Genomic DNA, 113,352 nt, shown 5'->3' on the forward strand with positions numbered 1-113,352 from the left:
GTGAACAGCTCCAGGTGGAGGGCGAGTTCGTCCCGCTGGTCGGCGGGGGCCTGGTGCCAGGCGGAGATGTACGGGGTGCGGCCGCCGCCGAAGAGGCGGTCGAAGCGGCGCAGCAACTCCAGGTAGAGGGACGGGAATTCGTCCCGTTGGGCGGCGTCCAGGCCGGTCAGGTCGGGTACCCGGCGGTGCGGGTGGAGGTGGACCTCGTACGGCCAGCGGGCGGCGAAGGGGACGAAGGCCGTCCAGTGCTCGCCGGCGAGGACCACCCGGTCGCCGTGGGCGCGTTCGGCGGCGAGGAGGTCGTCGAAGAGGTTGCGGCCGGTGGCGGCGCGGTGCTCGGCGGCGCGGGCGGCCATCCGGGCGGTGCGCGGGGTGGTGAACGGGAAGGCGTAGATCTGGCCGTGCGGGTGGGCGAGGGTGACGCCGATCTCGGCACCCCGGTTCTCGAAGCAGTAGACCTGCCGCACACCGGGCAGCGCGGAGAGTTCGGCGGTGCGGTCCGTCCACGCGTCCAGGACCAGGCGGGCGCGTCCGGGGGTGAGGTCGGCGAAGGAGGCGTCGTGGTCGGCGGTGAAGCACACCACCTCGCAGCGGCCGGCGCCGGGGGCGCTGATCCACGGGCCGTCGGCCTGCTCGAACGGCGGGGCGGGCGGCCCGGCCAGCGAGGGGAAGCGGTTCTCGAAGACGGCCACCTGGTAGTCGGCGGCCGGGATCTCGCTGAGCCGGCCGTCCTGGGAGGGGCAGAGCGGGCACTCGTCGGCCGGGGGCCGGTAGGTGCGGGCCTGGCGGTGGGCGGCGATGGTGACCTGGTCGCCGGTGGCCGGGTCCAGCCGCACCTCGGAGCCGCCGGGGCCGCCGGGGCGGGCGTCCAGCGGGCGCCGGTCCACGGCGTCGCGGGGGACGGCCGGGCCGCTGTCGTAGTAGATGAGCTGTCGCCCGTCCGCGAGGGTGGTCGCGGTCCTGGCGGTGGGCTGGGTCAGGGTCGTCCCGGCCATGGCCTTCTTCCTCTGCGTGACGTGCGTGACGTGCGGGGCGAGCGGGGCGGGGCGTGCAGGGCGTGCGTGCAGGGCGTGCGTGATGTGCGGGGCCCGCAGGTGGCACCGCGGGAATCAACAGAAAGCTACAATCTCAAACATTATCCATCAGAACCACGCGCCGGAAGTGGTAGAGGGAGACCCCGATGACCGACAACGTCCAACCGCTCGCCGGACAGCGCCGCGTACTGATCCTGGAGCAGGTCCGCGCCCGCGGCGGCGTCCGGGTGACGGAACTGGTCCGGGACCTCGGGGTGTCCGACATGACCGTCCGCCGCGACCTCGACGCGCTCGCCCGCCGCGGCCTGGTGCAGAAGGTGCACGGCGGCGCGGTGCGGATCGAGGCGCCCGCCACCGGAGAGCCCGGGTTCGAGACCAAGGCGCGCTGGGAGCTGCCCGCCAAGGAGGCGATCGCCCGCACCGCCGCCGCGCTGGTGCCGCCCGGTTCGGCGGTCGGGCTGTCCGCCGGGACGACCACCTACGCGGTCGCCCGGCACCTGCGCGCCGTCGAGGGCCTCACCGTGGTCACCAACTCGCTGCGGATCGCCGAGCTGCTGGAGCAGCCCGACGAGGACGGCACGCCCGCCACCGCCACGGTGATCCGCACCGGCGGCGTCCGCACGCCCTCGGACGCGCTGGTCGGCCCGGTGGCCGACCAGGCGATCCGCTCGCTGCACGTCAACGTGCTCATCCTGGGCTGCCACGGACTGTCCGCCGAGACCGGCCTGACCACCCCGAACCTGGCCGAGGCGGAGACCAACCGCGCCTTCCTCCGATCCGCCCGCCGGGTGGTCGTGGTCGCCGACCGCACCAAGTGGGACGCGGTCGGGCTGGCCTCCTTCGCCACGCTGGGCGAGGTGGACGTGCTGGTCACCGACGACGCGCTGCCGGCGGAACAGCGGGCGGCCGCGGCGGAGTTGGTCGGTGAGCTGATCGTGGCCTCGTGAGCGGGCTCCGCACGGGAAGTCGGCCGGTCCGACGTCCCGTGCCCGGCTCAGCCCGCCGAACTCCCCCGCACCACCAGCTCGCCGGGCAGTTCCAGCCCGGCCGGGGGCACCGGCTCCCGGCGCACCTGGGCGAGCAGCCGGGCCACCAGTGCGGTGGCGATCGCCCGCAGCGGCAGCCGGACCGAGGTCAGGGCCGGGTGCAGGTGGCGGCAGAGCGGCGTGTCGTGGAAGCCGGTGACCGCCACCCCGGCGGGCCCGACCGCCAGCCCCTCGGCCCGGACCGCCTCGTAGACGTCCAGCGCGAGCAGGTCGCTGCCCGCCGCGACGGCGGTGGGCCGCTCGGGGCCGCGCAGCAGCGCCCGTACCGCCGCCGGCCCGGAGCCGGCCACCGGGACCGCGGACAGGCCCAGGGCGCGCGCCGCGGCGAGGAAGCCCGCCCGCCGGGCCGCCATCCAGGGCAGTTCCTCGTCGGCGCCGAGGTAGCCGATCCGCCGGTGGCCGAGCGAGGCCAGGTGCCGCACCACGGCGGCCATCGCCGCGTCGTTGGCGATGTCCACCCAGTGCTGCGGCTCCGCCGGCCCGGTCCGGCCGAAGCCGACGAACGGGACGCCGGCCCGGGTGACATGGGCGATCCTGCGGTCCTCGGTCAACACGTCGGCGAGCACCAGGCCGTCGACCTGACGGGCCGCCACCAGTTCGTCGATGGCGGCCGCCGGGTCCGCCGCGGGCCCGGCGGGCCGGAACAGCAGCACCCGCTGCCCCTGCTCCCCGGCCGCGTCGACCAGGGCCTCCAGGAAGCCGGCCATCAGCGGGTTGGGGTCGTGCGGGTCGTCGGCCGGGGCGAGGTAGCCGATGGTGTGCCGGGCGCCGCTGCGCAGCGAGCGGGCCGACTGGTCGGGCTGGTAGCCGAGTTCGCGGATCGCCGCGCCGACCCGGGCCAGCGTCTCGGGGCGGACCCGGTGCGGGGCGTTGAGCACGTTGGAGACGGTCTGCCGGGAGACCCCGGCCGCCCGGGCGACCTCCTCGATGGTGGTGGCGCCGCGGCGCGGTCGGTGCGCTCCCTCGGCCATGCGGTCCTCCTCCACGGACGGTTACGGACGGCGCAGGGTCAACAGCCCGCCACGCGGCACCGCAACGGTGTCCGTCCAGTCGAGGTCGATCCCGCCCTGCCGGACGATACGCCCCCGGGCGTCCTGGACCGTGACGGTGGCCGCACCGCTGCCGCCGGCCAGCCGGACGTCCGGGTCGGCGTCGGCGTTGGCCACCAGCAGGGTATGCCAGCCCGCGTCCGAGGCGTCGACCGGTAGCGCGGCGTACCGGGCGACCGCGACCGTCCCCTCGTCGAGGGCGGTGACCAGCGGGTATCCGAGGTCCGGCCGGCTCGGACGCAGTTCGCCGAGTTGCAGGGTTTCGAGGTGCTCGCGGAAGACGCCGAGCCAGAAGGCGATCGCCTCGCGCTGTCCGGCGCTCTGGGCGGCGAGGTCGACGGAGATCTGCGGCACCGAGAACAGCACGTTGATCAGGTGGCAGGCGATCTGCTCCGGCGGCTCGGCCGGGTGCCACATCAGCATGTCCGAGTGCACCGGTACGGGCCCGGCGGCCAGCCGCAGGTCGACGGTGCGCTGCCGGTTCTCCTGCGGGCTGAGCGGGCAGTCGGTGGCGCGGATCATGGTGACGTACGGCCACAGGCCGGGGCTGACGTACGGCTGGCGGTGCTCGATCATCGCCTCCGGGTCGGCGGCGGTGATCCGGGTGCGGAGGGCGGCGAGCAGCTTCTCCACGCCCTCGTCCACGCTCGCGCAGTCCGCCCCGGGGCCCGGCTCGGGTGCGTCCGCGCCCTCGGCGGCGCGGGCGAACCAGTCGACGAAGTCGACCTTGAGCCCGTCCATGCCCCACTCCTCGACGGCGCGGGCCAGCCGGTCGGTGAGGAACGCGCGGACGTCGGGGTGGCGCGGGTCGGCGACGACCGCGCCCAGGTGGGCGGCGTCGGCGAGGGCGTGCCGGCCGATCTCTCCGTGGGCGGCGCTGTCCTTGCCGATGAACGGCAGCGCGTACCAGAGCAGGTAGCGGACGCCGAGGTCGTGGACGCGCCGGACGTGCGCGGCGGTGTCGGGCAGCGAGACGGGCTCCCAGTCGCCGCAGTGGGCGTAGCCGCGGGTGCGGTCGGCGGTCATCCAGCCGTCGTCGACGATGATCACGTCCAGGCCGAGTTCCTTGCCGAGCGCGGCCTGGGTCTCGACGCGCTCGGGCGAGACGTCCTGGTGCATCGAGTACCAGGTGGAGTAGGCGGGGCGGCGGGCGGCGTCCGGGATGACGGCGGTGCGGCCCTCGCCCCACCAGGCGGTGAGGTCGGCCAGGCAGCGGGCGAAGTGCCGGCCGGAGGTGTCGATGCGGACGGTGAGCCGGCCCTCGGCCCGGGCCCAGAAGCGGAACTCGCCGGTCTCCTCGACCACTCCGGCCCCGGCCAGCACGTCGGGCCGGTCGGCCGCGAAGGCGCAGCGGGCGGTGTCCCCGGTGCCGACCAGCGCGGCGATCGGGGCGCCGACGGCGAGGCCGGTGCGGCGCGGGGCGCTCCAGGCGGCGGGCAGCCAGCCGGTGCCGCGTGGTTCCGGGGTCCAGAAGGAGGTGACGTCCACGCAGGGCACCCGCCATTCGATCCGGACGTCGGCCGGGCCCTCGGCGGTCACCTCGACCACGCCGTCGGCGACCTCCCGGACGCCGCCCGTCCCGGTCACCCGCAGGTCCAGGCCCCGGGCGTCGAGCCGGCGCGTGGTGCCGGCCGCGGGGGCGTGCGGCTCCCAGACGTCGGTCACGGTGTCGGTCATGCGGCTCAGCCTTTCGTCGCGCCGGCCAGCAGGCCGGAGATGAACTGCCGCTGGAGGACCAGGAAGAGGACCATCATCGGCAGGGTGGACAGCGCGGTGCCGGAGAGGATCGCGCCGTAGTCGGTGGTGGCCTGGTTGCCGTAGAGGGTCGCGAGGGCGACCGGGAGGGTGTGCATGTCCGGGCTGCGCAGGGCGATCAGCGGCCAGACGAACTGGTTCCAGGAGCCCAGGAAGAGGAAGATCGAGAGCGCCGCGAGCACCGGTCGCATGACCGGGACGACGATGTTCCACAGCACCCGGAACTCGCCCGCGCCGTCGACCCGGGCGGCGTCCAGCAGTTCGTCCGGCAGGCCGGCCAGCGACTGGCGCATCAGGAAGATGGCGAAGGGCACGCACAGGCCGGGCAGGATGATCGCCTGGTAGGAGTCGAGCAGGCCGAAGTTCATCATCATCTTGAACAGCGGTACCAGCATGACCTGTTCGGGCACCACGAGGGTGGAGAGCAGCAGCGCGAACAGCAGGGTGCGGCCGCGGAAGCGGAACTTGGCGAAGGCGTAGCCGGCCAGCAGGGCGACGACCAGCGCGCCGGCGGTCTGGACCCCGGCCACCAGCAGGGAGTTGCCGAGCACCCGGAGCAGGCCGATCCGCCGGTCCAGCCGGTGCAGGTTGTCGCCGAAGCCCCCGCCGGGCAGCAGGTGCGGCGGCCAGTCGAAGATCTCGGTGTCCTTGCGGGTGACGGAGATCAGCAGCCAGTAGAAGGGGGCGACGGACAGCCCGGTGAGGCCGGCCAGGAAGAAGGTCAGCGGCCAGCCGCGAAGCTTCTTGAGGTTCATCGGTCCTTGTCCCCCATCAGGCGCATCTGGACGGCGCCGAGCACGGCCACCAGCAGGGTGAGCGCGTAGGCGATGGCGGAGGCGTAGCCGAAGTCGAAGTAGCGGAAGCCGTTCTGGTACAGGTACATGGAGACGGTCAGGGTGGCGTTGTCCGGGCCGCCGCCGGTCAGCACGTACGGCTCGTCGAAGAGTTGGAGCGTGCCGATGGTGGAGAGCACGACGGTGAACAGCAGCAGCGGGCGCAGCGCCGGGACGGTGATCGCGGTGAAGCGGCGGACCGGCCCGGCGCCGTCGACCATCGCGGCCTCGTACAGCTCCTTGGGGACGGACTGCAGGCCGGCCAGGTAGATGACGGCGTTGTAGCCGGTGTAGTGCCAGGTCAGCACCAGGACGACGGACATCCGGGCCCAGAACGGCTGGCCGAGCCAGTCGACGGAGGGCAGGCCGACGGCGTCCAGCAGCCAGTTGACGGCGCCGTCGTCGCGCCTGAGCAGGAAGGCGAACATCACGCCGGTGGCGACCAGGCCGGTGACGGCGGGCATGAAGACGCCGAGCCGCCAGACGGCCCGCCAGCGCACCAGGGCGGAGTTGATGCCGACGGCCATCAGCAGGGCCAGTCCGAGCATCAGCGGGACCTGTACGACGAGGATCTCGCCGGTGTTGCGCAGGGCCGTCCAGAACAGCGGATCGTCCAGCAGGCGGCGGTAGTTGGCGAGGCCGGCGGCGCGGGTGGCGGTGCCGGAGCCGGTGGTGAAGGAGACCAGCAGCGAGTCGACGACCGGGTAGGCCTTGAACACGCCGAAGGTGATCAGGGCGGGGGCGAGCAGCAGGTACGGCAGAGCGGTGCGGCGCAGCCGGGCCCGGCGGTGGGCACGCTCGGCTCGCCCGGCGGGCCGGGCCGGCTCGGTGAGGGTGGCGGGCGGGGCGGTGGCGGTCATGCGATGGTGCGTCCGGTCTGCTGGGCGAGCTGCTTGGCGGCGTCCTTGAGGACGGTGGCCGGGTCTCCGCCGGTGAGGAACACCTTGGTCTGGGCGTCGCTGGCGAGCTTGAGGGCGCGGGCGTAGTCGCTGGAGTAGTCGGTCGGGTCGCCGCCGTCGGTGGCCAGTTCGGCGAAGGTCTTCAGCGGGGACTGGCCGCCGTAGTAGTCGCTGGGCTTGGCGTACATCGGGTCGGTGTAGGCCTCGGTGAGGGCGGGGAAGACGCCGCCGGCGGCGAACATGGCGTTCACCGAGGCGGGGCGGGTGAGCGCGTACTCGACGAACTTCCAGGCGGCGCGGCGGCGCGGGCTGGAGGCGGAGACCGTGAGGTGGGTGGAGTTCACCAGGGCGGTGCGCTTGCCGCCGGGGGTGACGGCCGGGGGCTTGGCGAGGCGCCAGTTTCCGCTCTGGTCGGCGAACTTGGCCTCCAGGTAGTGCGCGGCCCAGGCGGGCATCGGGGCGACGGCGAGCTTGCCGGCCTTCATCAGGGTGGCCCAGCCCTGGTCGCCGGGGGCGTCGGCGACCAGCCCGGCGTCCGCCATGCGCTTGAGGGTGCTCATGGCGCGCACGGCGGGCTCGGAGCCGAGGGTGATCTTGCCCTGGAGGTCGAAGTAGAAGGCGCCCTGGAGCTGCATCAGGTTCTGGACGAAGTCCAGGTCGGGGCTGGGGTTGGCGGCCTTGTTGATGCCGAGGAGGGAGATGCCGGGGTTGGCGGCCTTGAAGCGGTCGGCGATCGCCGTCAGGTCGTCCCAGGTGGCGAAGGTGGTGGGGTCGAGGCCGGCCTTGTCGAAGTAGTCCTTGCGGTAGAAGAAGCCCAGCGGGTTGACCTCCCAGGGCAGCGCGTAGGCGTGGCCGTCCTTGCCGGTGACGACCGGCCACAGGCCCTTGGCGAACTTCTCCTTGTGGGCGTCGGCGCCGAGGCCGGAGAGGTCGGCGAGGCCGCCGGGGAACTTCTCCAGGTATCCGGGCAGGTAGTCGCAGCCGATGTGCAGGACGTCGCCGAGACCCTGGCCGCCGGCCGCCAGGCCGACGGTGATCTTGTCCCAGATGGCGGGGTTGCCGATGTCCTGGACGTCGACCTTGATGCCGGGGTTGTCCTTCTCGAAGGCCGGGACGACGGCGCGCAGGGCGGCGGCGGCCGTGGCCCAGGACCAGACGGTGACCGTGCCGGTGTCGGCGTCCCCGCCGGCGGCGCTCCCGGAGCCGGAGCCGCCGCAGGCCGCGAGGGTGCCGCCGGCGGCGAGGGCCAGCAGGCCGGCGCCGGAAGCGCGGAGCAGGTCGCGACGGGAAAGGTGTGACATTGCATTCCTCCTGGTGGAGCGGCGCTGGACGGGAACGGAGGCAAGGGGTGGGGGTCGCGTGAGGCGAGCAGGCGGATCCGGCGGTGGATTTGAACGTTCAAAACCACAAAAGAAACCAGAACCAAACAGATTCGCACGAGCGGGAGACAGCAAAGCCCGCCCTCCCCACGCCGTCAAGCCCTGGGCGCGGGAAGCGCGGGCACCGCAACCGTTCCGTTACCGGCCGCATGGCCGTGCGGGCCCCCGCACCTGGGTGTCCGGCGTCCCGTGGAGGTTCACCGACGAGGCGGGGAACGGTCTCAGGGCCCGATCTCGAACGCGGGCGGCTGGAGACCCTTCAGGCATTCGGTCCTCGGCGCGTCGGGGGTGTCGAAGAACGAGACGGTGATGGCCTGGGCGCACTTCGACGTGGCGAACACCACGTGCGGTTCGTAGGGGACCGTGACGACCTTGGCCCTGCTCAGCGTACGGGCGACGTACGGCCCGTTGTCCGCCCCGGTCTGGGAGTCGAACCCGCCCGAGAGGGCGAGGGTGGGGATGTCGCCGCGCGTGACGTCCCGGATCGAGGGTGCCGCCGGGGGGATGTTCCAGGCGTCGCAGTCCGGACGGAGGAAGGTGAGCTGCGGAGCCTGGGCCTGCACCGAGCGGGGGAAGGTAGGAAACGCTTCCTGTCCGCCCCGGAGCGCCTGCGCCTCGCTCTCGTACGGGGTCCACTCGCTACAGAAGACGCCGTAGGAGAGACCGTGCGCGACCCTGCCCATGGCCGCCGGGCTGAGCTTGCCGCCCGCCCACTGCCGGGCGATGCGCTGCGGCTTGCCGTTGGCCAGCTCGTCGAGGGCGGCGGGTACCTGGGGTGCCACGTGGGTGGCGGAGGTCATCCAGTTCACCAGGGCTCCGCCGTCCAGGACGACCTTCACCGGCTGGTCGCTGCCGGGGAGGGTGACGGTGGTGGTGACCGGTTCGGCTTCGAGCTCGCGGACCAGCCGGTCGAAGGTGGCCGACAGGTTCGGATAGCGCTTGTTGCACGCCGGCTGCTCCGCGCAGGCCTTGAACAGGCCGTCGAAGCCCTGCCGGGCGCTGCTCCAGGTCATGGCCGAGCCTGCCTTGGACGGCGGCAGGATGCCGTCGATGCCCACCGAGCGGAGCCCCTCGGGGTGCAGCCGCATCGAGACCAGTGCCAGGTGGGTGCCGTAGGAGATGCCGAACAGGTTCCACTGCTTGATGCCCAGCGCGGTGCGCAGGTCCTCGTAGTCGGCGGCGCTCTCGGTGTCGTTGTAGGCGCTGAGATCGATTCCCCGGGCCACCAGCTTGTCGCGGCAGGCCTTGGTGGCCTCGACGTGCAGGCGCTGCGTGGACGGAGCGTCGTAGACGAGGCCGACCACGCGTGCGTTGAACTCGTCGATGTCGGGGCAGAGGAGGTCCGGGTCGGCCGAGTACGTACCGCGCTGGGACATGAAGATCACGTCACGGTCGCGGTTCAGGCCGCCGTCGATGGCCATCTGCGCCTCCCCGACCGCGTCGTCCCCGGGTCCGCCCGCGAGCCACACGATGGGGTCGGACTTCGCGGTGGCGGCCACGGCGGGCACGATCGCGACACCGAGTCTGATCGTCCTCCTGCTTGGTCCGGCGCGGTTCTCGGGCACGGTGAGCGTGCCGCAGCGGGCCCCTTCCAGTGCCTCGACCGGCTCCGGCGTCCTCGGGCACGGGCCCGGCTCGTAGCGGGCGTCACCCACCGCTCCGGCGGTCGTGCCGAGCTGCGCTCCACGGCCGGGGCCGGTGTCGCTGCGGGACTGTACGTGAGTGGGCGCCGCGAGCAGGCCGGTGACGAGGAGGCCGGTCGCCAGGCCGGCCGACGGGGCCAGGAATCGTCGTACGGTGCGCCGACGGCGGGGCGAGTGATGGTGGGGCGTGTGCTGGTGGGGCGCGTGATGGTGGGGCATCTGCCCTCCCGGTTACTTCGGGGAGATCGTGAACGGTTCGGGCTGGAGATCGGCCACGCACCCGGTGTCGGGCGCGGTCGGGCGAGCGAGGAACGAGGCCAGGACGCGCTGCGCGCACGGCGACTGCGGGACCACCCAGTGGCCGACTCCGGGGATGCGCACCTCGGTCGAGGAGGACAGGTCGCGGGCTACGCCCTTCGCCCAACTCGGCCCGGTCTTCACGTCGAACGTCCCGGAGATGACGAGCGCCGGCACCGAACTGACCGTGGCCACCCGCTGGACGGACGCGCGGTCCGGGACGTTCCAGATCCCGCACACCGGATACTGGAAGGGAAGTTGCGGCACCTGTGCCAGGACCGTGTCCGGCCACCCGGGGAAGGCCTGGCGTCCCGCCTTCAGCACGTCGGATTCCGAGTACCCCGGCGCCCACTCCCCGCACGCCACCGAGTTCGTCAAGCCGTACGCGGACACGCCGACGTGCTGGACCGAGCCGGCCGCGCGGGCCCGCGCGAAGCGTTCCGGGTTTCCGTGGCCGAGCTCGTCGAGAGCCGCCGGGAGGTCCTTGGGCCGGGGCGTGAAGGCGACGATGAGGTTCAGCAGCGCGCCCCCGTCGAGGACGGTCGTGACCGGCTCGCCTCCGCTCGGCGGCCGGACGCTCAGCGTCCGGGGCTGCTTCTCCAACCTGCGCACCTGCTCCGTCAGCAGACGGGGGAGGTCGGGGTACCGGTCCTTGCAGGCGGGCTGCGCCGCACACGCCTCGAAGATGTTGTGGATCCCCTCGGCGGCACTGCTCCATGTCCACGGCAGGGTCGCGGTCCGGGGAGGTGTGATCGAGTCGATGGCCACGGCGCGGATTCCCTCGGGGTGCAGCCGCAGGTAGGTGAGCGCCAGGTCGCTGCCGTAGGAGTACCCGTAGACGTTCCACCGGGGGATGTCCAGCGCCTTCCGCAGGTCGGCGAAGTCGGCCGCGTTCTCCGTGGTGTTGTAGGCGCTCAGGTCGACGCCGTCGGCCGTCAGGCGGTCCCGGCACTCCTTCACCGCGGTCAGCATGAGCCGTTCCGCCTCCTGGCCCCCGTAACCCAGGCCCACGGCCTGCGCGTTGAACCGGTCGATCTCCGGGCAGGCGAGGTTCGGCCGGTCGTAGAGGTTGCCGCGCTGGGCCATGACGATCAGTTCGCGGTCCTTGTTCAGGCCGGAGTCGACGAGGAAGGGGATGTCGTCGATCGCGTCGCCACCGGGGCCGCCCGCCATGAACACCACCGGGTCCGCGGCGGGCTTCGCCGACACTGCCGGAATGCGCGCCACGGCCAGCTCGACGGTACGGCCGCCGGGGCGGGCGCGGTTCTCGGGGACCTCCAGGAAGCCGCACCGTGCTCTGCCCAACGCCTCGATGGACTCGGGCGGCTTCGGACAGGGGCCGGGTACGAACCGGGACCGGGCCACCGGGCTGGGCCCGGCAGCCCGGGCAGATGGCGGCGCGGGGCCGCCTGGTGTGGGGCCGGATGCCGCCAGGCAGACCAGAGCGACCGCGGCAGTCGCCGCGAGGATGCTGTGCTTCGGCATGTGATCTCGTCCCTCTGCCGACATCGGCGGCTCGGCCCTGGCCGGGCCGAGCCGCCGTGGGTGGGGCGGAACGCGCGTTTGCGACGCTACCGGGTGGCACGTTCGCCCGCACGCGGAGCGGTGGCAACCCCGGCGGGACGGCCCGACACCACCGCTTGGGCGGTCAGAGCAGCGCGGCGGTGGACTCGCAGGTGAAGGTGCCGGCGGCCTTGCCCTGGACGGCGTCAGGGAGTTCGGACACCGGCAGGTCGGTGAGGGTGACGGTGTCCACGGTGCGGCCGGCCGTCGCGCCGACCGCGGTCTTTCCGGCCCAGACGACCGCCTTCGCGTCGCCGGCGTCACCGATGGTCAGGACGAGGCTCATCTGCCCCGCGCCGTCGAAGGTGGCGATCAGGGCGGCCTTCCCGGTGGGCCCGCCCATCGCGGTCAGGGTCAGAGCGCCGGACGTCGACTTCTTGCCGAGGCAGGTGGCCTGCTTGAACTGGAACGTGCCGCCCTTGCTCCCGGTGATGGTCAGGGTGTTGGTCGCCCCGGAGGCGGCGCCGCCCGATCCACCGGCCGCCGTCGAGGTGGCGGTGGGCGTCGGCACGGCGGCCGGGGTCGAAGCGGTGGCGCTCGACGGGGCGGCGCTCGACGGGGCCGTGCTCGAACTGACGGCACTCGGGGTGGCGTTGTCCGGCGCGGCGGACTTCGCGGCGGACGACGAGCCCGAGGAACCGCAGGCCGTGAGCAGGAGGGCGGTGGCACCCAGGATCGCGGCGGGATACACACGAGTCTTTCGAATCATGGTCGGACTTTAGTGCTTTCGTGTGACAGTGAGTCGGCGATGATCGACGGCCTTGTCCCGACCCGCCCAGCGCCCGGCCCCGGTCAGCGGCCGACCTCGCGCAGCCGGAAGTCCTCCACCGTCTCCCGGCGGATCAGCAGCCGGGCCCGGCCGTCCTTCACCGCCGCCACCGCCGGGCGGCCGACCAGGTTGTAGCCGGAGGCCATCGAGAGCTGGTACGCGCCGGCCGCCGGGACGGCGAGCAGGTCGCCGGGGCGCAGGTCGGCCGGCAGCACGGCGTCGCGGACGAGTACGTCTCCGGCCTCGCAGTGCCGGCCGACCACGTCCACCCGCATCGCGCCGGCCTCGGAGCGGCGGCCCACCAGCCGGACGCTGTACGGGGATCCGTACAGCGCCGGGCGCGGGTTGTCGCTCATCCCGCCGTCGACGGCGGCGAAGCAGCGGCCGTCGGCGGTGTGCTTGACGGACAGCACCCGGTAGACGGCCACGGCGGCCGGCCCGGCGACGGCCCGGCCCGGCTCGACCACCAGGCGCGGCACCTCCAACCCGGTCTCGGCGCAGCGCACCGCGAGCCGGTCGGTCACCCGGACGGCGAACTCGGCGAGGTCCAGCTCCTCGTCCCCGGGCAGGTAGCGGATGCCGTGCCCGCCGCCGAGGTCCAGCTCGGACAGCTCCACGCCGTGCCGCTCCCGCACCTCGGCGAGCAGTCGCACCAGCGCGTCCACGGCCTGGAGGTACGGCTCGACCGAGGTGATCTGCGAGCCCAGGTGGCAGTGCAGCCCGGCCAGTTCCAGCCCCGGCTGGCCGAGCACCCGGGCGATCGCGTCGGCCGCGTCGCCGCCCGTGATCGGGAAGCCGAACTTCTGGCCGCCGACCCCGGTCCGCACCGCCGCGTGGTGCCCGGCGGCGATCCCGGGGACGACCCGCACCAGCACCTTCTGCGGGGTGTCGGCGGCGACCAGCGCGGCCAGCCGGGCGATCTCGGCCGGACCGTCGATCACGATCCGGCCGACCCGCAGCCGGCGGGCCAGCCGCAGCTCCTCCGGGGACTTGGCGTTGCCGTGCAGCAGGACGCGCTGCGCCGGGAATCCGGCCGAGACCGCCAGCCAGAGTTCACCGGAGGAGCAGACGTCCAGGCCGAGGCCCTCCTCGGCGACCCAGTCGGCCATCGCGCTGCACAGGAAGGCCTTGGCCGCGTACAGCACCTCGGCGTGCGGAAGTGCCCGCCGGTAGGCCCGGGCCCGGGCCCGCACCTCGCCCTCGTCCAGCACGTACAGCGGGGTGCCGAACCGCTCGGCGGCCTCCGCCAGCCCCACCCCGCCGACCAGCACCTCGCCGCCGGGGCCGGGCCGCGCCGAGGCCGGCCAGGGGCCGCCGAGCGCGTCGGCGGCGGGGGCGGTGGGAGGGGAAACGGGCGGGGCGATGAGCTGGGTCATGGCGGCTGCTCCTCGTGGAGGGGTGGTGGGTCAGTCCTCGTAGTGCATGACGAAGCGGCAGTGCGCGGGGCGGGTCCGGGCCCGGTCGACCGGTGAGACCGGTTCCGGCGGCTCGGGGCGGTCGTGGCGCTCGGCGGCGGGCAGCAGGCGGATGGTGCGCTCCAACGGGTCGTCGACGTCGATGACGGCGGTGGCGGTGGTCACGGCGGGCTCCTCGGGGGTGCGGCGGGCCGCCGTCGTCCGGTGGCCCTGGGATCCAGTGGAGACCCTCCGGGCGCCGATGGCACCCGGCCTTGACGCACGGCCTACGCATCGGGGGCGTACCTTGACGACTTCCTGACATACCCCTCATCCCGGGCCTGCGAACGGCTGTTCGTGCAGGTCGGAGCCCGGATCGATCATGGTGTCAGGGAACTGTCAAGAACCGGCGCTTCCTCGCCAAGCCCGCGTCAAGAGCCGCATGAGCCGGCGGAATCCGATGGTGGGCTGAGGCCCGTCCCCGTCCCCGTCCCCGTCCCCGTCGCCACCGAGCCCGCCGCCCCGTCACCGCAGGAGGGGCGGCCCGGAAGGTCCCCCGAGACGATGCGCCGTTCGGCCCTCACCCCACCGGATGCCACCGCCGACCAGCAGAACTGGTTCCGCCGCCCGGAGCACGCGCCCGAGCCACCACCGGAGCACCATCCGAGCCACCGGCCGTCCTCACCGCGCGGCCGCCGCACCCTGATCACCCGGCAGCAGCTCGCCGAGGCGCTGCCCGCCGCCGTCCGCAAGCTCCACCCGCGCACCATGATGCGCAACCCGGTGATGCTGGTGGTCGAGACCGGCTCCGCCCTCACCACCATCAACGCCGTCGTCCACCCGAGCGTCTTCGCCTGGGTGATCTCCTTCTGGCTGTGGCTGACGGTGCTGTTCGCCAACCTCGCCGAGGCGGTCGCCGAGAGCCGGGGCAAGGCGCAGGCCGACTACCTGCGCCGGGCGCAACAGGGCATGACGGCCCGGCGGCTGCTGCACTGGCGGGTCGGCACCCGGGACCACCGCCACGAGGTACTCCCCGCCGAGGAGTTGATGCTGCACGACATCGTGCTGGTGCCCGCCGGGGAGGCCGTCCCGCAGGACGGCGAGGTGGTCGAGGGCGTCGCGAGCGTGGACGAGTCCGCGATCACCGGCGAGTCCGCGCCCGTGATCCGCGAGTCCGGCGGCGACCGCACGGCCGTCACCGGCGGGACGAAGGTGCTCTCCGACCACCTGATCGTCCGGGTCACCTCCCGCCCCGGGCAGAGCTTCGTGGACCGGATGATCGCCCTGGTCGAGGGCGCCGACCGGCAGAAGACCCCGAACGAGATCGCCCTCAACATCCTGCTGGCCTCGCTCACCATCGTCTTCCTGCTGTCCGTGGTCTCGCTCCAGCCGATGGCGATCTACGCCCACGCCCCGCAGACCACCGTCGTGCTGGTGGCGCTGATGGTCGCGCTGATCCCGACCACCATCGGCGCACTGCTGTCCGCGATCGGCATCGCCGGGATGGACCGGCTCGTCCAGCGCAACGTCATCGCGCTGTCCGGCCGGGCGGTCGAGGCCGCGGGCGACGTGGACGTGCTGCTGCTGGACAAGACCGGCACCATCACCCACGGCAACCGCCGGGCCGTCGCCCTGCACCCGCTACCCGGCGCGACCACCGAACAGCTCGCCGAGGCCGCCCAGTTGGCCTCCGTCGCGGACGAGACCCCGGAGGGGCGCTCACTCGTCGAACTGACGAACCGTCAGTACTGGGTGCCGCCACGGGCTCCCGGCGAACTCGGCGAGCAGCGGCCCGTACCGTTCACCGCGCACAGCCGGATGAGCGGCGTCGACCTCACCTGGCCGGACGGCACCGGCTGCCTGATCCGCAAGGGCGCGGCCGCCGCCGTCGCCCGCTGGGTGCTGGACTCCGGTGGACGGATCCCGGTGGAGGCCGAGCCGCTGGTCGACCGGATCGCCGCGGCCGGCGGCACCCCGCTGCTGGTCGCCGTGCACGACCGGCACGGCGCCCGCGCGCTCGGCGTGGTCGAGCTCAAGGACGTGATCAAGGAGGGCATCGCCGAACGCTTCGCCGAGCTGCGCCGGATGGGCATCCGCACCGTCATGGTCACCGGCGACAACCCGCTGACCGCCCGGGCGATCGCCGAGGAGGCCGGGGTGGACGACTTCCTCGCCGAGGCCACCCCCGAGGACAAGCTCGCCCACCTCCGGCGCGAACAGGCCGCCGGGAACATGGTGGCGATGACCGGCGACGGCACCAACGACGCGCCCGCCCTCGCCCAGGCCGACGTCGGCGTCGCGATGAACTCCGGCACCCCGGCCGCCAAGGAGGCCGGCAACATGGTCGACCTCGACTCCAATCCGGCGAAGCTGATCGACATCGTCCGGGTCGGCAAGCAACTCCTCATCACCCGGGGCGCGTTGACCACCTTCTCGATCACCAACGACGTGGCCAAGTTCTTCGCGATCATCCCCGCGATGTTCGCCCACGCCTACCCCGGGCTGCACGACCTCAACATCATGGGCCTGCACAGCCCGCAGTCCGCGATCGCCTCCGCGATCATCTTCAACGCGCTGATCATCGTCGCGCTGATCCCGCTCGCGCTGCGCGGCGTGCGCTACCAGCCCGCCTCCGCGACCGACCTGCTCCGGCGCAACCTGCGGGTGTACGGACTGGGCGGGCTGATCCTGCCGTTCCTCGGCATCAAGGCGATCGACCTGCTGATCGAGTTCGTGCCCGGACTGGGCTGAACGGCGCCGCTGTCAGGGGGCCGTCAAGAAGTGCACGACCGGCGTCATGGAGGTGTCAGCGCCGGTACGGACGGGTCGGTTCCGGGGTTCACTGGAGGCATCCGATGCAAGGAGCAACCGACCGGCAGGACTCGACCGGAGTGAGCTACCGGAGAGACGGAGGCGAACGGCCATGACCGGGACCACGACCGGGACCACCCACGGCACCACCCGAGTGATCGTCGGCCTGAGCGGGTCACTGAGCAGTCTGGCCGCCCTTTACCACGCCGTCGGAGAGGCGGCCCGCAACGCGGCCGTGCTGGTGCCCGTCGCCGCCTGGACGACGGGCGACAAGGACGGACTGCGCCCGCTCTCCGAACTGGAGCACGCCGCCCGCCGGCGGCTGGACATCGCCTTCGAGCAGGCCTACGGCGGCTACCCGTCCGACCTGGTCATCCACCCCATGGTGGTGAACGCCGAACCGGGGCCCGCCCTGGTCGCCGCCGTCACCGGACCGGACGACCTGCTCGTCCTCGGCGCGGCCGCCCGGCGCCGCTTCGACCGGCTGCTCGGCACGTCCGTCGCCCGGCACTGTCGGCACCGGGCGGGCTGCCGGGTGGTCGAGGTCTCGCCGTCGGCGCTGCTGACCCGGCTGGAGCTGCCCGCCCGTATGGGGGCACCGCTGCCGCTGCTCGCCCGCTGAGGGCCCTGAGGACCCTGAGGACCGTGAGGACCCGCGGAGGGTTCACCGAGGGCCTGAGGGCCACCGAAACGCCCCGCCGCCTCGGCGCACGCCGTCGAGGCGGCGGGTGCCTTGCCGTCCGGAGGTGCCAGGTGGCGTCCAGAGGCGTCCGGAGGTGTCAGGTGGCGTCCGGCAGGTGCCCGCTGAGCCAGCCCAGCGCGGGCGGGATCAGCCGGTTCCAGGTCGTGAAGTTGTGCCCGCCCGCGTCGACCGTCGCCTGGGCCACCACCAGCGGCGGCCGGGCCGCCGCCGCGAAGGCGCTGGAGTCGGCGTAGCTGCTGCCGTCCTCCTTGCTGTCGGCGAGCAGCACCGCGAGCGCGGGCAGCGGCAGGTGGGCGAGCCGCCAGTTCAGGTCGGCCTCGTCGCGGCGCTGTCGGCTCCCGCCGAAGAGGTCGCCGGTGGTCACGTCCTCGGCCGCCTTGAGGTAGCCGGAGAGCGAGACCACCGCCGGGAAGGTGCCCGGGTGCACCATGCCGAGCTTGACGGCGCAGTAGCCGCCGGTGGAGTCGCCCATGACGCCCAGGCTGCCGGGGCCGCCGAGCACCCGGTAGCCGGCCCGCAGGTCGGCGGGCACGTCGGTGGCGAAGTAGCTCTGCGCCTGCGGGCCGTGCGGGACGTCCTCGCACTCGCTGTCCCGGGGCATGCTGGGCGAGGGCCGCATCAGCACCAGCACGGCCGGTTTCATGGCGCCCTTGCGCAGCAGGTCGAGTTCGGTGGCCGGGTAGCGCAGCTTGGTGACCAGGTTGGCGGCGTCCCCGGGGAAGCCGGTCATCACCAGCACGGCCGGGAAGTGCTTGCCCTCGTTGCCGGGCTGGAAGTACTGGGGCGGCAGGTAGACGTAGCCGTCGGTGCTCAGCCCGGTGGTGGTGCCGGGCAGCCGGACCTTGTCGAGCCGGCCGACCCGGGCCGGGTCACGGCTCGCCGGGCCGGCGCCGGTGATCTCGGCGGTGCCGAGCACCTGCACCCCGGCGGCCGGTCCGCTGCTCGGGGTGCTGCCCGGCGCGCCGGGAGTGCCCGGGGTGGCAGGCGTGCCCGGGGAGCTCTGGATGACGGCGGCGCCGTGCTCGTGCCCGAGCAGGTCGGTCCAGCTGCTGTAGAAGACGAAGTAGTCGTTGACGGCGAGCCCGAGCACAGCCAGCAGGGACAGCTGGGTGACGGCGACGGTGCCGAGCCGCAGGAACATCGCGGGCCAGCTGCGGACGGCGAGCTTCGGCCAGACCCAGAGCGTGCCGAGCACCGTGCCCACCGCGAGCAGCGCCGCCAGTGCCAGCAGCTTGTGACTGGTGAGTCCCATCGGTCCGGCCTCCGCTCCCCCACGTCTCCCTACCACTGTGGACCACCGGCCGGGGGAGCCGCGCCCCCACCCGGTCACCGCCGCCGGGTCACCGCCGCCGGGAGGCCAGCGCCTGCCAGACCAGGTCGCCCAGGAACGGCGGTCGGTGAACCGGATGCCGGTGGCGTCGCCGGCGGATGTGCGGCTGCGGTTCGGAGAACAGGGCCGTCCCGCCGCCGAGCCAGGCGTCGCCGGGCCGCCAGGCGCCGCCGAGGCGGGCGTCCCGTAGCTCGGCCACCGTGTTCAGATCCATGTCGCCCCTCCGTCGCCGGCCGGTCCGGTTCGTCCGGTAGGGCGATTGAAGCGGTCGGGGGCGGGCGTCACGAGTGGTCCAGGGCACCATGCGCACCCGTCCGGCGCTGGTCGGCCCTCCCGGGAGGGCGGCCCACCTGCCCTTGTCCCAAGGGGAGTTGGCCGCTCCGCGGGCCAACTTCGACAGAGGTGTCGAAGTTGGCATGGCCGGGCTATGCTGTCGACAGGTCCGAAGGTGAAACCCCTGCCCCGTCGACGTCCGCACCACCCTGGCGCGCCCGACCGGAAGGAGGCGAGACGCATGGACCGCGGCACCGCGGGTCGCGAGCCGCTCGACGCCCCAGCCCCGCTCCGCGCCTCCAGGCCGCCCTCCGGCAGAACTCCGGCCCACGGCTGAGTTCCTGACGCGTCGTCAACTCCGCGCACACTCCTTCACCGTCTGGCCGCCCGGGCGTGCCCCGGGCCGTTCGCCGCCGTTGTACGGAAGGTGAGTCGCCGCGCCCGCCCCAGCCCTCCGGCCCCCCTGCCGAGGAAGAGGTTTCCCATGACGACGTTCCGGCTCCTCCTCCCCCGCCCCCGTGAGGCGGCGGTCCTGGCCGCCGTCCTCGGGCTGCTCGTGCTGGAGGAGATCGCCCTCGGCCTGGCCGAGGAGGAGGACCGTCCGGTCATCGGCGGCGTCCTGATCGGCGTCTCCTGTTCCGGGCTGCTGGTGGTCGGGGCCGTCCTGCTCGGCCGCTGGCTCGACGCCCGCCGGCCACTGCCGCTGCCCCCGCCCGGCCCCAACGGGCGCGAGTACAGCGCCCGTGCGCTCGAAGGCTTTCCGATGGAGGCCGTCCGCCCGCTGCTGCTCGCCGAACAGGCCCCGCAGCTCGGCCAGTTGTACTCGGCCTGGATGCTCGCCCGGACGGGCCGGCCGGCCCCCTGGATCGCCCGCCGGCTGGGCCTGCCGCTGGACGCCGTCCAGCTGCTGGTGGACGCCGCCCGCGCCCACGCCGACGACCACCGGCCGCTGCCGGAGGCGTGACCGGCGGTGACATGCCGCCGGCCCCGCCACCGCGAACCGCGGTGGCGGGGCCGGCGTCCGGGTGCGGGATCAGCTCTCGCGGCCCGAGGCGTCGTCGATCAGGAACGCGGTGGTCGGGTTGGTGCCGGTCTCGTGGGAGACCAGCTTGAGGCCGATGGTGGTCCCCCAGCCGACCTGCCCGATCAGCGGGGCGAGGTCCACCGACTGGTACTGGTAGCCGTTGGTCGGGTTCTGGCCGCTCCAGGTCTTCACCGTGCCGAGCGGCTGCCCGGTGTACTGGTCGATCGCCACCAGCGACAGCGTGTCGGCGACGGGGGCCGCGGCGTTGACCGGCCGCACGTCCAGCCAGAAGGAGAAGCTCGCCTGCCCGAAGCCCGGGTAGGTGTTGAGGTAGGTGGTGATGGAGTCGTCCGTGCCGGTGTTCTGGCCGAGCCAGGCGTACCAGGAGCCGGAGTGCGGCGCGTGCAGGCTGGACGGGGTGATGATGTTGTACCCCGACGGGCTCCAGGAGTCCGTCATCACGGTGTGGTTGACGTCCGCCGAGCCGTTCTCGAAGCCCGGGTCGATGAGCTGCTCGATCCCGCCGCAGCCCGTCCCGCCGGAGGCGCTGACGTTCTCCCAGAAGCCGGTGGACGCCGTCTTGCCCGCCGGGTCGGTCGCCGTCACGTTGATCCGCTGGTAGCCGTTGGTCGCGGCGGCGGTACCGGAGATCACCCCGGTGCCGGCGTTGATGGCCAGCCCCTGCGGCAGTCCGGTGGCGCTGTAGGTGAGGGCCGCGCCGGTGCCGGAGACGCCCACCGCCGGGATCGACAGCGGCTGCCCGGCCTTGTCGGCGCGGTCGCACATGGTGCTCAGCGAGACCGGCGGGGAGGCCACGATCGGGTCCGAGGCCATGCACAGGTGGTCACTGTTGGACCACAGGGTCTGCAGCGGGAAGCTGCCGGTCGAGAGGTTCTCGGTGAACAGCCCGCCGTTGGAGCCCTGCGGGATCCAGGCGCACTTGTCGCCGATCTCCTGGCCGGTGGCGTCGGTCCAGCCGCCCGGGGTGTTCGGGTCGCTCACCGTCTCCGCGTACTCGTGGCCGCCGATGATCCCGTAGCCGTCCAGCCGCCCGCGCGGGGTGTTCTCGCCGAACCAGTTGGTGCCGCAGCCGGCCACGTCCGTCAGGTACGGCATGTTGGTGTAGGCGAGCTGGCCGTACGACGAGCGCTGGAAGTCGTGCCAGGCGCAGTAGCCCAGCTCCTTCCACTTGTCCGGGTCGGTGCCCTGCGGGGAGTCGATGATGTACTGGACGTTGCGGTTCTGCGCCTCCGTCAGGTTGCCGAAGTGCTTGGCGGCGGCCAGCGCCTCGGCGCCGAGCTGCGGCTCGGTCGCGGCCTGCGGGGCGGGGGCGGCGTTGTCCACCCAGACGCCCGCGAGCACGCTCCCCGGCTGCGGGTACGGGATGTGCGCGGAGCCGGCCGGACACTGGACGGAACCGGCGGCGATGCCCTCGCAGTACTGGGTCAGCACGGCGCTCCAGCCGTCGCCGGCGCTGCCGAGGCCCTTGAAGAAGTCCTGCTGGTAGGGGGCGGCCTGGTCCGGGTCACCGGTGGTCACGGTGTCGCCGCTCGCGTTGGTGGACGGGGTGCCCCACTGGGAGCCCCAGAGCACCAGGTAGACCTTGGGTGCGCCGATCACCACACCGGTCGACTCCTGGCCGCCCTTGTAGGTGACCTGGAGGTCGTACTGGTTGGCGACATTGCCGTCGCCGTTCTTGCCGGTGCCCGGGTCGGCGCCGTCCACCAGCTGGGGTGCCTTGGTGGTGGTGCCGACGGGACCGGCCTTGGCCGCCCCGACCCGGCGCGGGCCGGACTTCTGCGGGGCGGCGGGCTTCGCCGTCTTCGGGGTGCCCGGCTGGGCCACCACGGTGACGGGCTGCGGCGCGTGGGAGTCGGCCATCGCGGACAGCGGACTGCTGAGCGCGGCGCCGGCCAGGGCCGCCGCGAGCGCCACCAGGGCGGTGCGTGGGGCGCGTTGGGCGCGTCGGGGCATGCGGGATCGGAATCTGAACACGGGTCGGGTTCCGTCTCTCGTGACGTGGGGGGGGAGGGAGGGACGAGCGGGGGTGCGCAGGCGGCCCGGGGGCGGGGGCCGGGTCTCACCCGGGTCGACCGCTGTGCAATGCGCCATATGATATTTCACTGATCGGCGCGCACAAGGCCTCCGCACGACACCCGACAGCGCCACCCGCCGACCGGCACGCCCCTCGGAGCCTCACCGCACCCGCCCCAGCTGGCCCGATCGTCCGCGAACCAGCCCCGCGCCAACTCCCCGCCCGGGCACGGATTTTAACCGCCCCTTACCCGAACCCACCTCGTCTTGGCATTCCGGCCGTCAGCCGGCCGCCGTCAGACCCGCCGCCCCGCGTTCGCCTGCGCCACCAGGAAGGGCACCAGCCCGCGCTCCGCCAGGGCCGACCGCCAGGCGTCCCGGGCCCGCACCAGCTCGCCCGGCCCCTCCGCCACCTCGACCTCCGACCCCTTCCCCCGCGCCGCCGACCCCAACAGCCCCAAACCGCCCACCAGCAGACACACCGCCGCCACCCCGGCGGCCACCCAGCCGGCCCCGATCAGCGCGTGCCCCAGCACCTCCAAGTCCTCGGACAGCCCCAGCAGATAACCGAGCACCAGGAACACCACGGCCGCGACGGCCGCGACGATCGGCACGATCACCCCGAGCACGCCCCACCACCCCGACACCCGCGCCGGCGCGTCCACCGGCAGCCGCGCCACCGCGTCGGCGTCCGCCCGCAGCGTCGCGTACCGCTCGTACTCCGGCGCCGCGGCGGCCAGCACGTACTCGGCGTTCTCCCGCGCCGTCCGCCGCAGCCGGTCCACCCCGCGCGCCTCCTCCCCGCTGTCCAGCAGCGCCGCCCGCACCTGCGGCGCGGCCAGCGCCCTCCCCAACTCCGTCTCGAAGTCGGCCCGATCCTGCTGCGGCAGTCGAAGCGGCCTGTCCATGCCGTGCCCCCGTTCGCTGTTCACCTCTGAGCCTTAGTTCTACAGCACTGTAGAACTCGGGACCAGAGCCGGACAGCCCGGTTCACCTGTGGAATCGGGGAAGAGGAAGGATCCCCTCCGTGCACTCGCCCGCGTGCGGCGCAGGCTCCGGAGAGAGCGTCATGGCCCGGCCGGGCGGCCGGGCCACGATGACGGGCGAGTGGGTCACGATGACGGGCGGGTGGCTCAGCCGACCTTGAGACTGACCCGGCGGCTGTCGGCGGAGGCGGAGGGCGACGCGCCGATGTTGGAGACGGTGGCGATCAGGACGGCGTCGACGTCCGGGATCCAGTTGGAGGTCTTGGACTGGACGATCAGCTGGCGCTCCTGCTGGGTGCCGTCGCAGACGATGTCCGCCTCGGCGGTCCGACTGGAGCCGAAGGCCTTGGAGGCGGCGTCCTCCGGGTCCGCCTGCTCGACCGAGACGGTGAGCGAGCGGGCCTCGTCGGCGACCGAGCAGAGGTAACCGACGTTCACCCGGACCCGGCCGGGGACCTTCGGGTCGATCATGGCATCACCGAGGGTCACCACCGTACCGGCCGAATCCCGGACCGAATGCCGGACCGGGGCCTGCGCCCGGGCCGGGTCGGCGGCCTGGGCGGGGGCGGCGAGGCCGGTGAGGGCCGAGGTCAGTGCTGTCAGGACGATCCACCGCTGCACGACAGACTCCAAGGGTTGGGGACGCGTTGCGGCCGACGCTAACCGTCACTCAGAGCACCTGCGCGCCGAGTCGTCCGATCGTCGTACGAACGCTCGGGCGAGGGTGCGGCTGATCGGGTGCCAGGCCCGGCCGGGCCGGCCGGGCCCGCTGGGGCGGCTGGGGCGGCTGGGGCGGCTGGGGCGGCGGTGGCGAACTCGCCCAGCGCGCGGTGCAGCCGGTCGGTGAACTCCTCCGCCCGCGCCTCCCCCAGCACGTCCGCGCGCCGACTCGTGATCAGGTCCCAGCCGCCGTCGCCACGCGGCACCGCCTCGACCAGCAGCTCGTGGGCGGTCCTCGGCGGCGGCACCCGGACCGGCTCCAGCCGCAGGCCGGGGGCGAACTCCCCCCGTGGCGGGCGCTTCTGGAGCACCGCCCAGGCCTGGAACCACGGATGCCGGCCCCGGGGCGGCTTCAGCAGGCGGACCAGTTCGTCGAAGGGCGTCCGGCCGTGCTCCAGCGCGGAGACCACCGCGTCGGCGGTGTGCCGCAGCAGCGCCGCGTCGGTGAGGTCGCGCGCCCCGGGCAGCGGGACGGCCAGCGGGTTCACGAAGTAGCCGACGACCGGTTCGAGGGCGCGGGCCGAGCGCCCGTCGGTCACCGTGCCGAGCGTGACGCCCGGGACGTCGGCGGTGCGCGCCAGGGCCCGGCCGGTGGCCGCCAGCAGGGCCGCCACGGCGGGGCCGCCGTGCCGCCGGGCCGCGCGGGCGGCGCCCTCGACGACCTCGCCCGGCAGCACGGTCAGCGTCTCGATCCGCGGGGCCTCCCCGGCCCGGGCGGGGGCCGGCCAGGCCGGGGGCGGAACGTCCGTCAGCCGGCGCCGCCAGAACGGCAGCTCCTCGCGGGTCCACCGGGCGGCCGCGGCCTGCTCCCACCGGGCGTAGTCGGCGTAGGAGGCGGCCGGGGCAGGCCCGGAACCGCTCTCACCGCCGGGCTCCACCGGCCGCGCCTGGTAGCACCGGCCCAGCTCCGCCAGCAGGACGGACTCCGACCAGCCGTCGAAGGCGATGTGGTGGATCTGCAGGCACAGCAGGTGCCGCTGCCGCTCCAGCCGGCACAGCCGGGCCCGGATCGGGATCTCCTCCTCCAGCGCGAACGGCAGCCGCCACCAGTCCTCGGTGACGGCCCGGGCCACCGCCGCCGGCTCCGCGCCGGACGGGCCCGCCGGGGGCGGGACCACCGCGAACGGCACCCGGGCCCGGTCGCCGCCGAGGACGCGCTGCTCGGGCAGTTCGTCGAGCCACGGGTGGACGGTGCGCAGCGCGGGGTGGCGGACGGCGACGTCGTCCAGGGCCGCCCGGAGGGCGCCCGGGTCCAGCGGGCCGGTGAGCAGGTAGGCCAGGACCAGGACGTTGTCCGCGTCGCCCGGGGAGCCGCGTTCGGCCATCCAGAAGCGGCGCTGAGCGTGGGACAGCGCCACCGGGCCGTCGGCGGCCGGGCCGCCGGTGGCGAGCACGGTGCCGTCGGCGGGCGGTGCGTGCTCGCTGTGCCGGTTCAGCGCGGCCACCGTGCGCAGGCGGTAGACGTCGCCCACGGTGATCCGGACGCCGGACCGGGCACCGGCCCTGGCGGCGAGCCGGACGACGTCCAGCGAGGTGGCGCCGGCCCCGAGGAGGTCGTCGTCCTCGCCGAGCCCCGGGAGACCGAGCAGTTCGCGGGCCGCGCCGAGCAGTTCGCGGGCCGCGCCGAGCAGTTCGCCGCCGGGCGCCGCCGGACGGGTGCCGCCGGCGGGGCCGGGCCGGGTGAGGGCCGCCAGGACGATCGCCGCCGCGGCGCTCTGGTCGGCCTTCCCGGTCGGGCCCAGCGGCAGCCGCTCGGTGTGCACCAGCCGGGTGGGGACCATGGCGCCGAGCAGCCGGTGCGCGGCCGTCCGCCGCAGCTCCGGCCCGGGCACCGGTGCGCCGGTCGCGGTGGTGTACAGCGCGGCCAACTCCGGCCGCCCAGGGGCCGGTTCGACCAGGAACACCAGGCAGGAGGTGACCGCCGGATGGGTCTCCAGCACCGTTTCGACCTCGCCCGGCTCGATCCGCACCCCGCGGAGCTTGACCTGGCGGTCGGTCCGGCCGCGGTGGCGCAGCAGCCCGTCGGCGTCGCGGCCGGCCACGTCCCCGGTGCGGTAGTGGCGGACGCCGTCGAGCAGGACGAACCGTCGGGCGGTCTCCGCCGCGTCCCCCAGGTACCCGGCGGCCAGGCCGTCACCGGAGAGGGCGAGTTCACCGGTGGCCGGGCCGGTCAGCACGGTGCCGTCCGGGCCGAGCAGGACGGCACCGGTGCACGGCACGGGCCGGCCGATCGGGATGTCGGTGCTGTCCTCGGCGACGTCGGCGGGGCCGATCGCGTGGGTGGTGGCGAAGATCGTGCTCTCCGCCGGGCCGTAGCCGTTGACCAGCCGCAGGCCCGGGAAGCGGGTCAGCGCCTCCCGGGCGTGCCGGACGGAGACCCGTTCCCCGCCCACCAGCAGCAGCCGGAGCCGGCCGAACTCCTCGGGAGCCTCCTCCAGCAGGACGGTGAACAGCGAACTCGTCAGCCACATGCTGTCGACGCCCGCGGCCAGGGCGCGGCGCAGCCCGTCCGCGTCGAGGGCGGGCACCCCCCGGTCGAGCAGCACGCACCGGCCGCCGTTGAGCAGCGGCGCCCACAGTTCGAGCGCGAAGGCGTCCCAGGGCAGCGGCGCGGCCTGGAGGAAGACGGTGGTGGCGTCGAGCGGGATCGTCGGGCAGCCGACCAGGGTTCGGATCGTGCCCCGGTGCGGGGAGACGACGCCCTTGGGGCGGCCGGTCGACCCGGAGGTGTAGAAGACGCAGGCGGCGGCGGTGCCGTCGGTGTGCGCCACCGACCCGGCTTCGGGGCCCCGGAGTTCCTCCGACGGAACGATGGCGCCGGCCCCGGCCCCGGCCTCCGGTCGCGGCCGGTCCACCACCACGAGCCGTGCGTCGCTGCGGCGCACCACGTCCGCCGTCCGCTCCGCCGGCCAGGCCGGGTCCATCGCGATGTACGCGGCGCCGGCCGTCAGCACGCCGAGCAGGACGGCGACGAGTTCCGGGGAGCGCTCGATCAGCACCGGGACGAAGTCCCCCGGGCCGATGCCGCGCGCCCGCAGTCCGGCGGCCACCGAGCGGGCCCGGGCCAGCAGTTCGCCGTAGCTCACCGTCTCGTCGCCCTGGCGCAGGGCGAGGGCGTCGGGGGTGCGGCGGGCGTGTCCGGCGACGACCTGGTCGATCCGCTCGCCGAGGTGGTACGGCGAGCGGTCCGCGCCGGGCCGGGTACCGGCACTCACCGGACGGCCCCCGCTCCCCCGGCCTGGTCGGCGGCGGCGGCAGCGTCGACGGCGGCAGCGAGGTCGGCGAGGACGGGGTTGCCGAGGATGGTGCGGAACTCCACGTCGACGCCCAGCTCGCGCTTGATCCGCTTCTGCACCCGGAAGGCGAGCAGCGAGTGGCCGCCCAGGTCGAAGAAGTCGTCCTGGGCGCCGACGCCGTCGGTGGCCAGCAGGGACTCCCAGAGGCCGGCCAGGAACCGTTCCGTCCCGGTGGCCGGTGTCACCCGGCCGTCCCGGCGGGCCCGGTGCCGCGCCACGATCTCCCGGAGCGCGGCCAGGTCGCGCTTGCCGTGCTCGCTGGCGGGGATCTCCGGCAGGACGACGAAGTGGCTGGGCACCAGGTGGTCCGGCAGCCGGGCCTCGGCGAAGGCGCGGACCTCGCCGGTCGGGACGGGGCCGTCGAGCACCAGGCAGGCGACCAGGTGCCGGTCCGCGCCCTCGCCGGACGCCAGCACGACGGCCTCGTGCACCTGCGGGTGGCGGCGCAGCGCCCGGGCCACCTCGCCGGGCTCGACCCGGTAGCCGCGGATCTTCACCTGGTCGTCCGCCCGCCCGGCGAACTCCAGGACGCCGTCGGGGCGTCGGCGGCCGAGGTCGCCGGTGCGGTAGAGCCGGGCCGGCTCCGGGGCGAAGGGGTCGCGCAGGAAGCTGCCCCCGGTGGGCCCGGGTGCGTCGAGGTAGCCGCGGGCCACTCCCGGGCCGCCGATGTGGATCTCGCCGACCTCGCCCGGCGGCACCGGCTGTCCGTCCGGCCCGAGGAGGTGCACCGTCACCCCGTCCAGCGGGCGGCCGATCGGGATGGCGTCGCTCTCGGCGTCCTCGGGCGTGACGGTGTGGGTGGTGGCCACGGTGGTGGTCTCGGCCGGCCCGTACACATTGACGAGTTCGCCGCGGAACCGGCCGGCCAGCAGTTCGCGGCAGGCCGAGGGGAGGAGCACGTCGCCGCCCGCCTGGAGCAGGCGCAGGGGTGCGAAGGCGTCCCGGTCCTCGCGGACGACGTGGTTGACGACCATGGTCGGCACCAGCATCGCGGTGATCCCCCGGCGCCTCAACTCGCCCTGGAAGCCCGCCGCCAGGAGGTCGGGGACGGCCGGGAGCACGACCACCCGCGCGCCGTGCTCGAAGCTGGTCCACATCTCGAAGTGGAAGATGTCGAAGGAGAGGCTGGAGATCTGGCCGGTGCGGTCGTCCGGCCGCAGCCGGGGGGCGCCCTGGTTGCGGGCGTACGAGACGATGTTGCGGTGCTCCAGGACGATGGCCTTGGGCACGCCGGTCGAGCCGGAGGTGAAGAGCACGCTGGCGGCGCTCTCCGGGAGCACTTCGGGTGGTACGAACGCGGCGGGGGCCGCGCCGTCCAGGGCCTCACCGTCCAGCGCTTCGCCGCGGAAGGGCAGCACGTCGACGCCGAGGCCGCCGAGCCGCTCCCGCCACTCCGGGCGGGTGACGACCAGCGCGGCGCCGCCGCGGGTGAGCATCAAGTCCCGCCGGGCGTCGGGGTAGCGGGTGTCCACGGCCAGGTAGGCGGCGCCGGCCTTGAGGATGCCGAGGACGACGACGAAGACGTCGACGGAGCGGTCGAGGTAGAGGCCGACCCGGTCCTCGGCCCGGACCCCGCGGGCCCGCAGCAGGGCGGCCAGGGCGTCGGACCGTTCGTCCAACTCCCGGTACGTCAGCGTCTGTTCGTCGTCGGAGACGGCGGGCCGGTCGGCGAAGCGGGCGACGCCGGCCGCGAAGAGCCCCGTCAGGGTCCCGTTGGTGGTCGCGCTGTCGGTGGTGGTCGCATGGTCGGTGCTGGGCATCGTGATCCCCGGGTGGCGGTGGTTCGGCGGGCAGCGGTGGTTCAGCGGGCGGGGGTGGTTCGGCGGGCAGCGGTGGTTCAGCGGGCGGGGGTGGTTCGGCGGGCAGCGGTGGTTCAGCGGGCAGGGCCGGTGGTGCGCAGGAGGGAGAGGATGGCGTCCCTGGTGCCCTGGTGGCCGAGCAGGTCGTTGCGGGCGCAGTCGATCGTCACCGTGCTGGTCGACCGCGCCCCGGGCCAGGCCGCGCGGAACGGGTGGTCGCGGGAGACGATGTGCAGCGCGTCGCCGCCCCAGGCGGGCGAGGCGGAGTTGTGGGCCGCGACGAGGTGGGTGAGCCAGTCGAGGAAGTGGTCCACCAGCGGGGCGGTGGCCTCCTCGGTCTCCTCCTCGTCCGCGGTGTCCTCGGCGAGCATCTCCACGGCCAACTGCCTTACGGCCGAACGGACTTCCTCGATGGTGCGGTGCGGTTCGGCGCGCAGCCGGCCCGGGTCGAACAGCAGCCGGCCGGTCGCCTCGTCGATGGGGACGGCCGAGCGCCCGCCGCCGAGGACGCCGAGCGCGTCCCGGCACTCCTCCCAGAGCTCGTCGGCCGACGAGGGGCCGCTGTCGAGGAGGATCAGCGCCGGTGGTGCCGGCGTGGCTGCGGTCAGCCGGGCCGCCGCTTCCTGGGCCAGGTGCCCGGCCATGCAGTAGCCGACGACGCCGGCGAGCCGGGCCGGGTCGACGCCGGAGCGGGCGATCAACTGCCGGGCGTAGGCGGCGCCGTGGAGCTCGTCGGGCAGTTCGGCGCGCATCGCGTAGTGGACGTCGACGCCGTGGTCCGCCAGCCGGAGGTCGGCGACGTGTCCGGTCTTCCGGCGTCCGGGGTAGTCGATCACCAGGAGCTGTGGGTGGTCCATGACGGGTGCACCGGCCTTTCGCGACCGAGGTCGAGCGGGTGTCAGCCGGGGTCCGGCCCGCCGCCGGGCGGTCCGGCCACGGCGGGAGGCCGCGGCATCCGGGCGGTGAGGGCCGGGAGCAGCTCCGGCAGTTCGGTGGTCAGGTAGAAGTGGCCCCCGGCGAAGTCGACGAACTCCACCGCGCCGGTGCTCAGTCCGGTCCAGCCGGCCAGCCGGTCGGGGTGGACGGTCGGGTCGTCGCGTCCGTTGAGGACGGTCACCGGGGTGTCGAGGGGAGGCCGCGGAAGGTACTCGTAGGTCTCGCTCACCGCGGCGTCCGCGCGCAGCACCGGCAGCAGCATCCGCAGCAGTTCGGGGTCGGCCAGGATCTCGGGCGGGGTCCCGCCCAGGCCGGAGAGCACGGCCGTCAGCGCTTCGTCCGGCAGCGTGTGGGCCCGCACGGCCGAGGGGCCGCGGCGGTCGGGGGCGTCGAGACCGGAGACGAACAGGTGGGCCGGCGCCCGGCCTCGGCGGGCGAGGGCGTGGCTCAACTCGTAGGCCAGCAGCGCGCCCATGCTGTGGCCGAACAGGGCGAAGGGCCGGTCGGCCCGGGCCAGCAGCGGCCCGGTCAGCCGCTGGACGAGATCGGCCGCGGACCAGCTGGCCGGCTCGGCGATCCGGCCCTCCCGGCCGGGGAGTTGGACCGGGACGACCTCGACCTCGGGGGCAAGCAGCGCCGCCCACCGCCGGTACGCGGACGCCCCGCCGCCGCCGTGCGGGAGGCAGAACAGCTGGAACCGCCGCGCATCGGGTGCGCTGCCGAGGACGGCGGGCGGGAACCACGGGGAGGCGGCAGCCGCGAAGGAGGCGGAAGCCGGGGCGGCGGGGCCGGGGCCGCGCAGGGCGGTGCGCACCGCCTCCGCCAGCAGCTCCGGGGTCGGGCGTTCGAACAGCACCCGCAGCGGCAGTTCGATGCCGAACTCGGCGCGGATCCGCGCGGCCAGCCCGGTCGCCAGCAGCGAGTGGCCGCCGAGCGCGAAGAAGTCGTCCTCCAGGCCGACCCGTTCGACCTCCAGCAGCTGTTCGAAGGCCGCGCAGACCCGCTTCTCCTCGTCGGTGCGGGGAGCGGTGGAGGCGGCCCCCGCGCCGGGGGTGACCCGGGGCAGCGCCGCCCGGTCGACCTTGCCGTTCACCGACAGCGGCAGCGCGTCCAGCACCGTGATCGCGGACGGCACCATGGCGGACGGCAGCCGGCGGGCCAGCTCGCCGCGGACGGTGCGCGGATCGGCCGCGCCGACCACGTAGCCCAGCAGCCGCGCCCCGCCCGGACCGTCCCGGTCGGCGACCACCACGGCGTCGGTGACGCCGGGCAGGCCCAGCAGACAGGCCTCGACCTCGCCGAGCTCGATCCGCTGGCCGCGGATCTTGACCTGGTGGTCCCGGCGGCCCAGGAACTCCAGCCGGCCGTCGGGGCGGTGGCGCACCATGTCCCCGGTGCGGTAGAGCCGTGCGCCGCCGCGCCCGCCGAAGGGGTCGGGCAGGAAGGCCGCGGCGGTGCGCGCCGGGTCGGCGAGGTAGCCGAGGCCGACGCCGGCGCCGCCGATGTACAGCTCCCCCGGCACGCCCACCGGGACGGGTTCCATCCGTTCGTCGAGGACGTAGAGCCGGGTGTTGCGCAGCGGTCGGCCGATCGGCACCCGGGCGCCGGTGATCGGGGTGTCCGCGGTGAGGACGGCCGTGGCGACGTCGTCCGAGCACTCGGCCGGCCCGTAGGCGTTGACCAGCGGGATCCCCGGGTAGCGGGCGAACCAGCGCCGGCAGAGGTCGGGCGGCAGCGTCTCGCCGGTGACGATCAGCCGGCGCAGCGCGGCCAGTGCGGGCGCGCGGCCGAGGGTGTCCCAGGCGTCCAGGGCGACCCTCAGCAGCGAGGGGACGACCTCCAGAACGGCGGCCGAGTCGGCGGCCGCCAGCGCGAACAGGCCGGTCGCGTCCAGCGCGGTGTCGTCGCCGACCACCCGGGTGCGGGCGCCGGCCATGACGGCGACCAGCATCTGCCACACGGACACGTCGAAGGTGAGTCCGGCGTTCTGGACGACGGTGTCGGCGGCGGTCAGCGCGAAGTCCTCCACCTTGGCCTGGAGGTGGTTGTGCAGGCCGAGCCGGTGCACCACGGCGCCCTTCGGGCTGCCGGTGGAGCCGGAGGTGTAGATCACGTAGGCGGGCGACTGCTCGGCCTGCCGCCCGGCCGCCGGCGGGGCGTCCGCCGGCTCCGCGCTGTCCGCCGGTTCCGAGGTGTCCACGGTGGCCGCGGTGGCCGCGGTGGCCGCGGTGGCCGCGCTGTCCAGGACTGTCTGGCCGGTCTGGACGTCCAGGACGGTCAGCGGCCGGTCCACGGCCGCCGCCAGCTCCCGGGCCCGCCCCGCGCCGAAGGGTTCGGTGACGATCAGCGTGGCCCCGCTGTCCGCGGCGACCTTCGCGGCCCGGTGCAGCGGCATCCCCACGTCCACGGGGATGTACCCGGCGCCGGCGTCCAGGACTCCGAGCACGGCGGCGATCACGTCCGCGCCGCGCCGGCCGACCACCAGGACGAGGTCGGCCGGGCCGACCCCGCGCTCGGTCAGCCGGCGGCTCAGGGCGTGGGCCCGGGCGGCCAGTTCGCGGTAGCCGGTGTCGCCGGTCTGGTCGGTGACGGCCACGGCGTCGGGGGTGACGGCGGCGAAGTGCCGCAGCCGCTCGGTGAGTTCGGGGATCGGGCCGGGGCGGTCGGTGCGGTTCCAGCCGACCAGCAGTTGCTCCCGCTCCTGCGGCGAGACCCGCATCAGCTCGGCCAGCGGCGCGGCCGGCCGCAGGGCGGCGTGCTCGCACAGCCGGAGGTACTCGCCGAGGATCGCCTCGGCCGTCTCCCGGCTGAACAGGTCGGTCGCGTACTCGAGTTCGACGACGGGCCGGTCGCCCTCCTCGATCATCAGCGTGAGGTCGAACTTCGCGGTGCCGGAGTCCAGCAGCAGCAGTTCCAGCTCGGCGTCGCCGAGCCGGGTGGCGGCGGCGGGCGCGTTCTGCAGGGCGAACATGGCCTGGAAGACGGGGTTCCGAGAGAGGTCCCGCTCCGGTGCCAGCTGCTCGACGACCCGTTCGAAGGGGACGTCCTGGTGGTCGAAGGCGCTCAGCACCGTGCCGGACACCTGGGCGACCAGCGCGTCGAAGGTGCCGTCCTTCGGTGGTGTCACCGGGATCGGCAGGGTGTTCACGAAGAAGCCGATCAGCTCCTCCGCCTCCGGCCGGGCCCGGTTGGCGACGGGCACGCCCACCACGGCGGTCTCCTGGCCGGAGCGCTTGGTCAGCACGGCACCGAAGGCGGCGAACAGCGGGGTGAACAGCGTCGCGCCGTTCCGCCGGGCGATCTCCCGCAGCCGGCCCACCACCGCGGGATCGAGCCGGGCCCGCAGCCGCGCTCCCCGGCGGCCGGAGACGGCGGGCCGGGGGTGGTCGGTCGGGAGGTCCAGCACGCGCGGCGCCCCGGCCAACAGCTTCGTCCAGTAGTCGAGTTGCTGCCGCAGGGCGTCGCCGGTGAGCCAACCGCGCTGCCAGGCCGCGTAGTCGGCGTACTGCACGGCGAGCGGGGCCGGCGGTTCGCCCGCGTAGGCGTGCCGGAGGTCGCGCAGCAGGACGCTGATCGACCAGCCGTCGGAGACGATGTGGTGCATGCACAGCGCGAGGACGTGCTCGGTGTCGGACAGGGCGGTCAGCACGATCCGGACCAGCGGTCCGTGCGCCAGGTCGAAGGGCTCGCGGCCCAGTGCTGCGGCCTGCCGCAGCACGGTCCGGTCGGGATCCGGCGAGGCCGGAGCCCCGCGGACGGCGAACTCGATCCGCGGCCGGTCGCCGGCCACCGCCACCGGCCGGCCGGCCCGCTCGGTGAAGCGGGTCCGCAGCACCTCGTGCCGGTCGCCGACCGCGAACACGGCGGCGCGCAGCCGCTCGACGTCCAGCGGGCCGCGCAGCCGGATCACGGCCGGCACGTTGTAGGCGGGGCTGTCGGGTTCGAGCTGGTGCAGCAGCCACATGCGTTCCTGGGCGTACGACACCGGTAGGTCCCCGGCCCGGGGGGCGGGCGTCAGCGGGGGCAGCTCCTCGCCGCCCAGCCGGAGCACCGCGCCGAGCTCGCGGACGGTGGGCCGTTCCAGGACGGTGCGCAGCGGGAGCTTGACGCCGAAGCGGGCGCGGATCCGGGTGGCGAGCCGGGTGGCGAGGAGTGAGTGTCCGCCGAGGTCGAAGAAGTCGTCGTCGAGCCCGACCGCTGCCACGCCGAGCACTTCGGCCATCAGGTCGGCCAGCCGTCGCTCTCCAGCGGTGCGGGGCGCTGCGTACGCCATGGAGCACTCCATGTTCGGGGCACGGGAACGCGGACACGGGAACGCGGGCACGGAACGCGGGCACGGAACGCGGGCACGGAGAACCGCCTCGGAATGCCGCCCCGGAATGCCGCCCCGGTTTGTCGAACGGATATCGGACGGGCGTTCAGCGGATTCCGCGCGCGGCGCACCAGGCCAGGGCGAATCCCCCGGCGGCCACCGCCAGCCACAGTCCCCGCTGGACTCCCGGCCGCACCGGCCGGGGCCATGCCCAGCGCAGTGGGCCGGGAATCCTCGCCCGGTCCCGCAGCGTCCGTTCGTAATTCCGGGTGACGACCTTTCCGAGGTCCGCGGCCAGCAGGGATCCGATGCCGAACAGCAGGATCCCGAGGACCGCGCTCAGGCCGGGGGCGGCGCTCAGGCCGGAGCCGCGGCGTGCCGCTCGGCGACCAGCGCCGCCAGGTCGCCGAACCTGCGGTGCGAGACGATCTCGATCGCATCGACCATGACCTGCAGCTTCTCCTGGATGTCGGCCGCCAGGTACACGGCCACGATCGAGGTTCCGCCGCACTCGAAGAAGTCCGTCTCGGCGGTGACCTCGTCACACTTGAGCAGCTCGGTCCACAACGCCGCCAGCTGGCTGTTCACATCCATGTCACATTCCTCCCGGTGGGGAGTCCCGGCGCATTCACAGGACATTCGCGGAAAAGAGACGGTGCGGTGACCGGGAGGCCCGGATCCGCATTCGCGCACGAACTCGGTGGGTGTCGGCGAAGGTCACGGGCGAAACACGATCGGATATCGATCCGACGGCCCGTCAACTCTTTCACAAGCGGTCTATTGCGTCAAGACAGATCAAGGCAGATCAGGGCGGATCAAGGTGAATCAAGGCGCGGCACGGCGTGAACGAACTCACCGGCATTCCGCCGGGCCGCAGCCGTCGATTCCCGGCGCTCGCGCAAACCGTTCAGTGCTTCAGGACATTGAACCGCCCCTGGTGGTAGAGCAGCGGACGGCCCGGCCCGCCGGCGTCCCCCGCGATCACCTCGGCCAGCAGCACCCGGTGGTCCCCGGCGGGCACCCGCGCCACCACCCGGCACACCAGCCAGGCCGGCACGTCGTCCAGGATCGGTATCCCCCGGGGGCCCGGCCCCCAGCGGGTCGGCGCGGCGAAGCGGTCGATCCCGCTGCGCGCGAAGGTGGCGGCCAGCTCCTGCTGGTGCTCGCCGAGGATGTGCACACCGACGTGCTCGGCGGCGGCGAACACCGGCCAGCCGGAGGAGCCGGTGTCGATGCCGAAGGAGACCATCGGGGGCTCGGCGGCGACCGAGGTGAGCGAGGTGGCCGTCAGTCCGACCGGCCGCTCCCCCCGCGCCGTGATGACGGCGACCCCCGCCGCGTGCCGGCGGAAGGCGGACCGGAACAGTTCGACGGACGCCGGCTGCGGCCCGCGGAGTCCGGCGGCGGCGGTCACGGTGCGGTCCTTCCCCGGTCGGGTGCCACGGCCACGGCTCAGTCCGTCGGCCCGTTGGCGGCGAACAGCGGCTTCAGGGCGCGGTCCCGGGCCCAGGCGGAGCCCAGGTCCTCGGCCACCACGCAGTACATGACGCCGTTGTTGCCGTCGAAGGCGTTGGTCAGCACCACGCCGGTGCGGGTGGCCGGGTCGTAGGCGAGGCCGGCCTCCCGGATCGCGGCGTGGGTGGCCGGGAAGGAGGGGGTCGACCAGCCCTCCGGCCAGACCCGTTCGAGGATGACCCGGTCCTTGCCGAAGCCCTCGCCGACCCCGTAGCGGCCGATCCGCCCGTAGATGTGGGTGGAGCCGGTGACCCGGCCGTTGTACTCGGTGAAGAGCACCTCGCGCTCCGGGGTCACGATCGCGTCCGGGCCGAGGATGCCGCGGTAGCCGATCGCGTGCAGCGCCTCGGCGAGCCGCCGCCCGCCCTCGATGATCCGCTCCAGTACGTCCGGCTCCAGGCCCTGGGAGGGCATGATCTGGCCCACCGCGTAGGGGGCGGAGAGCAGTTCGCCGTCCCCGGTCAGCTCCACCCCCTCGTCGGTGAGCAGGAACTCGGTGAAGAACGCGGAGCTGTCGCGGACGTAGCGCTCCGCCACCGGGCGCCCCCGGCCGGCGGCGGTCAGCCACTCCCACCGCTCGCGCAGGTAGGAGCGCACCTCGGCGCGGCCGTCCACGGTGATCACCCGGCGGGCGCCGATCGGGCGGAACCGCTCGCCGGTGGTCAGGATCTCGTTGCCGCGCCCTCCGGAGAGGTAGTCGTGCTTGACCACCACCGGTCCGCCGGCGAGGAGTTCGAGGATCGCCTCCTCGGCGGCCTGCGGGCTGGTGCAGACGGCGCCCTCCGGCAGCGGCACTCCGGCGCCGCCGGCGATGGTGCGGAACGCGGACTTGCTGTTGACCAGCACGCCGCCGGCCTGGTCGACGAACCCGTAGCCGGGCATCGCGTCCTGGACACCGAGGGTGCGGGCCAGCCGGGCCACCGCCGCGTCCGGCCACAGGGCGGACAGGTGGGTCACCGCGCGGTCGCCGACGGCCTCCTCCAGCGCCTCGACGAACTCCGGGTCGGCCAGCCGGGCCGGGGAGAGGGTGCCCTCGCTGCCGGCGTGGGCGGGCGGGACGACGACGGTCAGGCTCGCCCGCCGCACGCCGGTGTGCGAGGTCACGTAGTCGAGGAACGCCTCCTCGGGGCGTACCGGCAGGACCAGGACGTCGCCGTCCTCGGCGAACCAGGCGATCCGCTGCACCCACCAGCCGGTCCAGCCGCGGTCGGTCCGGACGTCCTCGCTGAAGTCGTTGGCGATCAGGATCCGGGTCCCGTCCCCGGTCCCGCGGGCCGTGCGGGCGGCCCGCTCGCTGGGCAGGATCAGCATCAGTTCTCCCGTTCGATCAGGGTGGCCAGGGTGGCGACGGTCGGGGCGGCGAGGACCTCCATGAGGTCGAGTTCGACCCCGAACCCGTCCTGGAGCGCGGACAGCAGTTCCAGCAGCCGGATCGAATCCCCGCCGCCGGCCATGAAGTTGCCGTGCAGGTCGGCCGAGGGGACGCCGAGGACCCGGCACCAGACGGCGGCCACCGCGATCTGGGTCACGGTCCGCGGCGCCTCGCCGGGGCCGGCCGCGACCTCCTCGGGGTCGGGCAGCGCGGAGCGGTCGAGCTTGCCGGTCGGGCCGAGCGGCATCCGGTCCAGGGCGAGGACGCGCCAGGGCACCGCGTACTCGGGCAGGGTCCGGGCCAGGTAGCGCCGGAGTTCCTCGGGGTCGGGCGGGAAGGCCGTCGCCGGGGTGACGTACCCGACCAGCCGGGCCACCGGCTGCCGGGTGTCGACGGTGAGCACGGCCTCGGCGACGGTGGGGTGGCCGCGCAGCACCGCCTCGATCTCGCCGGGCTCGATCCGGTGGCCGCGGATCTTGATCTGCCGGTCCTTGCGGCCGCGGAAGACGAGGGCTCCGTCGGCCCGGCGGCGTACCAGGTCGCCGGTGCGGTAGAAGCGTGTCCCGTCCGCCGAGGTGCCGAACGCCCCCGCGGTGACGTCGGGTTGCCGCCAGTACCCCTCGGCGACGTGGTCGCTGTGGATCTCCAGCTCGCCGCAGAGTTCGGTGGGGTGGCCGTCCTGGTCGACGAGGCGGATCCGGACGCCGTCGACGGGGTGGCCCACCGGCAGCGCGCCGCTGCCGAGGTCAGCCCGGCCGGCCAGGTGCTGGGTGACCAGGGTGCATTCGGTCGGGCCCAGCCCGTTCACCAGCGCGCTGTCCGCCGGGAAGGCCCGGAGGAACCTGCGCAGGTCGTGCTGGGTGGCCTCCTCGCCGCCGAGCACCACCGCGCGGACGGCGGCGAGCGTCGGCTCGGGCCCGGCGGCGTCGGCGGGGAGGTCTCCGGTGAGGTGCCGGAACAGGGTCGGGGTGCAGTGCACGACTGTCGCCCCGGCCGCGGCGAGCCGGCCGCGCAGTTCGGGGGCCGGCAGCAACGGGTCCAGTACGTGCAGGGTGGCGCCGGTGAGCAGGGCGCCGTAGAGGTCCATGACGGCCGCGTCGAAGGTGTAGCGGGCCAGCAGGGGCACCTGGTCGCCGGGGCCGATGCGGATCCGGTCGGCGTAGCGGAGGCCGTGGGCGAGGACGTTGTGCCGGGTCTGCATCACCGCCTTGGGCTTGCCGGTGGAGCCCGAGGTGTGCAGGAGGTAGGCGAGTTCGCCGGGGTCGACGGCCCGTCCGGCGTCGGCCGGCTCCCCCGGGTCGGTCAGATCGAGCGGCAGGACGTGCCGGCCGCGGAACACGGCGGCGGCGCGGTCGGCGAGTTCGGGGTCGCAGAGGATCGCGCCGACCTCGGCGTCGAGGAGCAGGCGGGTGAGCCGGGCGTCCGGCTGGCGCGGGTCCAGTGGGACGTACGTGGCGCCGGACTTGAGCACCGACCAGACGCCGACCACCGAGCCGAGGTCGTGCGCGCAGAGCAGCGCGACGCGCCTGCCCGGGCCGCCGGAGCGGCGCAGCCGGCGGGCCGTCGCGCTGGTGACGCGGTCCAGTCGGGCGTAGCTGAGCGTGCCGGACGGGCCGACCAGGGCAGGTCGCTCGGCGTGGGCCCGGGCGGTGCGGCGGAAGCGGTCGACCAGGTCCTCGCCCCGCTCGGCGGGTGCGGGGGCGGTGTGGCCCGCCGGGACGGGCAGCCGCCAGGCGGGAGCGTGGACCGGGCCGTCCTGGACCCGGAGGTCGCGCAGCGGCTGGCCGGGTTTGGCCACGGCCTCGGCGAGCAGGGTCAGGCAGTGGCCGAGGATCCAGCCGGCGGTGGCGCGGGACAGCAGGGCGGCGTTGTAGCGCAGGGAGAGCGCGGTGCCGTCGTCCGCCAGCGCGAGGGCGAGGTCCGGTGCCACTGCCCGCAGTTCCGGCTCGGCGGGGTGGCCGGCGACGGCCCGCAGCTCGGGAGCCTCGCCCTCCGGCGCTCTGCCCAGGGCCTCGGTCGCGGCGGCCCGGCAGCGGAGCAGCTCGTCGGCGAAGGGGGCGTCGGGCCGCAGGCCGAGGCGCACCGGGCGGATCCCGGGGTCGGCGGCCGGTCCGGTCGTCCCAGTCCCAGTCCCAGTCCCAGTCCTCCCAGTCGTCCCGGTCGTACCGGTCGTCCTCGTCGGAGAGGCCTCGGGCCCGGCCTCGGCGAAGGAGGCGGTGTCCAGGCCGAGCAGGAGGTCGGCCTGTCCGGTGTGCCGGTGCAGCACGGCCGCCCACACGGTGAGCAGGGTGATCGCCGGGGGGACGCCGGTGCTGCGGCCCAGTTCGTCGAGCAGGGCCGTCGTCCCGGCGGGGAGCGGTACGCGCTCGGTCTCGCCCCGGTACGGTCCGGCGGTGAGCCGGGGCCGGTCGGTGGCCAGGTCGAGCGGCGCCGGCATGGCGGGCGGCGCCGCTCCCGCCGTCGTCCCTCCGTCGTGGCCTGGCCGGCGACCGGCCCCGCTCGGCTCGGTGCCCTCCATGACTTCTCCTTCCGGGCTTCAGCTCTCGTGGTGGATTGCCGGTCCGATCCGTCATGCCGGGGAGGAGTCCCCGTGGTCAGCCGGAGGGCATCACATCGGCCGTGTCGCCGTGCCAGGAGTGCCACAGCCGGGCGTACGGGCCGCCCTGGCGGACCAGTTCGTCGTGGCTGCCGGTCTCGCTGATCCGGCCGTCCTCCATGACCACGACGCGGTCCGCGTCGTGCGCGGTGTGCAGCCGGTGGGCGATGGCGATGACGGTGCGTCCCGCCAGGACGGCGGCCAGGGCCCGTTCGAGCTGCCGCGCGGCGCGCGGGTCGAAGAGCGAGGTGGCCTCGTCCAGGATCACGGCGTAGGGGTCGGTCAACACGAGGCGGGCGAGGGCCAGTTGCTGGGACTGGACCGGGGTGAGCGCGGCCGCGCCGGAGCCCACCTCGGCATCCAGGCCCAGTTCGGAGGCCCAGTCCCAGGCGTCCACCGAGCCGAGGGCCTTCTCCAGTTCCCGGTCGGACGCGTCCGTCTTGGCGATCAGCAGGTTGTCCCGCAGGGTGCCCCGGAAGACGTGCTGCTCCTGGGTCACCAGGGCGATCTCCCGGCGCAGTTCGGCCAGCGGGATGTCGGTCAGCGCGGTGCCGCCGATGGTGATCGAGCCGGCCCGGGGGGTGTGGATCCCGGCCAGCAGCGCGCCGAGGGTGCTCTTCCCGGCGCCGGACGGGCCGACGATCGCGAGCCGCTCCCCCGGCTTGACCACCAGGTCGACGGCGTGCAGGACGTCCTGTCCCTCGCGGTAGGCGTGGGTCACGCCCTGGACGACGATGTCCTTGCCGCTGGGGACGTGCTCCGTGCCGGATTCGGCCGCCTCCTCGGCGGGGCTGCCGACGCCGAGGATCCGGGCCAGGGCCGTCCCGCCGACCTGCAGTTCGTCCATCCAGTACAGCAGCCGGTCGACCGGGCCGATGATCTGCTGGACGTAGAGGGTCGCCGCCGTCACGGCCGCGATCGAGACGTGGCCGTCCAGGTAGAGCAGCCCGCCGACCAGCAGGGTCGCGGCCACCGGCAGGATGTAGCCGGTGTCCGCGATCGGCAGGTAGACACTGCGCAGGTAGAGGGTGCGGCGCTCGGCCGCGTAGGACTCCGCGATGTCCCCGTCGACCCGGGCGGAGCGGTGGCCGGCCAGCCGCATCGCGTCGACCGTGCGCGCGCCGTCGACGGTCTCGCTGAGGCCGCCGGTGAGCCGGGCGTAGGAGGCGTTCGCCCGTAGGTAGCCCGCCCGGGCCCGGCGCAGGTACCACCGGGTGGACAGCCACAGGACGGGTACGGCGACCAGGCAGGGCAGCACCAGGACGGGCGCGGTCAGGGCGATCGCGCCGAGCGTCAGCGCGACCGTGGCGAGCGCCACCAGGGTGTCGGGGACGGCGAGTTGCACGGTGTTGGCCAGCACGTCGACGTCCCGGGTGGTCCGGCTGATCAGGTCGCCGGGGCCGGCCCGCTCCACGGTGGCCAGCGGCAGGGCGAGCACCCGGTCGACGAACTCCTCGCGCAGCCGGGCCAGCACCTTCTCGCTGAGCTTCAGCGAGGCGAGCATCGCGAAGCGGGTGAAGGCCGCCTGGGCGACGACGGCCGCGCTGATCGTCAGGGCGACGCCGGTGGTGTCGTTGACGCCCTTCCCGGCGTCCTCGACCAGGTCGCCCAGCAGCTTCGGGGCGACCAGCCCGGCCACCGTGGCGAGGGTGTGCAGCAGCAGCGTGAGGGAGAGCTGCCGGGGGTACTGGAGCATGAGGCGCCGGGCGTAGGAGCGCACTTCTTTGGGTGTTGCCACGGGCAGGATGCTCACGCCACTGCTACCTCTCGGGTCACGACGGATCGATAGCGGGCGTTGGCGAGCAGTTCCTCGTGGCTGCCGTGCGCCACGGCCTTGCCGTGTTCCACGTAGACCACGTGGTCGGCGTGGTCCAGCACGATCGGGCTGGTGGTGAACACCACGGTCGTCCGGCCCCGCCGGTGGGCTCCGAGCCGGCCGGCGACCCGCCCCTCGGTGTGGGCGTCCAGCGCGCTGGTCGGCTCGACCAGGATGAGGGTCTCCGGGTCGGCGACCAACGCCCGTACCAGGTTGAGCCGTTGCCGCTGACCGCCGGAGAACTCGCGGCCGCCGAGGATCTCCTGGCCGAGGCCGTCGGGGAGCGCGTCGACGATGTCGGCCGCCGAGGCGTCCTCGATCGCGCGGTCCAGCCGCCCCCGGTCGTCGGCGTCGCGGGCGTCCGGGTCGAGCTGGGCGCCCAGTTCGCCGGAGAACAGCCGGGCGTCGTGGTCCACCACCAGGATCCGGCGGCGCACCTCGTCCAGCGGGAAGTCGGCCAGTGGGACGCCGCCGTAGCTGGCGGAGGAGTCGGTGTAGCGGCCGAGCCGGTCGGTCAGCAGCTGGGCGTCCCCGGAGGCGGCGCAGGCCACCGCGACGAACCGGCCCGGGGGGAGTTCGATGCCGGACTCCGGGTCGCGCAGGGTGCCGGCCTCGGGGAGTTCGGCCGTGTCGCGGCCGCCCGAGGTCAGTTCGCGCTCCAGGGCCAGGAATTCGGAGGACATCCGGGCACCGACCAGGGCCCGGGTCAGCTGGTCGACCATGGTCGTGGCGCGGCGCAGCTGCTCGGCGAGGAACACCGCGTACCCGTAGAAGGCGACGAGTTCACCCGGGCTCATCCGGCCGGTGTCGACGAAGTGGGCGCCGAGCCAGACGATGACGGTGATGAGAAGCCCCGGCAGCAGCAGCCGGCCCGCCATCACGTTGGCCTCGACGGCGGCCACCCGGACGCCCTCGCCGCGCACCCGCTGGGAGCGCTCGTGGTAGCGGGCGGCGAAGACCTTCTCGCCGCCGATGCCGCGCAGGACCCGCAGGCCCTCCACGATGTCCACCGCGAGGTCGGCGAGCGCCCCCTGCTCCTTGCGCAGGCCCTGCTGACGGCTGTGCAGCACCCGCATCAGCCGGGCGATGGCCCAGGCCGACAGCGGCACGCCGACCAGGGCGACCAGGCCGAGCGGCCAGGAGACCGTGAGCATCACGCCGGCGATGACCACGATCGACACCACGGCGCCGCCGCCGCGGGCGGTGCTCTCCAGGGCGATGCCGATCCGGGTGATGTCGGTGGCCCCGACGCTCACCACCGATCCGGCGGACACCCGGCGCGGCAACTCCGCGCCGAGGCTTGCGGCTTGGCGGGTGACGAGCTGCATGGTCCGGTAGCTGGCGCCGAACCGGTTGGTCACCGAGCAGCGGTCACGCAGGGTTCCGGTGACGGCCTGGGTGACGCCCAGGGCGAGGACGGCGGCGCTCCACAGCACCAACGCCCCCTTGTCCCGGGCGATCAGTCCCTCGTCGATGCCCCGGCCGATCGCGGCGGGCACGAAGGCCTGAGCCAGCGTGCAGACCACTCCGTAGCAGACGGCGAGGATCATCGAGGTGCGGTGGTTGGCCACCAGCCATAAGAGGTAGCGACTTGGGGAACCGAGTGCGGGCCTGCCCGGATCTGGTTCGGGGAACTGGCGCATGTCGTCCAACACTTGTCATCTTGGGGGCACCTCCCGCGCTCTGCCGGGCGGGTGCAACGACGGGGATTCAGGGCGTGTCCTGCGGATGTTCGCCGGATCCGACAAGATCCACAAGAGACGCCCTAGGCCTTGGTACCCATGCTGAGCCCGTGCTCGTACGGGAGCCCGCCTATGGTCTTGACGTCGCCGAAGCCTACCCGCTGCAGCCACGCCTCGTAGTCCTTGGCCGGGTAGGCCATGCCCTGGCCGCTGGCGAGCACGTTGAAGTAGAGGCCGAGCCGGGCGGAGAAGATTCCGCTGGTCTCGTCGTCGGAGACGTTGTAGCCGTAGACGAAGACCTTGCCGCCGGGCGGGAGGGCGTCGTACGCCTTGGTGAGCAGCGCGAGGATCTGGTCCTCGGCGAAGATCTCCAGGACGTGGCTGAACAGCACGGCGTCGGCGCCGGTGGGGAACGGCTCGGTGAACATGTCCCCGGGGTGCAGGGCGAGTCGGCCGGCCAGGTCCGGGGTGACCTCGTGCTCGGCGAGCCGCGACACGCTGGGCATGTCGAAGACCGTCGACCGGAGGCCCGGGTGGCGCCGGGCGAGCCGGACCGAGGTGGTGCCGTCGCCGCCGCCCACGTCGAGCAGGTGGCGCACCGAGGCGAACTCGTCGCGGTCGACCAGCGCGTCCACCGAGCGGAGCGTGAAGGCGCTCATCGCACGGTGGAACACCGCCTCCAACTCCGGGTTGCGGGAGAGCCGTTGGTAGAGGGTGGGCTCGTCGCCGGGGTGGTCGGCGAGGGCGAGGTTGGTGCCGGCCCGCAGAGCGGCGGTCATGTGCGAGAAGGCCGGGTAGTAGACCTCCTTCCAGCCCACCAGGATGTGGGCCCAGCTGTCCGGGGCGTCCGAGGCCAGGAGGTCCCGGGCCACCGGGGAGTTGGCGTACTCCCCGTTCGTCCGCTCCAGCAGCCCGGTGGCGCAGACGGCCTGGAGCAGGACGCGGAGCTGGTGGGCGGGGATGGCGGCGCGTGCGTGGATCTGCTCGAACGTTGCCCCGGGGTGGTCCGCGAGGAACCGGAAGACGTCCAGTTCGACGGCGGTCGCCACCGCATTGAAGAGGGCGGGGGCGTTCACCAAGAACTGGAAGCGCTCGTAGACCGGGTCACCCTCGTGCGAGTCGCTCATGGGATGAGCATTCCCTTCCTGGACCATCAGCTGATGAATTCTGACGTTGGGGGGGTTTCCGACGTGGGGATCGCCGCTCCGGGCACGGTGACGGCCCTGGCGATTTCGACCTGTCGGGAAAGGGTCCTGGGTGGAGATGTCGCTTCTTACGCGATCCACATCCGCGCACAATGACGGATTGTTACTCGGAGTCGAGTCTTGCACATGTACAGCCAAGCCGTCAATCCCGAGATCCACCGGCACCCGGGCGGCCGATCCGGCGCCTCCGAGCCTCTCCCGCCAGCTGACAGCAGGTCAATCCCCTTGCCCGAAAAGTCAGTTCAGGAGCGCCCCAGCGGGGCGCGGGGAGAGTTCCGACGCGCCGTCAACTCACGACGGGTCGCCAATGATACCAAGATCATAAACTTACGGAGGGCGCTCGACGAGCTTTTGGGTGAATCGCTCACAGACGGCGAAACGCGCTTTAACAACGAGGGGTTGACGTGCCGCCGCGGCGCGGTGAAGCAATGGTGAGAGCGCACGCGTCCCCGCACGCCCCTGGATCCCGGCACAGGTTGGCGGATTAAAGGCCCCGCTCTGGCCACGGCGACACAAGTGTGCTTGCATGTCGAACTATCCAAGGTGCCAGAACCGCCCTGCCCTTGCGGGCCGGAGCCACCCCGCGGCTGCCTCGAGGATTCCCGCCGCCGCGGCCGGCGCCCGTGACACATCCGAGGCCGGCGACCGTGCCCGGTCATCGATCGCTACTTCGCGTAAGCCATGTGCCAACGGATCCACCACTGGAGGAGCCTGCGATGCAGCTGAACACCTTCGACGAATGGTCGCCGCTCAGGGAAGTGATCGTCGGTTCCGCGGTGAACTACACCTCGCACGAGCGCGAGCTCTCCTTCGACCTGTTCTTCCACGACAACATCGCCAAGGACAACTCCTCGCGCTCGGAGTGGTACTACCCCCGGCTGTCCGCGGCCGGCCGCGACAGGCAGGCCGGCAACTCCAGCCGCAAGCCGATCAAACAGCGCTACGTGGACGAGCTGAACGAGGACCTGGACGGCATCGTCAAGGCCCTGGAGTCCCTGGACGTCACCGTCCACCGCCCGATGGACGTCGACCCGGCGACCGCCCGGGTTGAGACCCTGGCCTGGGAGGCGTCGGTCGTCCCGCCGCTGAACGTCCGGGACAACACCCTGATCGTCGGCGACGAGATCATCGAGACGCCCCCGATGATCCGCTCCCGCTACTTCGAGACCCAGTTCCTCACCCCGATCTTCCAGGAGTACTTCCGCCAGGGCGCCCGGTGGACGGTCATGCCCCGGCCGCTGATGACCGACGCGTCCTTCGACCTCACCTACGCCCGCAACAGCACGGTCGGCGGGCCCACCGAGCCGATCGCGGACCCCCGGCCCTCCCCGTACGACGTCGGCTTCGAGATGATGTTCGACGGCGCCCAGTGCCTCCGGCTCGGCCGCGACCTCGTGGTCAACATCTCCACCGCCAACCACGCGCTGGCCTGCGACTGGCTGGAGCGCCACCTGGAGGGGCGCTTCCGCATCCACCGGGTGCACCAGCTGAGCGACAGCCACATCGACAGCATGGTGCTGGCCCTGCGCCCCGGCACCCTGCTGGTCCGCTCCGAGAAGGTCGCCGAGAAGCTCCCCGAGCCGCTCCGCACGTGGGACCTCATCGTCCCGCCGGCCCCCGAGGGCAACAACTTCCCGCAGTACGGCGACGACGACCTGATCCTCACCAGCCCGTTCATCGACCTGAACGTGCTCTCCGCCGGCCCGGACACCGTCCTGGTCAACGAGGCCTGCCCGGAGCTGATGCGCAAGCTGGAACAGCACGGCTTCACCGTCGTGCCGGTCCGGCACCGCCACCGGCGCCTGTTCGGCGGCGGCTTCCACTGCTTCACCCTCGACACGGTCCGCGACGGCGGCCCCGAAGACTACCTGAGCTGATGCGCTCGACGGCGTGCGGCGGCGGACGCCGGCGGCCGGCACCCGCCGCCGCCCGGGCCGGTCGGGCCTCAGCGGGCCTGCCACCGGGGGTCGCGCTTCTCCACGAAGGCGAGCGGGCCCTCCACGGCGTCCCGGCTGGCCATCCGCCGCTCCTCCCACGGGTAGCGGGTGGCGAAGGCCGTCTCCAGCGGCATCGTGACGGACTTGCCGGCCGCCTCCTTGATCGCCCGCACCGAGAGCGGCGCGCAGCGCAGGATGTCGGCCACCCAGCCGTCCACGCAGGCGTCGAGTTCGGCGGCCGGCACCACCTCGTTGACCAGCCCGAGTTCGAACGCCCGCCGGGCGTCCATCGGGCGGCCGGTCAGCAGGTGCCCCATCGCCGTCCTCCACGGCAGCTGCCTGGTCAGCCGGAACACGCCGCCGGCGCCCGCCATCAGGCCGAGCCTGGCCTCCGGCAGGGCGAAGGTCGCGTCCTCGGCGGCGACCACGATGTCGCAGGCCAGGGCGAGTTCGAAGCCGCCGCCCATCGCGTAGCCCCGCACCTTGGCGACCACCGGCTTGGCCAGGTCGAAGCGTTCGGTCAGCCTCGGCCAGCCCGGCTTGCCCCGGCTGCCGAAGGTGGCCGTGCCGGCGGTGCCGGCCCGGACCCGCTCGGCCAGCTCCTTGAGGTCCTGGCCGACGGAGAAGGCGCGCTCCCCCGCGCCGGAGAGCACCACCACCCACACCTCGTCATCGGCCTCGACCTCGTCCCAGACCGCCGCCAGTTCCTCGTGCATGCGCAGGTCCATGGCGTTCAGGACGCCGGGCCGGTCGAGCGTCACCCGAGCCACGTGACCGTCCTTCTCGTACCGCACCCTCGGGTCCTCCGAGGTGCGCGCGGTAACCGAACCATCGCTGCTCCTGGATTCTTCTGACATGGCAGGGATCATAGCGCGACAACCACCGGATCCAGTACCGGATTTCGGCCCGGAGGAGATTGATGTGAAACTCGCCGACAGGAGTGTCCGGCCCAGTCCGGAATCCTTCGCCAGGAAATCCCGGGTGACCTCGCCGAGAATCCTGGGCGTCGGGACATCGGTGCCCGAGACCTCCTACACCCAGCGCGAACTGCTGGACATCTTCGCCATCACCGATCCGCGGATCCGCTCGATATTCCTGAACAGCGCCATCGAGCGCCGCGGCCTCACCCTGCCGCCGCCGCTGCCGGACGGTTCGCGGGCCGTCGAGACCCAGGGGCAGCTGCTGGCCAAGCACGTCACCGGCGGCATCACCATGGGCCGGCAGGCGGTCGAGGCCTGCCTCAAGGAGGCCGGCGCGACCCTCGCCGACCTGCGCTACCTGTGCTGCGTCACATCGACGGGCTTCCTCACCCCGGGCTTCTCCGCGCTGCTGATCAAGGAGCTGGGGATCAGCCGGCACTGCTCCCGCCTGGACGTGGTCGGCATGGGGTGCAACGCGGGCCTCAACGGCCTGACAGCAGTTGCCGGTTGGGCCACGGCGCACCCCGGCGAGCTGGCCGTCATGGTCTGCATCGAGCCGTGCTCGGCCGCCTACGTGCTGGACGGGACGATGCGCTCCTCGGTGGTGAACAGCCTGTTCGGCGACGGCTCGGCCGCGGTCGCCCTGATGGCCTCCGAACAGCCGGACGACCGGGGGCCGGCCCGGGCCCGCACGACGGCCGGCCACCCGGCGCTGCTGCGCTTCTCCAGCTGCATCATCCCGGAGGCCTCCGGCGCGATGCGCTACGACTGGGACGACGCCCAGGGGAAATTCAGTTTCTACCTCGACCCGGAAGTCCCCTACGTCGTCGGCGCGCACGCGGAGATATCGCTCGACCGCCTGCTCGACGGAACCGGACTGAGTCGCTCCGACATTTCCCACTGGGTGGTCCATTCCGGCGGGAAGAAGGTCATCGATTCGGTCCGGGTGAATCTCGGACTGACCCGCTGGGACGTCCGGCACACCACCGGGGTCCTGCGCGACCACGGAAACCTCTCCAGCGGCTCTTTCCTGTTCTCGTACGAACGCCTGGCGGCCGAGGGCCGCGCGAAGTCCGGTGAATTCGGCGTCTTCATGACGATGGGTCCCGGATCGACCATCGAAATGGCCCTGGTGGGCTGGTGACGGAAGGAAGGACGGCCGGATGAACGAGAACCCCGACCTCACACAGCTCCCCGACGGGCTCGGCCTCATGGTGCGGATCGACGGGACGCGGCCGCTGGCCGAACTCACCGCGCTGCTGAACTCGGTCTGCGACGAGGTGGAGAACCGCGGCGAGAAGTCCGTCGTGGTGCTGCGGCTGGACGCCACCCCGGCCGACGTCCGGGCCTGGCCCGGCGCCGTCGCCATCCAGCAGGTCAACCGCTGGGAACGCGCGGTGCGCCGGCTGGAGCGCCTCACCGCGATGACCATCGCCGCCGCCCGCGGCGCCTGCGGCGGCCCCGCCCTGGACCTCCTGCTCGCCGCGGACTTCCGGATCGGCGCACCGGACCTGCTGCTGATGCTGCCCGTCAACGACGGCCACTTCTGGCCCGGCATGTCGGTCTACCGGCTGGTCCGGCACCTGGGCCTCGCCAAGGCCCGGCAGATCGTCATCTGGGGCAACGACATCTCGGTCGACCGGACCCTGGAACTCGGCCTGATCGACCAGATCAGCGAGGACGTCGCCGAGGCCGTGCACACCGCGACGGTGCTGATGGGCCGGATCTCGGACCAGGAACTGACCATCCGCCGCCTGCTGCTGCTGGAGGCCGGCTCCGCGGACTACGACGACGCCGTGGGCGTGCACCTGGCCGCCTGCGACCGCGAACTGCGCAGGCTGCGGCAGGACGCCTCCGCCGCGACGCCGGGGAGCACCCAGCGATGACCGCCGCACCGCCGGCCGGCCCGGACCACGCCCCGCCCGCCCTCACCGGCGACCTCGCCGACGACACGGCCGCCCTGGCCCGGTACGCCCGGGCCGGGGAGGAGGTGCTCGCCGCGCTCCCGGCCCGGGCCGGGCGCGACGCCGCCCAGCAGCACCGCGCCGACGCCGTCCACGCCGCCGCCCGCACCGCCCGCCGGGCCTTCCTCGCCCGCCACACCGACGCGGTGTACGGCCTGCTCACCGACGGCCTGACCCGCCGCCCCCGGCTGCCCGCACTCCTCGACGCCGCCGCCGAACGCTTCCCCGGGCTCGTCCCGGACCGCGCCCGGATGGACGCCGAACGGGCCCGCGTCCAGGCGGACAAGGAGGGCCGGGAGATCGACCAGGGCGTCTTCTGCGCCGCCGTGCTGCGCTCCCGCACCGCGGGCCCGCACCTGATCGAGAGCATGCTGGCCCCCACCCCGCGCGCCCTCGACCTGCTCGACGACTTCCGGGTCAAGGGGCGCGTCGACCTCGACTCCGTGGTGGTCGAACGCCGGGACACCGCCGCGCACGTCACCTTCCACAACGCCCACTGCCTGAACGCCGAGGACAACGGGCTGATCGCCGACGTCGAGACCGCCGTCGACCTCGCCTTGCTGGACGACCGGGTCCGGGTCGGGGTGCTGCGCGGCGGCCCGGTGGACCACCCCCGCTACCAGGGCCGGCGGGTGTTCAGCGCGGGCATCAACCTCAAGGACCTGCGCAACGGCGCCATCTCCTTCGTCGACTTCCTGCTCGGCCGGGAGCTGGGCTACCTCCACAAGATGGCGCGCGGGCTGCTCACCGACCCGGCACCCGGCGCGTGGTCCGACCGTACGGTCGCCAAGCCGTGGGTCGGCGCGGTCGACTCCTTCGCCATTGGCGGCGGGATGCAGCTGCTGCTGGTCCTCGACCGGGTGATCGCCGAGACCGACGCCTACTTCAGCCTCCCCGCCGCGGAGGAGGGCATCGTCCCCGGGCTGGGCAACCTCCGGCTCACCCGGCTCACCGGCGGACGCCTCGCCCGCCAGGTGATCCTCGGCGGGCGCCGGATCGAGGCCACCGACCCGGAGGCCCGGCTGCTGTGCGACGAGGTGGTCCCCGCCGAGGGCATGGCGGAGGCCGTCGAGCGCGCCGTACGGGAGCTGGGCGCCCCCGCCGTGGCCGCCAACCGGCGGATGCTCAACCTGGCCGAGGAGCCGCTCGACCTCTACCGGGAGTACCTGGCCGAGTTCGCCGTCGCCCAGGTGGAACGGGCCTACAGCCCGGACGTCCTCGCCAAGGTGGAGCGCCGCTGGCAGCGGTCACGGTCCCGGGGGTGAGCGGCGCCGTGGTGCGACTGACCGCCTCCTCGCTGCACGCCTCGCTCCGGGAGCCCGTGCTCGGGTCGATCGGCTTCCTCAACGAGGTCATGGGCCGCTACCCGGACGCCATCTCCTTCGCCCCCGGCGCCCCCCACCCGGACCTGCTGCGGGACCTGGCCCCCGAACGCTACGTCGACCGCTTCCTGGAGCACCTCGTCCGGGACTGCGGCCACACCCCGGAGCGGGCCCGGCGCCTGCTCTACGAGTACGGGCCCAGCCGCGGCCTGGTCAACGGCATCGTCGCCGCGGCGCTGCGCCGCGACCAGGGCATCGACGCCGCCGAGGCGGCCGTCGTGGTGACGGTCGGCGCCCAGGAGGCCATGTTCCTGGTGCTCCGGGCGCTGTTCGCCGGCCCGGCCGACCTGCTGGCCGTCGCCAACCCGTGCTTCGTCGGCATCACCGGCGCCGCCCGGCTGCTGGGCGTCGACCTCGTCCCGGTCGACGAGACCCCGCTCGGGATCGACCTCGACGCCCTGGAGGCGGAGTGCCGGGCCGCCCGCCGGGCCGGGCGGCGGATCCGGGCCTGCTACGTGGCGCCGGACTTCTCCAACCCGGGCGGCAGCCGGATGTCGCTGCCGGTCCGCCACCGGCTGCTCGAACTCGCGGACCGGGAGGACTTCCTGGTCCTGGAGGACAACGCCTACGGGTTCACCGCGACGCCGGGGACGGAACTGCCGCCGCTGAAGGCGCTCGACCGGAACCGGCGGGTGGTGCACATCGGCACCTTCGCCAAGGTGGCCTTCCCCGGCGCCCGGGTCGGCTACGTGGTCGCCGACCAGCCGGTGGCGGGGGCGGACGGCTCCGAGACCCTGCTGGCGGACGAACTCGCGGCCGTCAAGAGCATGGTCACCGTCAACACCTCCCCGGTCTGCCAGGCGATCATCGGCGGGATGCTGCTCGAACACGGCGGCTCGCTGGTGGAGTTGAGCCGGCGCAAGGCCGCGCTCTACCAGCGCAACCTCACCCACCTCGCCGAGGCGCTGGACCGGCACCTCGCCGGGCCGCTGCCGAGCGGGATCGGCTGGAACCGGCCGGAGGGCGGGTTCTTCCTGCGCATGACGCTGCCCGTGCCGGCCGATACCGCCCTGCTGGAGGTCTCGGCGGCCGAGTACGGCGTGCTGTGGACCCCGATGGCCCCGTTCCACCTCCGCGGCGGAGGCGACCGTCAGCTGCGGCTCTCCTGCAGCTACCTCGATCCCGAGCAGATCGAGACCGGCGTCCGGCGGCTGGCCGAGTTCCTGCGGAAGGAGATCCCATGACCCGCCCCACCGTCCTGCCCCCGATGCTGCCCACCGTGCGCGCCCGCCCGTTCGACCCGCCGGAGGAGCTGGCCGGGGACCGCGCGCACGAGCCGATCCGCCGGCTGCGCTACCCGGACGGCCACATCGGCTGGCTGGTGACCAGCCACGCCCTGGCCCGGAGCGTGCTGGCCGACCCCCGGTTCAGCGCCCGCTCCGAGTTCAAGCGGGCCCCGGTGGCCCGGCCGAGCGCCGACCCGTTCTACGGCCGTACCGCCCTGCCGGGCTGGCTGGTCGACATGGACGCTCCCGAGCACACCAGGATCCGCCAGCGGCTGGCCGGCCGGTTCACCGCCCGCAAGATGAAGGACCTGCGACCGCAGCTGGACCGGGTCGTCGACGAACACCTCTCGGCCATGGCCGAGTCGACGCCGCCCGCCGACCTGGTCGAGCGGTTCGCCCTGCCCGTCCCCTCGCTGGCGATCTGCGAACTCCTCGGGGTGCCCTACGCCGAGCGGGCCGCCTTCCAGCGCAACAGCGCGACCCTGTTCAGCCTGGACGTCTCCGAGGCGCAGGCCGCCCTGGCGATGGACCAGCTGGACTCCTTCCTGCGCGAGCTCACCGAGCACAAGCGCGGCCGCCCGGACGACGGCCTGCTCAGCGTCCTCGTCGCGGACGGCACCCTGAGCACCGAGGAGATCGCCGGCGTCGGCGTGCTGCTGCTCACCGCCGGGCACGAGACCACGGCGAGTTCGCTCAGCCTCGGCGCCTTCGCCCTGCTGTCGCACCCCGAGCAGCTGGCCGCGCTCACCGGGGACCCGTCGCTCGCCGACAACGCGGTGGAGGAGTTGCTCCGCTACCTGACGATCTTCCACTTCGGGGTGCCGCGCACCCCGCTGGAGGACGTCGAGCTGGCCGGACGCTCGCTGCGGGCCGGGGAGTCCGTCACCGTCTCGCTGTCGGCCGCCAACCGGGACCCGGCCCAGTTCGCCGACCCCGACCGGCTGGACCTCACCCGCCGGGCCACCGGCCACCTCGCCTTCGGGTACGGGATCCACCAGTGCCTCGGCCAGAACCTGGCCCGGGTCGAGATGCGGATCGCCTTCCCCGCCCTGTTCCGGCGCCTGCCCGGGCTCGCGCTGGCCGTTCCGCCGGGCGAGGTCCCGCTCTCCACCGACATGGGCTTCTACGGGGTGCACCGGCTCCCGGTCACCTGGTAGCCCCGCAATCCTCAACCCTCAACCCTCAGCCCCCAACCCGCCAGCCGCGAGGAGGAAACGTGCACCTCACCGTCGACCCCGGCGTCTGCGTCGGCTCCGGGCAGTGCGCCCTGGCCACGCCCGAGGTCTTCGACCAGGACGACGCGGACGGCACGGTCGTGCTGCTGGACGCCCGGCCGGCCCCGGCGCTGCACGACGCCGTCCGCGACGCCGTCAGGAACTGTCCCGTCCAGGCCATCTCGGCCACCGACCAGTGAGGGGAACCATGCCCGGCACCACCATCTCGGCCATCGGCCACGCCTGCGGCGAGGCCCGCAAGGTGTCCGAACTGGCCGGGACGACGACCGCGGACATCGCTCCGCTGGTCGCGGAGATCGTCCACTTCCGGGAGAGCCGGCAGGAGATCTGGGAGCTGGCGGTGGAGGCCGCCGAGCAGAGCCTCGCCGCCGGTGCCGGCCCGCCCGGCCTGGTGGTCTACGTCAGCGAGAACGACCCCGACACCACCGGCTCGCTGGCCCGGATCACCGACCGGCTCGGCCTGGCCTCGGTGGAGCACCTGGCGCTGTCCGGGCAGGACTGCGGCAACCTCGTCCCGGCTGTCCGGGTGGCCTCCGACGCGCTGGCCGCGGGCCGCTGCGAACGCGTCCTGCTGGTGCTCGCCGACCGGACGGCGGACCGGCACCGGATCATGGCCAGCGGTCTGTCGGTGTTCAGCGACGGCGCGGCCGCCTGCCTGCTCACCACCGGTCCCGAGCCGGCCGGCCCCCGGTTCCGGGTGGCGGCGACCGGCACCCGGACGGCCGTGCGGCCGGCCGCCGTCGACCCGGCCGAGGACGGCATCCTCTCCACCGTCCGGCTCGCCTCGGAGGGCGTCGCCGCACTGCTGGACGGGCTCGGCCGCGGCCGCGAGGACTTCCGGCACGTGGTGCTGCCGAACTACCGCCCGGCGGCGCAGAAGTTCCTGCTGGCGGCGATGCGGATGCCCGCGGACAAGCTGCTGCTCGGCCCGGTCACCGAACTCGGGCACTGCTTCTCGGCCGACCTCCTGATCACCCTGCAACGGCGCGCCGCGGCCGGTGAACTCGCCCCCGGCGAGCTCCTGTTGGCCGCGGTGAGCGGGCCGTACTCCTGGTCCACGATGGCACTGGAGTACGCCGACGGCCGGTAGTCCGGCGCCCGAACCGGCCTCGAACTCCCCTCCAGGAACAGGGAGTTCGAGGCCGCTCGGCGTCACGACTCAGAGCGGGTGGCCGGCCGACTCCCGGACCAGCGCCCGGGCGAGGGTGCGCAGGGTGCACGGCGAGTCGAAGTGCCAGCGCCGCAGGCCGGTCAGGCCGCGGCGGCGCAGGCTCTCCACCACCGAGGGCGCCAGGATCGCCCGGCCGCCGGCCGCCGTGTAGGTGAGCGCCAGGGTGGCCGGTTCGAGGCCCTGGGTCTCCCACAGGGCCGCCAGCAGCTCCCGCTCCGGCTCGGTCTCCGCGCCGAGCACCGGCAGGGCGTGGCCCGGCACCCAGTCGGCGCCCTCGGCGAGGTCCGCCAGGCCGCGCCCGGTGGCCCGGGTCTTGGAGGCGTCGGTGAGCCGGTAGCGGTGCGGGGCGACCAGGTCGACGCTGTCGTGCAGCAGCGACCGGACGTGCTCGTGCACGTCGAACAGACAGGCCGACTCGTCCAGGGCCAGCTGCGCCACGATCTCGTCGGCCTCCACCGTCACCGCGGCGTCGAGCACCCCCGGGACGGCGCCGACCACCCGGGCGACGGCGCCCAGGTCGACCCAGGCCCCCTGCACCAGCAGCGAGTCCGTGGCCAGCCGGTAGCCCTCGGGCAGGATCGCGCGGGCGCCGAGCAGCGGCTCGTCCGGCTGTTCGTCGATCAACCGGATGAACCGGGGCAGCAGTTCACCCATGGTGTGGATGAGCGGCGCGGGGAACATCACGGTGTCGATGTCGAAGTCGACCGAAACCGTGGCGTCGTCGACGTAGACCCACAGGGCGGTGGTCCAGTGGCTGTCGTCCGGGCGCCACTCGTCGGTGCGGGTCACCTCCACCGGCGCCCCGCCGCGCTCCCCGTCCGGGGCGCTCTCCCCGGGCTGCGAGGGCCCCTGGAAGTTGAAGTACAGCCCCCGTACGGTCGCCACCCCGCGCCGCTCCGCGAGGCGCGCCCGGGAGTCCAGCGAACGCATGCCCAGGCGCAGGTCCTCGGCGTAGACCCGCAGCAGGGTGGCGGAGGCGTCGGCCAGGGACTCGGCGAAGGTGCGGTCCTCGGCGAAGTCCAGCACCACCTCGACCGTCCGGGCGAGGTCGTCGATGCTGTCGTCGGTGGGCAGCCGGTGGCCGGCGGCGTTGCCGAACATGATCCGGGGGATCCCGGAGTGGCGCGAGAACAGCCAGCCGAGGGCGTGCATCAGGACCATCGCCCGGGACACCCGGTGCCGCCGGCAGATCCGGTCGATGATCGGCAGCAGGCCGGCGTACCTGGTCGAGGAGATCACGAACCGCGGCCCGTCCGTCTCCCGTTCCGCGGCGGGCACCAGCAGTTGGGGCACCAGGCCGCGCGGGTCGGGGCTGTGGTCCTCCCGCTCGGGCGCGTGGGAGTGCACCTTGTCGGCGGCCACCCGGTCGAGCGGGTGGGTGATCCGCAGCCGCGGTTCCTCCGTGCCCCGGCAGAGCGCCAGGAACTGCTCCCGGAGGTTCTGGGTGCCCGAGCCGTCGATGATGACGTGCTCGAAGATCAGGGCCAGCGCCCGGACTTCGCCGTCCTCCACGAACAGCCGCGCGGACCAGGGCGGCCGCATCAGGATCGAGCCGCCGACCAGCGGGTGCACCCCGGCCAGGTCGCCGAACTCGTCCAGGGTGTCCAGATCGGCGACGGACACCGGCAGCCGCAGGCCCTCCATGCCGTAGACCAGTTGGACCGGCAGGTTGTCCGGGCCCAGCGCGATCGCGGTCCGGAGGCTCTCGTGCCGTTCCACGAGCACCGTCAGGGCCTCGGTCGCCGTGTCGACGGAGATCCCGGGCGGGAGCTCCCACAGCTTGGACCAGGCGATGTCGAACGCGCCCTGTTCCCGCCAGTAGATCCTCAGCCACCAGCGGGTCTGCAGCGTGGTGAGGGGGCCGCTTCGCTCCACCAGACTCAACTTCTCCACACCTCCATGAACCGTTCGCGGGGCGCGGCCTCGGTCGGGCCGGCCTCAGGACTCCGGCGTGCCGGTCTCCCGCCGGGCCGCCCGGACGGCGGCGTTGATGTCCTCGTAGTCGTCCTCGTAACTGCCGTTCAGGAGCACGTGGCCCACGCCGGCGCGCAGGTAGTCGGCGAGCCGGGCGCCCACCTCCTCGTAGTCCCCCACCAGGAAGGGGGCGCTGGCCCGGCCGCTGCGGAAGGCCCCCAGCCAGTACGGGTCCGGGGCGGATCCGGGGGGCCGCTCCGGCTCCTCGGCCACCGCGTGCACGGCCATCTGCCGCGACCACGCGTTCTGCGAGACGGTCTTGAGCAGCGTCTCCTGCCGGCCCTGCCAGGACTCCGGGAACCGCTTGCCGGCCGTCGCCCAGGCCTCCTCCGCGACGGGCTTGGCGAGGATGCCGATCCGGATCCCGATCTCGCCGGTGTAGCCGTCGGCCAGCAGCGGCTCCAGGAAGGTCTCCTCCCACTCCGGGAAGCGCGCGGGGTGGGTGACCACCACGTCGGCGATCTCCCGGGCCACGCCGAGGCTGGCGGGCGAGGAGCCGGCCACGAACAGCTTGCAGCGGGACAGCACCTCGGGCCTCGGCTCCAGGCTGAACCGCTCGAAAGCGTAGTAGGTGCCCCGGGTGTCGACCTCCTCGCCGTGCAGCAGCGCCCGCAGCACCCGGCCGTACTCGCGCATCCGCTCGTAACGCTCGTCGTGGGTCAAGTGGTCGCCGGTGCGCCGCAGTTCGTCGTCCCGGGCGCCGGCCACCAGGTTGAAGTGCACCGGGCGGCCGTACAGCGCGGCATACGCCGCCGCCATCGCCGCGGCGGTGTGCGGGGGCACCGAGGACGGCTGGACGGCGATCAGCGGGACGAGTCCGCCGGTGACCGATCCCAGGTAGCCGGCCACCAGCCAGGGGTCCACCTCGTGGAGGTTGTGCGGAACGAGGATGCCGCCCCAGCCCGCGCGCTCGCAGGCCGTGGCGGTCTCCCGTACCCGGGTGAGGAAGTCCTGTGCGAGCACCTGGTGCTCACTCGTCGATTCCGGAGTGACCGAGTAGAGCTGCACGATCGCCGCCTTCGATGCCGTCCGCGGAACCGTTGCCGCGGTTCAGGGTGGTCACCATGGGGTGGGCCGGTGGGTGTGCCGGGCTTCGCGCCCTCGGGCGCTGGTCCTGGGGCGCTGGTCCTCGGGCGCTGGCCCTCGGAGGCTGGTCCTGGGGCGCTGGTCCTCGGGCGCTAGCCGATGCCGAGGACGCCGGTCGGGTCGTTGCTGCTGCCCTGCGGCCGGAGGTCCTCAGGGTCCACGTAGTCGCGGACGCGGCGGATCAGGGTCGTGCTGTTCTGGCCGAACCGGTGCGGCTCGCGGAGGCTGGTGATCTCCAGCCGGCCGCCCTCCCGGCCCCGGAGGGATTCCAGGTAGCGCAGCACCGCGCGGCCCTCCGGGTAGGTCATCAGGTAGTGGGCGGCGAAGAACCCGCCGGCCGGGTTGATGAGGTCCCAGTACTCGCGGACGAAGGCGAGGGTGTCCCAGGTGTCGATCCAGGCGAAGTCGACCAGGCCGAAGGCGTCCCGGACCTTGTCGGCCGAACCGCGCAGGTCGCCCTCGATGATCCGGCAGACGCCGGACAACTGCAGCTCGTCCATGACCTTGAGCGCCCGGGGGGCGGAGGAGGTCGGGTCCGTCATCCGGTCGATGCAGATGAGCTCGGGCTCATAGGGCTCGTCGTAGTAGGCGGCGTGGGCGAGCGGCTGGACCTCGGCGGCCTCCGGGCTGCCGAGCAGGGCCCGCTCCGCCTCCCAGGACTCCTTGTTGTCCTTGAGGGCCTTGGCCAGGAAGGGGGTGGTGTACCCCATGCCCACTTCCAGGACGCGCTGCGGCCGCAGCGTCCGGATCAGCCAGTAGAGCAGCGGGGCGGTGGAGTCGGTTCCCATCTCGGGGACTTGGAGGGACTTCACGGTCGCGGCGAACGCGTCATCAATCATGAAACACCTACCGTCGGTTGCCCTGTGCGGGGGGAGGGAGTGAGGTGGATTGACCTTCGGACTGTAGCAGTCGACCCAGGCACCCCGAGGGCGGAAACGGCACACATGGTTCACATACGGCTTGATCGAGCCACATCAAGCCGAATTGACATCCCGTCAGGCATTCCGACCACCCCGCCACTCCCGTACCGCCGGTCGGAGCCATACCGACCAGGTCAGCACCGAGCACGCCAAGTAGGCCACCAGGAAGGCGAGATACGCGGTGTCACCGTTGGGACTGGAGAGGCGATCCGCACCCCGCTCCGGGTGGTTCGCGCGCTCCGGCCCGAACTCCCCCTCCGGTGCCACTTCCTGGGCCTCGCGCAACCGTCCCTCGACCAGTCCCTGGCCCGACGCGCGGGCACCCGACCGGTCCTGAGCCCGCGGCTGCTCGGCACCGGATGCCACCACCGGGTCGGCCTGCCCGCCGCGCTCACCTCGCCCCGCCCTCGGCCCCCAGCCGCTACTCGCCGACGCCGCCCGCACCGCACGGCTCCTCGCCACCCGCTTCGGCCGCCCCGCGCCCGTACGCGGTCGTCGCCCTTCTCTCCGTTCTCTCCGTTCTCGCCCCGGCCGTGCGCCCCCCGCCGACGGGCGCACCGTTGAAGGTGCTGGTCGACGGGGAGCCGGTCGGCACCCTCGTGGTGACCATCGAGGTGGTCTTCGATCTCCAGGGGATCGTGGTCGTCGTCCGCCGGGGCAGGATCGTCGCGGTACGGGCAGGTCACTGCACGGCCACGGCGACGCTGGCCGTCGAACAGATCACGGTGGCGAGCCGTCAGGGGCAGTTCGACCTGCCGGGCGGGGTGCGGTGGCGCAGGGGCATGCAGCTGCGGCCCTGCCCGCCGCCCCCGCCCGGCTCACCGGCCGACCGGCCGACCGGCCGACCGGCTGACGGCTGACGGCTGACCGCTGACGGCTGACCGGCCAGGAAGGCAGCCGGCCTACTCCACCCGCCGCTCCCGCCCGACCGCGCCGATGAAGCCCAACAGCCGCTCGTTCACCAGCTCCGGCTGCTCCAGGTTCAGCCCGTGCCCGGCCCGGTCCACGATCTCCGCCCGCACGCCCGGGATCAGCCCGGTCACCCGCTCCACCACCTGACGCGGCCGCAGCAGCGCGCTGCGCCGGCCCACCAGCACCAGCACCGGCAGCTCGATCGAGCCCAGCTCCTCGTCCGTGAACGGCCGGGCCGGCGGGCGGCTGGACGGCTTGTAGCTGCGCATGGCGAGCATCAGCGGGGCGATCATCTCGCGCGGCGCGCTGAGCGCCGGGTTCGCCAGCAGCCGCCCGACCGCCGGGCGCAGCGGTCGCGGAGCCAGCATGCCGAACAGCCCGCCGATCATGTGGGCGTAGAACCGCGCGGGCACCTTCTCGATGCCGCCCGGGTCCAGCGGCGCGACGGAGGCCAGCCGCTCCGGCCCGTGGACGGCCTGGTTGAGCGCCAGCCAGCCGCCGTACGAGACCCCGACCAGGTGCACCCGCTCCAGCCCGAGCCCGGCCAGCACCTCCCCCAGCCACGCCGCGTTCTCCGGCGACCCGGCCGCGACGGCGCGCTGCACGCTGCGGCCGGGGTCGTCCAGGGTGTCGATCGCGTACACCGGGTGGTGCTCGCCGAGGGCGGCGATCTGCGGGTACCAGTTGGACGGGTGCCCGGCGTGGCCGTGCAGCAGCACGATCGGCTCACCCTCGGTGGGCCCGTAGTGGTGGACGTGGACGGTGCCGTAGCCGGTCTCGACGTCCAGCTCCCGGCGCGGGCTCGGCCAGAGCCCCATCGCCCGGTCGTACGCATCGAGGAACTTCGTCCGGGCCGCCTCGCTGGCGAAGTGTCCGACGCTGGTCCTGGTCATGATCCCTCCCGGTTTTGATGGTATGGTTGTACCACAAAAACATCCGGAAGGAACCCGATGCCCAAGCTGGTCGATCACGAGGAGCGACGGGCCCACATCATCGACGCCCTGCTCCGCTCGGCGGCGAACAACGGCCTCCACTCCGTCACCATGCGCTCCGTGGCCGCCGAGGCCGGCATCTCCGTCCGGCTGGTCCAGTACTACTTCGACACCAAGGAACAGCTGCTCCTGGCCGCCATGACCCGCCTCGCCACCCGCATGGGCGAACGCGTCCAGCACCGGGTCCGGGCGAGCGGCGCCGGCACCGACCCGCGCCGCATCATCGAGGCCGTACTGCTCGAAGCCGTCCCCACCGACGAGGAGAGCCGGGCCTTCCACCTCATCTACACCGAGTACGCCGTACTCTCCGTCACCGACCCCGCCCTCGCCGGCCGGTCCTTCCTCGCCGCCCCCGACGAGATGGAAGCCTTCCTCACCGCCCACCTCACCGCCGCCGGCGCCGCCGACCCGCGCCAGGAGGCCGTCATCCTGCTGGCCGTCTCCGCCGGCCTCGGCCTCAGCGTCCTCCTCCACCAGCGGACGGCCGAGGACGCCACCGCCGTCCTGCGGTACCACCTGGGCCGCCTCTTCCCCGGCTAGGCATCCGGGGCACCGGAGTCACGGCGTGGACGTCACTCCGGCTTCGGCGGCGGCTTCGGAGCCCGGTGCCGTCGGGCGGGTGCGCTCGGCCCAGGCGGCCACCGGCGGGCCGGCGGCGCCCAGGGCGGCGAAGAAGACGCCGAGGAGCAGCCAGCCCGGGCTTCCGAGGGTGAGCACCGCCCCGGTGAGGATCACCGGGGCGAGGGCCTGGCCCGCGCCGAAGCCGATGCCGAACAGGCCCTGGTACTGCCCCTGGGCGTGGTCGGGCGCCAGGCCGAAGCCGAGCGCGTAGCCGGCCGAGGACTCCCACACCTCCCCGACGCTGTGCACGCACACCGCGAGGACGGCCAGCACCGGCGCGACCCAGGCGGGCACCTCGGCCGTCAGCGCCATCAGCGGGCAGCTGACCAGGAACAGCAGCCCGGCCAGCCGGAACGCCCGCCCGCCCTGCCGCGGGGTCTCCACCCCGGCGCCGAGCCGGCTCTGCAGCAGCGCGCAGACGCCGCTGTTGGTCGCGTAGACCGCCGCCACCGTCCAGCGCGGGGCGTCGGTGTGGGCGCTCAGCCAGATCGGCAGCAGCAGCGAGACGGTCTGGTACTGCAGCCCGATGGCGCTGTACAGCGCCACGAAGGACACGTACGGCCGGTCGGCCAGCACCGACCACCGCCGGTGCTCCGCGGGCCGGGGCAGCGGACGGTAGTTCGGGACGGCCAGGAACGCGATCAGTCCCGCACCGGCGAAGCTGGCGGCGTTGGCGAGGATCAGCGCGGTGTAGGCGGCGCGGGTGTCCAGCTGGATGGCGACGGCCGCGCCCAGGGTGCCCGCGACCACGCCGAGGTTGACGAAGGTACGGAGCCTGGCCCGGAACGCCGCCGGCTGCTCCCCGCCGACCCGAGCGATCAGCGCCCCGCCCGCCGCGCCGGCCGCGGTGGCGGCCAGCCGGTCCAGGGTGGCGACGAGGGCGAACGCGAGCCAGCCGTCGATGAGCACGAAGGCCGCCATCGTCACCGCCTGCACGGCCAGCGCCGTCAGCCACACCGTGCGCGGCCCGTACCGGTCGGCCAGGTTCCCCGCCGGTATGCCCGCGGCCAGGCCGCACAGCCCGGCGATCGTCAGCCCGACCCCGACCTGGGTGGCGGGCAGGTGCACCACCAGCGTGAAGTAGAGGATGGCCGCGGTGTTGAACAGCCCGTTGCCGACCCTGCTGACGAAACTCGCGGCGATCAGTGCCCGCTGCGCACCCGCCCCCGTCCCCCTCCTGATCATGACAAGCAGGCTAACAGAGGCCCCTCCTGACCTCCCACGATCAATCCCGGTGCGGCGTACGGCCGATGAGGTGGTCGAACTCCCCCGCCTTGACGCCGCGAAGGAAGGCTCGGAGCCCGTCCGGCGAGGTGGTGATGATGACGTCAGGCTCGTCACTCTCGCGGATCCTGACGCCGCCGTCGGCAGCTCCTGCCAGGTAGATGCAGTTGGCGGTGTCGCCGCTGTACGAGGACTTCTGCCAGCTCTGAACGGCCATGATTGTTCCCGTCTCACATGCTCTGGGCGATACGGCGGACGAGGTCGCGGGAGGCGTCCGGTTTGAGCGCGCTCGCCTCCAACCGGTCCAGGACGGCTCGATACTTGATCAGCTGCGGCTCGGTGTCAATGAACTCGAATCGGTCCCCATCGACCTGCACGCAGTCCAGCCGTGCGACCTCGGCGGCGAAGTACACGATCCCGGCGCCGGAGCTGGGGAAGCTGCCGGTGCCGAACGGGATGACCCGCAAGTCGATGTGCGGGTACTCGCTCATGGTCAGTAGGTATTCCAGCTGATCCCGGGCCACGTCCGGACCACCGAATCCCATCCGCAAAGCGGTCTCGTGGACGACGGCCGTCAACGGAATCGCCTGCTCGCCGTACAACACCGCCTGCCGTTTGATGCGATGGGAAACAAGGTGTTCCACCTCGGGCGGCGACAGGGGAGGCACTACGTCCCGGAAGAGCGCGCGAGCGTGCTCAGCGGTCTGGAGCAGGCCGGGGATGTGAACCACCGTGGCGATCCGCATCGATCGCGTGTGGTGCTCGACCTCCGCCAGGTCGAGCGCTCCGGCCGGGAGGATCTCGCGGTACTCCTCCCACCAGCCCCGGGTGCGGCCGCCGGTCATGCGGGTCAGCGCCTCGATCAGGGCATCGTCCGCGCACCCGTAGAGGCGCGCCAGGGCCCGCACCCGGTCGGCGCTGACGGGGTACCCGCCGGATTCGATGTTGCTGATCCGGGACTGCTGGGTGCCGTGCAACTCCCCGGCCCGCGTGACCGACAACCCTGCCTGTTCGCGCAGCCGGCGCAGCTCCGCGCCGAGCCGTCGCTGCCGGATGCTCGGCGGAATCTTGCTGGGCGGCATCCGATGTTCCTTTCCCTGCTCGCCCTTCACTCCATGGAGTGGAAGTGCCATGAATCTCTTGATGACGGTGGACTACATACTACCGACTCGCTACTTTTGACCCTGCGTCAGCTGACGTTCCACCGCCCGCGCCGGCGCCGGTGGGGCGTCCAACTCCCCTTCACGTAGGAGACTTCCATGACCGCTGCGCCCTCGCCAAACCCCCACATCCCCTTCGACCAGGAGCTGTACGCTCTCGTGCTCGACACCGCACCCCGGCTCTTCGCCGTCGTCCAGGTGTGCGACGAGGGCCACCCGGACGCCGACGGATGGGTCGTGGCCTGGGGGCTCGCCGACCACGCCGGGTCGACGCACGTGATCAGCACCGACGGCCGGGCGCGCCTGACCCTCGCCTCACCCGAGCGCGCCCTGCGTCACTACCCCCAGCAGCCGGGGATCACCACCCGCCTGATCTGGCTCACCCAACCCACCACCGCCGCCCGAGCCGCCTGACCCCGGCCGCTGCACAGGAAGTCGGCCCGTCCGACTCCCTGTGCAGAGGCCGGGACACTCGTCGTCCCGTTCCGCTGCGGCCCCGGCCTACGCCCCGGCCTGCTGGTAGAGCGTCACCAGGAGGCCGTGCACCGGCTCGCCCTCCGGATCCTCCTCCGTCTCGTCGACCAGTGCGGCCAGCGCCTCGGCGAGCCGCGCCGCCTTGGCCGGGCTGAGCCGGAGATGGCGCAGGGTCAGGAGGTGGTCGGCGGGTGAGCGGTCCAACTCCTGGGCGACGGCGCCGAACAGCGCGGCCGTACCCTCGGCCTGCGGTTCGGCGACATGGAGTCGCTCGGCGGTCCGCCGGTAGTACTTCTCGGTGCCGCCGCGCACCCGTCGCGTTCCCGCGGCCTGGACGACCCCCGCCTCGCACAGGACCCTGAGGTGGTGGGAGACGCTGCCCTTGTTCGCTCCCAGCTGTGCGGCGAGCCGGCTGATCGTCGACGGCCGGGTGCTCAGGGCGAAGAGCAGGCGCTGGCGCAGGGGGTGGGCGAGGGCGGTGTGCTGCCGGGGCGTGCTGATCTGCTGGACGCTCTCGTCCGGTTGGTGGCTCACCAGATCAAGCGTTAAGTACGTTTGACGCTTTGGCAAGCCGCTGGTCTACTCCCTCCCATGACCTCCACCACATCGTCACCCGCGCTGGACACCGTCGCCGTCGTCGAGTCGATCGCCGAGCTGGTCCACGAGAACTACGTCTTCCCCGATGCCGCCCGGCAACTGGCGGCCCTGCTGCGGCGCCGGAGTGCCGAGGGCTCCTACCGGGCCGAATCCGCCGAGGAGCTGGCGGAAGCGGTCACCGCGGACCTGCGGTCCGTCAACGGCGACCTGCACCTGGCCCTCAAGCACCACGCCGTGCCGGTGCCGCGTGAGCGGGGCGCGGCGGTACTCGCCGCGATGCGGAGGGACTTCGACGCCTCACTGAGCGGGGTTCCGCGCGTGGAACTCCTGGACCGCGGCGTCGCGGTCCTGGAGATCGGGCCCAAGACGTTCCCGCTGGACTGGGCGGCGCAGCCGCTGGCCGCGGCGCTCTCCCTGGTGGCCCCCGCCCGCGCCCTGATCCTGGACCTGCGCCGCAACACCGGTGGCGACCCGGACACGGTCGCCTTCATCTGCGGCTACCTGCTCGACGGCCGCACCCACCTCAACACCATGCTCTCGCGGCAGGGGGAGGTGGCCAAGCAGTCCTGGACGCCCCCGTACGTACCGGGCGCCCGCTTCGGCGCCGGCAAGCCGCTCTACGTGCTGACGAGTGGAAACACCTTCTCCGCGGCCGAGGAACTCGCCTACGACCTGCAGCAGCTCGGGCGCGCCGAGGTCGTCGGGGAGGCCACCCGGGGCGGCGCGCACCCGCGCGACGGCTGGACGGTGCACCCGCACCTGGAGCTCAGCGTGCCCGTAGCCCGCGCGGTCAACCCGGTCTCGGGCACCAACTGGGAGGGCACCGGCGTCCGGCCCGACGTGCCGTGCGACGCCGAGGCGGCGCTCGACCGCGCGCTGTCCCTGGCCGTGGCGCGCCTGACCTGAGCCCTCGTCCGGATTCCGCGCCTGCGCAGGCGCTCGCGGACGGCGCGTGCCGCGGCAGATCTTCGTGGTGGAGCAGTCCGCCGAGCGCAGGAGCGCGGCCGAGGTGTCCGTGCGGGCCACCGGCCCGTGAGGTGAAGCCGAGGCGCTAGACGGCGACGAAGCGGCGGTTGCCGTCCGCCGCGAGGATGCGGCCGAAGCGCATGCCGGGGAAGTGGGCGGCGACCAGGAGGTCGTCGGTGTCGGCGGCCGCGTCGGCGATACGGTTGCGGGCGGCGGAGGCGGCGACGGGGTCGACGTCCCAGATGACCTGCCAGTCGCGTTCGCTGAACTGGACGACGGAGTGGGCGACGTCGCCGAGCAGCAGCGCGCGGCGGCCACCGCTGGAGACCACGTAGACGGTGGTGCCGGGGGTGTGGCCGGGGACGTGCAGGGCGTCGATGCCGGGAGCGAGGGTGAAGTCGGCGTCGAACAGCTCCAGTTGACCCTCGATCGGAGTGAGCTTGGCGACGGCTTCGGGTCGCGCCGCGTCACCGGTCACGAAGTGCCGCCAGTCGGCCCGGTGGGCGCGGTAGGTGGCGCGGGGGAAGACCGGGCGGCCGTCGACGGCGGCCCAGCCGATGTGGTCGAAGTGGAGGTGGGTGAAGACCACGTCGGTCACGTCGTCGGGGGTGACGCCGTGGGTGGCGAGGGAGTCGAGCAGGAGGCCGCCGCGGTAGTTGCCGTCGTCGTAGGGCCCGACTCCGGCGTCGACCAGGACGGTCCGCTCGCCGCTGCGCACGAGGAAGCCGCCGAGGGGCAGGCCGAGGGTGCCGTCCGGCTCGCGGTGGTGCCCGTGGCAGGCCCACGGGTCGGCGACGCCGGGGCGGGTGAGGATCTCGGCGGCGACTTCGGTGCCCGTTCCGTCCGCGATCGCCAGGACTTCGATGTCGCCGATGTTCATGTCCACCCTTCCGTGGCTGTCCTCAGGTCATCGGCTGCAACCGGTCACTACGCCCGGGGATTCCCCCGGGCAAGGGCCCGCCGCGCCGGGCAGCGCAGCGGGCCCTCGGAGGCTACCGCCGGCCGGCGCCGGCCCGCTCCCGGGCGTCGGTGTCCTCGCCCTGGTCGTCGGAGTCCCCCCAGCCGTCGCTGCGGTCCCGGTACAGCGTGAACCGGTCGTACAGCACCGGTGTCGGCAGCGGGTCGGCGGCCGTGGCGGGCACCGAGTGGTAGTAGGAGACGGTGATGGTGGTGCGGCCGCCGGGCAGCTGCCCCGGGTCGACGTCGAACACGGCGACGCCGTACGGGTACTTGGTGTCCGGGTCGGTGACGGCGGACCAGTGGGCCTTCTCCTTGGCGTCCGGGTCGGCCTTGAAGGTGAGGCGCTGGGTGCGGACGGCGGCCTCGCGGACGCCGTCCTGGTCGGCCGGCAGGTAGACGTCGTCGTGGCCCGCCGTGCCGCCGCCGCCGAGGATCAGGTGGACGGTCCCCTGGGAGGTGTCGATCTGCCGCAGGTCGTCGTCGACGACGGCGGGGGTGAGCAGTCCACCGGGCTCGGTGCCGCGGACGGGGTGGGTGCGCTCGTAGTCGTGGTCGTGGCCGGCCAGTACGAGGTCGACCGAGTAGCGGTCGAGCAGCGGGAGCAGCTTCTCGCGGATGCCCATGTCGCCGCCGTGGCTGGCGGCGGAGCTGGACATCGCGAACTGGTGCAGGTTGACCACGATCCAGTCGACCGCACTGCCGCCCCGGGCCCGGGACAGCAGCCGCTCCAGCCAACGGAGTTGGGCGCCTTCGCTGTAGTCGCTGATGTAGATGGACTGCCCGGTGGCCGGGTCGAGGCTGGCATCGTCCTCGACCGCGATCTCGTTGCCGTCGAGGCTGACGAACAGCACCGAACCGACCTGGAAGCCGTACCAGTTGCCGCAGTGGTCGCGGGTGCCGTTGTCGGGCAGTTCGAAGCGGGTCAGGTAGGACGCGTACCCGAGGTCGCCGCCGCCGGCCTCGACCTCGTGGTTGCCGGGGGCGGGCATCCAGGGCCGGTTGGCGGCGGACTTGGCCATGTTGTTCATGAACGCGTTCCAGGCCTGCGGCTGGAGTTGCGGGTTGTTGTTGGCGTACGCGAGGTCGCCGTTGAGCAGGTGGAACAGCGGGGTGAACTGCTCGACCTGGCGGACGGCGGCGGCACCGTGGATGGACGACTTCTGGAACACGTTGTCGCCGGTGCCGAGGTCGCCGAAGCTGGTGAACCGGAAGGCGGCGCGGCCTCGGGCGGGCGCGGTGCGGAAGGTGCCGCGGACGGGCTGGGCGCCGTCGTGGAGCACCTCGTAGACGTAGGTGGTGTCGGGGCGCAGTCCGTCCAGCCGGGCGTGGTGGGTGAAGGTCTCGACCTGGTTGAGCCCGTCGACGTAGCTGCGGCTGTCGGCGTCGACGCTGTGGCCGGCGCCGCCGCGCGGGGTGCCGATGCGGACCCGGGGGCGGCTGACGGAGGCGGCCGTCGCCCAGGACACGGTCATCTGCCGGGAGGGCTCGTTGCCCCACTGGAGGTGGATCTGTTCCGGTCCGGGGGTGCCGGCGACGGCCGGCTGGGTCCACAGCAGGGTGGAGGCGGGCAGCGCGGCGAGCGCGCCGACCGCCGTACCCGTCCGAAGGACCGTTCTGCGCGAAGGGTGTACCACTGCCGCCTCCTGGGCTCCGAGAATCGCCCAGGAGGCTCCCAGCCGGAGCCCACGGTCACACCAAGACGCACCGTGCGGACGGCGAACGGGAGTTGAACGATGGTCCACACCGGTGAATCCGCCGCCCGGCCCGGCCCGGCAGGCCGACAAGCGAGCAGCCGACAGGCGAGCAGGCCGGCAGGCCAACAGGCCGGCAGGCGACCAGGCCAGCGGGCCAACAGGCTAACAGGCCGGTGCCGGTCAGCGGCCCGCAGCCACCCCCGGCAGACCGGTGGCCACCCCGTCCAGCACGTGCGAGCAGACGCAGTCCCGCTCGGCGGGCAGGGCCTCCAGGGCCTTGAACAGCACCGTGCGCAGCCGGTCGACGTTGCCGGAGAAGACCTCCAGTACCTCGGCGTGGGTGACGCCGTCGCCGGTCTCGATGCCGGCGTCGTGGTCGGTGACCAGGGTCAGGGAGCTGTAGCAGAGGCCGAGTTCGCGGGCGAGGACGGCCTCGGGGTGGCCGGTCATGCCGACCACGGACCAGCCGTTGGTGGTGAACCAGCGGGATTCGGCGCGGGTGGAGAAGCGCGGGCCCTCGATCACCACCAGGGTGCCGCCGTCCACCGGCTCCCAGGCCGCCGAGCGCGCCGCCCCCAGCACCGCCCGCCGCCCGGCCGGGCAGTACGGGTCGGCCATCGACACGTGCACCACCCCGGGCAGCGAGCCGTCCGGCAGCGGCCGCCCGTCGTAGAAGGTCTGCACCCGCCCCGAAGTCCGGTCCACGAACTGGTCCGGCACCAGCAGCGTGCCCGGACCGTACTCCTCCCGCAACCCGCCCACCGCACACGGCCCCAACACCTGCCGCACCCCCAGCGAGTGCAACGCCCACAGGTTCGCCCGGTAGTTGATCCGGTGCGGCGGCACCCCGTGCCCACGCCCGTGCCGCGGCAGGAACGCCACCCGACGCCCGGCCACCTCCCCCACGAACACCGCATCGCTCGGCGGCCCGTACGGCGTCTCCACCCGCACCTCCACCACCTCCTCCAGCAACGCGTACAACCCCGAACCACCGATCACACCCAGCTCGGCCCGCGCGGTTCCCTGATCGATTGTCATCGTCCGTCCGTCCCCTTCGTCGAGTGGCGTTGCGGCCACTCTAGGAGGCGGCGGTGGACGGGGGCACGGCCGGATGGCCGCGGGCCGCCGGGGTGGTGCGGCGCGGCCGAGCGGGTGACTCCTCGGTCGTGTCGGCGGCCACGCGCCCCGTCCGGCATGCGTCGGTTGGAACGCGCCGCCTCCGGGCGGTGCACGCCCTGTCCCCGGACCTGAGAGCCGCCCATGCCTGCCACCGCCCACCTCCGCCGCCTCGTCCCCACCGCGCTCTGCGCCCTCGCCGTCGCACTCGCCGCCCCAGCGGCCCACGCCGCACCCCCGGGCGGCGACCGCGGGACCGACCCCGGCGGGAGGTCGGACGGCGGCCGGTTCGACTGGGCCCGGGTGGCGGACTGCGAGAGCGGCGGCAACTGGCACGTCAACAGCGGCAACGGCTACTTCGGCGGCCTCCAGTTCGACCAGCCCACCTGGCGGGAGAACGGCGGCCTCGCCTACGCCCCGCGCGCCGACCTCGCCAGCCGGGAGGAGCAGATGGCCGTCGCCCAGCACCTGGCCGACCGCCGCGGCCTCTCCCCCTGGCCGGTCTGCGGCTCCCGGGCCGCCGGCGGCCACACCCACCAGAGCTCCAGGCCGCACCAGGAGAGCCGCGGCGAGGAGGCCACCCGCCGCCACGAGCGCGACGCCGTCCAGCCCCCGCCCGCCCCGGGCCCGGCCGAGGACGATCGGTGGACCGTCCGCGAGGACGACACCCTGGACCAGCTCGCCGCCACCCTGAACGTCCCCGGCGGCTGGCCGGCGCTGTACGCGCTCAACCGCGACACCATCGGCGAGGACCCGGACCTCATCCAGCCCGGCCTGGTGCTGCGCCTGCCCTCCTGAATCCCCACCCCGCCGCTTCCGGCGGGAACGCCGACGGCCCGCCCGGTCCCCATGGACCGGACGGGCCGTCGCCGTCGGTTCGGCGGTCAGCCGACGTGGACGCGCGGACGCTTGGTGCGGTCCGGCTCCGCCTCGCGCAGCACCTCGCGGGTGACCGGCGCGACCTCGCCCTGCCCGAACAGGATGAACCGCAGGAACTGGGCGAAGGGGTGGCCCTCGGTCCACTCGAAGTACAGGTGCGGCCGCTGCCCGGTGCGGTCCCGGACGGTGAGCGCCAGGGCGGCGATCGCGTTGGGCACGCTGGAGCTCTGCAGGGCGAGCACCCGGTACCGGCCGTGCAGCACCTCGCCGCGCACGGTCAGCTCGGACTCGAAGTCCGAGGCGTCCCGGACGGTCACCTCGACGAAGACCAGGTCGTCCTCGCCCGGGATGTCGTTGTCGGCACGGATCTGCCGGATCTTGTCGCGGTACTCGGCGACGTCCCGGTTGGTCGGCTCGTTGGCGATCAGGCGCAGCGGGCGGTGGGCGTAGTCGCGGATGAACCGCTCGGCCGTCTCGTCCAGCACCACGTCCGTGACGCGCAGCTCGAAGGCGCGCTTGAGCCGGGAGAGCAGCGAGACCAGGATGATGCCGGCGATGAAGCAGGCACCGATCTTGACACCGTCCGGGCGCTCCATGGTGTTGACCACGGTGGTGTACAGGAAGACCGCCGCGATGGCCCCGAAGGCGACGGTCCAGCCGCGCTGGCGCTTCTTGTAGGCGGCGATGGTGACGGCGATGGCCGCCGAGCTGATCAGGACCAGTACGCCGGTGGCGTAGGCGCCGCCCTGGGCGTCGACGTTGGCGTCGAACAGCCAGGTGATCAGGAAGCCGACGATGGTCAGGACGATCACCATCGGGCGCACGGCGCGGGCCCAGTGCGGGGCCATGCCGTAGCGGGGCAGGTAGCGGGGCAGCAGGTTGAGCATGCCCGCCATGGCGGAGGCGCCGGCGAACCACAGGATGGCGATGGTCGACAGGTCGTAGACGCTGCCGAAGGCGCCGCCCAGGTACTCGTGCGCCAGGAAGGCGAGGGCGCGGCCGTTGGCCTGGCCGCCGCTCTCGAACTCCTTGGCCGGGATGAGCAGGGTGCAGATGAAGCTGGTGGCGATCAGGAAGGTGCTCATGATCACGGCGGCGGTGGTGAGCAGCTTGCGGGTGCCGCGGATCCGGCCGACCGGGTTCGTCTCGGTGTCGCCGGCGTCGCCCTTGATGTGCGGCATCACGGCGACGCCGGTCTCGAAGCCGGACATGCCGAGCGCGAGCTTCGGGAAGACGACCAGCGCGACGCCGATCATCACGAAGACGTTGCCGTGCTGGGTGGTCAGCGCGTTGGACCAGTCGGCGACGACGTGCGGCGCCTGGATGATCTTCCAGATGCCGACCGCGACGACCACCACGTTGAGCGTCAGGTAGACCGCGACGAGCCCCACGGCCAGGCCGATCGCCTCGCTGAAGCCCTTGAGGAAGACGGCGCCGAGCAGGGCGACCAGGATCAGCGTGATCACCATCTGCTTGCCGCCGAGGGCACTGGTCAGGTGCGGGTTCTCGACCAGGTGGGCGCTGGCGTCGGCGGCCGAGAGGGTGATCGTGATGATGAAGTCCGTCGCCGCGAAGCCGAGCAGGGCGAGGACGAACAGCTTGCCCTTCCAGAACGACAGCAGCCGCTCCAGCATCGCGATCGAGCCCTCACCGTGCGGGCTCTCCTGGGCGACCCGCCGGTAGACCGGCAGCGCGCCCAGCAGCGTGACGAGCACCAGCACGATCGTGGCGATCGGCGACAGCAGGCCGGCCGCGAGGGCGGCGATGCCCGGCTGGTAGCCGAGCGTCGAGAAGTAGTCCAGACCGGTCAGGCACATCACGCGCCACCACGGCTGGCCCGTGTGCGCAGCGTGATCGGCGTCGGCGGCGGAGTCCCCCGACTCCGCGCTGTCCTCCCGCGCCTTCGCGGCGGCGTCCTTGGCGGCCTTCTCCGGGGACATGTCCTCCAGGAGCCAGCTGCGGAGCCGTATTCGCGCCGACGACGGATCCTCCGTCGTCGCCTCCGTCGAACCCGACGAAACCACCTTGCACCTCTTGATTAAAGACCCCGTAAAAGCGCCGTCGGGCGACGGCAGTGCGCCAGGCTATGCGACCGGCGTTAAGGAGGCGTCATCGGCCCGCGTTAAGAAAACGTCATGGCCGCGCAGGTCGGGACGGGTGGCACGGTGCGGCGGGGCCGGTGCCGAGGCGGTGCGGCGGACCACCGCCCCGGCGTCTCGGATCCTGGACGGGGTTACGCCTGGTAACCGAGAACGGTCATCATGCCGGTCTCCGAGTGGTAGACGTTGTGGCAGTGCACCATCCACAGCCCCGGGTTGTCGGCGTCGAAGTCGACCGTCAGGGTCGTGCCCGGCAGCACGACCGCGGTGTCCTTGCGCGGGCCGTCGGCGCCCAGCGCGAAGGTGTGCCCGTGCAGGTGGACGGGGTGCCACATGGCGGTGGTGTTGCGGAACTCCAGCCGCACCCGCTCCCCGGCCGCGACCGGGTGGCGCTGCGCCGGGTCGTACTTCCGGCCGTTGAACGCCCAGTCGGCCTTCGCCATGCCGCCGGTCAGCTCCAGCAGGACGGTGCGGTCCGGCGCCCTGGCGGGCAGCCGGACGCTCCGGTCGGCCTTCAGCCGGGCGGCGGTCAGCAGCCGGCCGTCCAGCTCGGCCGGGCGCGTCGAGGCGTCCGGCGCGGCGCCGCCGCCGGTGCGCAGCACGGCCAGCGCGCCGGCGTTCTTGCCCTCGGCCAGGGCGGTCAGCGGGAAGACGCCGTCCTGGGCGGTGACCAGCACGTCGTAGCGCTCGCCCATGCCGAGCAACAGCGCCTGGGTGGTGGCCGGTTCGACCGGGAAGCCGTCGGTGTGGGTGACGGTCAGCTCGTGGCCGCCGAGGGCGACCCGGTAGGCGGTGTCGCCGCCCGCGTTGATCAGCCGGATCCGGATCCGGTCCCCGGGCTTGGCGGTGAAGGTCTCGGGGGCGCCCGGGAGGCGGCCGTTGACCAGGTGGAACGGGTGGGCGACGTCACCCGCGTCGCCGCCGAGCAGCGGGCTGGTGGCGCCCATCAGCATCCGGGACGGGCCGCTCGCCCCCGCACTCGACGCGTCGGGCGTGCCAGACATACCGGACATGCCTGGCATGGTGTGGCCGGAGTGACCCATCCCGCCCCTGCCCCGGGCGAGTTCGGCGAGCACGGCGTCCGGGGTGCTGCCGTCGACCCCGTCCACCCAGTCGTCCAGGACGACGACCCACTCCCGGTCGTAGCGCAGCGGCTCCTTCGGGTCCTCCACGATCAGCGGCGCGTACAGGCCGCGGTCCTGCTGGACGCCGGAGTGCGGGTGGAACCAGTAGGTGCCGGGGCGGGAGAGGGCGAAGCGGTAGTCGAAGGAGGCGCCCGCCCGGACCGCCTCCTGGGTCAGGCCGGGCACGCCGTCCATGTCGTTGCGCAGGGCGAGGCCGTGCCAGTGCAGCGAGGTGGGCTGCGGCAGGTGGTTGGCGAGGGTGAGGGCGAGGGTGTCGCCGACGGTGGCGCGCACCTCCTGGCCGGGCAGGCGGTCGCCGTACGCCCAGCTGCGGACGGTGCGGCCGCCCAGGTCGAGGGTGGTCTCGGTGGCGGTGAGCGCGACCTTGCGCTCGGGCCCGGGCTTGCGCCCGGCCTCGGCGGCGGCGACCTCGGGGCCGTTCGGGGCGACGAAGCCGGCGGGGGCGGAGGGGGCGGAGGGGACGGAGGGGACGGCGGCCGAGTGGTCCATGCCGTTCATCGAATCGGAGGAGCAGGCGGCGAGCAGGCCGGTCCCGGCGGCGGCGAACGCGGCGCCGAGGACGGTACGACGGGTGGGTGTGCGCATGACGGAGTGCACCTCGTGCAGGGGTGGTGTGGACGTACAGGACGGCGCGTCGGCCGTTCCGCGCGCGGGCGCGAAGGCGCACGAGCGGGCACGGAACGGCGAGCGCACGCCTACTGACGCAGCACCGACAGTCTGCTGAGGAGGATCCGCCCACCCCCGGGCGGCGGCAGCGCCCGCACGGCCCGCGCCAGCCGGGCCCGCACCTCGGCGGCGGCGTCACCACGGCGGCGCAGCAGCGGGCCGGCGATCAGCAGCACCAGGGTCCAGCCGGCCAGCACCGCGAGACAGACCGTCATCGGATCCATGCCGCCGCCGGCGGGCTCGACCGCCAGCGGCGCATGGGCCGTCGGAACGGCGGCCGCGTGGTGATCCGCTGCCACCATCCGCGAGCCGTACGAGCCGTGCGAGCCGTGCGACCCATGCCCGGCAGACCCGCCGTGCCCACCACCCGGGTGCCCCAGCGTGTGCATCGTCACGATGCCGAGCAGCAGGGCGGCGAGGAGCAGCAGGCGCAGCACCCCGGGCAGCGACGACCCGTACAGCCGCTGCTGCGCCATGGTCCGCCTCCCGCCCGTCTCCGCCCTCCGCTTACCCCCACAGGGTATCCCCAACTGCGGACGTCCGCCGCTCTCCCTTCGTACAAAGTCAGTCACCTACCTCGCCACCCTGGACGGGGTCTCCGACTCCAGCCACGACCTGTCCCTCCGGGTCAGCTCCCATGCGTCTGGTCTGACGGCACTCCACCCAAGTAGCCCGAACTCCCGTTCGGGGCCGCACTTTCCCGGAGGTGCGGCCCCTGTGCGTCGTGCAGGTCCGCCGGTGTGCTGACCTGCGTTAATGATCCGCTAGCATGCGTCGTCAGTTTTCGAACACACGGACCGCCCCAGCAACCGGTCCGGAACTGACGGGGGAAACGAAAGATGCCAGATCCTGACGCGGGTTTGCAGTTCAAGGTCAATCCGGCCGAACTGGACGGCTGCGGCCAGAGCGCCCAGCACATCGGCGGCCTGATACCCGGCGAGACCACGAAGATCACCGACCCGTGCAACCAGGCCGCCGGAGGTCTCAAGGGCTGGCTCACCGCCGGCGGGATCACCGCCTGCGGCACCAACTGGAAGACCCTGCTGGACCGGCTCGGCGGTGACATGGGCGACGTCGGCACCAAGCTCGGCACCTCGGCCACCTATTACCGCCAGGCCGAGCAGAACGCCCACAACGGCATGCGGAACCCGGCCGCTCCGCCGGCCCCGGACGAGCCGGACCCCTTCGGCACCGCCGTCGTCCCCGGCCCGGTGAAGCCCCGCAGCGCGAAGGCGGCCGAGTAACCGATGGACATCAAGACCCTGCACGACGCCGACATCATCGGCATCTCCACCGCGAAGAGCGCCTTCGACACCCTCTCCACCGCCTTCGGCCAGCACGTCGAGAACTGGCAGCACGAGGTCGTCGACCGGCTGCACAACTCCCAGTGGACCGGCACCGCCGCCGACCACGCCAACGCCCGGATGCAGTTCCTGGAGAACGAACTCAAGGCCGCCCAGCAGGAGATCGGCCTCGTCAGCCGGGCCCTCCAGGACGCCTACGACGGCTTCGCCGCCGCCCAGGCGCACCTCATCAACGCCCTGGACGACGCCAAGACCCACAAGCTGAACGTCGCCGCCGACGGCGGGATCACCTGGGAGAAGGACCCCAACTCCCCGAACTTCGCGGGCACCGACGCCGAGAACCAGGCCAAGCAGATCCAGTCCCGGATCACCGCCGCGCTCAACGAGGCCGACCACGCCGACCAGACCATCAACGCCCGGCTCACCCACCTGGCCGGCAACGCGAGCAACGGCACCGGTCTGGACTCCGCCACCGCGAAGTCCGACACCGACGCCGCCAACGCGCTCCAGACCATCCCCCCGGCCGGCACCGACCCGAACAGCGTCAAGGCCTGGTGGAACGGCCTCACGGACGACCAGCAGCAGCGGATGATCCTCAACCACCCGGACCAGATCGGCAACCTGGACGGCATCCCCGCCGTCGACCGGAACCAGGCGAACCAGACCAACCTGGCCCGCGCCCATCAGGACATCCAGCACCAGCTCGACGGGCTCGGCCCCGAGCCGAAGCAGTTCCTCGACATCGCCGACACCAACGGCGGGCCCGTCGAGAACCCCGACTACACGACGTGGAAGCAAAAGCACGACGACCTCACGGACAAGATGACCGGCATCACCGCCATCGAGAACCGGCTGAAGGCCCCGGTCGACGACGCCCACCCGCCGACCTACCTGCTGGGCTTCGACACCAACGGCCACGGCCACGCCATCATCGCGGTCAACAACCCCGACACCGCCAACAATGTGTCGACGTACGTCCCCGGCACCGGCGCCCGGCTCGGAAGTATCAACAGCGACATCAACCGCTCGGACCTGATGGTCGCCTCGGCCAACGACGCCAACCGGAAGGCGGGCGACAAGAGCACCACCTCGTCGATCACCTGGGTCGGCTACGACGCGCCGCAGAACATCATCCCGGAGGCCGCGGACGACTCCTACGCGAAGGCCGCGGAGGACAAGCTGGTCAGCTTCGAGAACGGGCTGCACGCCACCCACGACGGGAAGATCGGCAACAACACCATCCTGGCCCACAGCTACGGCACCACGACCGTGGGCTACACCATGCGCGACCACGGCCTCCCGGTCGACAACGCCGTGCTGATCGCCAGCCCCGGCGCCGGTGTCGAGAACGCCAAGGACCTGCGGATCGACCCGTCCCACGTGTACGCGGCGCAGAGCCCCGCCGACGCGATCGGCTGGGCCGCCGCCACCGACCCCAGCGGTATGACGGACAACCTCTGGGACAACATCAAGACCGACTTCCTCTTCGGCGACGGCGACCACCACCTGATGTACGGCCGCCAGACCACCGTCCCCCAGTTCGGCGCTAACGTCATGCCCGTCGACCCCAACGCGGGACACTCCGACTACTGGAACAACGGTTCGCCCACCCTGACCGCCATGGGGCAGGTCATCGCCGGAAAGCCGACGCAATGAGCACCACCGAACACACCTCCCTGATCAGGCGGGCCACCGCCGCCGCCACACTGACGGTCACCGCACTGGCCCTCAGTGCCTGCGGGGCGAACACCCTCCAGGAGCGGTCGAAGCCCACCATCACCCTGGACCAGGCCAAGACGCAGATCGACGGCTACCTCGCCGACATCCTCGCCAAACTTCCGGTACAGCCCACGTCGGCGCCGGCCGCGTTCTTCGACCAGGAATGCGACGCCAACGACATCGGCCCGCACGGCCGAAAGCAGACCGGCCGAGGCTACGACTTCGGTGACGTTTCATCAGACATCAAGGCCCAGGCCGTGACCGACTACCGCACCTTCCTGACCGGGCAGGGATTCCAGCCGGTTCAGGATCCCCCGAACTCCCATCTCGACTGGATCAAACTGAAGAACCCGCAGAACAACTTCCTCGCCATCCTGGACGGAACGTCCGACTCCAGCCACGACCTCACCCTCAAGGTCAGCTCCCCCTGCGTCTGGCCGACCGGCACCCCTGCCACGTAGCCCAACTCCCGTCCGGGGCCGTACCTCTACCGAGGTGCGGCCCCTTCGCACACGCCCAGGTCAAACCGGTTGCCCGTTCTTGACGATCCGCTAGCATGCGTCGTCAGTTACCGCTCCGACCGGCCCAGCCGCCGGTCCGGAACTGACGGGGGACGCATGGCAGATCCAGATTCGAACCTGCAATTCCAGGTGAAGCCGGGCGAGTTGGACGGCTGCGGCCAGAGCGCCCAGCACATCGGCAGCCTGATACCCGGCGAGACGGCGAAGATCACCGACCCGTGCGGCCAGGCCGCCGGTTCCCTGCAAGGCTGGCTCACCGCCGCCGCGTTGACCACCTGCGGCAGCGACTGGAAGACCCTGCTGGACAAGCTCGGCGGCGACATGGGCGACGTCGGCACCAAACTCGGCACCTCGGCGGCCTACTACCGCCAGGTCGAGCAGGACATCCACACCAACATGATCCACCCGGACGTCCCGGTCCCGGCCTCGACCGCGCCGGACCCGTTCGGCACCGTCGTCACCCCCGGCCCGGTGAAGCCCCGCAGCGCGAGAGCGGCGGAGTAGCCGATGGACATCAAGACGCTGCACGACGCCGACTTCTGCAACCTCGCCATCGCCAAGACGGCCTTCGACACCCTGGCCACCGCCTTCGGCCAGCACGTCGAGAACTGGCAGCACGAGGTCGTCGACCGGCTGCACAACTCGCAGTGGAGCGGCACCGCCGCCGACCACGCCACCACCCGGATCCAGAGCCTGCACGACGAACTCCACGCCGCCCAGCAGGAGATCGGGCTCATCAGCCGGGCCCTCCAGGACGGCTCCGAGGGCTTCGCCGCCGCCCAGGCGCACCTGCTCAGCGCCCTCGACGACGCCAAGAGCCAGGGGCTCACGGTGGCCGCCGACGGCGGCATCACCTGGGACAACGACCCCAACTCGCTGACCTTCGCCGGACACGGCGCCCCGGAACACGCCAAGGCCATCCGGGACCGGATCACGGCCGCCCTCACCGAGGCCGACCACGCGGACCGGACGATCAGCGGCCGGCTCGCCCACCTGAGCACCAACGCGACCAACGGCACCGGCCTGGACTCCACCGTCGCGACGAACGACACGGCCGCCGCGAACGCGCTCTCCCAGATCCCGGCCGCCGGGACCGACCCGAACAGCGTCCAGGCCTGGTGGAACAGCCTCACCGACGAGCAGCAGCACCGGCTGATCCTCAACCACCCGGACCAGATCGGCAACCTCGACGGCATCCCCGCCACCGGCCGCGACCAGGCCAACCGGCTCAACCTGGCGCGCAGCAAGCAGGACATCCAGCACCAGCTGGACGTGCTCGGCCCCGAGCCCGACTCGACGGTGGCAACGCCGTACGGGGCCTACGACAGTCCCGCGCACAAGTTGTGGAAGCAGCAGCACGACGACCTGGTCGAGAAGATGAACGGCATCAACGCCATCGACACCCGGCTGGGCACCCAGGTCGACGCCGCCCATCCGCCCGCGTTCCTGCTGGGTTTCGACACCAACGGCAAGGGCCACGCCATCGTCGCGATCAACAACCCGGACACCGCCGACAACGTGTCGACGTACGTCCCCGGCACCGGCGCCCGGCTCGGCAAGGTCGACGGCGACATCAGCCGCTCGGACGCGATGGTCGCCGCGGCCAACGCCGTCGGCAACGGCAAGACCACCTCGTCGATCGCCTGGATCGGTTACGACGCCCCGCAGAACCTCATTCCCGAGGCCGCGGACGACCAGTACGCGAAGGACGCGGAGGGCAAGCTGGTCAGCTTCGAGAACGGGCTGCACGCCACCCACAACGGGACCATCGGCAACAACACCATCCTCGGCCACAGTTACGGCACCACGACGGTGGGCTACACCATGAAGGACCACGGCCTGCCGGTCGACAACGTCGTCCTGATCGCCAGCCCCGGCGCCGGTGTCGACACCGCGAAGGACCTCCGCATCGACCCGTCCCACGTGTACGCGGCGCAGAGCCCCGCCGACATGATCGGCATGGCCAGCGCCGTCGACCCCGGCGGGTTCGTGGACAACTTCTGGGACAACACGAAGGCCGACTTCGGCTTCGACGACGGCGACCACCACCTGATCCACGGACGCCAGACCACCACCCCCCAGTTCGGCGCGAACGTCATGCCCGTCGACCCCAACGCCGGGCACTCCGACTACTGGAACAACGGCTCGCCCACCCTGGCCGCCATGGGCCAGGTCATCGCGGGCAAGTAGCGCCCGACCAGCCTGCAGCACAGGCCACTTGGGGCCGCACCCGGTCTGGTCTGACGGGTGCGGCCCCTACAGCTGCTGTACGGCGGCGGCCAGATGACTACGGAACCAACGCTGGCCGGGGTCCGCCGAGTTGCGCGGGTGCCAGGCCATCCCCAGCTCCAGCTGCGGGAGTTCGAGCGGGATCGGGAAGGTCCGCAGGCCCAGCGCCGCGAAGGTCCCCGGCAGCCAGTCCGCCGCCCCGAGGGTCACCAGGTCGCTGCCCCCGGCCAGCAGCATCGCGCCGGTGTGGCTGGGCACCACCACCGCGACCCGGCGGCACAGCCCGCGCTCGGCCAGCGCGGTGTCGATCGGCCCGAGCCGCTTGCCGCGCCGGGAGACGCCGATGTGGTCGGCGGCGGCGAACCGCCGGGCGGTGATCCGCCCTTCGAACAGCGGGTGGCCGGCCCGCGCCACACCCACCACCGGCACCGTGACCAGCGGCCGGGAGCGGATCTCCGGATCCAACGACCCGAGCACACCGACCTCGACGTCCACCTGCCCCTGGCGCAGGGCCGGTCCGCCCTCCAGGGACTCCGGCAGGAACACCACGTCCACGCTGGGCGCCTCGGCGCGGATCCGCCCGACCAGCGGGCCGGCCACCCGGACCAGTACGGCGTCGGTGCACTGCACGGTGAAGGTCCGCTCCAGGTGCACCGGCTCGAAGCCCGCTCCGGGCCGCAGCACGTTCTCGCAGCTCCGCAGCAACCCGGCCACCTCCTCCCGCAGTTCGAGCGCCCGCGGGGTCGGCACCAGCCCCTGCCCGGCCCGTACCAGCAGCGGATCGCCGACCGCGCGGCGCAACCGGGCCAGCGTCCGGCTCACCGCCGCCGGTGAGGTGCCGAGCCGCTCGGCGGCCCGGGTCACGCTGTTCTCCTGGAGCAGGGCGTCCAGCACCCGCAGCAGGTTGAGGTCCATTCATGGCTCCTGAGCTGCATTTTTGCGCTTGGGGCAATGATCCCTTGCCGATCTTTGCATGGTTCGGCCGCCGCCGGGCGGGGACAGTGGAACCGTCCGAGAGACACCCGACTTCTCCGCACCAGGAGTTCCCGTGCCGAACGTTCCGAACGTGCCCAACACGCCCAACACGCCCAACACGCCCAGCGTGCCGAACATCCCGAACGTGCTGAACACGCCGAACGGGCTGAGCGACCCCCGCGCCCACCTCGCCGGCGACGTCCTCGCCGTCGTCAGCCAGAGCGGCCCGACCGTCTCCTTCTACGACGCCGCCACCGACGCCCTGCTGGACACCATCGAGGTCACGGCCCAGCCGCACGAGCTGCTCTTCGACCCGACCCAGCGACTGCTCTGGTGCACCAGCGCGTACCGCTCCGGCTACTACAACGCCCACGACGGCCACCGCACCGAGGTGACCGTCATCGACGCCGACACCCGCCGGATCGTCGAGGTGATCGACCTCGCCCCCGAGCACGGCCCGCACGGTCTCGCACTGGACCCGGACCGCGGCCGGCTCTACGTCAGCGTCGAGGCCTCGGCGGCCCGCCCCGGCGGCGTGGTGGTCATCGACACCGCGACCCGCCGCCCGCTCGGCCGGATCGACACCGACGCCCCCGGCCCGCACTGGTTCGCCATCTCCCCGGACGGGCGCACCGGTTACGCCACCAACAAGGAGGCGCCGTACGTCTCCGTGGTGGACCTCGACCGCGGCACGCTGACCGCGAAGGTGGCCGTGCCCGGCAGCGAGGGTCTGGCCGTCTCCGCCGACGGCGCCCGGGTGTACGTCGGCGGGCCCTACCTCGGCTTCGCCAAGGACCCCGACGCCACGCCCGGCATCCGGGTCATCGACGCCCGCACCGCCACCGTGACCGACGTCCTGCCCACCGGCTCCGCCGTCCTCCCGGTCCACCTGACCGCCTCCGGCCGCCTCCTGGCCGGCGAGATCCACGCCACCACCAGCCCGGACTCCGCGCTCGCCGGGCAGGGCCCCGGCCGCCTCACCGTCTTCTCCGCCGCCACCCACCGCCCCCTGGGCTCCGTCGAGGTGGGTACCTTCCCGCTGACCATCACCTCCTCCCCCGACGGCCGCCTCGGCTATGTCGCCTCCGCCGTCTCCTCCACCGTCGACGTCGTCGACCTCGACACCCTCACCCCCGTCACCCGGCTCACCGTCCCCAAGCGCGCCGAACCCGGCGCCCACGGCCTGGCCTACCTCCCCCGCCCCGCCTGACCCGACGAGCCTCCGGGCGCCGGGCGCGCCCGGAGGCTTGCCGCCGTCCGGAACGGGCCGCATCCTGAGGGCTCAGCCGTCCGGTCCGGGGGGAGGCACGATGAGACGCGGCTTCGGGGTGTTCTGTTCGACGGCGGTGCTGCTGGCGGCGCTGGGCGGGGCCACCGGGTGCGACCCGGTCGTGGACCTGAGTGGCGGCCGGCACCCGGTGCCGCTGCCCGAGCCGGCTCCGGCGTCCGCCCAGTGGATCGTCGACCTGGTGGGCGGGCTCAACGTGCCGCCGCAGTGCCCGAAGCCGACGCTGCCGACCATGGTGGTGCTCGACACCGACGGGCAGGAGCGGGCGATGGCGTTCTGGCTGGTCGACAATGTCGACGTCTGTTACGCCGTCATCAACCAGGCGGGCGTGACGCCCACGACCATCTGGTTCGCCGCCATCGCGGACCTGATCCCCCGCACCCCGATGCCGGCCGACACCACGGCGGGCGTGGACTCGTACGCCTTCACGGCCTTCCGCGGCCGGGTGGACGACATCGAGGTCGACGGCGACACCGACCACCTCGTCAGCCCGGTCCGCCACCGCACCATCGACCTCGGGGCCGGCGACCTCATCACCTTCGCCGCGTACCACTACCGCATCCCCGCGACCGGCAGGCCGCTCACCCTCACCCTCTGCACCCCCACCGGCCCCTGCCGCGACGCCCACTGATCCCCCGCCCCCACCGTGCCGCGACGCGACCACCCCGCACCTGGTCCTCAGCACCCCCGAACCTTCCCGGAAGAACGCCCCCTAAGGGAGTGGACACGCCCACCCACGGGCAAGGCACGGTCGTAGCTGTGAGCCCGTCGGACATGAGAAGGTACGCCCCATGAAGATCATCGACTTCGTTCTCAACGTCATCTGGTTGATTTTCTGTGGCATTTGGATGGCCATCGCCTACGCCGTCGCCGGAGTCATCTGCTGCGTACTCATCGTGACCATCCCGTTCGGCATCGCCTCGTTCCGGATCGCCGGCTTCATACTGTGGCCGTTCGGGCGGACCACCGTCGAGCGGGCGGACGCCGGGGCGGCGTCCTGCGTCGGGAACGTGATCTGGCTGGTCTTCGCGGGCTGGTGGCTGGCCCTCGCGCACCTGATCACCAGCATTCCGCTGTTCCTGTCGATCATCGGGATCCCGTTCGGCTGGGCCAACCTGAAGATGATCCCGATCTCGCTGATGCCACTGGGCCGCGAGGTCGTCTCCACCGACCAGGCGTGGGGCTCGCGGTCCTGACCGCGGCACCAGGACGGCCCGCCCCGATCGGGGCGGGCCGTCGGCGTTGGAGCGACTCAGCGGCCGAGGATCCGGACGCCCAGCCCGCGCAGCTCGACCTTGCGGATCTTGCCGGTGACGGCATCGGGAACTCCTCGACCACGTGCACGTAGCGCGGGACCTTGAAGTGGGCCGGCCGCCCCGCGCAGTACGCGGCCACGGCCTCGGCCGTGAGCGGCTCGGCGCCCTCCAGCTCGTGGGAACGGTACGCCGGGTTGACGGTGACCAGGATCGCGCCGAGCCTGGCGGCGGCATACCGGGTGAGCGTCCACTCCGCGCGGTCGGGGGCCCAGATGCCGACCCGGTCGCCCTTGGCGGTCCCGAGGTCCGGCAGGCCGAGGGCCGGCGCGTCGACGCCGGCGGCGAGTTCGGCGGGCGTCCGGCGGCGGGCGGTGGGGCGGTCGACCAGGGCGTCCCGTTCGGGGAAGGCGCGCACCGCCCGGTCGGGGTTCTCCCCGATGGTGTCGCCCAGCAGCGGGACGTCCGCGGTCCCCAACGAGTAGCTCCGTGAGGACTTCCAGCGGGCCCGGAATGGTGAACTCCATCATGCCTCCGATGTCGGCCGGACATTTCCTCGAACCCAGGAATATCCGGGCTTCCGGCGGGGCCTCAAGAGGAATCCGGACAAGGTGGCAGCGCCGCATTTCCCAGGTGGCACCTGCGCATTTCCAGATCGGCCAGCCGAATTGTCCCGAGGGAAACACCCCCCGCCGATCGACCCCCGCCAATCGGCTGGTCATTCGTCAAGTTCTGTTAGAGTGAGGCCGGTTGGACCATCAGGACTCGCCGCCGCCAGACACGCAAGGAGAAGGACGTGCCCCGAAAGATCCGCGTTGCTCCGGTTATCCGTACGAAGACCGAAGAACTAGGGGAACTCCGTCTTGTCAAGCGTGAACATCGGAATCCTGGCGCATGTCGACGCCGGAAAGACCAGCCTGACCGAGCGACTGCTGCACACCGCCGGCGTCATCGACCGCGTCGGCAGCGTCGACCGCGGTGACACCCAGACCGACTCGCACGAACTCGAACGCCAGCGCGGCATCACCATCCGTTCCGCGGTGGTGTCCTTCACCGTCGGCGACGTGAAGGTCAATCTCATCGACACTCCCGGCCACCCGGACTTCATCTCCGAGGTGGAACGGGCCCTCGGCGTGCTCGACGGCGTGGTGCTCGTCGTCTCGGCCGTGGAAGGGGTGCAGGCGCAGACCCGGCTGCTGATGCGCACGCTGGTCAGGATGCGCATGCCGGTGATCCTCTTCGTCAACAAGATCGACCGCATGGGCGCCCGGTACGCCGACCTGCTGGACGAGATCCGCTCCGAACTCTCGGCCACCGTCGTACCGCTGACCAGGGTCGAAGGGCTCGGCACGCCCGAGGCACGCGCGATCACCCGGACCATGGGGCCGGACGATCCGGAGTTCGCCTCCGAACTGGCCGACATCCTGGCCGAGCACGGCGACGACTTCCTGGTCCGCTACCTCGACGACGAGGCGTCCCTGAGCGTTCGGGACTACACCGAGGAACTGGCCCGGCAGGCCCGCCAGGCCCACGTCTACCCGGTGTTCTTCGGCTCGGCCGTGGCCGACGCCGGCATCGGCGCACTCGTCGACGGGATCACCAGGCTGTTTCCGGTCGATGACGGCGGCGCCGACGGCACGCTCCACGGCACCGTGTTCAAGATCGAACGCGGCTGGGCGGGCGAGAAGGTCGCCTACGTGCGACTGCGGACGGGCACGCTCGGGCCACGGTCGAAGGTGTCCGTCTTTCGGAGCGACCAGCACGGCGCGGTCGTCGAACTGCCCGGCCGGACCACCGTGGTCGAGGTGTTCGACCGGGGCTCCGCGGTGGTGGAGGAGCAGGCCCGGGCGGGTGACATCGCCAAGGTCTGGGGGCTCAAGGGCATCCGGATCGGCGACCGGCTCGGCTCCCACGAGGGGCTGGACGGCGAGCACCTGTTCGCGCCGCCGAGCCTGGAGACCGTGGTCCGGCCGGCCCGGCCCGGTGCGATGCCCGAACTCTACGACGCGCTGTTGCAGTTGGCCGATCAGGATCCGTTCATCAACGTCCGCAAGGACGACGAGGAGCAGGAGATCTCCGTCTCGCTCTACGGCGAGGTGCAGAAGGAGGTCATCGCGGCGACCCTCGCCGACGACTACAAGCTGGACGTGGTGTTCGAGGGCACCCGGATCATCTGCGTCGAACGCCCGATCGGGGTCGGCGAGTCGCTGGAGGAGATCGACTACCGGAGCAAGACCTTCTTCTGGGCCACGATCGGCCTGCGGGTCGAACCCGGGGAGCCGGGCTCGGGGGTCGTCTTCCGCCGGTCGGTGGAGCTCGGCTCGCTGCCGCACGCCTTCCACAAGGCCGTTGAGGAGGCCGCCCGGGCGACCCTGCGGCAGGGGCTGAACGGCTGGGAGGTGCTGGACATCCTGGTGACGCTGACCCACTCCGGGTTCGCCAGCCCGGTCAGTGCGGCGGGTGACTTCCGCAAGCTCACCCCGCTGGTGCTGATGAACGCGCTCAAGCAGGCGGGCACGCAGGTCTTCGAGCCGGTCAACCGGTTCGAGCTGGAGGTGCCGGCCGAGAGTGTCAGCACCGTCCTGCTGAACCTGGTGGAGTGCGGTGCGACCCCGGAGACGACCCGGGGGCAGGGCAGCAGCTGCCTGGTGGAGGGGACCGTTCCGGCCCGCACCGTGCAGGAGTTCGAGCAGCGGCTGCCGGGGCTGAGCCAGGGCGAGGGTGTGCTGGTGACACGGTTCCACAGCTTCCAGCCGGCCGTCGGCCCGGTGCCGAGCCGGCGCCGCACCGACCTCAACCCGGCGGACCGCAAGGAGTACATGCTGCGGGCGTTCGGCCGGATCTGACGGGACGCCACAAGGGCCCGACCACGGCTCCGGTGGTCGGGCCCTCGGCCGTCACGGCGGCGGTGTCCGTACTGACCGCGGCACCAGGACGGCCCGCCCCGATCGGGGCGGGCCGTCGGCGTTCGAGCGGGTCAGAGGCCGAGGATCCGGACGGCCAGCTCGCGCATCTCGACCTTGCGGATCTTGCCGGTGACCGTCATCGGGAACTCCTCGACCACGTGCACGTAGCGCGGGACCTTGAAGTGGGCCAGCCGCCCGGCGCAGTACGCGGCCACGGCCTCGGCCGTGAGCGGCTCGGCGCCCTCGCGCATCCGGATCCAGGCCATCAGCTCCTCCCCGTACTTGGCGTCGGGGACACCGATCACCTGCACGTCGAGGACGTCCGGGTGGGTGTGGAGGAACTCCTCGATCTCGCGCGGGTAGAGGTTCTCCCCGCCGCGGATCACCATGTCCTTGATCCGCCCGGTGATGGCGAGGTAGCCCTCCTCGTCCATCACCGCGAGGTCGCCGGTGTGCATCCAGCCGGCCGCGTCCACGGCCTCGGCGGTGCGCTCGGGCTCGGCCCAGTAGCCGAGCATGACGGAGTAGCCACGGGTGCACAGCTCGCCGGGTTCGCCGCGCGGGACGGTACGGCCGGTGGCCGGGTCGACGACCTTGACCTCCAGGTGGGGGCCGACCCGGCCGACGGTGGAGACCCGGCGCTCGACCGGGTCGTCGGTGCGGGTCTGGGTGGAGACCGGTGAGGTCTCGGTCATGCCGTAGCAGATGGAGACCTCGGACATGCCCATCCGCTCGATGACCTCCTTCATCACCTCGGCCGGGCAGGGCGAGCCGGCCATGATGCCGGTGCGCAGGCTGCCGAGGTCGTGGCGGGCGAAGTCCGGGTCGGCGAGTTCGGCGATGAACATGGTCGGCACGCCGTACAGCGAGGTGCAGCGCTCGGCGGCGACGGCGGCCAGGGTGGCGCCGGGCTCGAAGGACGGGGCGGGGATGACCACGCAGGCGCCGTGCGAGGTGGCCGCGAGATTGCCCATGACCATGCCGAAGCAGTGGTAGAAGGGCACCGGGACGCAGATCCGGTCCTGCTCGGTGTAGTCGAGCAACTCGCCGACGAAGTACCCGTTGTTGAGGATGTTGCGGTGTGACAGGGTCGCGCCCTTGGGGAAGCCGGTGGTGCCCGAGGTGTACTGGATGTTGATCGGGTCGTCCGGGGCCAACTCCCGCTGCCGGGCGGCCAGCCGGGCGGGGTCGGCGGCGCGGCCGACCGCCAGGACGTCGTCCCAGGCGGGGCTGCCGAGCAGCAGGACGCGCTGCAACTCCGCGCAGCGCGGCCGGACTTCCTCGATCATCCCGGCGTAGTCCGAGGTCTTGAAGCGCTCGGCGGCGACCAGCAGCCGGATCCCGGCCTGGTTCAGCACGTACTCCAGCTCGTGGGAACGGTACGCCGGGTTGACGGTGACCAGGATCGCGCCGAGCTTGGCGGTGGCGTACTGGGTGAGCGTCCACTCCGCGCAGTTGGGGGCCCAGATGCCGACCCGGTCGCCCTTGGCGATCCCGAGGTCCAGCAGGCCGAGGGCCAGCGCGTCGACGTCGGCGGCGAGCTGGGCGTACGTCCAGCGGCGGGCGGTGGGGCGGTCGACCAGGGCGTCGCGGTCGGGGAAGGCGCGCACCGCGCGGTCGAGGTTCTCCCCGATGGTGTCGCCCAGCAGTGGGACGTCCGCGGTTCCGGAGGCGTGGCTGCGCTGGGCGGGCGGTGTCGGCACGGGCTGGCTCCTGGGTGCGACGGTGCGGGACAGGGATCCATGCTCGCGGTCCCGGGCCCGCGCCGCCACCCCCGAACGGGGGTACCGACACGGCGCCGGGGCCGCCCGTCGGATCGACGGACGGCCCCGGCGCGCGGGTCAGGCGTTGATGCAGGTGTTGCCGAAGGCCGGGTTCAGGATGGAGATGATCCCGATCGAGTTGCCGCAGACATTGGCCTCGAGGTTGATCGGGATCTGGATCTGGTTGCCGGAGAGCACACCCGGCGAGCCGAAGGCGACACCGTTGGCGGTGGCACTGCCGGCCGCGGCCGTGCCGGCACCGGCGAGCACGGCCGCCGCGGCGAGCGCGGTGGCGGCGAGGGTGGTGCGAATACGCATTGCGTCACTCCTTGTGAGGGTGGCGAACTTCCGTGTGACGATCACACTCGCACCGATCGAACTCGACGGCAGGTCGGGAGCGGCCGGATTGGTCATTCGGAGGGCGTGTCGCCCTCCGACTCCCCCGGCGCCGGGCTCCGCTCCGGCCCCGGGGATCCGGCCACACTCAGTGATTCCAGCAGCTCCCGGGCCGGTTCCAGCCCCGGTTCGGCCGCCACCGCGCGGTGCAGCAGTCCGAGCGCGAGCGGCCCGTCCCCGGCGGCCAGGGCGTCCAGCGCCCGGTTGTAGTCGATCCGAGCGGCGTAACGCAGCCGGAACAGCACGCTCAGGTCCTCCCGGCAGGACGGGCAGCCCAGCGACTGCCGGTCCGCCGGCACCTTGCACAGCGGGCAGAGCACCTCGGGGAGGGTCTCGGTGGTCATCGCGGACCCGCCTCCTCCGGACGGACCGGGCCGAGCGACTCGGCGGCCGGCTCGCTGCCCAGCTCCCGCTGCGCCTGCGCGTACAGGGCCAGCAGGTTCGACATGTGGGTGTTGACCGCCTCCATGTTGGGCGCCTCCACCGCCTCGTCCAGCCCGCGCAGCTCCGCCATGATCCGCTGGGCCAGGGCCGGCGAGATCATGTTCTGGCTGACGTAGACGTTGCACATGGTGAGCATCCGGAAGGTGTGGCCGAGCGCGTCGCACAGCTCGTCCGCCTTCTGGGCCGCGCGCATCGCGCCCTCCCAGTCGGCCGCCTCCCGGCGCAGCCGCAGCTCGGCGGCCACCGAGCGCAGCCGGTCGAGGTCGCTCGGGTCCAGGTGCTTCTCGCAGTAGTGGATGAACAGGCTCAGGTACGCCTCCGAGCCGCGCACCCAGCGCTGGGCCTTGAGCTGGCGCTGCGCCCGCTCCAGCGCCTCGTCCACCGACTGGCCACGGGTCTGGCCGGCCGCCAGGTCGTCCAGGGCGTCCATCAGCCGCTGGGCCTCGCGCATCTCGGCCTCGGTCAGCTCGCCGCCCCAGCGGTCGGTGAAGGTCTCGATCTGCCGCTGCTGCTCCTCGACCTGCACCTTCAGCTCGGGGTCGAGGGTGACCCGCTCCAGCTTGACGGTCTTCTCGCCGCCGCCCTGGATCCGGACCGACAGCGTGATGGTGCGGTCCCGGTCCAGGCCGAAGGCGACCTCCACGCCGGTCCGGCCGCCGAGGCCCTCCGGCAGCCGCAGGGTGAGGTGGCCGATCAGCTCGTTCTGCTGGGCGATCTCGTGCTCGCCCTCGTAGACCGCGATCTCCAGCCGCTGGCGGCCGCTGCCGGAGACCACGAACTCCCGGCTGACCGGTGAACTGGTCGGGTAGCTGGTGTTCTTGGGGATGATGACGGCCAGCCGGCCGTCGTTGAGCTCGATCCCGAGGTTCTTCGGGGTGATGTCGAAGGGGTTGGTGACCTGCATCAACTCCCCGCAGCCTGCGCAGACTTCACTGCCGGGCGGGTTGACGACCGAGCAGGAGGCGCAGCGCAGGCCGACGTCCTCGGCGGCGGTGGAGGCCACCCTGGTGTTGCCCGGGGCGGCGGAGTTGAGCGCCTCGCCGCACAACTCGCAGGCGGTGACGCCGGGGGCGGCCGGGGTGCCGCACTGCGGGCAGTTGTCGCCGCGCAGCGCGGTGGTGGCCTGGGACTGCCTGGGGATGGTCGTCCCCGTCCCGCCGGCGCCTGAACCGGCCAGGGACTGGCCGCACTTGGTGCAGTCGGCGGCCGCCGCGTCCACCGGGACGTGGCAGGTCGGGCAGGACACCCGGTCGCCGCCGAGCAGGGAGGTCGCGCAGTTGGCGCAGTTGGAGGCCGAGAGGTCCCCGGGGGCCCGGCACTCGGGGCACTCCACCTCGCCGACCAGGGCGGACTGCACGGCCGCGCCGAGCGCCACGCACTGCATCGGGTTGACACCGCGCTTGATCCGGCGGGTGCCGAACACCTCGCCGAGCCGCCGCTCCACCAGCGGGATCGCGGTCGAGCCGCCGACCAGCACCACCTCGTCGATGTCCCCGACGGTCAGGTTGGCCTGCATGATGGCCTTGTGGGTCAGCTCGATGGTCCGCTCGATCTGGGCCTCGATCAGCTCCTCGAAGCGGGCCCGGTCGAACTCCGTCTCCAGCACCAGCTGTCCGGCACCCAGGCCGGGGAGGATGACCTCGGAGGCCTGCTGGTTGGAGAGCTCGATCTTGACCGTCTCGGCGGTGGAGGCGATCTTCGGGCGGTCCCGCAGGTCGGGCTGGTAGTCGGAGCCGTACTCCTCGCGGATGTCCTCCAGCAGGGCGCTGGTGATCGCGCGGTCGAAGTCGTCGCCGCCCAGCAGGTTGTCGCCCTCGATGCCGAGCACCGAGACCGAACCGGGCACCAGCAGCAGGATGGAGATGTCGAAGGTGCCGCCGCCGAGGTCGTACACCAGCACGGTGCGGCCCTCGTCGCCGGCCTCGGTGGTGAGCCCGTACGCGAGCGAGGCGGCGGTCGGCTCGTTGATGATCCGCAGCACGTGCAGGCCGGCCATCCGGCCCGCCTCCTGGGTGGCCGCGACCTGCCGCTCGCCGAAGTACGCGGGGACGGTGATGACGGCCCGGTGGAACGGCTCGCCGATGCGCTGCTCGGCGTCCTCCTTGAGCCGGTGCAGGATGATCGCGGAGATCTCGATCGGGGTGTAGGAGCGACCGTTGAACCAGACGTTGACGTCGCCGTCGGTGCCCGCGGTGACCTTGTAGTCGATGTCCTTGAGTGCCGCCTGCACCTGCGGGTCCTTGAACTTGCGGCCCATGAAGCGCTTGACCGAGCGGATCACGTTGGCGCCGTCGATGGCGATCCGGCTGCGCGCGGTCGAGCCGACCAGCAGCTCGCCCTTGCGGCCGCTGCCGACCACGGAGGGCGTGGCCTCCTGGTTCTGCCGGTTGAAGATGATCTCCGGCGCGCCCCGGCGCAGGTGGGCCACCACGGAGTTGGTGGTGCCCAGGTCGATGCCGAGTGTGCGGTACATGTCGTTCCCCTCTTGCCCCTCGTGGTCCTGGCTACTTCTTGCGCTTGGCCCGCTTGGCCGGCCGGCCCGCCGCCGCCGTCTTGGCCGCTCGACGGGCCCGGGGCGGGACCGGCCTGGCCGGGGCCTCGCCGGCGACGGCCTCGGTCGCGGGGGCCTCCGGGTGCCCCGGTTCCCCAGGCCCCGCGGGGTCCTCGGGCTTCTCGGCTTCCTCGGCTTCCTCGGCCTGTGCCGGCCCCCCGACCGGCTCCTCGACCGGCTCCTCGACCGGCTCCTCGACCGGCGCCGCGGCCGGCCCCCCGACCGACGCCGCGAGCGGCTCCGCTTCAGCGGGCTCCGCGTACCCGTACACCCCGAGCCGCGGGTCCTCGACCGGCGGCAGCGCCGACTCCGGTGCGGCGACCACCACCTGGGCCCGGCGCAGCACCTCCTGCTCCCAGAAGAACCCGGTCACCACCGTCTGCAGCACCGTCTCCGGAGCCACCCCCGGCCGTACCTCGGTGCCGACGATCTCGGTCAGCGCCGGGTCCGCCGCCAGCCCGTCCAGCCGCATCGGCCGCACCCCGGCCTTGGCGAGCCGGCCGAGCAGCCGCCGCCGGGTGGCCTCCAGCCCGGCGCCGCGACCGTGGGCGACCAGCTCGCGGTCCAGACCGAGGGCGGCGAGTGCGTCGTCCACGTCGACCAGGACGCCCAGCAGTTCGCGCTGCGCGGCCCGGGCCTGCTGCTTCTGCTCGGTCAGCTTGTTGCCCAACAGTGATGCCCGGAAGAGCAGTTGGGTGAACTTGGCCTCCAGGTCGACGGACTCGACGCCCGACGGGACCTCCAGCCGCTGGTGGCCGGTGAGCGGGGATGCGGTCGGTGCGTCGGTCATTCCGGGACCTCGATCTGCGGCAGCACGGACAGGTCGGCCGCGTAGCGGGTGGGGACGGGCGGTTCGGGGTCGGCGCCGCCGGGTGCGGGTTCGGCGAAGTCGGCGGCGGCCTCGGCCCGGTGGAGGGCCAACAGGTCGGGGGCCGGCGGCAGGCCGGGGCGCTCGATCACCAGCAGCGGTTCGGCGAGCGCGGGGGCGAGCAGCCCGGCGGCCTGGTCGACCGGCTCGGGCGGCAGCGGCTGTTGGAGGTCGACCTCCAGGCGTCGGTCCGGGTTGCGCAGCAGGGCGGCGGCGTCCTGGATCTGCTGGCGGCTGTAGCGGCCCGCCTTCAGCGCCTTCCCGACCGAGAGGTTGATCTCGCGCACCCCGGCCGTGAGCGGGATGCCCAGGACCTCGTACGGCGACGGCTCGTGCAGTGGCATGGCGGGCGGTCTCTCTCCTCACGGCTCAAGCGGATCGGAACTACCGGCTCACGGACCGGAATCGGGACGGGACGACGGCCGGGCGCGCGCACGTGCTACGACGACGACGGCCGCCCGGTGGTTGCCGGTCAGCGGCGGTTGAGGTTGTTGATGCGTGTCGCCAGGGCGCGCAGTTCGCGGTCGTCGGGGTTGTGCTGGAGGGCCATGGCGATCGCCCCCTGGGCTTCGTAGTAGCGGCCGTCGTTGGCCTGGGCGACGGCGAGGGAGCTGAGGACGATGCCGAGTTCGTTGTGGATCTTGGCCTTGTCCTCCGGCGAGGCGGCCAGCTCCAGCGCCTCCTTCAGCAGCCCGGTCGCCTCCAGGTACCGGCGGCGTTCGAAGAGGCCGATCGCCTCGCCGCGCCAGACGCTGACCATCAGCCGGCGGATGTCGGGCGAGTTGTCGTAGGACTTGGCCTTCTGGAGCATGGCGGCCTGGGCGAGGAACGGTTCGTCCTGCATGTGGTCGATGACGTGGTTGGCGAGCATCACCGAGATCCGGCGGGTCGCCTCGGTGCCGGCCCGGGTGTAGTCGCCCTCCCAGTCCGGGTCGATGTCCAGGGCCGAGGCCATCCGCCGGATGGCGGTGTTGCTGTCGTCGGCGAAGGCGGCCGAGCGGGCGAGCTGGCGCAGCACGAAGGCCAGGCCCCGCCGGTTCTCCGGGTCGTCGTCGAGGTCGATCAGCTGCTGCCACATCTCGACGGCTTCCAGCAGCTCCGCTTCGGAGGCGTCGACGCGGCTGAGCTGGCCGGCCCGGTTGCCGAGGGCGGCCCGCAGGAAGTGCCGGGCGGTCGGGTCGCCGGGGGCGAGTTCCTGGCTCTTGGCCAGCAGCGCGAGGGCGCGCGGGTAGTCCTTCTCCTCGTTGTTGATCTTGCGGGCCCACTGGGCGTAGGTCGCGCCGAGGTCGCCCCGCACCTCCGGGTCGTCCGGGGCCAACTCGAAGGCCTTCTCCAGCAGTTCGGCCGCGCCCTGCTGGTCGTCCACGGTGCTCTTCAGCAGGGCGCGGGCGGCCCGGACACCGGACTCGGCGGCGATCCGGGCCACGTCGGCGGGCAGCACCACGCCGGGGACGGCACCGGCCCGGGCGAGGCAGTCCAGCGCCTCGCGCCAGTCCTGGTTGCGGTGGTGCTCGCGGGCCTGGCTGACCAGGGACGCGCCGAGCAGCGAATGCCAGGCCGCGCCGCGCGCGCCCTCGGCGACCGCGTCCAGCGCGGCGACGGCGGCCGCCTGCCGGCCCTGGAGGTGCAGGTACTGCTGCGGCCCGAGCGCGCCGAACAGGCTGAGGGCCCGGCCCAGCGCGGGCGTGCCGGGGCCCGCGGCCCGCCGCCAGGCCCCGACGGCCTGCTGGTAGGCCTCGCCCCAGCCGGCGGTCTCGGGCGCGGCGCGCAGCAGCCCGTCCAGGGTGGGGCCGACCACCAGGCGGCGCGCGGGGCGGCCGGGCAGGGTGATCCGGACGTCCTCCTGGGCGAAGGCGTCCGCGGCCTGGGCCTCCATGCCCAGGCGCAGCGTCCAGGCGGTGGTCTCGTCGCCGGTGCGCCCGGCGGCGCGGTCGACGGCGCGCAGGTCGTCGCGCAGGCTGTCGATGACCGCGGCGCGGGCGGCGGCCGTGCGCTGGGGGTCGGCCTCGCGGCCGGTGATCCGGGCGGTCTCGGCCCACAGCTCCTCGCCGTGCAGGGCGGCGACCAGGCAGCCGAGCGTCCAGGCCCAGACCTGCTCGTCGGGACCGTCGGGGCCGTCCGGTCCGCCGGCCGTCTCGCTCTCGCTGGAGGCGGAGGCAGAGGCGGAGGCGGAGGCGAAGCGGTAGCCGGCCAGGCCGACGGCGTGCAGCAGCCGGGGGTGGGCCGGGTCCTTGAGCAGCAGCTCGCGGTAGCCCCGGTAGGCCTCGCCGTGACGGCCCTCGACGGTGTGCTGGTGGGCCTCGTGCTCGCCGAGCAGCACCAGCGCGGCGGCCGCCTGGGGGTGGCCGGGGGCGAGGGCCAGGGCCTGGCGCAGGTCGCCGGCCGCCCGTCCGGGCTGATCGGCGGCGAGGGCGGCGCCGGCCCGGCGGACCAGGACGGCGGACCGGACGGTGCCGGCGTCCTCCGGCAGGTCGGCCAAGGCCTCGTCGAGGCGGCCGAGTTCGGCGCGCAGCAGGGCGAGGTCGAGCCGTACGGGTGCGGCGTCGTCGTCGCCGAGTGCGTCGGCCCAGGCCGCCAGGACGGGTTCGGCCTGTTCGGGGGTACCGGCCCGGCGGGCGCAGTCCAGGACGGCGCGCAGTGCGGGGCCGGCGCAGCGTATGCAGCGCGGCGAGCCGGCCTCGGCGGGGGCGTGCAGGTGGTCGGCGCAGGCCTCGCGGCCGCAGCCGCCGCAGGCCCCGGTGGCGGGGCGGGCGCACGCGGTGCACGCCCCGACGGGCTCGGCGGCGGGGGCGGGGGCGGCGAGGAAGTGGCGGTACCACTCCAGCGCGGTGGCCCAGTTGCCGGCCCGTTCGGCGAGCAGGGCGCGCAGCCGGGCGAGGGCCGGGTCGCCGGCCGGGTCGGGGTCGAGCGGGCCGAGCAGGGCGATGGTCTGGACCGGACGGCCCGCCAGCAGGGCGACGGCGGCCAGGTGGTAGCGGTCGCGGAGCCCGGCGGCGGGGTCGAGCAGCGCGGTGAGCTGCTCGGTGGCGCCCTCGGCGAGGGCGAGCGCGGCGCGCAGCCGGGACTGCCGGTGGGTGAGCGCGCCGGGCAGGGTGTCGGCGAGGGCGAGGGCGGCGGTGGCCCGCCGGCGCGCGTCGGGGAGGTCGCGGCCGGCGACCAGCAGGTGGGCGGCCTCGCGCAGGGCGGCCTCGCGCAGCGCGGCCCGGTAGCCGGCGGCGGCGGGGTGTTCGGCGGCGGCGCGCTGCCAGAGTTCGCGGGCGGCGGCCGGGTCGGTGGCCAGCCGGGTGCGGGCGAGCCGGTCGCGGGCGAGGGCCTGGCGGCCGTGGAGTTCGGGGTCGTCCAGCGGTTCCCAGCGGGCGAGGGCGCCGGCCGGGTCGTCGGTGCGGGCGAGGGCCAGGCCGTGGTGGTAGGCGGCGATCCGGCTCCAGCGGGAGCCGGGCTGGTCGTCCGCCTCGGCGCGCAGGATCGGTTCGGCCTCGGCGGCCTGTCCGGCGGCGGTCAGGGCGGCGCCGAGCCGGACCCGGGCGGGGCGCCAGTCGGGGGCCTGGCCGAGGCCGGCCCGGTAGTCGGCGGCGGCCTCGGCGTGCCGTTCGGCGCGTTCGTGGACCAGGGCGAGGCCGAACCGGGCGGGGGCGAAGGCGGGTTGGACGGTCAGGGCGGCGGTGAACTGCTCGCGGGCCTGGTCGTCGGCGCCGAGCAGCAGGGCGAGCCGGCCGAGGGCGTAGCGCGGGTGCGGGTCGCCGGGGGTCTCGGTGGCGGCGGCCGCGAGGTCGGCCCAGGCGGCGTCGGTGGCGCCGAGCCGCTGCCGGGCGAGGCCGCGGAAGAGCAGGGTGTCGGTGCGCAGCGCCGGGCCGCGGCCCCAGAGGCCGGGGTCGCCGGGGCCGCGGCGCAGCGCTTCGTCGAAGGCGGCGACGGCGGGTTCGTCCCGGTGCAGGGTGAACAGCTGGGCGCCCCAGCGGAACCAGAGTTCGCCGCTGCCGCCGGGGGCCGCGGCGGCGAGCAGCTGTTCGCTCTCCTCGGCGCGGTCGGTGGCGCGCAGCAGGGCGGCCCGGGCGAGCACCGGCCAGTCCTGGCCGGGCAGGGCGGCGAGGGCGCCGGCGGTGGCGTGGTCGCGCTGTTCGGGGCTGCCGTCGCGGCACAGCTGTTGCAGCCACTGCCGGGTGCGGGCGGCGGCCTCGGCCTCCTCGCCGGGTTCGGCGCCGCCGGCGGTGGCCTGGAGGAGGGCGAGCAGCGGTCCGAGGTCGCCGTCCGGGGCCTGGAGGCGTTCCTCGGCGAGGCGGCGCAGGCTCCACCGGGGCAGTTGCCGGGCCGGGTCGGTGAGCAGCGGAAAGGCCTCGCGGTACAGGGCGAGGGTGGCCTGCTGGTCGCCGGTGGGGATGGTGGCCTCGGCCTGGCCGAGCAGGGCGAGGCCGCGCTGGGTGCGCAGTTCCGGTGGCCCGGTGGCGAGTTGGCGGGCCAGCCGGGCGTAGCGGCGGCGGGCCTGGGGGGCCTTGCCGGCCGCGAGCCGTTCGGCGGCGGCGCCGAGGGCCTTGGCAACTCCGTTGGCGTCCAGGGTCGTTCGTCGGCGTGCGAGTGCGACGGCGGCCCCTCCGGCCAGTGCCACCACGATCAGCAGCACCGCGATCAGCAGCATGCACCGTCCCCCTGTTGTTCGACAGCCGTCCACTCCATGATCAACAAGCCCCGTACGATCATGAGTTGACGTCGTTTCGTGATGTTGCCCGGGCGCCCAACAGAATAGGCCCTCCCCCGGGCGGCCGAACAGGAACCCGGACTATCCTGGCTGCGCATCAGCAGCGGTCAGAAGCGTCGGGGGTCGAGTGTCCGAGTCTCGTTGGGTGCCCGGGCTCCGCTTCGGGCCCGAGTTCGACCCCGAACAGTACGAACTCCTGGAGTTCCATCACCGGGGCGGCGAGGCCGAGGTGTGGCGGGCCGTGCGCACCGGACACAACGGGATCAAGGAACTCGTCGCCGCCAAGATCATGCTGGAGCGGGACCCGTCCGAGGTGCGGCGCTGGCTCGGCCGCTGGGACGACGTCTCGCACAACGCCCACCGGCTCGGCATCACCGACCTGGTGGTGCCCAGCTTCCTGCTCGGCCCCTCCCCGCACCGGCCCGGTGCGGCGCCCTCCGGCGGGCTGCTCGGCTACCAGATCTCGCCCTGGGTCGAGGGCGTACCGCTGCACACCTGGGCCCGCGGCCAGCGCGGCGGGCCGGCCGCGATGGCCGAAGTGCTGGCCCGGCTCTGCCGGATCGTCGACGAGCTGCACCGCAAGCGCTGGGTGCACCGCGACATCTCCCCCGCCAACGTGCTGGTGGACGCCCAGGGCCTGGTCAAACTGATCGACCTGACCTTCCTCGCCCCGCTCGACCACACCCTGACCGTCGCGGTGTTCACCCCCGGGCACGTACCGCCGGAGGCCGAGCAGGTCGGCGGCTTCCCCACCACCGCCAAGGACCTCTTCGCGGTCGGCACCCTCGCCCGCACCCTGCTGCTGCCCGACCACGGCCGGCTCGACCACCGGCTCGCCGCCGAACAGGCCCGCGCCGAACTGCTCGCGGCCGGCTACGGCGAGGAACTGGCCCGGTGGGCCTGCGAACCGCTCGCCCGCGAACCCGACCGCCGCCCCGCCCCGCTCGGCCCCTGGGCCGCCCGCGGCCGGGAACTCCTGCGCGCCCACCGCCCGGTGGCGCGCACCGCGGGCCTGGCCGTGCTGCCCGACCGGGCCGGCCGGCCGCTGGTGGTCACCGGCGGCGCCGACGGCACCGCACTGGCCGGCCCCGGCCGTACCGACCACCGGCTGCCCGCCGGCCAGGGCCCCGGCGCGGTCCGCGAGCTGGCGGCGGGCTGGGCCGGGCGCCAGGGCGAGCTGGTGGTCTGCGCGGAGGACCGCTCCGGCACCCTGTGGGTCGGCACCGCGGCCGGCTGGTGGGAGGCGGCCCGCGGGATCAGCGGCCTGGCCGGGGCGGTCGGCGCGGCCGGCGAGCTCACCGTGTGGACCGCCGCCGCGGGCGGCCTGCGCTCCTACCGCTGGGCCCCCGGCCTCACCCTCACCGGTCAGGAACACCCCGGCTGCCCCGCCGACCGGGTGCTCGCCGCCGAGGAGGAACGGCCCGGCACCTGGCTGCTGCTGGTCGAACACCGCGAACGGGTGCTCAGCTGGCGGCCCGGCTCGGGGGAACGGCCCGTCCCGCTCGGCCCGCCCGGCACCCTGCGCGCCGGGGCCCTGGCCCGCACCTCCGCCGGACCGCAGGCCGCCACCCTCCGGCCGGACGGCTCCGCCCAGCTGCACACCCTCGGCCCGGCCGGCTCCGGGCCCGGTACGGAGATCGGCGACGGGGAGCTCTCCCTCGGCATCGCCATGATCGGCCACCGCGGTGGGCCCACCGTCGCCCTGGCCGGCGCGGGCGGCGTCCGGCTCCGGCTGCCACCCGGCGGGGCCTCCCGGCGCCCGCGCTGGTGGCGGCCCACCCTGCGCCCGGCCACCCGGGTCGCCCTCGCCATGGGGGACGACTGGCGGCTGTGCCTGGCGGCGGTGGTGGAGGGCGAACTGCAGGTGTGGCAGGAGGACGCGGCCTACCGGTGGCAGGCGGTGGAGCTGCCGGAGGAGAGCTGAGGCGTTTCCTGCGGGCAGCCGTGCAGGAGTTCGGCGAAGGCCGCGCTGGCGGCGTCCTGCGGGAGGATCCGCAGCGCCCGGTCGCCGTCCGGGGTGCTGATCACGTAGTGCTCGGCGAGGTACGAGAAGTCGTCCCAGGCCTCCCAGCGGTGGGCGCGCAGCAGGATCCGGCCGCAGCGGGTGCAGCCGATCCACGGCACCAGCACCAGGTCGGCCAGCTCCGGCTCGCTCCAGCCGGTCACCACCTCGGCCTCGTCGCGCTCGCCGTCGAGCAGCCGGACCGGGGCGGCCGCGTCGTCGCCCGGGCAGCGCAGCAGCCCGGGGGTGAGCCGCTCGCGCTCGCCCCACTCCTCGGCGAGTACGGAGATCTGTGCCCGGTCCGTACCGCTGATCGGGATCTGGCGGGCGAGCAGGCCTTCGACCAGCAGTCCGAGCCCGCTCTCCTGCTCGCCGATCGCCCAGCAGTCCTTGACGCCCTGGGCGGCGTCGTCGGGCAGGAGGTCGGCGATCCGGTGCCAGAGTGCGGTGTTCTCGTCCATGGGCCGGACTCTAACCCCCGGCCGACACCGGTCCGCCGGCCAGGGAGCCTCCCGCGGTGGCCGGCCGGGCGGGCCACTGCCGGGGCCGCCGGCCCGACGGACGGCGCGGTCGCACGGCGACCGCCCGACGGGCCCCGCCCGGTCAGGGCCCCGGTCACGGCCCCGGTCAGGCCTCGGTCAGGACGTGCACCGGCCCGACGGCGCTCACGTACGCCTCGCCGCCGACCGGCCAGGGTTGGTCGGCGGAGGCGATCAGCACCTCCGGCAGTCCGGCCGCCTCGGGGCGGAGTTCGACCCGGTGGTCGTGGCCCCGGAAGTCGCTGCCGATCACCTTCGCCGGGACGGCGCGCTCCGCCGGCTCGGCGGTGAGCCGGAGTTGGCCGGGGCGGAGCAGGGCGAGCGAGCTCCCGGAGGCGGGGGTGCCGAGCGGGAGGACGCCGAGGGCGGTCCTGGCCTCAAGTCCCCTGGCCTCGGCCGGGATCAGGTTCGCCTCGCCCAGCACGCCGGCCACGGCGGCGTCCGCCGGCCGGTGGTACAGCTCGTCGGGGCTGCCCGCCTGGGCGATCCGGCCGTCGCGCAGTACGGCGACGGTGTCGGCGAAGGAGAGCGCTTCGTCCTGGTCGTGGGTGACCAGCACCGCCGTGGTGCCGGACTGGCGCAGGGCGGCGGCGACTTCGCGGCGCAGTTCGGCGCGCAGCGCGGCGTCGAGGGCGGCGAAGGGCTCGTCCAGCAGCAGGAGGCGGGGGCGGGGGGCCAGCGCCCGGGCCAGGGCGACGCGCTGCTGCTGACCGCCGGAGAGCTGGTGCGGGCGGCGTTCGGCCAGGCCGGGCAGGCCCACCAGGTCGAGCAGTTCGCCGACCCGGGCGCGGCGCTGCGCACGGGGCAGGCCGAAGCCGATGTTGGCGGCGACGCTCAGGTGCGGGAACAGCGCGCCGTCCTGCGGGACGAGGCCGATGCCCCGGTGTTCGGCGGCGAGCCGGTCGCGGCCGTCGTCCAGGACGCGGCCGTGCAGCACGACCTGCCCGGCGGCGGCCGGGTGGAAGCCGGCCAGTACCCGCAGCAGGGTGGATTTGCCGCAGCCGGAGGGGCCGAGCACGCAGGCGAGGGCGCCGTCCGGCACGGTCAGGTCGATGCCGTGCAGGACCGGGCTGCGCCCGTGGGTGGCGTGCAGGTCGAGGACGGACAGTCCGGTCATGGGTTGCTCCCGGGACGGCCGAGGGCCGGCCCTGTGGCACGGCGGGTCAGCAGCAGGACGGAGGGGACGGACAGCAGCACCATCAGCGCCGCGTACGGGGCGGCCGCCCCGTAGGCGAGGCCGCTGGTGTAGACCCAGAACTGGGTGGCCAGGGTCTGGGTGCCGGTGGGGCGCAGCAGCAGGGTCGCGGTCAGTTCGGTGGAGGCGGTGAGGCCGACCATGGCGACGGCGGCGCCGAGGCCGGGCAGCACCAGCGGCAGGGTGATCCGGCCGAGCACGGCGAGCGGCCGGGTACCGAGCGAGCGGGCGGCCTCCTCGACACCGGGCGGCACCTGGGCGAGGGCGGCGCGCACGGCCGTCAGCGCGAGCGGGAAGAACAGCAGGACGTAGCCGAGGATCAGCATCGGCGGCTGCTGGTACAGCGGCCGGGCCCAGCGGACGGCGAAGAAGACCACCGCGAGGGCGACGGCGATGCCGGGCAGCGCCCGGGTGAGGTAGGCGATCCGTTCGACCGCGCGGGCGGGCCGGGTACCGCGCCGCCAGCCGTACAGGGCGACCGGGACGGCGGAGACCGTCGCGACCAGGGCCGCACCGAGCGCGTACCCGAGGGTGGCCAGGGTGGCGCCGAGGACGGAGGCGGAGGGCAGGGTGGTGGAGCTGCCCTTGACCAGCCAGTACGCCAGCGCGTACAGCGGCACCCCGAGCGAGGTGCCGACCAGCGCGGCCAGCCCGGCCAGTGCGGGGGCGGTCCAGCCGCCGAGCCGTGCGGGCACGGCGGGGCGGGCGAGGGCGCCGTGCCGGGTGATCCGGGCCCGGCGCCCGGCCCAGGCCTCCAGGGCGACGAGCAGCAGGGCGAGCGCGATCAGCACCAGGGTGAGCAGGGAGGCGGAGGCCGCGTCGAAGCCGAGCTTGTACTGGGTGAACACGGCGGTGGCGAAGGTGGTGTAGCGCAGCATCGCGAAGGCGCCGTACTCGCCGAGCAGGTAGAGCGAGACCAGCAGCACGCCGCCGGCCAGCGCGGGCCGGGTGAGCGGGAGGGTGACCCGCCACAGGGTGGCGAGGCGGCCGCGGCCGAGTGAGCGGGAGACCTCCTCCGCGGCGGCGTCGCCGTTCCGCAGGGCGGCCGCGACCGGGAGGAAGACCAGCGGGTAGAGCGAGCAGGTCATCACCAGCACCGCGCCCCAGTAGCCGTGGACGGAGCGGAACAGCGAGACCCAGGAGTAGCCGCGGACGAACTCCGGTACGGCCAACGGCAGGGCGAGCGCGACGGTCCAGGCCCGGCGGCCGGGCAGGGTGGTGCGTTCGACCAGGTAGGCGGCGCCGAAGCCGAGGACGGCGGTGGCGAGGGTGACGGCGGCGGCCAGGCTGAGGGTGTGCCAGAGCAGGGTGGCGATCAGCGGACGGCCGAGCAGCCGCCGGGCCTGGTCCCAACCGGCTTGGGCGGCCTGGGCAATGACGAAACCGAGCGGTGCGGCGACCACCGCGACGACGGCGACGGCGGCGGGGGCGAGCAGACCGCCGGCCCGCCACCACCGACCGGCCACCGGGGTCGTCACTGGAGGAGTCCGGCGTCCTGCAGCAGGGCCAGCGCCTGCTTGCCGTCGCCGAGCGCTGCCGGGTCGGCGACGGTGCCGAGGCCGTCCAGGGCGGGCAGTTCGGGCTTGCCCTGCACGCCGGCGACCAGCGGGTACTCGTAGCTGGCGGAGTTGGCGATGACGGTCTGGGCGGGGGCGGAGGCGAGGTAGCCGAGGAACGCCTGGGCGGCGGCCTGGTGCTTGCCGTGCCGGAGGACGGCGGCGCCGGAGACGTCGATCAGCGAACCCGGGTCGCCCTTGGGGAAGTAGTGCAGGGTCGCGTGGGTCTCGGCGGCGCCCTTCTCGTCGCGCAGCCGGTAGAAGTAGTAGTGGTCGATGACGCCGCCCTCGACCTCGCCGCTGTTGATGGCGGCGGAGAGGTTCTCGTTGCTGTCGTAGGTCTTGGCGTTGTCCTTGAGGCCCCTGAGCCACTGCTTGGCGGCGTCCTCGCCCTTGGCCTTGAGGACCTGGGTGACGACCGGGGCGAAGTCGGTCTCGCTGGGAGCGAAGCCCAGTCGGCCCTTCCACTCGGGCTTGGCCAGGTCGAGCACGGAGGCGGGCGGTGCGGTGTCGGCGCCCTTGCCGGTGCCGGCGAGGAAGGCGGCGGTGCGGGCGGAGACGCCGACCCAGTCGCCCTTGGCCGAGCTGTCGGCGGCCGGGACGGACTTGAGGGTGTCCGGGGCGACCTTGGCGAGCAGGCCCTTGTCGTCGAGGACGGTGAGCGCGGGCGGGTTCTCGGCGTAGAAGACGTCGGCCGGGGAGGCGTCGCCCTCCTGGAGGATCTGGTTGGCCAGCTCGGCCTCGTCGCCGGAGCGCAGTTCGACCTTGATGCCGGTGCGCTTGGTGAAGTCCCCGGTCAGCGCCTTGACGGTCTGCTCGTGCTGGCCGCTGTAGACGGTGATGGTCTGGCCGCCTGCCGCGGTGGCGTTGTCGGTGCCACCCGTGCCGCCGGAGCTGCCGCAGGCGGTGAGGGCGAGCGCGCTGGCGGCGAGGAGGGACAGTCCCGCGAGGGGCCGGATGGTTCGGTGTCGAACGGTTCCGGGCATGGCGGTTCCGGGCATGGTGAGGGTCCTCCGAGGGTGGCGGGGGTCGGCCGTACGGGCTCGTGACTGACGCCGGGCTCCGACCTGGCGAGACCAGAACCTAGGGCAGGAAAGGCTTGCCTAACAAGTGTCGGAGCGTCACATCTCGGTCCGGTCGCGGCAGAGTAGGACCCTGGTGAGCGCCACCCCAAGTGAAGGCAAAACACCCGTCAAGAGCGGGTCGGGGCAGGATGAGGAGGGCCGCCTCGGTCGGTCCCGCTCCGCTCGATCCCCACTACGGTGCGTGACGACGGCACGTCGGCCCCGGCCGCACCTGCGCGGTCGGGCATGCGACCGGACGCGCCGGTGCCCCGGGACCGGTGTCGGTCCCGGGGCACCGGCCCGGCGGAGGGAGCGTGTCGAGCGGGCGGGCTCAGCGGAAGCGGCGCAGCCGGAGGCTGTTGCCGACCACGAAGACCGAGGAGAAGGCCATCGCCGCCCCCGCGATCATCGGGTTGAGCAGCCCGGCCGCCGCCAGCGGCAGGGCGGCGACGTTGTAGCCGAACGCCCAGAACAGGTTGCTCTTGATGGTGCCGAGGGTCTTGCGGGAGAGCCGGATGGCGTCGGCCGCGGCCAGCAGGTCTCCGCGGACCAGGGTGAGGTCGCCCGCCTCGATCGCGGCGTCCGTCCCGGTGCCCATCGCCAGGCCCAGGTCGGCCTGGGCGAGCGCGGCCGCGTCGTTGACGCCGTCGCCGACCATCGCCACGACCCTGCCCTCGGACTGCAGCCGCTTGACGGTGTCGACCTTGTCCTGCGGCATGACCTCGGCAATCACGTGCTCCGGCCTGATGCCGACCTCGGCCGCGACCGCCTCGGCGACCAGCCTGTTGTCGCCGGTCAGCAGCACCGGGGTCAGTCCCAGGGCGCGCAGCCTGCCGACGGCCTCGGCGCTGGTCGGCTTGACCGCGTCCGCGACCTCCAGCACGGCCCGGGCCTCGCCGTCCCAGCCGACCGCGATCGCGGTGCGGCCGGCCGACTCGGCCCCGCGCTTGGCCTCGGCCAGCGCGGGCGGCAGGTACTGCGACCACTCGTTGAGCAGCGCCTCCCGGCCGGCCACCACCGCGTGGCCGTCCACCACGCCCTGGACGCCCAGGCCGGGCACGTTCTCGAAGCCCTCGACGGCGGGCAGTTCGCCGGCCTTGGCGGCGGCGGTGGCGATCGCCCGGGCGATCGGGTGCTCGGAGGCGTGCTCCAGGGCGCCGGCCAGGCGCAGCACCTCGGCCTCGGTGACGTTCTCGACGGTGTGCACGGCGAGCAGGGTCATCTGGCCGGTGGTGACGGTGCCGGTCTTGTCGAGCACGATGGTGTCGACCTTGCGGGTGGACTCCAGCACCTCGGGGCCCTTGATCAGGATGCCGAGCTGGGCGCCGCGGCCGGTGCCGACCAGCAGCGCGGTCGGGGTGGCCAGGCCCAGGGCGCACGGGCAGGCGATGATCAGCACGGCCACGGCGGCGGTGAAGGCGGCCGTCCAGCCCTCGCCGGTGCCCAGCCAGTAGCCGAGGGTGGCCACCGCGAGGGTGATCACGATCGGGACGAAGACCGCGGAGATCCGGTCCGCGAGGCGCTGGGCGGCGGCCTTGCCGTTCTGGGCGTCCTCGACCAGCCTGGCCATCCGGGCGAGCTGGGTGTCCGCGCCGACCCGGGTGGCCTCGACCACCAGCCGGCCGCCCGCGTTGACGGTGGCGCCGGTGACGGTGGCGCCGACCCCGACCTCCACCGGCACCGACTCGCCGGTGAGCATGGAGGCGTCCACCGCGGAGGCGCCCTCGACCACCGTGCCGTCGGTGGCGATCTTCTCGCCGGGGCGCACCACGAAGCGCGTCCCCACCGCCAGTTCGGCGATCGGTATCCGCACCTCGGCTCCGCCGCGCAGCACCGTCACGTCCTTGGCGCCCAGTTCCAGCAGCGCCTTGAGCGCGGCCCCGGCGGTGCGCTTGGAGCGGGCCTCGAAGTAGCGCCCGGCCAGGATGAAGGCGGTGACTCCGGCCGCCGCCTCCAGGTAGATGTCGGACGCGCCGTCGCTGCGGGCGATGGTGAACTCGAAGCCGTGCCGCATGCCCGGCATCCCGGCGTCGCCGAAGAACAGCGCCCACAGTGACCACAGGAACGCGGCGCCCGTACCGAGCGAGACCAGGGTGTCCATCGTCGCGGCGCCGTGCCGGGCGTTGGTGAACGCGGCCTTGTGGAACGGCCAGGCGGCGTACGTGACCACGGGGGCGGCGAGGGTCAGGGACAGCCACTGCCAGTTGTCGAACTGGAGAGCCGGCACCATCGCCATCGCGATCACCGGCACCGCGAGGGCCAGCGCCGTGAACAGCCGCTGGCGCAGCGGGGCCAGTTCGTCGGCGGGCTCGGCCCGCTCGGCGCCCGCCGGTTCGGCGGCCGGCGGCTCGGGGAGCGCGGCAGTGTAGCCGGTGGCCTCGACGGTGGCGATCAGGTCGGCGACCTCCACCTCGCCCTCGAAGGTGACCTTCGCCTTCTCGGTGGCGTAGTTGACGGTGGCCGCGACGCCGTCCATCCGGTTGAGCTTCTTCTCGATGCGGGCCGCGCAGGAGGCGCACGTCATTCCGCCGATCGAGAGTTCCACCTCCGTGGAGGCGGGTGCCTGGGTGGTCATCGTTGCTCCTCGCGACAGTCGGGTACTTCGAGGTCCGTGCGCGGCCGGGCCCTCATACCCTGGAGGGGTATCGGGCGGTGCCGAGTTCATTTATACCCATGGGGGGTATCGAACGCAAGGTGCTCGCCCCCACCGGTGTCTCACTGTCAGCTGGAAACGGCGTCCCACCCCGCAGGCCCGCGCCGTGGGACACGTCCCTGGGACCGATGGGACGCCGAAACACCTCCCGCACGGACGGCGGGTAGGGCACAGTTCTGCCCGCAGCTCGATGTGATCACGAGCCGAAACCGACGCCGCTCCCCGGGGGGAAGCACGCCATGAGCCTCATGTCCCGCATCACCAGGACCGCCACCGCGACCGCCGTCGCCGGCGCCGCCCTGCTCGCCTTGGCCGGCACCGCCAGCGCCAACCAGAGCGCGCCGTACATCGGTGACGGCTACGCCAACAACTCCCAGGCCGTGTGGTGCGTCCAGCACAACCTCAACCACTTCATCGGCATCACCACCCGGACCAACCGCCCGGCACCGCTGGACGAGGACGGCATCTGGGGCCCGAAGACCAAGGCCGCCGTCCAGTGGCTCCAGACCGACTCCATGGTCGGCGGCCAGTGGCTCCAGGCCGACGGCATCGTCGGCCCGCTCACCGGATCCCTGATCGTCGGTGACGGCTACCCGGACTCCGTCGGCACCTCCAGCTCCCCCTGCTGGCAGTACATCCCGACCGTCGAGGGCCCCTGATCATCCGGCGCAGGAGGACAGACGCATGACCAAGAGGAACTACGGCCGCGGCGTGGTCGCGGCGGCCATGGCCGGCGCCGCGCTGCTGGGCCTGTCCGGGACCGCCGGCGCCAGCCCCAGCGCCCCGACCCTCGGCGACGGCTACGCCGACAACACCCACGCCGTGTGGTGCGTCCAGCACAACCTCAACCACTTCCTGAACACCACCAATCAGGCCGACCACCCCGCGCCGGTGGCGGAGGACGGGATCTGGGGCCCGCAGACCAAGTCCGCCGTCCAGTGGCTGCAGTCCCACACCTTCCTCAGTGGCCGGTCGCTCCTCCCCGACGGCTTCGTCGGCCCGCTCACCGGAAACGCGATCATCAGCGACGGCGACCCGTACTACGTCGGCAGCTACGACGCCTACTGCTGGCAGTACATCCCCACCACCTACGGCCCCTGACCACCCGTACTGCGAGGAGCGACACATGCCCGCGAAGTCCTTCGGCCGCGCCGCGGCGGCGCTGACCCTGGCCGGTGCCGCGCTGCTGGGCCTGTCCGGGACCGCCAACGCCAGCCAGAGCGCGTCGTACATAGGCGACGGCTACGCCAACAACAGCACGGCGGTGTGGTGCGTCCAGCACCTGATCAACGAAGTCGCCCTGCAGAACAACCGGGCGGCCATCGACGAGGACAGCACCTGGGGCCCGCAGACCAAGGACCAGGTCGTGTGGTTCCAGACCCTCGAACACGTGCAGCCGGACGGCATCGTCGGCCCCTTCACCGGCGACAACATCCTGTACCACGGCGACCGGCAGTACGGCGGGAAGTCCGGGGCCTGCTTCCCCTTTGTGCCCAGCGACTCGGGGCTGTTCGAGTAGCACCCGCCCGTCGAGCACACCCGGGCGTCAGGGGGCCCAGTACCTGCGCCCCCTGACGCATCACCACGGATCCGGAGACCCTCCTGTGAGCACCCTCCTCCCCGCCCGGCACCGCTTGTCGCTGGGCCTGGCCCTGGCGGCCGCGCTGACCGGCGTCGGCGCCTACACCGCCTCCGCCGCGACCGCGCCGGCCCCGATCCCGATCACCTCCCCGGCCTGCCCGGCCAACCTGACGCAGGGCGAGGCCGACGGCTGCGTCACCCAGCTCCAGGCGGAGCTCAACCTGACCGGCGCCCACCTCACCGTGGACGGCCAGTTCGGGCCCGCCACCGCCACCGCCGTGCGCACCTTCCAGGGCGCGCACAGCCTCACCGCGGACGGCATCGTCGGCCCGGCCACCAAGTCGGCGCTCGACACGGCGGCCACCGCCGCCTCCGGCACCGTCGACCTGCGCACCCAGTGCGGGGACCTCCAGACCGGGGCGAGCGGGCAGTGCGTCTCGACCCTGCAGACGATGCTGAACACCTTCAACGCCGGCCGCCTCGTCGTGGACGGGCAGTTCGGGCCGGCCACCGACACCGCCGTACGCAACTTCCAGGCCGCACAGGGCCTGGCCATCGACGGGATCGTCGGCACCGGCGTCAAGAACGCCCTCTACACCGGCACCCCCGCCCCGCTGCCCAGCGGCCCGATCGACTCCACCAGGGTCCTGAACGCGGCCCAGTCCTACCTGGGCGTGCCGTACGTGTGGGGCGGCGGCCACTCGCTGCGCGGCGAGGGCCCCGGCCCGTCGCTGGGCACCTGTGACGGCTACACCGGCTCGATCCAGCCCTGCCCGGCCAACACCACGGCCGGCCTGGACTGTTCGGGCCTGGTCCGGGCCGCCTTCTGGTTCGGCGCCGGCATCGACCTCGCCAACGGCGGCGACACCACCGAGCAGACCCTGGACAAGCACCTCACCCCCATCACCGAGGCCCAGCGCCAGCCGGGCGACGTCGAGTACTTCGGCACCGACGCCCACAACACCGTGCACGTGGTGCTCTACGCCGGCACCGACTCCGCCACCGGCGCGGACATGATGTACGAGGCCAAGGAGACGGGCACCAACGTGCACTACGTCACCCTGCGCACCGGCGGCTACTGGTACCACGTCACCGCCTGACCCACCCCCACGCGCGGGTGACACCGACCGTCACCCGCGCCGGATCCACCACTGTCACCCGGGGCCACCCGCCCCGGGCCCATTCGCCTGCCCTCCTGAAGGAGAACTCCCATGCGCACCAGGATCGCCGCCGCCGTCGCGGGCGCCGTCATGCTCACCGGCCTCGGGGTCGGCACCGCCACCACCGCCTCCGCCAGCACCCCCGCCGTGTGCAGCTCCTACGGCTTCAGCAGCGACAACGAGCCGGAGGTGAGCTACGGCGACTCCGGCCCCGAGATCAAGGCCCTGCAGTGCGAGCTCAACTACAGCGTGCGCGGCGCCGGTCTGCAGGTGGACGGGGTCTTCGGCAAGAACACCCTCGCCGTCGTGCAGAAGTTCCAGGGCTGCGCCCACCTCGACCCCGACGGCATCGTCGGCCCGCTGACCTGGGCCAAGCTGGACTACCAGAGCGACATCGACACCGCGGCGAACTACCTCTGCTGATCCGGCCCGACCAAGTCCTCCCCCTCACCTGTCCCGAAGGAAGAACCATGCGCAACAAGCTTGCGGCCGTTGCGATCGCCACCCTCCTGGCCACCGGCTTCGGTGTGACCACCGCCGGCAGCGCCTCGGCCGCGACGTCCCCGAGCCAGCTCTGCGGCGGCTACAGCACCAGCGAGCCGGAGCTCTCCAAGGACGACAGCGGTGACGCGGTCAAGGCCCTGCAGTGCGAGCTCTACAACTCCCTCGCATACATGGGCCCGGACGTCGACGGGTACTTCGGCCCCAAGACCCTCGCCGCGGTGCAGAAGTTCCAGACCTGCACCGGTCTCCAGCCCGACGGCATCGTCGGCCCGCTGACCTGGGCCAAGCTGGACTACCAGAGCAACCAGGGCACCACCCCCGTCTGGTGCGTGTAGTCGCGGCCCCACCCCTGGGGCCGGTACGCCCCGAACGATCACCCAGCTGTCGAACGGAACCAACATGCGCAACAAGCTCACGGCCGTCGTCCTCACCACCGCCCTGGCCGTCGGCTTCGGAGTGGCCACCGCCGGCAGCGCCTCGGCCCAGAGCTCGGACTGCGGCCAGTACAGCTGGAACCAGCCCGAGCTCAGCTACGGCGACTCCGGCAACGAGGTCAAGTCCATGCAGTGCGAACTGAACGCCTCCTCCACCCTCTTCCCCACCCCCTTCAACCTGGACGTCGACGGGCAGTTCGGCAAGAACACCCTCGCCGCGGTGCGGAAGTTCCAGACCTGCGCCGGTCTCAAGCCCGACGGCATCGTCGGCCCGAACACCTGGTCCAAGCTGGACTTCTACGCCACCCCGTGGAACGTGCTGACCTGCTGACGATCCGTCGCGCAGGGGACTGACGAAACGCTCGGCCGGAATCTCCCGGCCGAGCGTTTTCGCGTACGGCCCGTCGGACCGGGCGGCGACCCACAGCCGGACAGCGACCACGGCCGGGGCCGGTACGCGGCCACCCGGGCTGCTCAGCCCGTGAAGGGGAACGACGGCAGCACCCGGCACACCGACTCCGGCGGCTGCCCTGGCAGCACCGGCGCCGGGGCCCCCATCCCGGTCACGTAGAGCCAGGTCAGGACGACGGCGGCGACGAGCTGGACCGGGAACCGGTAGCGGCGCCCCCTCGGCAGGCGGCCCAGCAGCGCGCCGAGCACCAGCAGCGCGCCGAGCGTGAAGACCCACCAGAGCTCCGTGGCCAGCGCCAGGTTCGGGTTCGCTTCGTGGTCCTGGCCCAGGCAGAGCCGCCAGCTCGCCAGGATCCGGCTGTTGCCGATGAGCGTGCCGCCGGTGGCCAGCACCAGGGCGGCCGCCACCCTCGACCAGACTCCCCGCCGCTCCCGCGTCGACTGCATGAACCGCCTCCACCCGCTCGTCCCGTCCTCCCGGCCGTCCTCGCTGATACGCAGACCGCCGGATCCAGGTTCCACCATGCCCGCCGGCCCGCAACCGGTTCCCACCTGCGCTGTCTCACGGTGTCTCAAACCGAGGGTCGGGACGGTTGAGACGGGTTCGGTATGGCTGCGGGCCCTGATGTGGACCTAGGTTCAGCTTCGCGAGTCCCCGCCGGCGACCCTTGCGCTCCGGCGACGGCCGGCCGTCGCCGTATGCCTCCCGACCACGAGGGACGGTGAGCGCGGTCGGTCCTCCTCCCTGCACCCCGCTCCTGCGGGCCGACCTCCCTTGGGTGGCGACCATGCCAGATCACCACACTCCGCATCCGGAGTCAGCACCCCGCCACACGTTCGACGACGTGGTGGCCGCCGGCCTGTCGCGTCGTCAGGCCCTGACCGGCGGCACCATCGCCCTGGCCGCGTTCCTCGGCCTCTCCGCGTCCCCCGCCTCCGCCGCGTCCGCCGGGCAGCCGGGCGCGGCCGGCGCGGCGGCGCACCCGCTCGGCTTCACCGCCGTGCCGACGAGCAGCGCCGACGCCGTGACCGTGCCCGCCGGGTACTCCGTGCGGGTGCTCGCGCCGTGGGGGCAGCCGGTGCGCGACAGCGGCCCGAAGTGGCGCGCCGACGGCGGCAACACCGCGGCGGAGCAGGCCGACCAGGTCGGCTCCCACCACGCCGGACTGCACTTCTTCCCGGGCACCGACGACTCCCGCGGCACGCTGGTGCTCACCCACGAGTCCACCGACGCCGCCCTCCTGTACGGCCGCGGCGGTACGAAGCTCACGAAGGAGCAGGTCGCCAAGGCGCTCGCCGCGCACGGCGTCAGCGTGCTGGAGGTGCACCGCACCGGCGACGGCTGGCAGCTCGCCGACTCCCCGCGCAACGTGCGCGTCACCGGCGCCACGCCCGTCACCTTCTCCGGACCGCTGGACGCCGACCACCCGGCCCTGCGCACGGGCACGCCCGCCACGGGCACGCTCGGCACCGGCGCACACGGTGTGACCCCGTGGGGGACGTTCCTGGCCGGCGAGCAGAACGTCGCCGGCTACTTCGGCACCGACGACACGACCTGGCGGCCGACCCGCGCGCAGAAGCGGGCCGGCGTCAGCGCCCGCGGCGACGGCTACGGCTGGCACCGCGCCGACCCGCGCTTCGACCTCGCGGCGAACGGCAACGAGGCCAACCGCTTCGGCTGGGTGGTGGAGATCGACCCGAGCGCACCCCAGGCGCCGCCCGTGAAGCGCACCGCGCTGGGCCGCTTCCAGCACGTCGGGGCGAGCGTGACCGAGTCCGCCGGCCGGGTCGTGGTCTACAGCGGCGACGACGAGAACGGCGGCTACCTCTACAAGTTCGTGGGCTCGGACAGCTGGTGGCGGCTGCGCTCCCAGGGCCGCAGCCCGCTGGACCACGGCACCCTGTACGTCGCCCGGTTCGAGGACGACGGCACCGGCCGCTGGCTGCCGCTCACCCACGGCCAGGGCCCGCTGACCCCGGCCAACGGCTGGGCCGACCAGGCCGACGTGCTGCTGCGCGCCCGGCAGGCGGCGGACTCCCTCGGCGCCACCCCGCTGGACCGCCCCCAGCAGACCTCGGTCGGCCCGGACGGGACGGCCTTCTGCGCGCTCGCGAACAGCCCCGGCCTCGGCCACTGCTCCTCCGGCCCGAACGCCCACCGGGCCGCGGTCAGCCCCCGCGCCGACAACCCGTACGGCCACATCATCCGGTGGCGGGAGGACGCGAAGGCCGATCAGGGCGAGGGCCGGGCAACCGGCTTCCACTGGGAGGTCTTCGTGCTCGCCGGCGACCCGGCCCACGATCGGCAGGTCCACCTGGACACCGCCGGCATGTTCGGCTCGCCGACGAACCTGTGGTCCGACGCCGACGGCCGGCTGTGGATCGGGACCGGCATCTCCGCCTACGACCAGAACCGGGCCGAGAGCGGCCACGAACACCTGGGCAACAACGCGCTGCTGGCCGCCGACCCGGCCACCGGCGAGATCCGCCGCTTCCTGACCGGCCCGCGCGGCGCGCAGATCACCGGCTCCGTCACCACGCCCGACCGCCGCACCATGTTCGTCAACGTCCAGCACCCGGGCGAGCACACGCTCGCCTGGGGCACGCCCACCCAGGACGATCCCCGCGTGGTCAGCAACTGGCCCGACCACGACCCCGCCGGCCGGCCGCGCTCGGCCGTGCTCGTGATCCAGCGGACGGACGGGGGCGTCATCGGGGCCGCGTGACGCCCCCACCGACGTAGTTCGACGCCCGCCGCATCAGCAAGCTCAGCACGGAATCCGGAGAACCAGATGGTCACCATCATCTCGCGCAGTGAATGGGGCGCCCAGAAGCCCAAGAAGATCGACCCGGACCCCTTCACCCCGTGGAAGGGCGGCGTGGTCATCCACCACGAGGGCGGAGGAAACAAAGCCGTCGATCCTCACGACCAGTGCGCCGCTCTGGTCCGGAAGATCCAGGACGACTCGATGAACTACGACATCATCGACGAGTTCGAGGTCCAGGTCGGCAAGAAGGAAGACCCGTACGACGACATCCCGTACAACTTCGTGGTCTGCAAGCACGGCGGCATATACGAGGGGCGCGGAGCCGACCGGCGGTCCGCCGCGAACAGCAAGGAGACGCCCGGGGCCAACAGCGACTACTACGCCATCATGGGCCTGATCGGCTCCGACGACGACGTCACCCCGGCGATGGTCAGGAGCATCACCGTCCTGTGCAGCTACCTGAGGAGCGAGAAGGGCGCGGGCAGCAAGATCCTCGGTCACACGGACGTGCGCCCCAAGACCCACACGGACTGCCCCGGAAAGCTCTACCCGTACGTCCAGCGGGACGAGTTCAGGACCGGCGCGGGCACCGGCGGCGGCCCCGACTCCGACACGCTGCACATCTACGGCCGCGCCCAGTGGGGCGCCCGCCCGGCGAAGGACATCACGCCGGTGGACATCAGCGCCCGCACCGGGTTCACCGTGCACTACTCGGACGGGCCGACCACCCAGACGCTCCGGTCGATCCAGAACTACCACATGGACTCCAACGGCTGGTCCGACATCGGCTACAACTTCCTGGTCGACACCAGCGGCCGGATCTTCGAGGGCCGCGGCTGGTACCTCCAGGGAGCGCACGCCTACGGGGCCAACACCAGCCACATCGGCGTCTGCTTCATCGGCGAGAGCGGGGACGCCACCGACATCGCGCTGTCCGCGATCCGGTCGATGTACGAGAAGGCCTGCGACATGGCCGGCCACGTCCTCGACAAGACCTACCACGGCATGCTCCCCGGCAACTCCACCGACTGCCCGGGGGCGCAGCTGCGCGCCTGGGTCCAGAACGGCATGCAGGCCCAGGTCCGCCCGATCGACTGGGCCGGCGCGGACTACACCCCGCCGCCCACCGACTCCAGCGGCGCGAACGGTGGCGGCATGACCCAGGTGCGGTCGGTCTCGGCCCA

The 113,352-nt window shown here is 73.3% G+C and carries 91 protein-coding genes and 2 pseudogenes; 36 read left to right on the top strand and 57 right to left on the bottom strand.

Going from position 1 to position 113,352, the window contains the following annotated elements:
* Positions 1-995, bottom strand: a 995-nt coding sequence (galT, locus tag ACZ3YL_RS05940) for a galactose-1-phosphate uridylyltransferase (RefSeq protein WP_465655738.1), incomplete at its 3' end; no start/stop codon positions are given.
* 185 nt (positions 996-1,180) lie between these two features.
* Between galT and ACZ3YL_RS05945 the strand changes: the two genes are divergently transcribed.
* Positions 1,181-1,981, top strand: coding sequence for a DeoR/GlpR family DNA-binding transcription regulator (locus tag ACZ3YL_RS05945; protein ID WP_188307523.1), 801 nt, complete (start codon positions 1,181-1,183; stop codon positions 1,979-1,981).
* A gap of 47 nt (positions 1,982-2,028) precedes the next feature.
* Here the strand turns inward: ACZ3YL_RS05945 and ACZ3YL_RS05950 are convergent, their stop codons facing one another.
* The 10 genes from ACZ3YL_RS05950 to ACZ3YL_RS05995 all read right to left on the bottom strand — a co-directional run bounded on the left by ACZ3YL_RS05950 (position 2,029) and on the right by ACZ3YL_RS05995 (position 13,847).
* Positions 2,029-3,051: a LacI family DNA-binding transcriptional regulator gene (locus tag ACZ3YL_RS05950; RefSeq protein WP_465655741.1), complete on the bottom strand. Its 1,023-nt coding sequence runs from the start codon at positions 3,049-3,051 to the stop codon at positions 2,029-2,031.
* Positions 3,052-3,072: 21 nt separating this feature from the next.
* On the bottom strand, positions 3,073-4,806 hold the full coding sequence (locus tag ACZ3YL_RS05955) for a glycoside hydrolase family 36 protein (protein WP_223241962.1): 1,734 nt from the start codon (positions 4,804-4,806) through the stop codon (positions 3,073-3,075).
* A 5-nt stretch (positions 4,807-4,811) separates the two neighbouring features.
* Positions 4,812-5,639: a carbohydrate ABC transporter permease gene (locus ACZ3YL_RS05960; protein WP_188303699.1), complete on the bottom strand. Its 828-nt coding sequence runs from the start codon at positions 5,637-5,639 to the stop codon at positions 4,812-4,814.
* Positions 5,636-6,577: a carbohydrate ABC transporter permease gene (locus ACZ3YL_RS05965; protein ID WP_188303698.1), complete on the bottom strand. Its 942-nt coding sequence runs from the start codon at positions 6,575-6,577 to the stop codon at positions 5,636-5,638. The genes ACZ3YL_RS05960 and ACZ3YL_RS05965 overlap by 4 nt, the downstream gene beginning before the upstream one ends.
* The gene (locus ACZ3YL_RS05970) at positions 6,574-7,917 is read right to left on the bottom strand and encodes an ABC transporter substrate-binding protein (protein ID WP_465655745.1); all 1,344 of its coding nucleotides are present in this window, start codon (positions 7,915-7,917) and stop codon (positions 6,574-6,576) included. The genes ACZ3YL_RS05965 and ACZ3YL_RS05970 overlap by 4 nt, the downstream gene beginning before the upstream one ends.
* Before the next feature lie 299 nt (positions 7,918-8,216).
* Positions 8,217-9,857 (bottom strand): alpha/beta fold hydrolase, encoded by a 1,641-nt coding sequence (locus ACZ3YL_RS05975; protein ID WP_465655748.1) that lies wholly within the window; start codon positions 9,855-9,857, stop codon positions 8,217-8,219.
* Between the two features lie 12 nt (positions 9,858-9,869).
* Positions 9,870-11,240, bottom strand: a complete 1,371-nt coding sequence (locus tag ACZ3YL_RS05980; RefSeq protein ID WP_223241961.1) for an alpha/beta fold hydrolase — start codon at positions 11,238-11,240, stop codon at positions 9,870-9,872.
* 343 nt (positions 11,241-11,583) lie between these two features.
* Positions 11,584-12,207: a hypothetical protein gene (locus ACZ3YL_RS05985; RefSeq protein WP_465655750.1), complete on the bottom strand. Its 624-nt coding sequence runs from the start codon at positions 12,205-12,207 to the stop codon at positions 11,584-11,586.
* 83 nt (positions 12,208-12,290) lie between these two features.
* Entirely contained in the window at positions 12,291-13,643 is a 1,353-nt protein-coding gene (gene lysA / locus ACZ3YL_RS05990; RefSeq protein WP_465655753.1) for a diaminopimelate decarboxylase, read from the bottom strand.
* 30 nt (positions 13,644-13,673) lie between these two features.
* The gene (locus tag ACZ3YL_RS05995; protein WP_188303692.1) at positions 13,674-13,847 is read right to left on the bottom strand and encodes a hypothetical protein; all 174 of its coding nucleotides are present in this window, start codon (positions 13,845-13,847) and stop codon (positions 13,674-13,676) included.
* Positions 13,848-14,225: 378 nt separating this feature from the next.
* Between ACZ3YL_RS05995 and kdpB the strand changes: the two genes are divergently transcribed.
* Positions 14,226-16,412: a potassium-transporting ATPase subunit KdpB gene (gene kdpB / locus ACZ3YL_RS06000; RefSeq protein ID WP_188303691.1), complete on the top strand. Its 2,187-nt coding sequence runs from the start codon at positions 14,226-14,228 to the stop codon at positions 16,410-16,412.
* Between the two features lie 172 nt (positions 16,413-16,584).
* Positions 16,585-17,094, top strand: a complete 510-nt coding sequence (locus tag ACZ3YL_RS06005; protein WP_188303690.1) for a universal stress protein — start codon at positions 16,585-16,587, stop codon at positions 17,092-17,094.
* Between the two features lie 157 nt (positions 17,095-17,251).
* Here the strand turns inward: ACZ3YL_RS06005 and ACZ3YL_RS06010 are convergent, their stop codons facing one another.
* Positions 17,252-18,427, bottom strand: a complete 1,176-nt coding sequence (locus ACZ3YL_RS06010) for an alpha/beta hydrolase (protein WP_465655756.1) — start codon at positions 18,425-18,427, stop codon at positions 17,252-17,254.
* A gap of 169 nt (positions 18,428-18,596) precedes the next feature.
* Positions 18,597-18,719: pseudogene (locus ACZ3YL_RS06015) on the bottom strand (FAD binding domain-containing protein); the annotation flags it as partial.
* A 543-nt stretch (positions 18,720-19,262) separates the two neighbouring features.
* Between ACZ3YL_RS06015 and ACZ3YL_RS06020 the strand changes: the two are divergent.
* The gene (locus ACZ3YL_RS06020) at positions 19,263-19,742 is read left to right on the top strand and encodes a hypothetical protein (RefSeq protein WP_465655757.1); all 480 of its coding nucleotides are present in this window, start codon (positions 19,263-19,265) and stop codon (positions 19,740-19,742) included.
* 69 nt (positions 19,743-19,811) lie between these two features.
* Here ACZ3YL_RS06020 and ACZ3YL_RS06025 read toward each other — a convergent pair whose 3' ends face one another.
* From ACZ3YL_RS06025 to ACZ3YL_RS06090, 14 genes are all read right to left on the bottom strand, one after another.
* On the bottom strand, positions 19,812-21,776 hold the full coding sequence (locus tag ACZ3YL_RS06025; RefSeq protein WP_465655760.1) for an Ig domain-containing protein: 1,965 nt from the start codon (positions 21,774-21,776) through the stop codon (positions 19,812-19,814).
* A gap of 356 nt (positions 21,777-22,132) precedes the next feature.
* Positions 22,133-22,744, bottom strand: coding sequence for a hypothetical protein (locus ACZ3YL_RS06030; protein WP_465655762.1), 612 nt, complete (start codon positions 22,742-22,744; stop codon positions 22,133-22,135).
* A gap of 225 nt (positions 22,745-22,969) precedes the next feature.
* Positions 22,970-23,443 carry a hypothetical protein gene (locus ACZ3YL_RS06035; protein WP_188303685.1) on the bottom strand — a complete coding sequence of 158 codons (474 nt, stop codon included), beginning with the start codon at positions 23,441-23,443 and terminating at the stop codon, positions 22,970-22,972.
* Between the two features lie 38 nt (positions 23,444-23,481).
* Positions 23,482-26,757 (bottom strand): amino acid adenylation domain-containing protein, encoded by a 3,276-nt coding sequence (locus ACZ3YL_RS06040; protein WP_465655764.1) that lies wholly within the window; start codon positions 26,755-26,757, stop codon positions 23,482-23,484.
* Positions 26,754-28,598 (bottom strand): non-ribosomal peptide synthetase, encoded by a 1,845-nt coding sequence (locus tag ACZ3YL_RS06045; RefSeq protein ID WP_465655767.1) that lies wholly within the window; start codon positions 28,596-28,598, stop codon positions 26,754-26,756. The genes ACZ3YL_RS06040 and ACZ3YL_RS06045 overlap by 4 nt, the downstream gene beginning before the upstream one ends.
* A gap of 113 nt (positions 28,599-28,711) precedes the next feature.
* Positions 28,712-29,494: an alpha/beta hydrolase family protein gene (locus tag ACZ3YL_RS06050; protein WP_465655769.1), complete on the bottom strand. Its 783-nt coding sequence runs from the start codon at positions 29,492-29,494 to the stop codon at positions 28,712-28,714.
* A gap of 41 nt (positions 29,495-29,535) precedes the next feature.
* Complete coding sequence (locus ACZ3YL_RS06055; protein ID WP_465655771.1) at positions 29,536-33,846, bottom strand: thioesterase II family protein; 4,311 nt, start codon at positions 33,844-33,846, stop codon at positions 29,536-29,538.
* Positions 33,847-34,242: 396 nt separating this feature from the next.
* Positions 34,243-34,479 carry an acyl carrier protein gene (locus tag ACZ3YL_RS06060; protein WP_188303368.1) on the bottom strand — a complete coding sequence of 79 codons (237 nt, stop codon included), beginning with the start codon at positions 34,477-34,479 and terminating at the stop codon, positions 34,243-34,245.
* 313 nt (positions 34,480-34,792) lie between these two features.
* Positions 34,793-35,299 carry a flavin reductase family protein gene (locus ACZ3YL_RS06065; protein ID WP_188303367.1) on the bottom strand — a complete coding sequence of 169 codons (507 nt, stop codon included), beginning with the start codon at positions 35,297-35,299 and terminating at the stop codon, positions 34,793-34,795.
* Positions 35,300-35,337: 38 nt separating this feature from the next.
* Positions 35,338-36,711 (bottom strand): preATP grasp domain-containing protein, encoded by a 1,374-nt coding sequence (locus ACZ3YL_RS06070; protein ID WP_465655773.1) that lies wholly within the window; start codon positions 36,709-36,711, stop codon positions 35,338-35,340.
* Positions 36,711-39,290, bottom strand: coding sequence for an amino acid adenylation domain-containing protein (locus tag ACZ3YL_RS06075; RefSeq protein ID WP_465655775.1), 2,580 nt, complete (start codon positions 39,288-39,290; stop codon positions 36,711-36,713). The genes ACZ3YL_RS06070 and ACZ3YL_RS06075 overlap by 1 nt, the downstream gene beginning before the upstream one ends.
* Before the next feature lie 76 nt (positions 39,291-39,366).
* Positions 39,367-41,106: an ABC transporter ATP-binding protein gene (locus tag ACZ3YL_RS06080; protein ID WP_411292896.1), complete on the bottom strand. Its 1,740-nt coding sequence runs from the start codon at positions 41,104-41,106 to the stop codon at positions 39,367-39,369.
* Between the two features lie 11 nt (positions 41,107-41,117).
* Complete coding sequence (locus tag ACZ3YL_RS06085; RefSeq protein WP_465655778.1) at positions 41,118-42,755, bottom strand: ABC transporter ATP-binding protein; 1,638 nt, start codon at positions 42,753-42,755, stop codon at positions 41,118-41,120.
* A 194-nt stretch (positions 42,756-42,949) separates the two neighbouring features.
* Positions 42,950-43,993: an acetylserotonin O-methyltransferase gene (locus ACZ3YL_RS06090; protein ID WP_223241880.1), complete on the bottom strand. Its 1,044-nt coding sequence runs from the start codon at positions 43,991-43,993 to the stop codon at positions 42,950-42,952.
* Positions 43,994-44,787: 794 nt separating this feature from the next.
* Here ACZ3YL_RS06090 and ACZ3YL_RS06095 point away from each other — a divergent pair.
* A complete protein-coding gene (locus ACZ3YL_RS06095; protein WP_188303363.1) occupies positions 44,788-45,948 on the top strand; it encodes a glycine amidinotransferase in 1,161 nt (386 codons plus the stop codon).
* A gap of 68 nt (positions 45,949-46,016) precedes the next feature.
* On the opposite strand, the gene dpgD is transcribed toward ACZ3YL_RS06095, so the two are convergent.
* A complete protein-coding gene (dpgD, locus tag ACZ3YL_RS06100; protein WP_465655780.1) occupies positions 46,017-46,778 on the bottom strand; it encodes an enoyl-CoA-hydratase DpgD in 762 nt (253 codons plus the stop codon).
* A 211-nt stretch (positions 46,779-46,989) separates the two neighbouring features.
* On the opposite strand from dpgD, the gene dpgA reads away from it, so the two are divergent.
* Genes dpgA through ACZ3YL_RS06135 form a run of 7 tightly spaced genes read left to right on the top strand, consistent with a single transcriptional unit; the run spans position 46,990 to position 53,825 of the window.
* The gene (dpgA, locus tag ACZ3YL_RS06105; RefSeq protein WP_317620937.1) at positions 46,990-48,072 is read left to right on the top strand and encodes a 3,5-dihydroxyphenylacetyl-CoA synthase DpgA; all 1,083 of its coding nucleotides are present in this window, start codon (positions 46,990-46,992) and stop codon (positions 48,070-48,072) included.
* Between the two features lie 19 nt (positions 48,073-48,091).
* The gene (dpgB, locus tag ACZ3YL_RS06110; RefSeq protein WP_188303360.1) at positions 48,092-48,814 is read left to right on the top strand and encodes an enoyl-CoA-hydratase DpgB; all 723 of its coding nucleotides are present in this window, start codon (positions 48,092-48,094) and stop codon (positions 48,812-48,814) included.
* Positions 48,811-50,157 carry a (3,5-dihydroxyphenyl)acetyl-CoA 1,2-dioxygenase DpgC gene (gene dpgC, locus ACZ3YL_RS06115; RefSeq protein ID WP_465655783.1) on the top strand — a complete coding sequence of 449 codons (1,347 nt, stop codon included), beginning with the start codon at positions 48,811-48,813 and terminating at the stop codon, positions 50,155-50,157. The genes dpgB and dpgC overlap by 4 nt, the downstream gene beginning before the upstream one ends.
* Complete coding sequence (locus tag ACZ3YL_RS06120) at positions 50,154-51,458, top strand: aminotransferase-like domain-containing protein (RefSeq protein WP_465655785.1); 1,305 nt, start codon at positions 50,154-50,156, stop codon at positions 51,456-51,458. The genes dpgC and ACZ3YL_RS06120 overlap by 4 nt, the downstream gene beginning before the upstream one ends.
* Positions 51,455-52,657, top strand: coding sequence for a cytochrome P450 (locus ACZ3YL_RS06125; protein WP_465655787.1), 1,203 nt, complete (start codon positions 51,455-51,457; stop codon positions 52,655-52,657). The genes ACZ3YL_RS06120 and ACZ3YL_RS06125 overlap by 4 nt, the downstream gene beginning before the upstream one ends.
* A gap of 59 nt (positions 52,658-52,716) precedes the next feature.
* Complete coding sequence (locus ACZ3YL_RS06130; protein WP_188303553.1) at positions 52,717-52,914, top strand: ferredoxin; 198 nt, start codon at positions 52,717-52,719, stop codon at positions 52,912-52,914.
* Between the two features lie 8 nt (positions 52,915-52,922).
* Complete coding sequence (locus tag ACZ3YL_RS06135; protein ID WP_465655790.1) at positions 52,923-53,825, top strand: hypothetical protein; 903 nt, start codon at positions 52,923-52,925, stop codon at positions 53,823-53,825.
* A gap of 69 nt (positions 53,826-53,894) precedes the next feature.
* On the opposite strand, the gene ACZ3YL_RS06140 is transcribed toward ACZ3YL_RS06135, so the two are convergent.
* From ACZ3YL_RS06140 to ACZ3YL_RS06150, 3 genes are all read right to left on the bottom strand, one after another.
* The gene (locus ACZ3YL_RS06140) at positions 53,895-55,799 is read right to left on the bottom strand and encodes a condensation domain-containing protein (RefSeq protein WP_465655792.1); all 1,905 of its coding nucleotides are present in this window, start codon (positions 55,797-55,799) and stop codon (positions 53,895-53,897) included.
* 45 nt (positions 55,800-55,844) lie between these two features.
* Positions 55,845-56,888: an LLM class flavin-dependent oxidoreductase gene (locus tag ACZ3YL_RS06145; RefSeq protein WP_188303556.1), complete on the bottom strand. Its 1,044-nt coding sequence runs from the start codon at positions 56,886-56,888 to the stop codon at positions 55,845-55,847.
* A gap of 170 nt (positions 56,889-57,058) precedes the next feature.
* Positions 57,059-57,805, bottom strand: a complete 747-nt coding sequence (locus tag ACZ3YL_RS06150) for an O-methyltransferase (protein WP_188303557.1) — start codon at positions 57,803-57,805, stop codon at positions 57,059-57,061.
* 614 nt (positions 57,806-58,419) lie between these two features.
* Here ACZ3YL_RS06150 and ACZ3YL_RS06155 point away from each other — a divergent pair.
* The gene (locus ACZ3YL_RS06155; RefSeq protein WP_465655794.1) at positions 58,420-58,746 is read left to right on the top strand and encodes a hypothetical protein; all 327 of its coding nucleotides are present in this window, start codon (positions 58,420-58,422) and stop codon (positions 58,744-58,746) included.
* Between the two features lie 42 nt (positions 58,747-58,788).
* On the opposite strand, the gene ACZ3YL_RS06160 is transcribed toward ACZ3YL_RS06155, so the two are convergent.
* Positions 58,789-59,691, bottom strand: coding sequence for an alpha/beta fold hydrolase (locus ACZ3YL_RS06160; RefSeq protein ID WP_465655796.1), 903 nt, complete (start codon positions 59,689-59,691; stop codon positions 58,789-58,791).
* A gap of 57 nt (positions 59,692-59,748) precedes the next feature.
* Here ACZ3YL_RS06160 and ACZ3YL_RS06165 point away from each other — a divergent pair, with 57 nt between their 5' ends.
* A complete protein-coding gene (locus ACZ3YL_RS06165; RefSeq protein WP_188303559.1) occupies positions 59,749-60,330 on the top strand; it encodes a TetR/AcrR family transcriptional regulator in 582 nt (193 codons plus the stop codon).
* An 18-nt stretch (positions 60,331-60,348) separates the two neighbouring features.
* Here ACZ3YL_RS06165 and ACZ3YL_RS06170 read toward each other — a convergent pair whose 3' ends face one another.
* The 3 genes from ACZ3YL_RS06170 to ACZ3YL_RS06180 are packed head-to-tail and all read right to left on the bottom strand — an operon-like array spanning position 60,349 to position 62,717.
* Complete coding sequence (locus ACZ3YL_RS06170) at positions 60,349-61,596, bottom strand: MFS transporter (RefSeq protein WP_465655798.1); 1,248 nt, start codon at positions 61,594-61,596, stop codon at positions 60,349-60,351.
* Between the two features lie 40 nt (positions 61,597-61,636).
* Positions 61,637-61,852, bottom strand: a complete 216-nt coding sequence (locus tag ACZ3YL_RS06175) for a DUF397 domain-containing protein (RefSeq protein WP_465655800.1) — start codon at positions 61,850-61,852, stop codon at positions 61,637-61,639.
* Between the two features lie 13 nt (positions 61,853-61,865).
* Complete coding sequence (locus ACZ3YL_RS06180; RefSeq protein WP_465655802.1) at positions 61,866-62,717, bottom strand: helix-turn-helix domain-containing protein; 852 nt, start codon at positions 62,715-62,717, stop codon at positions 61,866-61,868.
* A 177-nt stretch (positions 62,718-62,894) separates the two neighbouring features.
* Here ACZ3YL_RS06180 and ACZ3YL_RS06185 point away from each other — a divergent pair, with 177 nt between their 5' ends.
* Positions 62,895-63,209, top strand: coding sequence for a hypothetical protein (locus ACZ3YL_RS06185; RefSeq protein WP_465655804.1), 315 nt, complete (start codon positions 62,895-62,897; stop codon positions 63,207-63,209).
* An 87-nt stretch (positions 63,210-63,296) separates the two neighbouring features.
* On the opposite strand, the gene ACZ3YL_RS06190 is transcribed toward ACZ3YL_RS06185, so the two are convergent.
* Positions 63,297-63,803 carry an ArsR/SmtB family transcription factor gene (locus ACZ3YL_RS06190; RefSeq protein WP_465655805.1) on the bottom strand — a complete coding sequence of 169 codons (507 nt, stop codon included), beginning with the start codon at positions 63,801-63,803 and terminating at the stop codon, positions 63,297-63,299.
* A gap of 57 nt (positions 63,804-63,860) precedes the next feature.
* On the opposite strand from ACZ3YL_RS06190, the gene ACZ3YL_RS06195 reads away from it, so the two are divergent.
* On the top strand, positions 63,861-64,772 hold the full coding sequence (locus tag ACZ3YL_RS06195) for a S41 family peptidase (RefSeq protein ID WP_465655807.1): 912 nt from the start codon (positions 63,861-63,863) through the stop codon (positions 64,770-64,772).
* A gap of 145 nt (positions 64,773-64,917) precedes the next feature.
* On the opposite strand, the gene ACZ3YL_RS06200 is transcribed toward ACZ3YL_RS06195, so the two are convergent.
* From ACZ3YL_RS06200 to ACZ3YL_RS06210, 3 genes are all read right to left on the bottom strand, one after another.
* Positions 64,918-65,712, bottom strand: a complete 795-nt coding sequence (locus tag ACZ3YL_RS06200) for an MBL fold metallo-hydrolase (protein ID WP_465655809.1) — start codon at positions 65,710-65,712, stop codon at positions 64,918-64,920.
* 112 nt (positions 65,713-65,824) lie between these two features.
* Entirely contained in the window at positions 65,825-67,426 is a 1,602-nt protein-coding gene (locus tag ACZ3YL_RS06205) for a purple acid phosphatase family protein (protein WP_465655811.1), read from the bottom strand.
* Between the two features lie 240 nt (positions 67,427-67,666).
* Positions 67,667-68,524, bottom strand: a complete 858-nt coding sequence (locus tag ACZ3YL_RS06210) for an S-methyl-5'-thioadenosine phosphorylase (RefSeq protein WP_465655813.1) — start codon at positions 68,522-68,524, stop codon at positions 67,667-67,669.
* A gap of 222 nt (positions 68,525-68,746) precedes the next feature.
* On the opposite strand from ACZ3YL_RS06210, the gene ACZ3YL_RS06215 reads away from it, so the two are divergent.
* On the top strand, positions 68,747-69,400 hold the full coding sequence (locus ACZ3YL_RS06215) for a transglycosylase family protein (protein ID WP_188307801.1): 654 nt from the start codon (positions 68,747-68,749) through the stop codon (positions 69,398-69,400).
* Between the two features lie 86 nt (positions 69,401-69,486).
* Here ACZ3YL_RS06215 and ACZ3YL_RS06220 read toward each other — a convergent pair whose 3' ends face one another.
* From ACZ3YL_RS06220 to ACZ3YL_RS06230, 3 genes are all read right to left on the bottom strand, one after another.
* Positions 69,487-71,421 carry an APC family permease gene (locus ACZ3YL_RS06220; protein WP_223243011.1) on the bottom strand — a complete coding sequence of 645 codons (1,935 nt, stop codon included), beginning with the start codon at positions 71,419-71,421 and terminating at the stop codon, positions 69,487-69,489.
* 293 nt (positions 71,422-71,714) lie between these two features.
* The gene (locus tag ACZ3YL_RS06225) at positions 71,715-73,310 is read right to left on the bottom strand and encodes a multicopper oxidase family protein (RefSeq protein ID WP_465655815.1); all 1,596 of its coding nucleotides are present in this window, start codon (positions 73,308-73,310) and stop codon (positions 71,715-71,717) included.
* Positions 73,311-73,420: 110 nt separating this feature from the next.
* The gene (locus ACZ3YL_RS06230) at positions 73,421-73,867 is read right to left on the bottom strand and encodes a DUF6153 family protein (RefSeq protein WP_465655817.1); all 447 of its coding nucleotides are present in this window, start codon (positions 73,865-73,867) and stop codon (positions 73,421-73,423) included.
* A gap of 363 nt (positions 73,868-74,230) precedes the next feature.
* On the opposite strand from ACZ3YL_RS06230, the gene ACZ3YL_RS06235 reads away from it, so the two are divergent.
* From ACZ3YL_RS06235 to ACZ3YL_RS06255, 5 genes are all read left to right on the top strand, one after another.
* The gene (locus ACZ3YL_RS06235) at positions 74,231-74,635 is read left to right on the top strand and encodes a hypothetical protein (protein WP_188307805.1); all 405 of its coding nucleotides are present in this window, start codon (positions 74,231-74,233) and stop codon (positions 74,633-74,635) included.
* Between the two features lie 3 nt (positions 74,636-74,638).
* The gene (locus ACZ3YL_RS06240; RefSeq protein ID WP_188307806.1) at positions 74,639-76,351 is read left to right on the top strand and encodes an alpha/beta hydrolase; all 1,713 of its coding nucleotides are present in this window, start codon (positions 74,639-74,641) and stop codon (positions 76,349-76,351) included.
* On the top strand, positions 76,348-76,875 hold the full coding sequence (locus ACZ3YL_RS06245; protein WP_188307807.1) for a hypothetical protein: 528 nt from the start codon (positions 76,348-76,350) through the stop codon (positions 76,873-76,875). The genes ACZ3YL_RS06240 and ACZ3YL_RS06245 overlap by 4 nt, the downstream gene beginning before the upstream one ends.
* Positions 76,876-77,031: 156 nt before the next feature.
* Positions 77,032-77,439, top strand: coding sequence for a hypothetical protein (locus ACZ3YL_RS06250; protein ID WP_188307808.1), 408 nt, complete (start codon positions 77,032-77,034; stop codon positions 77,437-77,439).
* 3 nt (positions 77,440-77,442) lie between these two features.
* Positions 77,443-79,125, top strand: a complete 1,683-nt coding sequence (locus ACZ3YL_RS06255) for an alpha/beta hydrolase (RefSeq protein ID WP_188307809.1) — start codon at positions 77,443-77,445, stop codon at positions 79,123-79,125.
* A gap of 66 nt (positions 79,126-79,191) precedes the next feature.
* On the opposite strand, the gene ACZ3YL_RS06260 is transcribed toward ACZ3YL_RS06255, so the two are convergent.
* Positions 79,192-80,079 (bottom strand): LysR family transcriptional regulator, encoded by an 888-nt coding sequence (locus ACZ3YL_RS06260; protein ID WP_465655821.1) that lies wholly within the window; start codon positions 80,077-80,079, stop codon positions 79,192-79,194.
* A 133-nt stretch (positions 80,080-80,212) separates the two neighbouring features.
* Here ACZ3YL_RS06260 and ACZ3YL_RS06265 point away from each other — a divergent pair, with 133 nt between their 5' ends.
* The 3 genes from ACZ3YL_RS06265 (at position 80,213) to ACZ3YL_RS06275 (ending at position 82,623) form a co-directional block, all read left to right on the top strand.
* The gene (locus ACZ3YL_RS06265) at positions 80,213-81,349 is read left to right on the top strand and encodes a YncE family protein (protein ID WP_465655823.1); all 1,137 of its coding nucleotides are present in this window, start codon (positions 80,213-80,215) and stop codon (positions 81,347-81,349) included.
* Between the two features lie 100 nt (positions 81,350-81,449).
* A complete protein-coding gene (locus ACZ3YL_RS06270) occupies positions 81,450-82,058 on the top strand; it encodes a hypothetical protein (protein ID WP_465655825.1) in 609 nt (202 codons plus the stop codon).
* A 160-nt stretch (positions 82,059-82,218) separates the two neighbouring features.
* Positions 82,219-82,623, top strand: a complete 405-nt coding sequence (locus ACZ3YL_RS06275) for a YccF domain-containing protein (protein WP_465655826.1) — start codon at positions 82,219-82,221, stop codon at positions 82,621-82,623.
* 226 nt (positions 82,624-82,849) lie between these two features.
* On the opposite strand, the pseudogene ACZ3YL_RS06280 reads toward ACZ3YL_RS06275, so the two are convergent.
* Positions 82,850-83,158, bottom strand: a pseudogene (locus ACZ3YL_RS06280) (AMP-binding protein); the annotation flags it as partial.
* 385 nt (positions 83,159-83,543) lie between these two features.
* On the opposite strand from ACZ3YL_RS06280, the gene ACZ3YL_RS06285 reads away from it, so the two are divergent.
* Complete coding sequence (locus tag ACZ3YL_RS06285) at positions 83,544-85,526, top strand: GTP-binding protein (protein ID WP_465655828.1); 1,983 nt, start codon at positions 83,544-83,546, stop codon at positions 85,524-85,526.
* 131 nt (positions 85,527-85,657) lie between these two features.
* Here ACZ3YL_RS06285 and ACZ3YL_RS06290 read toward each other — a convergent pair whose 3' ends face one another.
* The 7 genes from ACZ3YL_RS06290 to ACZ3YL_RS06320 form a co-directional block, all read right to left on the bottom strand.
* The gene (locus tag ACZ3YL_RS06290) at positions 85,658-87,289 is read right to left on the bottom strand and encodes an AMP-binding protein (protein WP_465655829.1); all 1,632 of its coding nucleotides are present in this window, start codon (positions 87,287-87,289) and stop codon (positions 85,658-85,660) included.
* 138 nt (positions 87,290-87,427) lie between these two features.
* A complete protein-coding gene (locus tag ACZ3YL_RS06295; protein ID WP_188307832.1) occupies positions 87,428-87,667 on the bottom strand; it encodes a chaplin in 240 nt (79 codons plus the stop codon).
* A 92-nt stretch (positions 87,668-87,759) separates the two neighbouring features.
* On the bottom strand, positions 87,760-88,089 hold the full coding sequence (locus ACZ3YL_RS06300) for a hypothetical protein (RefSeq protein ID WP_465655831.1): 330 nt from the start codon (positions 88,087-88,089) through the stop codon (positions 87,760-87,762).
* Positions 88,086-90,662: an Hsp70 family protein gene (locus ACZ3YL_RS06305; RefSeq protein WP_188307834.1), complete on the bottom strand. Its 2,577-nt coding sequence runs from the start codon at positions 90,660-90,662 to the stop codon at positions 88,086-88,088. Before ACZ3YL_RS06305 ends, ACZ3YL_RS06300 begins: the two co-directional genes overlap by 4 nt.
* 31 nt (positions 90,663-90,693) lie before the next feature.
* Entirely contained in the window at positions 90,694-91,530 is an 837-nt protein-coding gene (locus ACZ3YL_RS06310) for a nucleotide exchange factor GrpE (RefSeq protein ID WP_465655833.1), read from the bottom strand.
* Positions 91,527-91,952, bottom strand: a complete 426-nt coding sequence (locus ACZ3YL_RS06315; RefSeq protein WP_188307836.1) for a hypothetical protein — start codon at positions 91,950-91,952, stop codon at positions 91,527-91,529. The genes ACZ3YL_RS06310 and ACZ3YL_RS06315 overlap by 4 nt, the downstream gene beginning before the upstream one ends.
* A gap of 128 nt (positions 91,953-92,080) precedes the next feature.
* Positions 92,081-96,241 (bottom strand): hypothetical protein, encoded by a 4,161-nt coding sequence (locus tag ACZ3YL_RS06320; protein WP_465655835.1) that lies wholly within the window; start codon positions 96,239-96,241, stop codon positions 92,081-92,083.
* Between the two features lie 205 nt (positions 96,242-96,446).
* Here ACZ3YL_RS06320 and ACZ3YL_RS06325 point away from each other — a divergent pair, with 205 nt between their 5' ends.
* Positions 96,447-98,225, top strand: a complete 1,779-nt coding sequence (locus ACZ3YL_RS06325) for a protein kinase domain-containing protein (RefSeq protein WP_465655837.1) — start codon at positions 96,447-96,449, stop codon at positions 98,223-98,225.
* Here ACZ3YL_RS06325 and ACZ3YL_RS06330 read toward each other — a convergent pair.
* The 5 genes from ACZ3YL_RS06330 to ACZ3YL_RS06350 all read right to left on the bottom strand — a co-directional run bounded on the left by ACZ3YL_RS06330 (position 98,186) and on the right by ACZ3YL_RS06350 (position 105,232).
* The gene (locus tag ACZ3YL_RS06330; protein WP_465655839.1) at positions 98,186-98,764 is read right to left on the bottom strand and encodes a hypothetical protein; all 579 of its coding nucleotides are present in this window, start codon (positions 98,762-98,764) and stop codon (positions 98,186-98,188) included. The genes ACZ3YL_RS06325 and ACZ3YL_RS06330 overlap by 40 nt on opposite strands.
* A gap of 166 nt (positions 98,765-98,930) precedes the next feature.
* Entirely contained in the window at positions 98,931-99,959 is a 1,029-nt protein-coding gene (locus tag ACZ3YL_RS06335) for an ABC transporter ATP-binding protein (protein ID WP_465655841.1), read from the bottom strand.
* Positions 99,956-101,515 carry an ABC transporter permease gene (locus tag ACZ3YL_RS06340; protein WP_465655843.1) on the bottom strand — a complete coding sequence of 520 codons (1,560 nt, stop codon included), beginning with the start codon at positions 101,513-101,515 and terminating at the stop codon, positions 99,956-99,958. Before ACZ3YL_RS06340 ends, ACZ3YL_RS06335 begins: the two co-directional genes overlap by 4 nt.
* The gene (locus ACZ3YL_RS06345) at positions 101,512-102,579 is read right to left on the bottom strand and encodes an iron ABC transporter substrate-binding protein (protein WP_465655845.1); all 1,068 of its coding nucleotides are present in this window, start codon (positions 102,577-102,579) and stop codon (positions 101,512-101,514) included. The genes ACZ3YL_RS06340 and ACZ3YL_RS06345 overlap by 4 nt, the downstream gene beginning before the upstream one ends.
* Before the next feature lie 409 nt (positions 102,580-102,988).
* Complete coding sequence (locus tag ACZ3YL_RS06350) at positions 102,989-105,232, bottom strand: heavy metal translocating P-type ATPase (RefSeq protein WP_188306282.1); 2,244 nt, start codon at positions 105,230-105,232, stop codon at positions 102,989-102,991.
* A gap of 317 nt (positions 105,233-105,549) precedes the next feature.
* On the opposite strand from ACZ3YL_RS06350, the gene ACZ3YL_RS06355 reads away from it, so the two are divergent.
* The 7 genes from ACZ3YL_RS06355 to ACZ3YL_RS06385 all read left to right on the top strand — a co-directional run bounded on the left by ACZ3YL_RS06355 (position 105,550) and on the right by ACZ3YL_RS06385 (position 109,320).
* Positions 105,550-105,969 carry a peptidoglycan-binding domain-containing protein gene (locus tag ACZ3YL_RS06355; RefSeq protein ID WP_188306281.1) on the top strand — a complete coding sequence of 140 codons (420 nt, stop codon included), beginning with the start codon at positions 105,550-105,552 and terminating at the stop codon, positions 105,967-105,969.
* A 25-nt stretch (positions 105,970-105,994) separates the two neighbouring features.
* Complete coding sequence (locus ACZ3YL_RS06360; protein WP_188306280.1) at positions 105,995-106,411, top strand: peptidoglycan-binding domain-containing protein; 417 nt, start codon at positions 105,995-105,997, stop codon at positions 106,409-106,411.
* Between the two features lie 25 nt (positions 106,412-106,436).
* Positions 106,437-106,829 carry a peptidoglycan-binding protein gene (locus ACZ3YL_RS06365; RefSeq protein ID WP_465655848.1) on the top strand — a complete coding sequence of 131 codons (393 nt, stop codon included), beginning with the start codon at positions 106,437-106,439 and terminating at the stop codon, positions 106,827-106,829.
* Positions 106,830-106,914: 85 nt separating this feature from the next.
* Positions 106,915-107,991, top strand: a complete 1,077-nt coding sequence (locus ACZ3YL_RS06370; RefSeq protein ID WP_465655850.1) for a peptidoglycan-binding protein — start codon at positions 106,915-106,917, stop codon at positions 107,989-107,991.
* A gap of 111 nt (positions 107,992-108,102) precedes the next feature.
* Positions 108,103-108,474 carry a peptidoglycan-binding domain-containing protein gene (locus tag ACZ3YL_RS06375; protein ID WP_188306277.1) on the top strand — a complete coding sequence of 124 codons (372 nt, stop codon included), beginning with the start codon at positions 108,103-108,105 and terminating at the stop codon, positions 108,472-108,474.
* A gap of 47 nt (positions 108,475-108,521) precedes the next feature.
* On the top strand, positions 108,522-108,890 hold the full coding sequence (locus ACZ3YL_RS06380; RefSeq protein WP_188306276.1) for a peptidoglycan-binding domain-containing protein: 369 nt from the start codon (positions 108,522-108,524) through the stop codon (positions 108,888-108,890).
* 64 nt (positions 108,891-108,954) lie between these two features.
* Positions 108,955-109,320, top strand: coding sequence for a peptidoglycan-binding domain-containing protein (locus tag ACZ3YL_RS06385; RefSeq protein ID WP_188306275.1), 366 nt, complete (start codon positions 108,955-108,957; stop codon positions 109,318-109,320).
* A 143-nt stretch (positions 109,321-109,463) separates the two neighbouring features.
* On the opposite strand, the gene ACZ3YL_RS06390 is transcribed toward ACZ3YL_RS06385, so the two are convergent.
* Positions 109,464-109,847: a hypothetical protein gene (locus tag ACZ3YL_RS06390; protein ID WP_465655853.1), complete on the bottom strand. Its 384-nt coding sequence runs from the start codon at positions 109,845-109,847 to the stop codon at positions 109,464-109,466.
* A gap of 341 nt (positions 109,848-110,188) precedes the next feature.
* Here ACZ3YL_RS06390 and ACZ3YL_RS06395 point away from each other — a divergent pair, with 341 nt between their 5' ends.
* Positions 110,189-112,126 carry a PhoX family protein gene (locus ACZ3YL_RS06395; RefSeq protein ID WP_465655855.1) on the top strand — a complete coding sequence of 646 codons (1,938 nt, stop codon included), beginning with the start codon at positions 110,189-110,191 and terminating at the stop codon, positions 112,124-112,126.
* A gap of 66 nt (positions 112,127-112,192) precedes the next feature.
* Positions 112,193-113,352, top strand: a 1,160-nt coding sequence (locus ACZ3YL_RS06400; RefSeq protein WP_465655857.1) for a peptidoglycan recognition protein family protein, incomplete at its 3' end; no start/stop codon positions are given.

This window comes from Kitasatospora sp. NPDC023176 (genome assembly GCF_055560495.1).

Excerpts from the sequence above, each read along its gene's own strand:
- ACZ3YL_RS06220 (WP_223243011.1), bottom strand. The coding sequence starts at position 71,421 with ATGTCCCCGGAGAAGGCCGCCAAGGACGCCGCCGCGAAGGCGCGGGAG.
- ACZ3YL_RS06150 (WP_188303557.1), bottom strand. The coding sequence starts at position 57,805 with ATGATTGATGACGCGTTCGCCGCGACCGTGAAGTCCCTCCAAGTCCCC.
- ACZ3YL_RS06300 (WP_465655831.1), bottom strand. The coding sequence starts at position 88,089 with ATGACCACCGAGACCCTCCCCGAGGTGCTCTGCCCGCTGTGCAAGGTG.
- ACZ3YL_RS06210 (WP_465655813.1), bottom strand. The coding sequence starts at position 68,524 with ATGACAATCGATCAGGGAACCGCGCGGGCCGAGCTGGGTGTGATCGGT.
- ACZ3YL_RS06225 (WP_465655815.1), bottom strand. The coding sequence starts at position 73,310 with ATGCGCACACCCACCCGTCGTACCGTCCTCGGCGCCGCGTTCGCCGCC.
- ACZ3YL_RS06385 (WP_188306275.1), top strand. The coding sequence starts at position 108,955 with ATGCGCAACAAGCTCACGGCCGTCGTCCTCACCACCGCCCTGGCCGTC.
- ACZ3YL_RS06315 (WP_188307836.1), bottom strand. The coding sequence starts at position 91,952 with ATGCCACTGCACGAGCCGTCGCCGTACGAGGTCCTGGGCATCCCGCTC.
- ACZ3YL_RS06160 (WP_465655796.1), bottom strand. The coding sequence starts at position 59,691 with ATGACCAGGACCAGCGTCGGACACTTCGCCAGCGAGGCGGCCCGGACG.
- ACZ3YL_RS06135 (WP_465655790.1), top strand. The coding sequence starts at position 52,923 with ATGCCCGGCACCACCATCTCGGCCATCGGCCACGCCTGCGGCGAGGCC.
- ACZ3YL_RS06175 (WP_465655800.1), bottom strand. The coding sequence starts at position 61,852 with ATGGCCGTTCAGAGCTGGCAGAAGTCCTCGTACAGCGGCGACACCGCC.
- ACZ3YL_RS06180 (WP_465655802.1), bottom strand. The coding sequence starts at position 62,717 with ATGCCGCCCAGCAAGATTCCGCCGAGCATCCGGCAGCGACGGCTCGGC.
- ACZ3YL_RS06395 (WP_465655855.1), top strand. The coding sequence starts at position 110,189 with ATGCCAGATCACCACACTCCGCATCCGGAGTCAGCACCCCGCCACACG.
- ACZ3YL_RS05970 (WP_465655745.1), bottom strand. The coding sequence starts at position 7,917 with ATGTCACACCTTTCCCGTCGCGACCTGCTCCGCGCTTCCGGCGCCGGC.
- ACZ3YL_RS06275 (WP_465655826.1), top strand. The coding sequence starts at position 82,219 with ATGAAGATCATCGACTTCGTTCTCAACGTCATCTGGTTGATTTTCTGT.
- ACZ3YL_RS06050 (WP_465655769.1), bottom strand. The coding sequence starts at position 29,494 with ATGGACCACCCACAGCTCCTGGTGATCGACTACCCCGGACGCCGGAAG.
- ACZ3YL_RS05965 (WP_188303698.1), bottom strand. The coding sequence starts at position 6,577 with ATGACCGCCACCGCCCCGCCCGCCACCCTCACCGAGCCGGCCCGGCCC.
- ACZ3YL_RS06090 (WP_223241880.1), bottom strand. The coding sequence starts at position 43,993 with ATGAGCGACTCGCACGAGGGTGACCCGGTCTACGAGCGCTTCCAGTTC.
- ACZ3YL_RS05950 (WP_465655741.1), bottom strand. The coding sequence starts at position 3,051 with ATGGCCGAGGGAGCGCACCGACCGCGCCGCGGCGCCACCACCATCGAG.
- ACZ3YL_RS06215 (WP_188307801.1), top strand. The coding sequence starts at position 68,747 with ATGCCTGCCACCGCCCACCTCCGCCGCCTCGTCCCCACCGCGCTCTGC.
- ACZ3YL_RS06335 (WP_465655841.1), bottom strand. The coding sequence starts at position 99,959 with ATGACCGGACTGTCCGTCCTCGACCTGCACGCCACCCACGGGCGCAGC.
- ACZ3YL_RS06270 (WP_465655825.1), top strand. The coding sequence starts at position 81,450 with ATGAGACGCGGCTTCGGGGTGTTCTGTTCGACGGCGGTGCTGCTGGCG.
- ACZ3YL_RS06235 (WP_188307805.1), top strand. The coding sequence starts at position 74,231 with ATGCCAGATCCTGACGCGGGTTTGCAGTTCAAGGTCAATCCGGCCGAA.
- ACZ3YL_RS05945 (WP_188307523.1), top strand. The coding sequence starts at position 1,181 with ATGACCGACAACGTCCAACCGCTCGCCGGACAGCGCCGCGTACTGATC.
- ACZ3YL_RS06025 (WP_465655760.1), bottom strand. The coding sequence starts at position 21,776 with ATGCCCCGACGCGCCCAACGCGCCCCACGCACCGCCCTGGTGGCGCTC.
- ACZ3YL_RS06295 (WP_188307832.1), bottom strand. The coding sequence starts at position 87,667 with ATGCGTATTCGCACCACCCTCGCCGCCACCGCGCTCGCCGCGGCGGCC.
- ACZ3YL_RS06305 (WP_188307834.1), bottom strand. The coding sequence starts at position 90,662 with ATGTACCGCACACTCGGCATCGACCTGGGCACCACCAACTCCGTGGTG.
- ACZ3YL_RS06350 (WP_188306282.1), bottom strand. The coding sequence starts at position 105,232 with ATGACCACCCAGGCACCCGCCTCCACGGAGGTGGAACTCTCGATCGGC.
- ACZ3YL_RS06320 (WP_465655835.1), bottom strand. The coding sequence starts at position 96,241 with ATGCTGCTGATCGCGGTGCTGCTGATCGTGGTGGCACTGGCCGGAGGG.
- ACZ3YL_RS06195 (WP_465655807.1), top strand. The coding sequence starts at position 63,861 with ATGACCTCCACCACATCGTCACCCGCGCTGGACACCGTCGCCGTCGTC.
- lysA (WP_465655753.1), bottom strand. The coding sequence starts at position 13,643 with ATGACCCAGCTCATCGCCCCGCCCGTTTCCCCTCCCACCGCCCCCGCC.
- ACZ3YL_RS06250 (WP_188307808.1), top strand. The coding sequence starts at position 77,032 with ATGGCAGATCCAGATTCGAACCTGCAATTCCAGGTGAAGCCGGGCGAG.
- ACZ3YL_RS06245 (WP_188307807.1), top strand. The coding sequence starts at position 76,348 with ATGAGCACCACCGAACACACCTCCCTGATCAGGCGGGCCACCGCCGCC.
- ACZ3YL_RS06010 (WP_465655756.1), bottom strand. The coding sequence starts at position 18,427 with ATGGGACTCACCAGTCACAAGCTGCTGGCACTGGCGGCGCTGCTCGCG.
- kdpB (WP_188303691.1), top strand. The coding sequence starts at position 14,226 with ATGCGCCGTTCGGCCCTCACCCCACCGGATGCCACCGCCGACCAGCAG.
- ACZ3YL_RS06240 (WP_188307806.1), top strand. The coding sequence starts at position 74,639 with ATGGACATCAAGACCCTGCACGACGCCGACATCATCGGCATCTCCACC.
- ACZ3YL_RS06200 (WP_465655809.1), bottom strand. The coding sequence starts at position 65,712 with ATGAACATCGGCGACATCGAAGTCCTGGCGATCGCGGACGGAACGGGC.
- ACZ3YL_RS06260 (WP_465655821.1), bottom strand. The coding sequence starts at position 80,079 with ATGGACCTCAACCTGCTGCGGGTGCTGGACGCCCTGCTCCAGGAGAAC.
- ACZ3YL_RS06030 (WP_465655762.1), bottom strand. The coding sequence starts at position 22,744 with ATGGACAGGCCGCTTCGACTGCCGCAGCAGGATCGGGCCGACTTCGAG.
- ACZ3YL_RS05955 (WP_223241962.1), bottom strand. The coding sequence starts at position 4,806 with ATGACCGACACCGTGACCGACGTCTGGGAGCCGCACGCCCCCGCGGCC.
- ACZ3YL_RS06165 (WP_188303559.1), top strand. The coding sequence starts at position 59,749 with ATGCCCAAGCTGGTCGATCACGAGGAGCGACGGGCCCACATCATCGAC.
- ACZ3YL_RS06005 (WP_188303690.1), top strand. The coding sequence starts at position 16,585 with ATGACCGGGACCACGACCGGGACCACCCACGGCACCACCCGAGTGATC.
- ACZ3YL_RS06365 (WP_465655848.1), top strand. The coding sequence starts at position 106,437 with ATGCCCGCGAAGTCCTTCGGCCGCGCCGCGGCGGCGCTGACCCTGGCC.
- ACZ3YL_RS06095 (WP_188303363.1), top strand. The coding sequence starts at position 44,788 with ATGCAGCTGAACACCTTCGACGAATGGTCGCCGCTCAGGGAAGTGATC.
- ACZ3YL_RS06380 (WP_188306276.1), top strand. The coding sequence starts at position 108,522 with ATGCGCAACAAGCTTGCGGCCGTTGCGATCGCCACCCTCCTGGCCACC.
- ACZ3YL_RS06330 (WP_465655839.1), bottom strand. The coding sequence starts at position 98,764 with ATGGACGAGAACACCGCACTCTGGCACCGGATCGCCGACCTCCTGCCC.
- ACZ3YL_RS06375 (WP_188306277.1), top strand. The coding sequence starts at position 108,103 with ATGCGCACCAGGATCGCCGCCGCCGTCGCGGGCGCCGTCATGCTCACC.
- ACZ3YL_RS06170 (WP_465655798.1), bottom strand. The coding sequence starts at position 61,596 with ATGATCAGGAGGGGGACGGGGGCGGGTGCGCAGCGGGCACTGATCGCC.
- ACZ3YL_RS06390 (WP_465655853.1), bottom strand. The coding sequence starts at position 109,847 with ATGCAGTCGACGCGGGAGCGGCGGGGAGTCTGGTCGAGGGTGGCGGCC.
- ACZ3YL_RS06360 (WP_188306280.1), top strand. The coding sequence starts at position 105,995 with ATGACCAAGAGGAACTACGGCCGCGGCGTGGTCGCGGCGGCCATGGCC.
- ACZ3YL_RS06020 (WP_465655757.1), top strand. The coding sequence starts at position 19,263 with ATGACGACGTTCCGGCTCCTCCTCCCCCGCCCCCGTGAGGCGGCGGTC.
- ACZ3YL_RS06070 (WP_465655773.1), bottom strand. The coding sequence starts at position 36,711 with ATGCTGATCCTGCCCAGCGAGCGGGCCGCCCGCACGGCCCGCGGGACC.
- ACZ3YL_RS05975 (WP_465655748.1), bottom strand. The coding sequence starts at position 9,857 with ATGCCCCACCATCACGCGCCCCACCAGCACACGCCCCACCATCACTCG.
- ACZ3YL_RS06055 (WP_465655771.1), bottom strand. The coding sequence starts at position 33,846 with ATGGCGTACGCAGCGCCCCGCACCGCTGGAGAGCGACGGCTGGCCGAC.
- ACZ3YL_RS06310 (WP_465655833.1), bottom strand. The coding sequence starts at position 91,530 with ATGACCGACGCACCGACCGCATCCCCGCTCACCGGCCACCAGCGGCTG.
- dpgC (WP_465655783.1), top strand. The coding sequence starts at position 48,811 with ATGACCGCCGCACCGCCGGCCGGCCCGGACCACGCCCCGCCCGCCCTC.
- ACZ3YL_RS06230 (WP_465655817.1), bottom strand. The coding sequence starts at position 73,867 with ATGGCGCAGCAGCGGCTGTACGGGTCGTCGCTGCCCGGGGTGCTGCGC.
- ACZ3YL_RS06125 (WP_465655787.1), top strand. The coding sequence starts at position 51,455 with ATGACCCGCCCCACCGTCCTGCCCCCGATGCTGCCCACCGTGCGCGCC.
- ACZ3YL_RS06345 (WP_465655845.1), bottom strand. The coding sequence starts at position 102,579 with ATGCCCGGAACCGTTCGACACCGAACCATCCGGCCCCTCGCGGGACTG.
- ACZ3YL_RS05960 (WP_188303699.1), bottom strand. The coding sequence starts at position 5,639 with ATGAACCTCAAGAAGCTTCGCGGCTGGCCGCTGACCTTCTTCCTGGCC.
- ACZ3YL_RS06255 (WP_188307809.1), top strand. The coding sequence starts at position 77,443 with ATGGACATCAAGACGCTGCACGACGCCGACTTCTGCAACCTCGCCATC.
- ACZ3YL_RS06075 (WP_465655775.1), bottom strand. The coding sequence starts at position 39,290 with ATGGAGGGCACCGAGCCGAGCGGGGCCGGTCGCCGGCCAGGCCACGAC.
- ACZ3YL_RS06045 (WP_465655767.1), bottom strand. The coding sequence starts at position 28,598 with ATGCCCAGCACCGACCATGCGACCACCACCGACAGCGCGACCACCAAC.
- dpgB (WP_188303360.1), top strand. The coding sequence starts at position 48,092 with ATGAACGAGAACCCCGACCTCACACAGCTCCCCGACGGGCTCGGCCTC.
- ACZ3YL_RS06355 (WP_188306281.1), top strand. The coding sequence starts at position 105,550 with ATGAGCCTCATGTCCCGCATCACCAGGACCGCCACCGCGACCGCCGTC.
- ACZ3YL_RS05985 (WP_465655750.1), bottom strand. The coding sequence starts at position 12,207 with ATGATTCGAAAGACTCGTGTGTATCCCGCCGCGATCCTGGGTGCCACC.
- ACZ3YL_RS06185 (WP_465655804.1), top strand. The coding sequence starts at position 62,895 with ATGACCGCTGCGCCCTCGCCAAACCCCCACATCCCCTTCGACCAGGAG.
- ACZ3YL_RS06060 (WP_188303368.1), bottom strand. The coding sequence starts at position 34,479 with ATGGATGTGAACAGCCAGCTGGCGGCGTTGTGGACCGAGCTGCTCAAG.